Origin of the sequence: Nodosilinea sp. E11, assembly GCF_032813545.1 — a bacterium.
In the GTDB taxonomy this organism is placed as follows: Bacteria; Cyanobacteriota; Cyanobacteriia; order Phormidesmidales; family Phormidesmidaceae; genus Nodosilinea.
The window spans coordinates 2,477,114-2,592,456 of sequence record NZ_CP136520.1 but is presented as its reverse complement, the minus strand read 5'-3'; the positions used below and the strand labels follow the sequence as shown (position 1 = coordinate 2,592,456).

Annotated in this window: 98 protein-coding genes and 2 riboswitches (1 of these 100 cut by a window edge); of the genes, 44 read left to right on the top strand and 54 right to left on the bottom strand. The window is 57.1% G+C overall.

Features of this window, described 5'->3' with window-relative positions; all coding sequences use genetic code 11:
* On the top strand, positions 1–1,672 hold the 3' portion of the coding sequence (locus RRF56_RS13810; protein WP_317038222.1) for a glycoside hydrolase family 10 protein. It extends 518 nt beyond the left edge of the window; the window shows 1,672 of its 2,190 coding nt (coding positions 519–2,190); its start codon lies beyond the left edge, outside the window; the stop codon is at positions 1,670–1,672.
* A gap of 174 nt (positions 1,673–1,846) precedes the next feature.
* On the opposite strand, the gene RRF56_RS13805 is transcribed toward RRF56_RS13810, so the two are convergent.
* Entirely contained in the window at positions 1,847–2,821 is a 975-nt protein-coding gene (locus RRF56_RS13805) for an IS110 family transposase (RefSeq protein ID WP_317033747.1), read from the bottom strand.
* 681 nt (positions 2,822–3,502) lie between these two features.
* Positions 3,503–3,934 (bottom strand): pentapeptide repeat-containing protein, encoded by a 432-nt coding sequence (locus tag RRF56_RS13800; protein ID WP_317038221.1) that lies wholly within the window; start codon positions 3,932–3,934, stop codon positions 3,503–3,505.
* Positions 3,935–4,202: 268 nt separating this feature from the next.
* On the opposite strand from RRF56_RS13800, the gene RRF56_RS13795 reads away from it, so the two are divergent.
* Complete coding sequence (locus RRF56_RS13795) at positions 4,203–4,610, top strand: GNAT family N-acetyltransferase (RefSeq protein WP_317038220.1); 408 nt, start codon at positions 4,203–4,205, stop codon at positions 4,608–4,610.
* Between the two features lie 164 nt (positions 4,611–4,774).
* On the opposite strand, the gene RRF56_RS13790 is transcribed toward RRF56_RS13795, so the two are convergent.
* From RRF56_RS13790 to RRF56_RS13780, 3 genes are all read right to left on the bottom strand, one after another.
* On the bottom strand, positions 4,775–5,734 hold the full coding sequence (locus RRF56_RS13790; RefSeq protein ID WP_317038219.1) for an RluA family pseudouridine synthase: 960 nt from the start codon (positions 5,732–5,734) through the stop codon (positions 4,775–4,777).
* Between the two features lie 360 nt (positions 5,735–6,094).
* Complete coding sequence (locus tag RRF56_RS13785; RefSeq protein WP_317038218.1) at positions 6,095–6,817, bottom strand: J domain-containing protein; 723 nt, start codon at positions 6,815–6,817, stop codon at positions 6,095–6,097.
* A 65-nt stretch (positions 6,818–6,882) separates the two neighbouring features.
* Positions 6,883–7,332: a protein tyrosine phosphatase family protein gene (locus RRF56_RS13780; RefSeq protein ID WP_317038217.1), complete on the bottom strand. Its 450-nt coding sequence runs from the start codon at positions 7,330–7,332 to the stop codon at positions 6,883–6,885.
* A gap of 50 nt (positions 7,333–7,382) precedes the next feature.
* Between RRF56_RS13780 and RRF56_RS13775 the strand changes: the two genes are divergently transcribed.
* Positions 7,383–7,964 carry a thioredoxin family protein gene (locus RRF56_RS13775; protein WP_317038216.1) on the top strand — a complete coding sequence of 194 codons (582 nt, stop codon included), beginning with the start codon at positions 7,383–7,385 and terminating at the stop codon, positions 7,962–7,964.
* Between the two features lie 107 nt (positions 7,965–8,071).
* Here the strand turns inward: RRF56_RS13775 and RRF56_RS13770 are convergent, their stop codons facing one another.
* Positions 8,072–8,596 (bottom strand): hypothetical protein, encoded by a 525-nt coding sequence (locus RRF56_RS13770; protein ID WP_317038215.1) that lies wholly within the window; start codon positions 8,594–8,596, stop codon positions 8,072–8,074.
* Positions 8,597–8,764: 168 nt separating this feature from the next.
* Here RRF56_RS13770 and RRF56_RS13760 point away from each other — a divergent pair, with 168 nt between their 5' ends.
* On the top strand, positions 8,765–11,512 hold the full coding sequence (locus RRF56_RS13760) for a COR domain-containing protein (RefSeq protein ID WP_410510565.1): 2,748 nt from the start codon (positions 8,765–8,767) through the stop codon (positions 11,510–11,512).
* Here RRF56_RS13760 and RRF56_RS13755 read toward each other — a convergent pair.
* Both RRF56_RS13755 and RRF56_RS13750 read right to left on the bottom strand, forming a co-directional pair.
* Entirely contained in the window at positions 11,478–11,897 is a 420-nt protein-coding gene (locus tag RRF56_RS13755) for an ACT domain-containing protein (RefSeq protein WP_317038212.1), read from the bottom strand. The genes RRF56_RS13760 and RRF56_RS13755 overlap by 35 nt on opposite strands.
* 88 nt (positions 11,898–11,985) lie before the next feature.
* On the bottom strand, positions 11,986–12,183 hold the full coding sequence (locus RRF56_RS13750; protein ID WP_317038211.1) for a hypothetical protein: 198 nt from the start codon (positions 12,181–12,183) through the stop codon (positions 11,986–11,988).
* 106 nt (positions 12,184–12,289) lie between these two features.
* On the opposite strand from RRF56_RS13750, the gene RRF56_RS13745 reads away from it, so the two are divergent.
* The 3 genes from RRF56_RS13745 to RRF56_RS13735 all read left to right on the top strand — a co-directional run bounded on the left by RRF56_RS13745 (position 12,290) and on the right by RRF56_RS13735 (position 14,579).
* Positions 12,290–12,526 (top strand): hypothetical protein, encoded by a 237-nt coding sequence (locus tag RRF56_RS13745; RefSeq protein ID WP_317038210.1) that lies wholly within the window; start codon positions 12,290–12,292, stop codon positions 12,524–12,526.
* On the top strand, positions 12,523–12,786 hold the full coding sequence (locus RRF56_RS13740) for a type II toxin-antitoxin system RelE/ParE family toxin (RefSeq protein ID WP_317038209.1): 264 nt from the start codon (positions 12,523–12,525) through the stop codon (positions 12,784–12,786). The genes RRF56_RS13745 and RRF56_RS13740 overlap by 4 nt, the downstream gene beginning before the upstream one ends.
* A gap of 36 nt (positions 12,787–12,822) precedes the next feature.
* Positions 12,823–12,918: riboswitch (TPP riboswitch) on the top strand.
* A gap of 128 nt (positions 12,919–13,046) precedes the next feature.
* Positions 13,047–14,579, top strand: a complete 1,533-nt coding sequence (locus RRF56_RS13735) for a sodium:solute symporter family transporter (RefSeq protein WP_317038208.1) — start codon at positions 13,047–13,049, stop codon at positions 14,577–14,579.
* A gap of 99 nt (positions 14,580–14,678) precedes the next feature.
* Here RRF56_RS13735 and RRF56_RS13730 read toward each other — a convergent pair whose 3' ends face one another.
* Positions 14,679–15,185: a DUF4383 domain-containing protein gene (locus RRF56_RS13730; RefSeq protein ID WP_317038207.1), complete on the bottom strand. Its 507-nt coding sequence runs from the start codon at positions 15,183–15,185 to the stop codon at positions 14,679–14,681.
* A 478-nt stretch (positions 15,186–15,663) separates the two neighbouring features.
* A riboswitch (TPP riboswitch) is annotated at positions 15,664–15,760 on the top strand.
* Between the two features lie 177 nt (positions 15,761–15,937).
* Between RRF56_RS13730 and thiC the strand changes: the two genes are divergently transcribed.
* The 3 genes from thiC to RRF56_RS13715 all read left to right on the top strand — a co-directional run bounded on the left by thiC (position 15,938) and on the right by RRF56_RS13715 (position 19,113).
* Positions 15,938–17,308, top strand: a complete 1,371-nt coding sequence (thiC, locus tag RRF56_RS13725) for a phosphomethylpyrimidine synthase (RefSeq protein ID WP_317038206.1) — start codon at positions 15,938–15,940, stop codon at positions 17,306–17,308.
* 183 nt (positions 17,309–17,491) lie between these two features.
* Complete coding sequence (locus RRF56_RS13720; protein ID WP_317038205.1) at positions 17,492–18,970, top strand: CoA-acylating methylmalonate-semialdehyde dehydrogenase; 1,479 nt, start codon at positions 17,492–17,494, stop codon at positions 18,968–18,970.
* A complete protein-coding gene (locus RRF56_RS13715) occupies positions 18,952–19,113 on the top strand; it encodes a hypothetical protein (RefSeq protein ID WP_317038204.1) in 162 nt (53 codons plus the stop codon). The genes RRF56_RS13720 and RRF56_RS13715 overlap by 19 nt, the downstream gene beginning before the upstream one ends.
* Here RRF56_RS13715 and RRF56_RS13710 read toward each other — a convergent pair.
* Entirely contained in the window at positions 19,099–19,632 is a 534-nt protein-coding gene (locus tag RRF56_RS13710) for a Fur family transcriptional regulator (RefSeq protein WP_317038203.1), read from the bottom strand. The two genes, RRF56_RS13715 and RRF56_RS13710, sit on opposite strands and share 15 nt — an antisense overlap.
* 302 nt (positions 19,633–19,934) lie before the next feature.
* On the opposite strand from RRF56_RS13710, the gene RRF56_RS13705 reads away from it, so the two are divergent.
* Positions 19,935–20,471: a Dps family protein gene (locus RRF56_RS13705; RefSeq protein WP_317038202.1), complete on the top strand. Its 537-nt coding sequence runs from the start codon at positions 19,935–19,937 to the stop codon at positions 20,469–20,471.
* Positions 20,472–20,686: 215 nt separating this feature from the next.
* On the opposite strand, the gene RRF56_RS13700 is transcribed toward RRF56_RS13705, so the two are convergent.
* Both RRF56_RS13700 and RRF56_RS13695 read right to left on the bottom strand, forming a co-directional pair.
* Positions 20,687–21,274: a (2Fe-2S) ferredoxin domain-containing protein gene (locus RRF56_RS13700; protein WP_317038201.1), complete on the bottom strand. Its 588-nt coding sequence runs from the start codon at positions 21,272–21,274 to the stop codon at positions 20,687–20,689.
* Entirely contained in the window at positions 21,271–21,558 is a 288-nt protein-coding gene (locus RRF56_RS13695) for an Asr1405/Asl0597 family protein (RefSeq protein WP_317038200.1), read from the bottom strand. The genes RRF56_RS13700 and RRF56_RS13695 overlap by 4 nt, the downstream gene beginning before the upstream one ends.
* A 362-nt stretch (positions 21,559–21,920) precedes the next feature.
* Here RRF56_RS13695 and RRF56_RS13690 point away from each other — a divergent pair, with 362 nt between their 5' ends.
* The 5 genes from RRF56_RS13690 to RRF56_RS13670 all read left to right on the top strand — a co-directional run bounded on the left by RRF56_RS13690 (position 21,921) and on the right by RRF56_RS13670 (position 35,020).
* Positions 21,921–26,147: a DEAD/DEAH box helicase gene (locus RRF56_RS13690; RefSeq protein ID WP_317038199.1), complete on the top strand. Its 4,227-nt coding sequence runs from the start codon at positions 21,921–21,923 to the stop codon at positions 26,145–26,147.
* A gap of 596 nt (positions 26,148–26,743) precedes the next feature.
* Positions 26,744–31,339, top strand: a complete 4,596-nt coding sequence (gene gltB, locus RRF56_RS13685; RefSeq protein WP_317038198.1) for a glutamate synthase large subunit — start codon at positions 26,744–26,746, stop codon at positions 31,337–31,339.
* A 179-nt stretch (positions 31,340–31,518) separates the two neighbouring features.
* Positions 31,519–33,003 (top strand): glutamate synthase subunit beta, encoded by a 1,485-nt coding sequence (locus tag RRF56_RS13680; protein WP_317038197.1) that lies wholly within the window; start codon positions 31,519–31,521, stop codon positions 33,001–33,003.
* A 390-nt stretch (positions 33,004–33,393) separates the two neighbouring features.
* Entirely contained in the window at positions 33,394–33,945 is a 552-nt protein-coding gene (locus tag RRF56_RS13675) for a J domain-containing protein (RefSeq protein ID WP_317038196.1), read from the top strand.
* Positions 33,946–33,997: 52 nt separating this feature from the next.
* Positions 33,998–35,020 carry a hypothetical protein gene (locus RRF56_RS13670; protein ID WP_317038195.1) on the top strand — a complete coding sequence of 341 codons (1,023 nt, stop codon included), beginning with the start codon at positions 33,998–34,000 and terminating at the stop codon, positions 35,018–35,020.
* Positions 35,021–35,362: 342 nt separating this feature from the next.
* On the opposite strand, the gene RRF56_RS13665 is transcribed toward RRF56_RS13670, so the two are convergent.
* On the bottom strand, positions 35,363–36,502 hold the full coding sequence (locus RRF56_RS13665; protein WP_317038194.1) for a HetZ-related protein 2: 1,140 nt from the start codon (positions 36,500–36,502) through the stop codon (positions 35,363–35,365).
* Positions 36,503–36,948: 446 nt separating this feature from the next.
* Between RRF56_RS13665 and RRF56_RS13660 the strand changes: the two genes are divergently transcribed.
* A complete protein-coding gene (locus RRF56_RS13660; RefSeq protein ID WP_317038193.1) occupies positions 36,949–37,617 on the top strand; it encodes a sugar transferase in 669 nt (222 codons plus the stop codon).
* An 8-nt stretch (positions 37,618–37,625) separates the two neighbouring features.
* Here the strand turns inward: RRF56_RS13660 and proB are convergent, their stop codons facing one another.
* The 6 genes from proB to RRF56_RS13630 all read right to left on the bottom strand — a co-directional run bounded on the left by proB (position 37,626) and on the right by RRF56_RS13630 (position 43,338).
* Positions 37,626–38,774, bottom strand: a complete 1,149-nt coding sequence (gene proB / locus RRF56_RS13655; RefSeq protein WP_317038192.1) for a glutamate 5-kinase — start codon at positions 38,772–38,774, stop codon at positions 37,626–37,628.
* A gap of 459 nt (positions 38,775–39,233) precedes the next feature.
* A complete protein-coding gene (locus RRF56_RS13650; RefSeq protein ID WP_317038191.1) occupies positions 39,234–39,743 on the bottom strand; it encodes a YqeG family HAD IIIA-type phosphatase in 510 nt (169 codons plus the stop codon).
* 140 nt (positions 39,744–39,883) lie between these two features.
* Positions 39,884–40,960, bottom strand: a complete 1,077-nt coding sequence (gene mltG / locus RRF56_RS13645) for an endolytic transglycosylase MltG (protein WP_317038190.1) — start codon at positions 40,958–40,960, stop codon at positions 39,884–39,886.
* Positions 40,961–40,994: 34 nt separating this feature from the next.
* Positions 40,995–41,558: a DUF3727 domain-containing protein gene (locus RRF56_RS13640; protein WP_317038189.1), complete on the bottom strand. Its 564-nt coding sequence runs from the start codon at positions 41,556–41,558 to the stop codon at positions 40,995–40,997.
* A 124-nt stretch (positions 41,559–41,682) separates the two neighbouring features.
* Positions 41,683–42,108 (bottom strand): Holliday junction resolvase RuvX, encoded by a 426-nt coding sequence (gene ruvX / locus RRF56_RS13635; RefSeq protein WP_317038188.1) that lies wholly within the window; start codon positions 42,106–42,108, stop codon positions 41,683–41,685.
* A 27-nt stretch (positions 42,109–42,135) separates the two neighbouring features.
* The gene (locus tag RRF56_RS13630) at positions 42,136–43,338 is read right to left on the bottom strand and encodes a GNAT family N-acetyltransferase (protein WP_317038187.1); all 1,203 of its coding nucleotides are present in this window, start codon (positions 43,336–43,338) and stop codon (positions 42,136–42,138) included.
* Positions 43,339–43,630: 292 nt separating this feature from the next.
* On the opposite strand from RRF56_RS13630, the gene cruF reads away from it, so the two are divergent.
* Both cruF and cruG read left to right on the top strand, forming a co-directional pair.
* Positions 43,631–44,548, top strand: coding sequence for a gamma-carotene 1'-hydroxylase CruF (gene cruF, locus RRF56_RS13625; protein WP_317038186.1), 918 nt, complete (start codon positions 43,631–43,633; stop codon positions 44,546–44,548).
* Between the two features lie 208 nt (positions 44,549–44,756).
* On the top strand, positions 44,757–45,983 hold the full coding sequence (gene cruG / locus RRF56_RS13620; RefSeq protein WP_317038185.1) for a 2'-O-glycosyltransferase CruG: 1,227 nt from the start codon (positions 44,757–44,759) through the stop codon (positions 45,981–45,983).
* A 33-nt stretch (positions 45,984–46,016) separates the two neighbouring features.
* Here the strand turns inward: cruG and RRF56_RS13615 are convergent, their stop codons facing one another.
* The gene (locus tag RRF56_RS13615; RefSeq protein ID WP_317038184.1) at positions 46,017–46,487 is read right to left on the bottom strand and encodes a CYTH domain-containing protein; all 471 of its coding nucleotides are present in this window, start codon (positions 46,485–46,487) and stop codon (positions 46,017–46,019) included.
* 57 nt (positions 46,488–46,544) lie between these two features.
* On the bottom strand, positions 46,545–47,516 hold the full coding sequence (sds, locus tag RRF56_RS13610; protein ID WP_317038183.1) for a solanesyl diphosphate synthase: 972 nt from the start codon (positions 47,514–47,516) through the stop codon (positions 46,545–46,547).
* 579 nt (positions 47,517–48,095) lie between these two features.
* Between sds and RRF56_RS13605 the strand changes: the two genes are divergently transcribed.
* On the top strand, positions 48,096–48,218 hold the full coding sequence (locus tag RRF56_RS13605) for a hypothetical protein (protein ID WP_317038182.1): 123 nt from the start codon (positions 48,096–48,098) through the stop codon (positions 48,216–48,218).
* A 52-nt stretch (positions 48,219–48,270) separates the two neighbouring features.
* On the opposite strand, the gene murI is transcribed toward RRF56_RS13605, so the two are convergent.
* A complete protein-coding gene (gene murI, locus RRF56_RS13600; protein ID WP_317038181.1) occupies positions 48,271–49,116 on the bottom strand; it encodes a glutamate racemase in 846 nt (281 codons plus the stop codon).
* Between the two features lie 1,082 nt (positions 49,117–50,198).
* Here murI and RRF56_RS13595 point away from each other — a divergent pair.
* Entirely contained in the window at positions 50,199–51,182 is a 984-nt protein-coding gene (locus RRF56_RS13595) for an RNA polymerase sigma factor, RpoD/SigA family (RefSeq protein WP_317038180.1), read from the top strand.
* 137 nt (positions 51,183–51,319) lie between these two features.
* Here the strand turns inward: RRF56_RS13595 and RRF56_RS13590 are convergent, their stop codons facing one another.
* Both RRF56_RS13590 and RRF56_RS13585 read right to left on the bottom strand, forming a co-directional pair.
* Positions 51,320–51,973, bottom strand: coding sequence for a GGDEF domain-containing protein (locus tag RRF56_RS13590; protein WP_317038179.1), 654 nt, complete (start codon positions 51,971–51,973; stop codon positions 51,320–51,322).
* 47 nt (positions 51,974–52,020) lie between these two features.
* Positions 52,021–52,296: a hypothetical protein gene (locus RRF56_RS13585; protein WP_317038178.1), complete on the bottom strand. Its 276-nt coding sequence runs from the start codon at positions 52,294–52,296 to the stop codon at positions 52,021–52,023.
* A 501-nt stretch (positions 52,297–52,797) separates the two neighbouring features.
* On the opposite strand from RRF56_RS13585, the gene RRF56_RS13580 reads away from it, so the two are divergent.
* From RRF56_RS13580 to RRF56_RS13570, 3 genes are all read left to right on the top strand, one after another.
* Positions 52,798–53,790 carry a cytochrome c oxidase subunit II gene (locus tag RRF56_RS13580; RefSeq protein ID WP_317038177.1) on the top strand — a complete coding sequence of 331 codons (993 nt, stop codon included), beginning with the start codon at positions 52,798–52,800 and terminating at the stop codon, positions 53,788–53,790.
* Positions 53,791–53,893: 103 nt separating this feature from the next.
* Complete coding sequence (gene ctaD, locus RRF56_RS13575; protein ID WP_317038176.1) at positions 53,894–55,570, top strand: cytochrome c oxidase subunit I; 1,677 nt, start codon at positions 53,894–53,896, stop codon at positions 55,568–55,570.
* Between the two features lie 189 nt (positions 55,571–55,759).
* The gene (locus tag RRF56_RS13570; RefSeq protein WP_317038175.1) at positions 55,760–56,374 is read left to right on the top strand and encodes a heme-copper oxidase subunit III; all 615 of its coding nucleotides are present in this window, start codon (positions 55,760–55,762) and stop codon (positions 56,372–56,374) included.
* Positions 56,375–56,436: 62 nt separating this feature from the next.
* Here the strand turns inward: RRF56_RS13570 and RRF56_RS13565 are convergent, their stop codons facing one another.
* Positions 56,437–58,548 (bottom strand): FAD-dependent oxidoreductase, encoded by a 2,112-nt coding sequence (locus RRF56_RS13565; RefSeq protein ID WP_317038174.1) that lies wholly within the window; start codon positions 58,546–58,548, stop codon positions 56,437–56,439.
* Positions 58,549–58,820: 272 nt separating this feature from the next.
* Here RRF56_RS13565 and RRF56_RS13560 point away from each other — a divergent pair, with 272 nt between their 5' ends.
* Positions 58,821–59,225 (top strand): hypothetical protein, encoded by a 405-nt coding sequence (locus tag RRF56_RS13560; RefSeq protein WP_317038173.1) that lies wholly within the window; start codon positions 58,821–58,823, stop codon positions 59,223–59,225.
* Between the two features lie 177 nt (positions 59,226–59,402).
* On the top strand, positions 59,403–60,074 hold the full coding sequence (locus RRF56_RS13555) for a phosphatase PAP2 family protein (RefSeq protein ID WP_317038172.1): 672 nt from the start codon (positions 59,403–59,405) through the stop codon (positions 60,072–60,074).
* A gap of 111 nt (positions 60,075–60,185) precedes the next feature.
* On the opposite strand, the gene RRF56_RS13550 is transcribed toward RRF56_RS13555, so the two are convergent.
* The 5 genes from RRF56_RS13550 to RRF56_RS13530 all read right to left on the bottom strand — a co-directional run bounded on the left by RRF56_RS13550 (position 60,186) and on the right by RRF56_RS13530 (position 66,012).
* On the bottom strand, positions 60,186–61,247 hold the full coding sequence (locus RRF56_RS13550) for a diacylglycerol/lipid kinase family protein (RefSeq protein ID WP_317038171.1): 1,062 nt from the start codon (positions 61,245–61,247) through the stop codon (positions 60,186–60,188).
* Positions 61,248–61,371: 124 nt separating this feature from the next.
* On the bottom strand, positions 61,372–62,709 hold the full coding sequence (locus tag RRF56_RS13545) for a ferric reductase-like transmembrane domain-containing protein (protein ID WP_317038170.1): 1,338 nt from the start codon (positions 62,707–62,709) through the stop codon (positions 61,372–61,374).
* Positions 62,710–62,902: 193 nt separating this feature from the next.
* Positions 62,903–63,877: an IS110 family transposase gene (locus RRF56_RS13540; RefSeq protein WP_317033747.1), complete on the bottom strand. Its 975-nt coding sequence runs from the start codon at positions 63,875–63,877 to the stop codon at positions 62,903–62,905.
* 279 nt (positions 63,878–64,156) lie between these two features.
* Positions 64,157–65,053 carry an SMP-30/gluconolactonase/LRE family protein gene (locus tag RRF56_RS13535; protein WP_317038169.1) on the bottom strand — a complete coding sequence of 299 codons (897 nt, stop codon included), beginning with the start codon at positions 65,051–65,053 and terminating at the stop codon, positions 64,157–64,159.
* 152 nt (positions 65,054–65,205) lie between these two features.
* A complete protein-coding gene (locus tag RRF56_RS13530; protein ID WP_317038168.1) occupies positions 65,206–66,012 on the bottom strand; it encodes a tetratricopeptide repeat protein in 807 nt (268 codons plus the stop codon).
* A 282-nt stretch (positions 66,013–66,294) separates the two neighbouring features.
* On the opposite strand from RRF56_RS13530, the gene RRF56_RS13525 reads away from it, so the two are divergent.
* The 4 genes from RRF56_RS13525 to RRF56_RS13510 all read left to right on the top strand — a co-directional run bounded on the left by RRF56_RS13525 (position 66,295) and on the right by RRF56_RS13510 (position 74,527).
* Entirely contained in the window at positions 66,295–67,884 is a 1,590-nt protein-coding gene (locus RRF56_RS13525; RefSeq protein ID WP_317038167.1) for a glycoside hydrolase family 57 protein, read from the top strand.
* 1,048 nt (positions 67,885–68,932) lie between these two features.
* Positions 68,933–69,784 (top strand): hypothetical protein, encoded by an 852-nt coding sequence (locus RRF56_RS13520; protein WP_317038166.1) that lies wholly within the window; start codon positions 68,933–68,935, stop codon positions 69,782–69,784.
* Positions 69,785–70,111: 327 nt separating this feature from the next.
* Positions 70,112–74,020, top strand: a complete 3,909-nt coding sequence (locus RRF56_RS13515) for a PAS domain-containing protein (RefSeq protein WP_317038165.1) — start codon at positions 70,112–70,114, stop codon at positions 74,018–74,020.
* A 33-nt stretch (positions 74,021–74,053) separates the two neighbouring features.
* Complete coding sequence (locus RRF56_RS13510; RefSeq protein WP_317038164.1) at positions 74,054–74,527, top strand: nucleoside deaminase; 474 nt, start codon at positions 74,054–74,056, stop codon at positions 74,525–74,527.
* Between the two features lie 129 nt (positions 74,528–74,656).
* Here RRF56_RS13510 and RRF56_RS13505 read toward each other — a convergent pair whose 3' ends face one another.
* Positions 74,657–76,888 carry a PhoX family phosphatase gene (locus RRF56_RS13505; protein ID WP_317038163.1) on the bottom strand — a complete coding sequence of 744 codons (2,232 nt, stop codon included), beginning with the start codon at positions 76,886–76,888 and terminating at the stop codon, positions 74,657–74,659.
* A 358-nt stretch (positions 76,889–77,246) separates the two neighbouring features.
* Between RRF56_RS13505 and RRF56_RS13500 the strand changes: the two genes are divergently transcribed.
* From RRF56_RS13500 to RRF56_RS13485, 4 genes are all read left to right on the top strand, one after another.
* Positions 77,247–80,912: a response regulator gene (locus tag RRF56_RS13500; protein WP_317038162.1), complete on the top strand. Its 3,666-nt coding sequence runs from the start codon at positions 77,247–77,249 to the stop codon at positions 80,910–80,912.
* 153 nt (positions 80,913–81,065) lie between these two features.
* Complete coding sequence (locus RRF56_RS13495) at positions 81,066–81,881, top strand: CheR family methyltransferase (protein ID WP_410510607.1); 816 nt, start codon at positions 81,066–81,068, stop codon at positions 81,879–81,881.
* Positions 81,881–82,453, top strand: a complete 573-nt coding sequence (locus RRF56_RS13490) for a chemotaxis protein CheB (protein ID WP_317038160.1) — start codon at positions 81,881–81,883, stop codon at positions 82,451–82,453. Before RRF56_RS13495 ends, RRF56_RS13490 begins: the two co-directional genes overlap by 1 nt.
* A 2-nt stretch (positions 82,454–82,455) precedes the next feature.
* Positions 82,456–84,531, top strand: a complete 2,076-nt coding sequence (locus RRF56_RS13485) for a response regulator (protein ID WP_317038159.1) — start codon at positions 82,456–82,458, stop codon at positions 84,529–84,531.
* 231 nt (positions 84,532–84,762) lie between these two features.
* Here the strand turns inward: RRF56_RS13485 and RRF56_RS13480 are convergent, their stop codons facing one another.
* The 8 genes from RRF56_RS13480 to RRF56_RS13445 all read right to left on the bottom strand — a co-directional run bounded on the left by RRF56_RS13480 (position 84,763) and on the right by RRF56_RS13445 (position 90,595).
* A complete protein-coding gene (locus RRF56_RS13480) occupies positions 84,763–86,085 on the bottom strand; it encodes a DUF58 domain-containing protein (RefSeq protein WP_317038158.1) in 1,323 nt (440 codons plus the stop codon).
* Positions 86,085–87,035: a MoxR family ATPase gene (locus RRF56_RS13475; RefSeq protein ID WP_317038157.1), complete on the bottom strand. Its 951-nt coding sequence runs from the start codon at positions 87,033–87,035 to the stop codon at positions 86,085–86,087. Before RRF56_RS13475 ends, RRF56_RS13480 begins: the two co-directional genes overlap by 1 nt.
* Complete coding sequence (locus tag RRF56_RS13470; RefSeq protein ID WP_317038156.1) at positions 87,028–88,254, bottom strand: DUF4350 domain-containing protein; 1,227 nt, start codon at positions 88,252–88,254, stop codon at positions 87,028–87,030. The genes RRF56_RS13475 and RRF56_RS13470 overlap by 8 nt, the downstream gene beginning before the upstream one ends.
* A complete protein-coding gene (locus RRF56_RS13465; RefSeq protein WP_317038155.1) occupies positions 88,218–88,805 on the bottom strand; it encodes a DUF4129 domain-containing protein in 588 nt (195 codons plus the stop codon). The genes RRF56_RS13470 and RRF56_RS13465 overlap by 37 nt, the downstream gene beginning before the upstream one ends.
* 96 nt (positions 88,806–88,901) lie before the next feature.
* Positions 88,902–89,189, bottom strand: coding sequence for a hypothetical protein (locus RRF56_RS13460; RefSeq protein ID WP_317038154.1), 288 nt, complete (start codon positions 89,187–89,189; stop codon positions 88,902–88,904).
* 10 nt (positions 89,190–89,199) lie between these two features.
* Positions 89,200–89,499: a hypothetical protein gene (locus RRF56_RS13455; protein WP_317038153.1), complete on the bottom strand. Its 300-nt coding sequence runs from the start codon at positions 89,497–89,499 to the stop codon at positions 89,200–89,202.
* Between the two features lie 172 nt (positions 89,500–89,671).
* Positions 89,672–90,298 (bottom strand): trimeric intracellular cation channel family protein, encoded by a 627-nt coding sequence (locus RRF56_RS13450; protein ID WP_317038152.1) that lies wholly within the window; start codon positions 90,296–90,298, stop codon positions 89,672–89,674.
* Positions 90,299–90,373: 75 nt separating this feature from the next.
* On the bottom strand, positions 90,374–90,595 hold the full coding sequence (locus tag RRF56_RS13445) for a hypothetical protein (protein WP_317038151.1): 222 nt from the start codon (positions 90,593–90,595) through the stop codon (positions 90,374–90,376).
* Positions 90,596–90,914: 319 nt separating this feature from the next.
* Here RRF56_RS13445 and recA point away from each other — a divergent pair, with 319 nt between their 5' ends.
* From recA to RRF56_RS13420, 5 genes are all read left to right on the top strand, one after another.
* Positions 90,915–91,979 carry a recombinase RecA gene (gene recA, locus RRF56_RS13440; RefSeq protein ID WP_317038358.1) on the top strand — a complete coding sequence of 355 codons (1,065 nt, stop codon included), beginning with the start codon at positions 90,915–90,917 and terminating at the stop codon, positions 91,977–91,979.
* Between the two features lie 100 nt (positions 91,980–92,079).
* Complete coding sequence (locus RRF56_RS13435; protein WP_317038150.1) at positions 92,080–92,895, top strand: tryptophan-rich sensory protein; 816 nt, start codon at positions 92,080–92,082, stop codon at positions 92,893–92,895.
* 158 nt (positions 92,896–93,053) lie between these two features.
* Positions 93,054–94,607, top strand: a complete 1,554-nt coding sequence (locus tag RRF56_RS13430; protein ID WP_317038149.1) for a type II CAAX endopeptidase family protein — start codon at positions 93,054–93,056, stop codon at positions 94,605–94,607.
* Between the two features lie 35 nt (positions 94,608–94,642).
* Positions 94,643–95,953, top strand: a complete 1,311-nt coding sequence (gene sbcD / locus RRF56_RS13425) for an exonuclease subunit SbcD (protein WP_317038148.1) — start codon at positions 94,643–94,645, stop codon at positions 95,951–95,953.
* A gap of 52 nt (positions 95,954–96,005) precedes the next feature.
* Positions 96,006–96,980: a cation diffusion facilitator family transporter gene (locus RRF56_RS13420; protein ID WP_317038147.1), complete on the top strand. Its 975-nt coding sequence runs from the start codon at positions 96,006–96,008 to the stop codon at positions 96,978–96,980.
* Between the two features lie 29 nt (positions 96,981–97,009).
* On the opposite strand, the gene RRF56_RS13415 is transcribed toward RRF56_RS13420, so the two are convergent.
* Positions 97,010–97,630 carry a chorismate lyase gene (locus RRF56_RS13415; protein WP_317038146.1) on the bottom strand — a complete coding sequence of 207 codons (621 nt, stop codon included), beginning with the start codon at positions 97,628–97,630 and terminating at the stop codon, positions 97,010–97,012.
* 136 nt (positions 97,631–97,766) lie between these two features.
* On the opposite strand from RRF56_RS13415, the gene RRF56_RS13410 reads away from it, so the two are divergent.
* Positions 97,767–98,168 (top strand): glutamyl-tRNA amidotransferase, encoded by a 402-nt coding sequence (locus tag RRF56_RS13410; protein ID WP_317038145.1) that lies wholly within the window; start codon positions 97,767–97,769, stop codon positions 98,166–98,168.
* 65 nt (positions 98,169–98,233) lie between these two features.
* On the opposite strand, the gene RRF56_RS13405 is transcribed toward RRF56_RS13410, so the two are convergent.
* On the bottom strand, positions 98,234–99,685 hold the full coding sequence (locus RRF56_RS13405; RefSeq protein WP_317038144.1) for a trypsin-like peptidase domain-containing protein: 1,452 nt from the start codon (positions 99,683–99,685) through the stop codon (positions 98,234–98,236).
* 419 nt (positions 99,686–100,104) lie between these two features.
* Between RRF56_RS13405 and RRF56_RS13400 the strand changes: the two genes are divergently transcribed.
* Positions 100,105–101,307, top strand: a complete 1,203-nt coding sequence (locus tag RRF56_RS13400; RefSeq protein ID WP_317038143.1) for a hypothetical protein — start codon at positions 100,105–100,107, stop codon at positions 101,305–101,307.
* Positions 101,308–101,537: 230 nt separating this feature from the next.
* Here the strand turns inward: RRF56_RS13400 and RRF56_RS13395 are convergent, their stop codons facing one another.
* The 10 genes from RRF56_RS13395 to RRF56_RS13350 all read right to left on the bottom strand — a co-directional run bounded on the left by RRF56_RS13395 (position 101,538) and on the right by RRF56_RS13350 (position 108,176).
* Positions 101,538–102,089: a PAM68 family protein gene (locus RRF56_RS13395; protein WP_317038142.1), complete on the bottom strand. Its 552-nt coding sequence runs from the start codon at positions 102,087–102,089 to the stop codon at positions 101,538–101,540.
* A gap of 54 nt (positions 102,090–102,143) precedes the next feature.
* Positions 102,144–102,413 (bottom strand): 30S ribosomal protein S15, encoded by a 270-nt coding sequence (gene rpsO, locus RRF56_RS13390; RefSeq protein ID WP_317038141.1) that lies wholly within the window; start codon positions 102,411–102,413, stop codon positions 102,144–102,146.
* Positions 102,414–102,565: 152 nt separating this feature from the next.
* Positions 102,566–103,192: a Holliday junction branch migration protein RuvA gene (gene ruvA / locus RRF56_RS13385; RefSeq protein WP_317038140.1), complete on the bottom strand. Its 627-nt coding sequence runs from the start codon at positions 103,190–103,192 to the stop codon at positions 102,566–102,568.
* A complete protein-coding gene (locus RRF56_RS13380) occupies positions 103,189–103,998 on the bottom strand; it encodes a hypothetical protein (RefSeq protein ID WP_317038139.1) in 810 nt (269 codons plus the stop codon). The genes ruvA and RRF56_RS13380 overlap by 4 nt, the downstream gene beginning before the upstream one ends.
* Positions 103,914–104,459 carry a pantetheine-phosphate adenylyltransferase gene (gene coaD / locus RRF56_RS13375; protein WP_317038138.1) on the bottom strand — a complete coding sequence of 182 codons (546 nt, stop codon included), beginning with the start codon at positions 104,457–104,459 and terminating at the stop codon, positions 103,914–103,916. Before coaD ends, RRF56_RS13380 begins: the two co-directional genes overlap by 85 nt.
* A gap of 57 nt (positions 104,460–104,516) precedes the next feature.
* Positions 104,517–105,050 (bottom strand): GNAT family N-acetyltransferase, encoded by a 534-nt coding sequence (locus RRF56_RS13370; RefSeq protein WP_317038137.1) that lies wholly within the window; start codon positions 105,048–105,050, stop codon positions 104,517–104,519.
* 36 nt (positions 105,051–105,086) lie between these two features.
* Positions 105,087–105,683 carry a tRNA-(ms[2]io[6]A)-hydroxylase gene (locus RRF56_RS13365; protein ID WP_317038136.1) on the bottom strand — a complete coding sequence of 199 codons (597 nt, stop codon included), beginning with the start codon at positions 105,681–105,683 and terminating at the stop codon, positions 105,087–105,089.
* Positions 105,684–105,759: 76 nt separating this feature from the next.
* The gene (gene aroQ / locus RRF56_RS13360; protein ID WP_317038135.1) at positions 105,760–106,221 is read right to left on the bottom strand and encodes a type II 3-dehydroquinate dehydratase; all 462 of its coding nucleotides are present in this window, start codon (positions 106,219–106,221) and stop codon (positions 105,760–105,762) included.
* Positions 106,222–106,611: 390 nt separating this feature from the next.
* Positions 106,612–106,743 carry a hypothetical protein gene (locus RRF56_RS13355; protein WP_317038134.1) on the bottom strand — a complete coding sequence of 44 codons (132 nt, stop codon included), beginning with the start codon at positions 106,741–106,743 and terminating at the stop codon, positions 106,612–106,614.
* A 131-nt stretch (positions 106,744–106,874) separates the two neighbouring features.
* Complete coding sequence (locus RRF56_RS13350) at positions 106,875–108,176, bottom strand: competence/damage-inducible protein A (protein WP_317038133.1); 1,302 nt, start codon at positions 108,174–108,176, stop codon at positions 106,875–106,877.
* A gap of 109 nt (positions 108,177–108,285) precedes the next feature.
* On the opposite strand from RRF56_RS13350, the gene RRF56_RS13345 reads away from it, so the two are divergent.
* Positions 108,286–110,004, top strand: coding sequence for a glycosyltransferase family 39 protein (locus tag RRF56_RS13345; protein WP_317038132.1), 1,719 nt, complete (start codon positions 108,286–108,288; stop codon positions 110,002–110,004).
* Here the strand turns inward: RRF56_RS13345 and RRF56_RS13340 are convergent.
* The gene (locus RRF56_RS13340) at positions 109,960–111,018 is read right to left on the bottom strand and encodes an MraY family glycosyltransferase (protein ID WP_317038131.1); all 1,059 of its coding nucleotides are present in this window, start codon (positions 111,016–111,018) and stop codon (positions 109,960–109,962) included. The genes RRF56_RS13345 and RRF56_RS13340 overlap by 45 nt on opposite strands.
* 346 nt (positions 111,019–111,364) lie before the next feature.
* Positions 111,365–112,648 carry a serine hydroxymethyltransferase gene (gene glyA, locus RRF56_RS13335; protein ID WP_317038130.1) on the bottom strand — a complete coding sequence of 428 codons (1,284 nt, stop codon included), beginning with the start codon at positions 112,646–112,648 and terminating at the stop codon, positions 111,365–111,367.
* A gap of 449 nt (positions 112,649–113,097) precedes the next feature.
* Between glyA and crtB the strand changes: the two genes are divergently transcribed.
* Positions 113,098–114,024, top strand: a complete 927-nt coding sequence (gene crtB / locus RRF56_RS13330; RefSeq protein WP_317038129.1) for a 15-cis-phytoene synthase CrtB — start codon at positions 113,098–113,100, stop codon at positions 114,022–114,024.
* A 200-nt stretch (positions 114,025–114,224) separates the two neighbouring features.
* Positions 114,225–114,713 (top strand): DUF393 domain-containing protein, encoded by a 489-nt coding sequence (locus RRF56_RS13325; protein WP_317038128.1) that lies wholly within the window; start codon positions 114,225–114,227, stop codon positions 114,711–114,713.
* A 206-nt stretch (positions 114,714–114,919) separates the two neighbouring features.
* On the opposite strand, the gene RRF56_RS13320 is transcribed toward RRF56_RS13325, so the two are convergent.
* A complete protein-coding gene (locus tag RRF56_RS13320) occupies positions 114,920–115,270 on the bottom strand; it encodes a DUF2973 domain-containing protein (protein ID WP_317038127.1) in 351 nt (116 codons plus the stop codon).
* Positions 115,271–115,343 lie beyond the last annotated feature (73 nt).

Below are 115,343 nucleotides of genomic sequence, written 5' to 3'. Positions count from 1 at the left end.
GCTAACGCTGCCCAATCGCCAACCCGTGCTCACCGCTGCCGCTGACTCAGTCAACGTATCGGGGAGGCGCGGCACCTATTTACATCCGGTTTTAGGCGATGCCCAGCAACTGCTGAACGAATGGGATCGGCTGCTGACCGCCGGGCAGCACAGTCAATTGCGCGATCGCTGGCTGGCTACCCGCTCAGCCCTGTGGGACAACTTCCCCGTGGAGCGATCGGTTGACCAAGGCGAAATTCGCGCCGTGTGGCTCGATCGCGGCACCATTGTGCAGGCCAAGTCACCCCAGGGATTGAGCGAAGTCTTCGACAAATTGGCCGCCGCTGGTATCAACACGGTCTTCTTTGAAACCGTGAATGCAGGCTATACCATCTACCCCAGCCAGGTAGCCCCTGAGCAAAACCCTTTAACTCAGGGTTGGGATCCGCTGGCCGCCGCTGTTGAACTGGCCCACCAGCGGGGCATGACCCTGCACGCCTGGGTGTGGGTCTTTGCCGCTGGCAACCAGCGCCACAACCGCCTGCTCAACCAGCCTGCCAACTACCTTGGGCCGCTCATCTCACGCCACCCCAGCTGGGCCGCCGCCGACAATAGCGGCAACCCCATCCCCCGTGGTCAAGACAAGCCCTTCTTAGACCCTGCCAACCCCGAGGTGCGCAGCTACCTCACCCGGCTGATGACCGAAATTGCCACCCAGTACGAGGTCGATGGCCTGCACCTCGACTACATTCGCTATCCCTTTCAAGACCCTGGGGCCAACCGTACCTACGGCTATGGCGAAGTCGCCCGCTGGCGGTTCCAAACCCTTACTGGCGTAGACCCGATCACCCTCAACCCTCGCGCCCCTGGCCTCGATCGCAACCAGCAGATTCAGCAGCAGGTGCTGTCGGAGCGCTGGACTGAGTTTCGTATGCAGCAGGTGACCTCGTTTGTGGAGACTATCTCTAGCACCCTGCGGCGACAGCGCCCCGGTCTAGTAATGTCGGCGGCGGTATTTGCCAACCCCGAGCACGATCGCCATCAGCGCATTCAGCAAGATTGGGGCACCTGGGCGCGAGCCAACTACCTCGACTGGATTGTATTAATGAGCTACGCGGGCGACACTAGCCGTTTCGAACGCCTCGTGCAGCCCTGGCTGGTGAATGAATCCTTCGGCTCTACCCTGGTGATACCGGGCATTCGCCTACTCAACTTGTCGAATGCAGCCACCATGGACCAGATGCAGGCCAGCCGCGACCTACCCACCCCCGGCTATGCGCTATTTGCCGTCGCCGATTTCAATACTGAACTCAACCGCGTACTGGCCCAGACCCAGGGCCGCCGTTCGCCTGGCCCCACCACCCCCTACGCCATGGCGGCGAGCCGCTATGCCGCCCTTCAGCGCGAATGGAACTGGCTATTGACTCAAAATCGCCTGTGGATGGATCGCGGCAGCCTGGAAACCTGGGTTAGCGCAGTGAACGACCTGGGCAACGGGTTTGAAACCCTATCTCAAGAGCCCTCGCGACGCAATCTAGAGACTGTTAAAGCTGGCCTGACCCGCGTGCGCGGCCCCCTCAGCAATGGCGTGCTAGTTGACACGACAAATAGCGGCTACCGACTGCGATCGTGGCAGCACCGGTTAACTGCGATCGAGCAGTTGCTCACCCACGGTGAGAGAACCCAGCGCTAGCCTTTGTATAAGGAGATTTCTAGAAAAGAATCTCCCACTGTATCCGGCGACTATAGCCACCGTAGCGATTATCTTCTTTGTCAAGCTCATCCTGCTATGCGATTAGCCTCGGCGGGATGGCAGCGGAAATCAAGCCAGGAGCCCTGCCTGCATCAGACAGAGTCTTGCTGTTCCTTATGTGGCGGCGGGCAGGGAGCAAGCCGGAGCCTGCCAGAGGGTGTCATGTTCTACCATGGCATTGAGAATAATCACCAGTTTGTGCATGCAGGCCACCAGGGCAACCTTTTTGAGTTTTCCCCGCTGCAGCAGGCGCTGGTAGTAATCGCGAATGACCGGATTATGGCGAGTGGCGACTAACGCGGCCATGTAGAGGCCTGTGCGCACGGTGGCTCGACCGCCGCTAATCATCCGCTTACCCCGCATCTGGCCGCTATCGCGGTTGAACGGGGCGAGGCCACACAAGCTGGCTAGGCGCTTCGCTGAGATCTGTCCTAACTCGGGGAGTGAGGCCAAGAGGAGCCCCGTCGTCACAGCCCCAATACCCGGCACACTGGTGAGGATCTCGCGGGTGCGCTGCCACTGATCGCTCTGGGCGATGAGCTGCTCAATCTGGGTATCGAGGTCTTGGATCTGTTGCTTGAGCCAGTCAATATGCTGCTCAATGCTCTGACCCGTCCTGGCTCGTGCTGAGCGTTGCCGGGCTTTTTCGGCACTCATCATCTCGACGAGTTGCTGCCGTCGCGTGACGAGGTCTTGAAGGTGTTGACTGGCCTCACTCGCCATCGCCCGTACCTCTGGACGGATGGCATCGGCAAAGTGAGCCAACACCTCGGCATCAATTTTGTCTGTTTTAGCCATGCGCCCCGTGGCCCGGGCAAAATCACGCACTTGACGTGGATTCACCACAACGGCGGGCCAGCCCTCCGCCATCAACGTTCGCGCCGCCAGGGCTTGATAGCCCCCGGTCGCTTCCAGCACAATCAGACTCGTCTCGCGACGAAACGCCGTTAACGCCTGTAGCAACTCTCTTAAACCAGAGTCACTGTTGGCCACCTGAACGCTTAATCCAAGTGGACGGACGTACACATCTAAGGTGCGCTTGGATACGTCAATGCCAACCCATTGATGCGCTTGTGATAGTTCAGTCATGGTTGTATCCACCCGTGTAGGAGGTTAATCTGACATCACTCGTCCTTGCTCGATACGGAGTCTAAGCTCCTGGCGATTTTGCGAGTTAACTTCAGAGGTGTGCAGCGACCCATGCTACGTTCGGTTTTGGACAACCTAGGGTGGGACGGTCTGCCACACACCTCTAAAGATACAAGGGTGGGCACTGCCCACCATTAGGGAGAAAGTTTTTAGGAGTCGCTTAAGTAGCCTTCTGCAAGTATCGCCATAGCCAATATCATTAGGACATTTTGCTTGTGACGATCCCTGTCTAATCCCAAATCCGAGTCAGACAACCCCGATTCATAATCCAGGAACCCCATAGGGGCGTAGCATGCTACGCCCCTACAAATCGGGGGTATTCGTTCAGGATTCAGTATGATTCCCGCGTAGGCGGGAATCCATTCGAGAGCAATTACAGGCTAGTGGATTCCCGTTGCCACGGGAATGACGGCTCTGTCCTAACCTAGATGACCACAGCTATAGCCCCCTTCATAACAGAGAGCAAAAAATGGGGCGAAGAATGTTACATTCTTCGCCCAGCGCTCTATGCCCGAAAACTACGAGTCTGGGCTGACCACTAATGGTCTATTGAGCTTGAACTGGTGGGTTGGGTGCAGCGATCGCGCCACCCGACCCACCAATGCTTTATCTAATAAATTCCTAGTCACCACCGACGCTGATGGGGGTGCCCACCACATCTGCCCCGGTCAAATTGGCATCGAGCAGCGAAGCGCCCGTGACATCGACAAAGTAGATGTGCGCTTCAGTCAAGTTTGCTTCGTCTAGGGTGGCGTCTTCGAGGAGGGCGTTGGTCAAAAAGGAACTGGTCATGTTCGCCCCGGTCAGATCGGCGCGGCTGAGGTCAGCCCCTTCCAGGTTGGCTTCGACCAGGGTGGCCCCTTGCAAATTGGCATCGCGCAGGTCGGCCCCAATCAGGTGGGCCTGGGTTAGATCAGCGCCCGATAGATCACAACCTTGGCAAAGGTTGGTTTCTAACAGCCGCTGCACGTGGGCCGGGTTTTCGGCGAGAGCGGGCATGGTAATGGCTAAAGGAATAGCCACTGCGGCCCCGGTCAGGAGAGAGAGTTTCATGGAGGTGTCCTCCGTTGTGGATAAGTCGGTGCCAAATGGCTCGCGCTAGGAGCCTTGGCTAGTAGTAGTCTGCGATCGCATCCCATCTCGCGTGTGCTCTGCTAAGAAGAGGAATGCCAACGCATTTATACCTATTACTGTATCGGTAGCGTCGGCTCTCGCCATCGGCAGTAAGATAGGTCTTGCATCGTTGCTACCCCTTGATCGTAGCCTTTTCCCTACGTCGCTGGGTCAGGGTAACCGAACCGTAAACAATCGCAATCTCCCTATGCTCAACCTCATTCACCAACTCACTTCGGCCCAGGTTGAGCAACTGCACCAGATGTATTTACAAGAGTGGTGGAGCAAAGACCGCGCCTTAGTCGATGTGCCTACTCTGCTCAGCAATAGCGACCTACTGTTTGGCCTGTGGGATGACGAGGCGCAGCGGCTGGCGGGCTTCTGCCGGGTGCTGACCGACTGGGTGTATCGAGCGATCGTGTTCGATGTAATTGTGGCGGCAGACTACCGGGGGCAGGGTCTGGGGGCAAAGCTGATCGAGCAGGTAACTACTCACCCACAGCTCGCTCAGGTAGAGTGCATTCAGCTATTCTGCACCCCCGAGATGCAGCCCTTTTACAAGAAATATGGCTTTACCCAGGCAGAGCAGTTGTTGATGGTGCGGCCCTGTGGGTGAGTGGGTAAGTAGGCGGGTGGGCGGGTATGTGGGTAGCCCATACTAGCCGAGCACAGTCAGCTCATGTAGGGGCAAACGGCGTTTGCCCAACCAAATTGTGGGTAGCCAAAACTTCTGTAGCAGGCAACTACAGTGTCCAAAGCTTGAGCAAAGTTATCCATAACCTAAAACGTTGGCTCAGGAGTCTGTAATGCAGGGGGCGCAGGACAGAGAATTTGCAAAAGCTTCTGGGTGCGGGGGTGGGGCAGCTCTAGCCGGTAGGCGTGCAGATGATAGCCAATGTCGCCGGGAACAGGGACTCTGCCATTTTCAGCAGGTTCAATCGGCAGCGGTAGGCCGCCGACCCCGTAGAGTGGATCCCCGACGAGCGGAAACCCTGCCGCCGCTAGGTGAATGCGAATTTGGTGCGGCCGCCCCGTGCGAATGGTAACTTCCACCAGGGTGGAGTCTGGGTTGCGCTGGATGACGTTGCCGTCGCTGTAGGCCGGTAAGCCAGTGGGTGAGGCCCCGTACACATAGCCGAGGGCAGGGTGATCGATCTTGCCGATGGGGGTGGTGAGGGTGAACGTATCGGGTAGATCGCTGGCTCCGATCAGCGCTCGGTAGGTTTTGCGAATAGGGTGTGTGGCCTGGGGGGTGTGGGCCGTTGCCGTCGAGTCGCGCAGTTGGCGGCTCAGCACCGATCGCGCCAGGGGCGATCGCCCCAGCACCATTACCCCCGACGTGCCCCGCCCCAGCCGATGCACCGGAATAGGCGGATTCTCTGGATAGCGCAGCCTAAGCTGGTGCAGCAGCGTATGGGTGAGAAAGCCCCCGCCGGGGAGCACCGGCAGACCCGACGGCTTAGCGATCGCCATCAAATCCTCATCCTCATACAGGATCTCAAACTCCAGGGGCGCTTCCGGTTCCTTCCACGGTGGCCGGTGATAGGCTAGCGTTTGCCCAGCCTGAAGGCGATCGTCGGGGGTTAGAGGAATACCGTTGCGGCGAATTTGGTCCGATAGAATGCGATCGCGCCATTTTGCCCGGCTAGAGTGCCTGTAACGATTGCTGTAGAAGTCGAGGACGGAAAGACCGGCTTCGGTGGGGGTGATGCGATCGTGGTAAACCCATCCTTGGTTCATGTCTGTTCCGTTGTGGGAAATCCCTTAGAATGGTGCATCGCTGCATGGAATGGTGCATTGCTTCGCGTTGGCGCAGCCTCGCCTTAGCGTTATGCACTCTACGAGATGGCTAAGACCGATTGCAGTTGCCCACAAGCCGATTCGCAGAACAGAGGTTTAAACTGGCCCATCGATCCCTCCTTTCCGTTGGGTCCAGGGCGGCGGCACGGCCCTGGTCGAGGGGGTCTGGGGACAATCGAAATGTCCCCAGCGGTAAGCTTGGCTTTTTACCAACCACCCCTATCCACAATCATCCATAGGGTAATGAATAGCAAAAACCTAGCGAGGGCAAACGACCGTTTGCCCCTACGGGGGATTACCCTACACCAACCGCTTCACCCGTTCCTTCGCCTCGGCCCGCAGCAACTTCACCCGCCGAAACAGCTCCGTCCCAGTATGGATATAGCTCTCCTCATAGCTCATGGTGAAGCGATCGAACTCATCCAGCCCGTCTTCTAGCAGCCCCAGGCAGTGGTACACATCCGCCGCCACCCCCGCCGTACTCGCTGGGTTCGCCATCGAATTAAACTTGCCCTGGGCCTGCCCCAGCCAGGTGCGCCCCTGCTCTAAGTAAGCCATAAACCCCTCCATCAGCTCATCGTCGAAGGGATCCGCCGACAGCTTGCGAATTTCGGTGCGCAGCGGCGACATAATTTTGCCCAACAGCCGATCTACCGGGCCATAGACCAGCTTCAGCCAGGCATCTTCCCGCGCCTCAGACGACTGGGTGGCCTCCCGCGCATAGCGATATACCTCCTGCATATCGGCGGTGCGCTTGGCTCGGTTGGCGGCGCTCTCGACCGGGTCGGCGGCGGCAAACCCCTGGCGCTGCTGGTCGTAAACCGTGCGCCGCGACGGGTCCCCAATCACCTCGTAGGCGGTGTTGATCCGGGCGATGCGATCGTGCGACGCCTGATCGCTCTTGCTGTCGGGGTGATATTGCTTAGCAAGACGGCGATAGGCCTGTTTAATCTCTGCCTGAGTCGCCGCCTCGTCAATATCGAGGGTTTGGTAGTGGGTTTCTTGTGCCGTCTCTTTTGCCATAGAGATAGTTTAGGGGAGGCTGGGGGCTGAGGGGTAGGGTAAGGCAGGGTGAAAGATGCGGGCGATCAGGCCATAGATTGGTCAATAAAAGCCTGCCAGGTAGAGTCGGGCTGCCAGATGCGGTGCAGATCAGCGCGGGCAGCCGATTCGTCAACGCCCTGACGAAGTACGCGGTAGAGGTAAACAAAGGCCGAGACGCGCATGTTGAGGGCGCAGTGGACGAGGGTTTTGAAGTCGCGGTTGCGCTCCATGACCTTAAAAAAAATCTCTAGGTCCCCAGGGGTGGGGGCCTCCCACACCACCGGAATGTGAAAGTGGGTCATGCCGAGGCTTTTGACCAATTCTGCCTCGCTGGGGAGAGCGTGATCTGAAGTAGACAGCGCCAGGTTGATCACGACGGTGTAGCCCGCGTCAGCTACCGCCTTAAACTGCTCTGCGGTGGGCTGTCCGGCGGTGCCTAGAGTGGGCGAAATTTCTAGGTAGTTGCGAATGCCGGTTAGGGTGGTGTCGGTCATAGCCAAATCCCTCGGTACGATAAAGAAAACTCACCCTGGAGACTCAACCCATGGCTATGGTGGAATCTACCATGCTGCCCCTCGGCACCGCTGCCCCCCATTTTGAACTCAAAGATGTGGTTAGCGGCGAAACCATCACCTTGGGCACCTTTGCCGATGCCCCGGCGCTGCTGGTGATGTTTATCTGCCGCCATTGCCCCTTTGTTAAGCATGTCGAGCAAGAGCTAGCCCGCATTGGCCAAGACTACGGCCCCCAGGGCGTCGGTATTGTCGCCATTAGCGCCAACAGTCTACAAACCCATCCCCAAGATGGGCCAGAACACCTCAAAGCCCAGGCCCAAGACCTGGGGTTTACGTTTCCCTACTGCTTTGATGAAACCCAGGCGATCGCCAAGGCTTACACCGCCGCCTGCACACCCGACTTTTTTGTGTTTGACCAGGCTAAAACCCTGGCCTACCGAGGGCAGCTCGACGACAGCCGCCCCGGCAACGATGTACCGGTGACGGGCCACGACCTGCGGGCGGCGCTAGATGCGGTGCTGGCCGCCAAGGCTATGCCCGGCCATCAAAAGCCCAGTATTGGCTGCAACATTAAGTGGACTCCTGGCAACGAGCCAGACTATTTTGGCTAGGGCGATCGCAAAACGTCACAGAATATAGCTGTAGCCAGTTTGGTCAGGATAGCCGTCCCGGCTGTCCCCTCGTCAGCAACCAAAGCTTACAGCAGCACTCAGCTCTCTTATTGGAGCTGAGCCAGTTTTTGGTTGGCAGACTTGAGCATTTCGGTCGCCCGAGCATAGCTGGTGGTGTTGGGCTGCACAGCTTCGAGATCGTTGATAATGTCTTGCAGCAAACTAGCGATTTGATTGCGCTCTAAGCGCTCTAGGTTTTGGGCCAGCATGCGAGTGCTCTTATTGTTAGCGCTTGTCAGGGCTCGGGCAGAGGCCTCTTCTTTGGCGGCATTTTCGCGCACCGTGCCAAGGTTGCTTTGATACTGGGCCAGCAGGGTTTGGGCTTCGCCGTAGCCTGGGTCGTCGATCGGGATATTGTTCAATCGGGCGATCGCGCTTTCCCACAGCCCCGCAATAGTCTTCCAACGATCTGCGCTGTGGGGCGAATTTTGCCCAGCCACAGCGGCTTCATAGCCAAAGGCCTTGGCTGCATCGACTAACGTGCTCGATCGGTTGCCTCCAGAGCTGTAGGGTGCATCTGCGCTAGTGACCAGTGGCTTGCCCGGTGCCGATCGCCTCGATGCACCGCTCACGATAGGGAGAATGCCATGGGTCAGCGGTGCGTTGCGGCCTAGCGGAGGGCTTTGGCTGGATGGCTTGATTGATCGGGGCCGCGAACACACCCTACCCAAAATCTAGATGTCGCGGTTTCTGGAATGGCCGGATACCCTTGAACAAAGCTCTCTTTGTCGCCAACGCCTATGTCGTCTCAATCGCGCGGTTTTCTCGCTAGCCCGGAGGGGTTGGAGTTGCTACAGGCGGCGAAGGCGGAGCGGGGATGGACGTTTGCGGCGATCGCCGAGCAGGCGGGGGTGAGTGCCGACACGGTGAGCCGGTTGTTTCACCCGGAGCGGGGGAAGCAGGTAAGTGGGGAGAGTGTGAGGGCGATCGCTGGGGTGTTGGGGGTGGATGTGGATGCGATCGTGCCAGAGGGGGAATGGCCCAATGTAGAACGCCTGATTCAAGAAGCATTAGAAGGAGGCATAACTGAGCTTGACTTGTCTGGTTCAAAATTAACATTTGTACCAGAAAGCATAGGCCAACTTGTCAATCTAACGGCGCTTTACCTCTCTCGGAATCAACTGGTGAAGATTCCAGAGAGCCTAGGGCAACTCACTAATTTAACGATCCTTTTTCTAGATCAAAATCGACTAAATACGATACCAAAGGAGTTAGGAAACCTTGTCAGTTTGACAGTACTTTCTGTCGACCAAAATCGGCTAAATACTATACCTAAAGAGTTGGGAAATCTTGTCAATTTGACAGTACTTTCTCTCGACCGAAATCGGCTCACTACGATACCTAAAGAGTTGGGTCAGCTCGCTAATTTAAGGAAGCTTTATCTTGCACACAATAAATTGACGAGAATGCCGAAGGAATTAATCTACCTTACTAATCTAACAGAGCTTTATCTTCATAGTAATAAGTACCTAAGGTTATCGATTGAAGTGCTTGGCCCGACTTGGAGCGAAGTTGTTCGTGGAGAAAAGGCTGCAAATGCCCAAGATATTCTGAACTACTATTTTCGAGTTTTGGCGGAGCTTACCCCGCTAAATGAAGCTAAATTGATTCTGGTCGGGTTTGGTACAGTCGGCAAAACTTCTCTAGTCAATCGCTTAATTCATAAAAGCTTTGATCCAAAATCGGCTAAAACAGAGGGTATTCAAATTACCAAGTGGCCCATGTGCCTTAATGGCTCTGAGGACATCAAGCTCCACGTTTGGGATTTTGGTGGTCAAGAGATTATGCACTCCACCCACCAGTTCTTTCTCACCGAGCGCAGCCTCTATCTGCTTGTTCTCAATGGTCGACAAGGCCATGAAGATGCCGATGCTGAGTACTGGCTAGAACTGATCCAAAGCTTTGGCGGCAGCTCTCCTATTATCGTCGTACTCAACAAAATTCAAGAGCACCCCTTCGATGTCAACCGGGGGGCCTTGCAACAAAAATTTCCCAACATCCGCGAGTTCATTGCCACCGATTGCGAAACCGGACAGGGTATCGATCACCTTCGCGTCGCCATTGAGCGAGAAACCGACGCCCTAGAACACCTGCGAGATCCATTCCCCGCTAGTTGGGTCACCATCAAAGATCGCTTGGCCGACATGAAAGCAAACTATATCTCCTTTGAGCAGTACCGCGATATCTGCCAAGCCGATGGCGAAACCGACTATGGAGCGCAAGACTCCCTCGCCGTGCATCTCCACAGCCTCGGCATTGCCCTCAACTACAAAGACGACCCTCGCCTACGCGATACCCACGTACTCAACCCCCATTGGGTCACCAACGGCATTTACACCCTGCTCAACGCCGACGAGCTGGCCCACACCAAAGGCGAACTCGAAGCCGCCAGCCTCAGTCGCAATTTAGACCCCCAAAACTACCCCGCCGAGCGCCACGGCTTTTTGCTAGAGCTAATGCGCAAATTTGAGCTGTGCTTTCGGTTTGAAGAAGACGAACACCGCTACCTGATTCCTGACCTGCTCGACAAGCAGCAGCCCGCCGCCGCTGCCGAGTTTGACCCCGCCGAGTGCCTTAACTTTCGCTACGAATACCCGATTTTGCCCGAGGGGTTGCTGCCCCGCTTCATTGTGCGTACCCACGTGCTGAGCGAGCACCAGTTGCGCTGGCGTACTGGCGTCATTCTCACCTTTGAGGGCAACCGCGCCCTGGTTAAAGCCGACCCCCAAGATCGCTGCGTTTCCATCAGCGTGGCGGGGCCAGGGGCCAGTCGACGCAGGCTGCTGGCGGTAATTCGCTCCGACTTTGAGCGCATCCACCGCAGCTTTAAGTTCACCCCCAAAGAGCTGGTGCCGGTGCCGGGTCACCCGGCGGTGGCAGTCGATTACAAAGAGCTGCTGGTGCGCGAGGAGCATCGGCAGACCAGCTTTGATGTATTCACCGGGGATGGCTTGCTCACCCTCACCGTGCGCGACTTGCTCAATGGGGTAGATTTGGAGGGCACCCGCCCACTCACCACCGCAATGGAACGCCACAGCCAGGCCCTGCGCCTCTTCTTCAGCTATTCTCACAAAGACGATCTGCTACGCGAACAGCTCGAAACCCACCTGAAGTTGCTTCAGCGGCAGGGGCTCATTCAGCCCTGGCACGATCGCCGCATTTTACCCGGCGACGACTGGGCGGGCGAAATCGACGACAACCTCAACCGAGCCGACATCATTTTGCTGTTGGTAAGCGCTGACTTCATCGCCTCCGACTACTGCTACGACATCGAAATGACGCGGGCCATGGAGCGTCACGAGGCAGGCGAGGCCAGAGTCATCCCGATCATTCTGCGCCCGGTAGACTGGCGGGGGACGCCCTTTAACAAGCTCAGCTGGCTACCGCAAAACGGGGAACCAGTGGTGCAGTGGGAAAACCGCGATGCCGCCTGGCTGAATGTAGAGACGGGCATCAAGCGGGTGATTGAGAGCAAGCTGAGTCGGTAAGGGATTGCAACAGCGCGATCGCCCGATCAGCATCTTTGACGGGCACAAACAGGTGGTCGTGGTAAAACGCCGACACCGGGTTGACGCTGATGCCGTGGCTGGCCAAGTGGGTTGCGATCGCCGCCATAAACCCCACTGCCTCCAGGCTAGAGTGCACCGCTAGGGTGATCAGAGCGAAAACGGCTGTGTAGGATAGCCCTGCTGCATCAGCCTGGGGCTTGAGCACCATCAGCGTCAGCCCTTCGTCTTCTTTGAAATAGCCTACGGGGTCGAGGTGAGGCGGGTAGAGGATGGTGTTGGGCAGAGTGCAAAACACGTACTCTCCCTCTCGCAGCCTGGGCTGCATGGTTTTGAGTAGTTGGGTCAGGTCAGTTTCTCCAGCCATGATCGTCAGCACCAAGGATTGATTGCGCTACCAGGCGGTGGGTTGAAAAGTGGTGTCGTTGGCGATCGCCACTGTGTCGCCCATCTGCTTAATTACAAACAGCCCCTGCTTTTTCAACAAACTGATCCCAGCGAGTAGTTAGCCCTGCCACCTCATAGCTGGTGTTAACCGCAACGCGTTCTAACCGCTGCATGCGTTGTTCAGCTTCGGCAGCACGCCGATCAGCTTCGGCTCGGGAAGCTTCAAACAGGGCGTAAATGTCTGCAATGGTGACGGGGTCTGCCATGGGTTGAGTAACGCGATGGTAGCTCTTTTCCATTATGCGCTAATCGGTATCGACGGCTGATTCGCTACGATAGGAGGGTCTTAACGAACGACTTTCTAGGCAAGCCATGACTACTTTGCCGCTCACTGAATCTGTCAGCTTAGACATTCCACCGCTGCCGCGCCCGGCACTGGATGAGCTGTATCACTTTTTGCAGTATCTGCAATTTAAGTACGGTGCCGACTTAGAGCCTACCCTAGAGGCGATTGAAGACGAAATCGACGGCTTTGATGCCGATGTAGCTCTAGAGGAATCGGGCGAAATTTCCTTAGCCAGTCTCAAGCAAGAGCTTGGTTTACAGTGAGCTACGAAATTCTGCTCAAGCCCGCTGCTAAAAGGCAACTGAAGAAACTGCCAGGGGCTGTGCAACGAGAATTAATTGCACTCATTGAGCGGTTATCGCAAGACCCCAGACCACCGGGCTGCAAGAAACTCAAGGGACGGCAAAGCCAATATCGAGTGCGTTTAGGCGACTACCGGGTGATCTACAGCATTGAGGAAATGGCTTTGGTGGTCAGAATCATTAAGGTAGGGCATCGGCGCGATATCTACGAAGAGCCATAACGAACTGCGATCGCAGCGAACACCAGTGGTAGGATGCTATCAAGCTAGGGGTGTCCGAGCAATCGGGCTGAGATCATACCCTCGGAACCTGACCTGGTTAATGCCAGCGGAGGAAAGCGTGAATTGAGGCTACGCGCGGCTTTGGGCTGCACCGTCTCCTCACCTGTACGTGTTCTGCGAGTCTGTTGTTCTCTGAGGCTCCTGTTCTCTAAAGCAGCCGCCTCTAGCAACCACCCAACCCTATCGAGGTGAGTTGTTCTATGACCCTGAGTGCAACGGCGATCGCCGTCACCTTAATTACCGTGGCCAGCTTTACGCTGATTGGGCTGCTCCAGGCCAGCCGCCGCACCATTAGCCTGGAAGATTACATGGTCAGCCGCAACAGCGTGGGCACCCCGATGGCCCTGGCGACCATTGTGGCCTCAGCCATGGGCGCTTGGATTCTCTTTAGCCCGCCGGAGGTGGGGGCCACCAGCGGCATTGCGGGCATTGTCGGCTACTGCATTGGCCAGGCTACCCCAGCGGCGCTGTTTGCGTTTATGGGCACACGCATGCGGTTTCTCATGCCCAAGGGCCACTCGCTAAACGAATATGTGCTGCACCGTTTTGGCCAGGCCATGTACCGGCTGACCCTGGCGATTGTGGTGTTTTATATGTTTGTGTATTTGGCGGCAGAGCTGACGGCGATCGCAAAAGCGGTCGAACTCATGGCGGGCGTCCCGCTCTGGCTCACCGCTCTGCTGGTGATGGTGGCGGTGTTTGCCTACACGCTGGTGGGCGGCCTGGCGGCGACGATCTTTACTGACGCGATTCAGTTTGTGGTGATTGTGCCGCTGCTGCTGCTGAGCTTTGGCATTGCGGTGTTTGCGTTGGGAGGCTGGGGCAGTGCGATCGCCCCCGTCACCCAGACCGCCCCAGAGCTGCTGACGCTATCGAATGGGCCAGGGATTAAGTTTGGGGCCACGCTGGTGATTGCGGTGATTGCTGCCGAAATGTTTAACCAGACCAACTGGCAGCGGATCTACGCCTGCAAGACCGATCAGGTGGTGCGGCGATCGTTCCTCGGCTCGTTTCTGGTGATCTTGCCGATGCTGTTCATCTCTGGGCTACTGGGCATTGTGGCCATGCACTTTGGCTTCAACGACGATCGCGCCTTTTTCTCGCTAATTCAGGCGCTGAACCTCCCCGGCTGGGTGAGCATTGCCGTCCTGGTGCTGGTGTTGGCTCTGGTGATGAGTAGTTTAGATTCTTTGCTGAACGGCATCGCCAGCGTGTTTACCACCGACCTGCTGCGGATGTTCCCCAACCGGCCCGCCAGCGGCATTCTGCAAATCACCCGGCTGTTGATGGTGGTGGTGGGGTTACCCGCGATCGCGATCGCCTCCCGAGGCTACAACGTGCTGTACCTGTTTTTGCTGGCAGATTTGGTCTGTGCCGGGGCGCTGTTTCCGGTGCTGTTTGGCCTCTACTCGCGGCGGCTGACGGGGACGATGGCGTTTTGGAGTGCAGTGGCGGCGATCGCAACCGGTGCCCTGTTCTTCCCCCGGCCCGACTTTAGCCCCTGGAATGGCCTGCCCTTCGCGGGCGATCTGCTGGTCAGCTTTGCCGCCCCGATTGTGGTGTCAACGCTGATTTGTCTGATTTGGATTCAACTCAAGGCCCAGGGCGGCAAGACCAAGGTGTTTGACTTCGGTATTCTCCGCCGCGACATCCGCGCCTACGGGGAGAGCGATGGGCTGCTGGCTGATAGTTTGACCGATACCCAGCACCGGGCGAATGATCCATTGCTATAGGTTCTCAGACCAAATCCCGAATGAATATCTCAAATGGGGCGGTGTAGGGGCATAGCATGCTATGCCCCTACACCGCCCCTACGGGTTTTTATTAGATGACTACTGGGTAGAAGGAGCCGTCGATTCGGGGTGGCTGGGGTGCCAGACGAAGGCGAAGTACGCTGCGATCGCCCCGGTTACAGCATTGAACCAAACGTTGTTACCAAAGATCGGCATGATACCAAAGAGGGTATTCGAGAGCGGTATCAACCCCATGATGGCAAGCAGCAAATAGCTAATAGCAAAGAATCGATTGTACCTAAAGGCCCCTTCTTTACCTGTAGCCGAAAATAAACCAAAGCCGCCAATAGCCAAGTGAACCATATTATGCAGGAGGTTAGTCGGAAAGAGCCCAAACAAATAGCCAAAACCTCTTAGATAAGCAGTGATATAAGTAGGCCCACCGCTAACTGGAATTGAACTGGTGTCTAGCGGGACACTCGCTCCCATTCCTTCAGTAGGCAGGTTGATCAGTGCGGGAATGAAACCAGCAACACCTAAAAAGGTAAAGATAATTCCCAGTGCTAATGCACATTTTTGTTCACCGTTCATTCTAAGTTCGTTCATTTTAAGATACTCCTTGCGACAAAACTTTCTGCAAGAACAGTGCTTTTTCTAACTGCCAAATCAAATCGGTAGCTATATTCCTAGACCATGACTGCTCTTAACGGTCTAGGTGGAAGCCAATTGGTTGCTGCTTGTGTAGCTGGCTTTCCAGTGTTTGATCCATGCTTAGAGAGGCTTCATCCCCTCATCTAGTAGCGCCGCCCTCGTTTAGAAAAACTGCGACAACACTAAGTGCATCCTAGAAACTCCGCGATGCCCCTTCCTCTTGCTGAAGAACTAAGTTGGCTAATGCCTTACCTGTCTGTAGGAGTATTTAAGGCTGAAGAACAGATCTGATCGCTACAGTCAGCCGCTCACTCACCCAAGGTTTGTTCTAGTGAATAATTTAGGCTAGGCAACCTCCAACAGCAGAGTGTCAGCGCACTCTGTGAGGAACCGTAACTAATTCGCGCTAGCCCTGAATATCAGTGGTACTATGCCAGCAAGCTAGGGGTGTCCGATCGCATCGGACTGAGATCATACCCTCAGAACCTGACCTGGTTGATACCAGCGGAGGAAAGCGTTGCTTGAGGCCACCAGCCGAATCAACGGATAGATTGACGAGTCTGGCGCTAGGCCAGGGTATTGGATGAAGGCTCAGCCAGTTGCTGATGTTCATCGGCGATCGCTCTATCCATCTCGGCGTTATCCATCCTCAATGCCATTACGTCCCGATGCAGGTCAAACCTCTAGCGCCACACCAGAGGTAAACCATGAGAACTGAATGGATCGCTAAACGCCAGGGCCACGCCAACGTGTCGCAAATGCACTACGCTCGCCAGGGCCTGATCACCGAAGAGATGGCCTACGTCGCCCAGCGGGAAAACCTGCCCGCCGACCTGATCCGCGATGAGGTGGCGCGGGGCCGCATGATTATCCCCGCCAACATCAACCACCCCAACCTAGAGCCGATGGCGATCGGCATCGCCTCAAAGTGCAAGGTGAATGCCAACATCGGCGCGTCGCCCAACTCGTCAGACATCAATGAGGAAGTGGCCAAACTGCACCTGGCCGTGAAGTACGGGGCCGACACCCTGATGGATTTATCCACCGGAGGCGGCGATCTCGATGCCATTCGCACCGCCATTATCAACGCCTCGACTATCCCCATCGGCACGGTGCCCGTGTATCAGGCGCTAGAGAGCGTCCACGGCAACATCGAAAATCTCACCGCCGATGACTTTCTGCACATCATTGAGAAGCACGCCCAGCAGGGGGTCGACTACCAGACTATCCACGCGGGGATTTTGATTGAGCACTTGCCGCTGGTGCGCGATCGCATTACCGGCATTGTCTCGCGCGGCGGCGGCATTCTGGCCCGCTGGATGCTGCACCACCACAAGCAAAACCCCCTCTACACCCACTTCAACGACATCATCGAAATCTTTAAGCGCTACGACGTCAGCTTTAGCCTGGGCGACTCTCTGCGCCCCGGCTGCCTCCACGACGCCACCGACGCCGCCCAGCTGGCCGAACTCAAAACCCTGGGCCAGCTCACCCGCCAGGCCTGGGAGCACGACGTACAGGTCATGGTCGAAGGCCCCGGCCACGTGCCTATGGATCAGATCGACTACAACGTCAAAAAGCAAATGGAGGAATGCGCTGAAGCACCCTTCTACGTGCTCGGTCCCCTGGTCACCGACATTGCCGCTGGCTACGACCACATCAGCTCGGCCATTGGTGCGGCGCTGGCAGGCTGGAGCGGAGCGGCCATGCTCTGCTACGTGACGCCGAAGGAACACCTGGGCCTGCCGAACGCTGAGGATGTGCGCGCAGGGCTCATCGCTTACAAAATTGCTGCCCACGCGGCGGATATTGCTCGGCATCGGCCTGGGGCACGCGATCGCGACGATGCCATGTCCCACGCCCGCTACAACTTCGACTGGAACAAGCAGTTCGAGCTGTCGCTGGACCCCGAGCGGGCCAAGGAATACCACGACGAAACCCTGCCCGCCGACATCTACAAAACCGCCGAGTTTTGCTCCATGTGCGGCCCCAAGTTCTGCCCCATGCAGACTAAGGTCGATGCCGACGCCCTGACCGAGCTAGAGAAGTTCTTGGCTAAAGAGAAGGCCGCCGTTTAGATCTGCACTTTGGAAAAGCCAGATTGATAATCAGGCACCCCGTAGGGGCGTAGCATGCTACGCCCCTACCCCAGGAACAAGAGATACCTTTAAGGAAAAGCGCAGGGCCTGCGCTTGATGCGGGAAAATCATGGGCCAAAACAGCGCTTATGATGCTTAGTGAGTAGTCATCACGGCATCGCTATGACGCAATCGGGGATTCTAAAGAACTACATCAACGGCCTGTGGGTGCCGTCTGCGGCGGAGGATGTGCTCTCAGTAAACAACCCGGCGACGGGTGAAGTGCTGGGTCAGGTGCCCGTTTCCCCTAAAGATGAGGTCGATCAGGCCGCCCGTGCTGCGGCGATCGCCTTTGAAGACTGGCGTCGTGTGCCCCCACCCCAGCGAGTGCAGCCCCTGTTTAAGCTCAAAGACCTGCTGGAAACCCATCTGGACGAGCTGGCCCAGATCATCACCCAGGAGTGCGGCAAAACCCTGGCGGAGTCGAAAGGTGAACTGCGGCGGGCGATCGAGAACGTGGAGGTAGCCTGCGGCATCCCGATGATGATGCAGGGCACGGTGCTGGAGGATATTGCCAGCGGCATCGACGAGTTTATGATTCGGCAGCCGCTGGGGGTGGCGGCGGCGATCGCCCCCTTTAACTTCCCCGCCATGATTCCCTTCTGGTTTATGCCCTACGCCCTGGCCTGCGGCAACACCTACATCGTCAAACCCTCCGAAAAAGTACCCCTGACCATGCAGCGTATCTTCGAGCTGCTGGATGCGGCGGGCTTTCCCCCCGGCGTGGTGAACCTGGTGCATGGGGCCAAAGCAACGGTGGATGCGATTTTGGAGCACCCTACCATTCGGGCGATCAGCTTTGTCGGCTCCTCCCCGGTCGCCAAATATATCTATGCCCAGGCGGCAGCCCACGGCAAACGGGTGCAGTGCCAGGGCGGGGCCAAGAACCCGGTGATTGTGCTGCCCGATGCCGATCGCGATATGACCACGCGCATTGTGGCCGATAGCGCCTTTGGCTGTGCCGGTCAGCGCTGCCTGGCCGCCTCCCTGGCAGTGACGGTGGGGGATGCGACCGATTGGTTTACCGATGCGATCGCCCACACCGCCGCCACCCGCACGGTCGGCAACGGCCTCGACCCCGAAGTGCAGATGGGGCCGGTAATTACCGCCCAGAGCCAGCAGCGGATTGAGAGCCTGATTCAAACCGGGGTAAACGAGGGGGCAACGGTTTTAGTGGACGGTCGCCATGCCCAAGTTCGCGACCTGGAGGCGGGTCACTTCGTCAAACCCACGGTGCTGCAAAACGTGCCCCCCACCGGAGAAATCGCCCACACAGAAATCTTTGGCCCCGTGCTGGGGCTGATGCCGGTGGACACCATTGAGGATGCGATCGCCCTGGTGAACCGCAGCCCCTGGGGCAACATGGCTTGCCTGTTCACCAACAGCGGTGCCGCCGCCCGCCAGTTTCGCTACGAGGCCATCGCTGGCAACATCGGTATCAATATCGGCGTGGCGGCCCCGATGGCCTTCTTCCCCTTTAGCGGCTGGAAAGACAGTTTCTTTGGCGACCTCCACGGGCAGGGGGCGCACGCGGTAGAGTTTTTTACCCAGACCAAGGTGGTAGTCGAGCGCTGGCCCAAAGAATGGAGTCGGCAGTTTTAGAACGGTTTTATGGCGCGACTGGGGGGGGCGCAATTCCGGTGGTGCTGCTGACGCTGGGGGTGCAGCTGGCGCGAACGGAGCTAGTCTTTGGCCGCTATGAATCAATCGGTGCAGCGGCGACTCATCGTTTAGCCCAACAGTGACTGACAATTGGGGCAAATGCCATAGACCGTAAACTGGCAGTTGAGCAGCGAAAACCCACGGGAAGCGCTTTCGGTGCTGCCCACCTGGGTCATAGTGGCATCTTCAAACTCCTGCACCGCCCCGCACTGAACACATACCAGGTGGTGGTGCTGCTCCATAAAGGGAGTGTTGAGTTCGTAATATTTGCGGCCCTCTGCTAGCTCTAGTTCTTGCAGCAGACCTAGCTGCACCATCACGTGTAGCGCCCGGTAAATGGTAGAAAAGCTGATTTTTTCACCCCGATTTAACAACTGCTGATGAATTTCTTCGGCATTGAGATGGTGTCCTAGAGCCGCCGACTGAAACAAATCCAAAATTTTTTGCCGCTGACTCGTAAACCGAAATCCTTCTTTATTGAGAACGGTTTTGAGTAATTCAGGTTCCTGACTTAAGCTAGACAGAGGTGGATCGTTTTCCATCATGCGTTGGTTGGGCTCAAAGAAGCGGGGGCGTTGCCAATATAAATCAGAAGTTGACATCTGGCTAAGGGCATAGGTAGAGAACAGTTTTTGAAGGGTTTAGCCTGAGCCTGGTGTCCTAGCTACAATTGTTGAAAGTAACTTTCGCTAAGGTATTTGAAACTATCGAAAACCGTTTTCGATACACGATTCAATGTTTATTGAAAATCATTTTCGCTATTTATATTGACGATCAAGTTCTGCATTTTTCTATACTTTTTAAACAGAAAAGGTTATTAGCTGGATTCAAAAAAATAAGGTAGGCTCAGAAAGTAGGCCCTCAACATTGGGGTCACTTTAACTGCTGATAAAGGGGGATGATTATGCCTATCACTGAAACACTGCTGCAAACCTACGGCGAGGTGGCAGACAACCCAATTTTGCTGGAGAAGTCGATTACAGAGCCCGTGGTGGATGGCCTGGCAACGCTCTATGCCAGCTTTACTGCCCTGTCGTTGCAGTACCAAAAGCATCACTTTGTGGTGGAGGGTTCTGAGTACTACATGCTCCACAACTATTTTGAAGAGAGCTACGAGGCGGCCCAGGGCCACGCCCACGATGTGGGAGAGCGGTTGCATGGTTTGGGTGGCATCCCACCCCTGAGCTTTAGCAAACTGGGTGAGTTGTGCTGCTTTGACATGGAAAACGACGACACCTACCGTTGCCGCATCATGATCGACCACGACCTCAAAGCCGAGCAGGCGCTGATCGAGTTGATTCGTCGGCTGGCATCTCAGGCCGAGAGTTTGGGCGATCGCGCCACCCGCTACCTGTACGAGCAAATTTTGCTGAAAACCGAGGAGCGGGCCTACCATCTGGAGCACTTCCTCACCCCCGACAGCCTCAAGCTCGGCTGGTAGCTGTCCTTTATCCCCCTTCCTCTGGAGAGTAGGCAAACACTCGCCCCCCTTAGCAAGGGGGGCAGGGGGAATCGCTTCACTGATCTCATGCTGGCTCACGCCCACTCCCTACCCATCGAGATACACCTTCCAAATAATCCAGCTAGAGAGCGCCACAAAGGCGATGATTACCAGCCAGTGGTCTACCCGTTGGGGGTCAAACGCCTGGCCATTCATCACTTGGCCCCTAGGTTTGCCAGGGCATCGGCAGGGCAGGCCCGGTGCAGCATTTGGCCGCTGGGCAAGCGCAGGTTGGGGCCATGCTTGCAGGCTTTCATGCAGCCCGTCGCCTTGACCGAAACGTGGCTCAACTCAGGGTCGCTGTCTACGGCGGCTTGCAGATCGTGATACAGCTGTCTGCCGCCCTGCTTAAAGCATTTACCCTTGCTGCACACTTCAATGCACAGTCGCTTTTTCTGGGGCTGCGGCACCTCAGGCGCGGAAACCAAATGGCCCCACTGCTGGCGCAGGGTTTCTGCTTCGCACTCCGGTAGAGGCAGCACATTGATCGCCCGCCAGCGATCGCCCTCGGGGTAGGCCCACACCTGGACAAAGTCATCGGGAGCCAGTTCGCGCACCAGCATGGGCCGCAGATACTTGGGCAGCTTAACGGTGAACTCAGCTTCGCCGACTTGCAGCATCAGCCCTTTGATCTTGCCTTTGTCTGAGCGGTAGGCTCCGGCATATAAGCCCTTGAGCACCTGCCCAGTCGGTGCTGATGTCGTTTTAGCATCTGCTACGGCGGGTTCGTAAAAGGTGTTCATCGCAGGCTCCTTTGCTGCCAGCAGCGCTCAAGGTGGTCGGTGAGAGAAGGCTTAGGGAGAGTCACGGCCTGCACTACGCTCCAAACCAGTAGGGCATCGGCGGGGGTGGTGATGGCAACGGTGAGGGGGCGATCGCAGCCACACTCACACACCATAGTCAACTCTTGGAGGCGGCGGTAGACATTCCAGCGGTTGACCCGGTCTAGCTCAACCACGGTCATAGAGAGGGGACGGGCCTGAGCGGTCTGCCCTGATTTTGAGCGGCCTGACTTTACAACGTGCATATTAAATCGACTGACTCTCCATAGTGGCAGCCCCAAGGGGCTTGGGCTTAATGAAATTAACTCTGAAGTGGGTGCTGCCATGGGCCGATAAACCAAGGGCTGAAATCGCTTTAAGCCCTTGCCTACAAGCACTACGGCATTTTTAGAAATTTTTTGGAGCTAGTTTGGCGGAACTATTGATTGCCATCGCTATTGACTATCACTTTTACTAAGATACCCAAGTCCTGGGATTGTTGCAACATATTGTCAATAAGAAGTGATTTATTCTCAGTAGGCTGGGCCAATCCCAGTGTGAGATGAACATTGTCGCTAGCTCAGACCGATACAATTCCAACACCAGCAGTTTTCTGCGATCGCCTCCTATGTCTGCCTCCAAAAAAGCTTCAGCCCTGCGCGCCGACCTGGTGCAGTCTTACCAAAGCCTCCCCGAGCTAGACCGAGAGGTAGTGCAGCTCTACGCCATCATTTACATTCCCACCGGCAAGATCAAGCTGATCGACTGCTTCAACCTGTACCAAGAGAAGGTCGGCAAACCGTCAGTCCTCGATCTAAAACAGCTCAATCCTCTAGTTGTCCATCTGACCGGCAAGCGGCTTTTGGTGGCCCACAGCAACTACGGCCCCCAGTGCCACCCCCTACTGGTCGAAATCGTCACCCGCGACGCCGTCAGCCGAGGCAGCTTTGAGCCTATGGCCAAAGCCGTGCAGACCCAGTTCCCCGTGCGCACCCACGGGTGGAACAAATCCCTACGCCTGTTTCAAAACGAAGACGAGTTCATTCGCGAGGTGCGCATCGGCCTCTACCGCCACGACTGGAACTACATCGAGCAGCAGTTTGAGTCGTACTACAGCAATCCCTACGCCACCAGCCGCATTTCCATGGCCCAGGTGTTTGAGCTGGTATGCAACAACCCCTTCGATCGCGACTGGTTTCTTAGCCTTAAACAAGCCCCCGCCCTCTACGAAGCCGCCCTGGGTAGCCTCTGCGTCAATTCACTGCTGACTATGGCCCCGGCCCCCGATGCGTTTGCCCTGCTCCACGCAGAATGTACTGAGGCAAGCGCAACCGTGTCTGACCGCCTCAAAGGCATTTGGGTCGAACAGCTGATCGCCCGAGGCCGACTAGCAGAGGCCGATCGCGCTCTACAAGACTTCGCTGAAGAAGACCCCATTGAGCTACTGCTGCACCAGAGCTGGGTCAGCTGTCTGCGGGGCGACTACGCCCAAACCCTGCAAGAGGGTGCAGTGGCGCTCAAACTGCTCAAAAAAACCACCGGTAAGCGCAAAATCTACTTTGACACTGTGCCCGGCATTTTTCTGATCCTGGCGCTGATCAAAGAAGGCTCGCTGACTAGCCTCAAAGAGGCTGAAGGCTATGCCCATATCATCGCCGAGCAGAACTACCGCCACTGGATGAGTGTGACCTATAGCTGCCTAGAAAAAGTTGCCCAGGCGATGCAGGGTAATGTGGTCGCCAAGCGCTACCTGACCAGCACCCCCGTCAGCACCCTCGACAACGCCAGCAGCTTTGAGGCGCTGATCGACATGCTCTGCCTCTACTGGGTGAATGTCGAAAATGCCCAAGAGCGTCTGCCCGACATGGTGAAAGATCTCTATAAAGACGCCACTGCGGCAGGCTACGACTGGTTTGCCCTTGAGGCCGCCGAGTTGCTGACCCGGCTCAACCCCGACAGTGCCTACGGCCAAAAGGCTCCCTCCCTGCGTGCCAAAACCGGCATTACCCCTCTGGTGACGCTGATTACTCCAAAACAGGCCTGGGAGCTATCGCTAACGGCGCTGATTGGCCTCAACCCCACCGTTGCAGCCCCAGCCAGCCAGCCCGTCACCGCCGAATACCGGCTGGCCTGGTTTCTCACCTTTTATTCTGAAAATACTTGGTTGCTCCAGCCTAAAGAGCAAAAAATTAGCGTCAAAGGCGGCTGGAGCCGGGGCCGAGCGATCGCCCTGCGCCGCCTTAAGCACGAGGTCAAATCCTTTAACTACCTCACCCCCCAAGACCTGAATATCTGTGCCCACCTGACTGCCGACCCCTACGCCTACGGCTACGACAACTACACCTTTTCTGACCAGGCGCTGGTGGCCTTAGTCGGACACCCCCTGGTGTTTTGGGAAGACTCACCTACCACCCGCGTCGATGTGGTCAAGGGTGAACCGGCGCTGCTAGTGCGTCAGGCGGGCGCGGGCAAGCTCGAAATTTCACTGACCCCTCCCGTGGAGCAGAAAAAAGCCATCACGTTGTTCAAAGAAACCCCCACCCGGCTCAAGGTGGTAGAGTTTGCCGCCAGCCACCACCGCATCGCCGAGGTGCTCGGGCCAAAGAATGCCCTAGAGGTGCCCGAAACCGCCAAAGAGCAGGTGCTTGCCGCCATCAACGCTGTGGCTGGCCTGGTTACGGTGCACTCTGACATTGGCGGCGGCGTGGCCGATGCCGAAGAAGTGGCAGCGGTGCCCCAGCCCCACCTGCACTTGCTGCCCGCTGGCGAAGGCCTCAAAGTCTCGCTGCTAACTCGTCCCTTTGGCGACGATGGCCCCTACTACCGCCCCGGCACCGGCGGCGAAATGGTGATCGCCGAGATCGACGGTCGCCGCCTGCAAACCCACCGCAATTTAAAAGAAGAGAAAAAGCTGGCTCGCACCGTTGAAACCACCTGCCCCACTCTGCAACGCCTCGACGACGAAGACGGCGAATGGCTGATTGAAGATCCCGAAACCTGCCTAGAGCTGCTGATCGAAATTCAAGATTTGGGCGACCAGGCTGTGGTGGAGTGGCCCGAGGGCGAAAAAATGCGGATTACCAACCGGGTTGGCCTCAGCAACTTCAAAATTCAAATTCAGCGCCAGCGCGACTGGTTTGCCGCCAGCGGTGAGCTGCAAATCAGCGATGACCAGATTATGGATATGCAGCGACTGATGGAGCTGCTAGAGAAGTCTCCGGGGCGGTTTATCAAGCTAGCGGACGGCCAGTTTCTTGCCCTCACTCAAGAGTTTCGCAAACGCCTTGACGACCTGCGCACCTACTCCGAGAAAAGCGGCGACGGCGTGCGCTTCCACCCCCTGGCCTCGTTGGCCATGGAAGACTGGATGGACGAGGTGGGCCAGCTCAAAACCGACAAACATTGGAAAGACCACCTCAAGCGTCTGAAGGAGGCGCAGAGTCTGAAGCCCGAACTGCCGTCAACCTTGCAGGCTGAATTGCGGGACTACCAAGTGGATGGCTTCAACTGGCTGGCGCGGTTGGCCCACTGGGGCGTAGGGGCCTGCCTGGCCGACGATATGGGTCTGGGCAAAACCCTGCAAGCCCTAGCGGTGATTCTGGCCCGCGCCCCCGAGGGGCCAACGCTAATCATTGCGCCCACCTCAGTGTGTATGAACTGGCTCAGCGAGGCCGAGAAGTTTGCCCCAACGCTGAGGCCGATGCAGTTTGGCACGGGCCATCGACAAAAAGTGCTGGATGACCTCAAACCCTTTGATCTGCTGGTGTGCAGCTACGGCCTGCTCCAGCAGGATGATGTGTCAGATATGCTGGCCAAGGTCGAGTGGCAAACCATTGTGCTCGATGAGGCCCAGGCGATTAAAAATTCTGCCACCAAGCGCTCTAAGGCCGCGATGAAGCTCCAGGGTGGGTTTAAGATTCTCACCACCGGCACCCCGATTGAAAATCACCTGGGGGAACTGTGGAACCTGTTTCGGTTTATCAACCCCGGTCTGCTGGGTTCCCAAGACCAGTTTAGCCAGCGGTATGCCAATGCGATCGAGCGCAACCAGGACAAGCAGGCCCGCAACCGGCTCAAGAAATTAATTCAGCCCTTCATTCTGCGGCGGACCAAGACCCAGGTGCTCGACGAATTGCCCGCCCGCACCGAGGTGACGCTCCAAGTGGAACTGAGCACTCAAGAAATGGCGTTTTACGAGGCGCTCCGGCGAGAGGCGGTAGAAAAACTGGCCGACCCCACCATCGAGTCGGGCACCAAACACCTGCAAGTGCTGGCCGAAATTATGAAGCTGCGCCGCGCCTGCTGCAACACCCGCCTAGTCAAAGCCGAAACGCCGCTGCCCAGCGCCAAACTCGAAGCCTTTGGCGAAGTGCTCGAAGAACTGCTGGAGAACAACCACAAAGCTCTGGTCTTTAGTCAGTTCGTCGACCACCTGAGCATTCTGCGAGAATTTCTCGACGGGCAAAACATCGCCTACCAGTACCTCGATGGCAGCACCCCCGCTAAAGATCGCAAAAAGCGGGTCGATGCCTTTCAGGCGGGGGAGGGCGACGTGTTTTTAATCAGCCTGAAAGCTGGGGGCACGGGCCTCAACCTGACAGCGGCAGATTATGTGATCCACATGGACCCCTGGTGGAACCCGGCGGTGGAGGATCAGGCGAGCGATCGCGCCCACCGCATCGGCCAGCTACGCCCGGTCACCATCTATCGCCTGGTGGCCAAGAACACGATCGAAGAAAAAATTGTGGACTTGCACAAGCAAAAACGCGATCTAGCCGACAGCCTGCTCGAAGGCACCGATATGAGCGGCAAGATCTCCACCGAACAACTGCTCCAGCTGATCAGCGAGGGGTAAGACATTGCAAAAGTGGGATGTATCCCTTGGGCTTTAACGGCTGCAAAAACCGATTTACTGCTGCCAGAGATTGACTTCCATGGTCAAACCCGTTGGTTCAGGTCAATACATTTTTTTACTGGGTAATCAATAGGCGAAAACTCGATTTGATCTCAGCCTGTTCTGAATCATCAACCTAAGGGGTCAGCCTTCGCGGGGGCTGTTTTGCTTGACAAAAGTGACGTCTAGCTTTGTCTCCAGTGTGACAGTGCCAGCTCAAATAGTGGCAGTACCGACTATTTAGGCAGAAGAACGCAAGAAATCACCTTAAATCTCAGATTTTGCCCTATTCCACTTCTGGCCAAGCTGGCCTCAGAGTGATGCCATGACTGAAAAACCTTGGCCTTGGTGTATCTTTTCCTATAGATGTGCTTGATTTAGCAGAAATTCTCGTCCATTAAAAACTCCTGAATTTTGTGATATTTCGCAATCTTTAAGGGTCGCTGATCTGATTATTTTCTTAAGAGACGGGTCAGCAGCCTGCGCCTGATCAGAAAATAGCTAGGCTGGTCTATAGCTGTCCCTGTTTGAGTTCCATCGTTTTGCCCGATAAATCAATGACCCTATCCCAACCGCCTCAAGCCCAAGGTCTTTACCATCCGCAGTACGAGCACGATGCCTGCGGTGTTGGCTTTATTGTTCATATGAAAGGCGCGCAGTCACACACCATCGTGCAGCAGGGGCTGACGATTTTGGTGAACCTGGCCCACCGGGGTGCGGTGGGGGCCGAGGCCAATACCGGCGACGGGGCGGGTATTTTGCTGCAAATGCCCCACAAATTTATGGCTAAGGTGGCGGCAGCAGAGAGCATTACCCTACCGGCACCGGGGCACTACGGGGTGGGGTTCTTTTTCTCGTCACCAAAGGCAGCGGAGCGGGCAGAAGGTCGCCAAGTCTTCGAGCAGATTGTCGCCGAGGAAGGGCAGAAGGTACTGGGCTGGCGTGATGTGCCTACCGATAATGCCTCTCTAGGGGAAACCGCCAAGGCCAGCGAACCCTTCATGCAGCAGGTGTTTATTCAGCGCTCGGTTGATCTGGCCGATGACCAGGCCTTTGAGCGCAAACTCTACATCATTCGCAAGCGGGCGCACTCCGCCATTAACTCCACTGGCATTGACCCCTACCTGTACGCCACCAGCCTGTCGTGCCGCACGGTGGTTTACAAGGGTATGCTGACGCCGGAGCAGGTAGGGCTGTATTTCCCCGACCTGGCCGACAGCGATATGGAAAGCGCCCTGGCCCTAGTGCACTCGCGCTTTAGCACCAACACCTTCCCCAGCTGGGAGCGGGCGCACCCCTACCGCTATGTGGCCCACAACGGCGAAATTAACACCCTGCGCGGCAACATCAACTGGATGTATGCCCGCCAGTCGATGTTTGAAGCTGAGCTATTTGGCGGCGATCTGGAGCGGGCCAAGCCGCTGATCAACAAAGATGGCAGCGACTCGGGCATCTTCGACAACACGCTGGAACTCATGACCCTGGCGGGCCGATCGCTGCCCCACGCCATGATGATGATGGTGCCCGAACCCTGGACGGCCCACGAGTCGATGAGCCCTGAGAAGAAGGCCTTCTACGAATATCATGCCTGCCTGATGGAGCCCTGGGACGGGCCGGCGGCGATCGCATTCACCGACGGCACCATGATGGGGGCAGTGCTCGATCGCAACGGTCTGCGCCCCTCCCGCTATACGGTGACCAAAGATGACCTGGTGATCATGGCCTCGGAGGCGGGGGTGCTGCCGATCGCCCCTGAGAATGTGGCCTACAAAGGTCGCCTGGAGCCGGGCCGCATGTTTTTGGTGAACATGGACGAGGGCCGGATTGTCTCCGACGAAGAGATCAAACACCAGATCGCCGCCGAGCAACCTTACCGCGAATGGCTCGATCAGCACCTGGTGAAACTAGCAGATCTGCCCGACTCATCCACCCATCTACCCATCCACCCATCTACCCACCCACTCCCCATCCTCCAAACCGCCTTTGGCTATACCTTCGAAGAATTGCGGCTGCTGCTCAAGCCCATGGCTGAGAACGGTGTCGAGGCCATCGGGGCGATGGGTACCGACACGCCGCTGCCCGTGCTCTCCAACAAGCCCCGGCTGCTGTACGACTACTTCCACCAGCTGTTTGCCCAGGTGACCAACCCGCCCATCGACTCCATCCGCGAGGCGATCATCACCTCTGCCGATACCACCATCGGCAGTGAGCGCAATCTGCTCAAGCCCGAGCCCGAGAGCTGTCGGCTAATCAACCTCAAAACGCCAATCATCACCAATGTCGAGCTGGCGAAGCTGAAGCAGGCGGGCGAACAGGGCTTCTCCTCGGTGACACTACCGATGGTGTTTCCAGCGGCTGAGGGTGAGGCCGGGCTGGAGTCGGCGCTGGAGAGTATTTTTAAGGTGGCGGATGAGGCGATCGCCAGCGGCACCAGCCTGATCATTTTGAGCGATCGCACCATCGACGCCGACCACGCCCCGATTCCTGCGCTCCTCGCCGTCGCCGGTCTGCACCACCACCTGATTCGCAACGGCACCCGCACCCGCGTTGGCCTGGTGCTTGAGTCGGGCGAACCCCGCGAAGTGCACCACTTCGCCACCCTGATCGGCTACGGCTGCGGCGCAATCAACCCTTACCTCGTGTTTGACACCATCGAGGGCATGATCAGCGATCAGCTGCTGCCCCCGATGGACTTCGACAAAGCCTGCCAGAACTTCATCAAGGCCGTCACCAAGGGTGTGATCAAAATCGCCTCCAAGATCGGCATTTCCACCATCCAGAGCTATCGCGGCGCGCAAATCTTCGAAGCCCTGGGCCTCAACCACACCGTCGTTGACCAGTACTTCACCTGGACGGCCTCCCGCATTCAGGGCGTGGGGCTTGACGTGCTCGCTGAAGAAGCCCTCAAGCGTCACCGCCACGCCTTCCCCGATCGCCCCACCGACCACATTACCCTCGACGCGGGCGGCGACTACCAGTGGCGTAAAGAAGGTGAGGCCCACCTGTTTAGCCCCGAAATCATTCATTCCCTGCAAAAGGCGGTGAGAACGGGTGATTACGAGGCCTACAAGCGCTACGCCGCCCTGGTGAACGAGCAAGAAAAGCAGCTATTTCGCCTGCGCGATCTGCTTCAGTTCAAGCCACGAGAGCCGATTTCTATCGACGAGGTAGAGCCGGTAGAGGCGATCACCCGGCGGTTTAAGACCGGGGCGATGAGCTACGGGTCGATATCTAAAGAGGCCCACGAAGCACTGGCGATCGCCATGAATCGCCTGGGCGGCAAATCGAACACGGGCGAGGGCGGCGAAGACCCCGATCGCTACACCTGGACAAATGAGAAAGGCGACTCCAAAAACAGCGCCATCAAGCAGGTGGCCTCCGGTCGCTTCGGCGTCACCAGCCTCTACCTCTCCCAGGCCCAGGAGCTGCAAATCAAAATGGCCCAGGGAGCGAAACCCGGCGAAGGCGGCCAGCTACCGGGCCGCAAAGTCTATCCCTGGATCGCCAAGGTGCGCCACTCCACCCCCGGCGTGGGCCTGATCTCGCCGCCGCCCCACCACGACATCTACTCGATCGAAGACCTGGCCGAGCTGATCCACGACCTCAAGAACGCCAACCGCGAGGCTCGGGTTAACGTCAAGCTGGTGTCGGAGGTGGGCGTCGGCACCATCGCCGCTGGGGTGGCCAAGGCCCACGCCGATGTGATTCTGATTGCCGGGTTCGACGGCGGCACTGGGGCCTCACCCCAAACCTCGATCAAGCACGCGGGTCTGCCCTGGGAACTGGGCCTGGCTGAAACCCACCAAACCCTAGTGCTGAACAACCTGCGCAGTCGGGTGGTGGTCGAAACCGATGGCCAAATGAAAACGGGCCGCGATGTGGTGATCGCCGCCCTGCTGGGGGCCGAAGAGTTTGGCTTCTCCACGGCACCCCTGGTCTCCATGGGCTGCATCATGATGCGGGTTTGCCACCTCAACACCTGCCCCGTGGGTGTCGCCACCCAAGATCCCGAGCTGCGTAAGCACTTCATGGGCGATCCCGACCACGTGGTCAACTTCATGACTTTCATCGCTCAGGACATGCGCGAGCTGATGGCTCAGCTGGGCTTCCGCACCCTGGATGAGATGGTGGGCCGCACCGATGTGCTAGAGCCGAAAACGGCCATTGAGCACTGGAAAGCCAAGGGCCTCGATCTCTCCCCTATTCTCCACCAGCCGGAGGTTGGCCCCGATGTCGGGCGCTACTGCCAGATGGCTCAGGACCACGGCCTGGAGACCTCGCTGGATATGACCACGCTGCTGGATCTGTGCGAACCTGCGATCGCCCGGGGCGAAAAGGTCAGCGCCACCCTGCCGATCCAAAACGTCAACCGCGTTGTCGGTACCATCCTCGGCAACGAAATCACCAAGCGCCACTGGGAGGGCTTGCCGGAAGACACCGTGCACCTCCACTTCCAGGGCAGTGCCGGGCAGAGCTTTGGAGCCTTTGTGCCCAAGGGCGTCACCCTGGAGCTGGAAGGCGAGGCCAACGACTACCTGGGCAAAGGCCTCAGCGGCGGCAAGCTGATCGTCTACCCGCCCAAGCAGTCCACCTTTGTGCCTGCGGAGAACATCATCACCGGCAATGTGGCCTTCTATGGGGCCACCAGTGGCGAAGCCTACATTCGTGGGCTAGCGGGTGAGCGGTTCTGCGTGCGTAACTCTGGCGTTACTGCGATCGTGGAAGGGGTGGGCGACCATGCCTGCGAATACATGACCGGCGGCAAAGCGATCGTGCTGGGGCTAACTGGGCGCAACTTTGCGGCGGGCATGAGCGGCGGCGTTGCCTACGTGCTCGACGAGGCTGGCGACTTTGCCACCCGCTGCAACACCGAAATGGTGGATCTGGAGAAGCTGGAAGACCCCGAAGAAATTCGCGATCTGCAAGAGCTGATTCAGCGCCACGTCGACTACACCCAGAGCAAGCGGGGGATCACGCTGCTGGCGGATTGGGAGAACACCGTGCCCAAGTTTGTGAAGGTGATGCCCCGCGACTACAAGCGGGTGCTGCAACACATTCAAAAAGCCCTGGCCGATGGCCTCACCGGCGACGATGCCCTCACCGCCGCCTTTGAAGAAAACGCCCGCGACACCGCCCGCATCGGCGGCAGTTAACCGTAGGGTGCATTCGCGGCTCATCAACCCTGGCCAATCACCCCTGATTTCGCCTTTGAGCCGCAATGCACCGCACGAAAAACCTTGCATTATGGTGCATTGCTTCGCGAATGCACCCTACGCCCCTGCCTTAAGCAAAGTAAATCGCCCTAATCCACGCATTCTTCAGGATAACCACTATGGGAAAACCGACTGGCTTTATGGAATACCTGCGGGAAGTGGCGCAAGAAGTCACCCCTGCCGATCGCATTCGCAACTGGGACGAATTTCACCTGCCCATGCCGGAGGACAACCTCCGCACCCAGGGCGCGCGCTGCATGGACTGCGGCACCCCCTTCTGCCACACCGGCATGACCATCAGCGGCATGGCCAGCGGTTGCCCCGTCAACAACCTGATTCCCGAATGGAACGACCTGGTCTACCGGGGCCTGTGGGAAGAAGCCCTCGATCGCCTGCACAAGACCAACAACTTCCCTGAGTTTACCGGGCGCGTCTGCCCCGCCCCCTGCGAAGGCTCCTGCGTGCTGGGCATCACCAGCCCCCCGGTGACAATTAAAAACATCGAGTATTCCATCGCTGAAAAGGGCTGGGAGTCGGGCTGGATTACCCCAAACCCGCCCCAGCAACGCACCGGCAAAAAAGTCGCGGTGATCGGTTCCGGCCCCGCTGGCCTCGCCGCCGCCGCCCAGCTCAACTCGGCGGGCCATTGGGTGACCGTGTACGAACGGGCCGATCGCCCCGGTGGTCTGCTGATGTACGGCATCCCCAACATGAAGCTCGATAAGCAGCAGGTAGTGCAGCGCCGACTCGACGTGCTAGAGGCCGAGGGCGTCACCTTTGTGTGCAATACCGAGGTGGGCAAAGACATCTCAGCAGAAAACCTGCTGAAGGAGTTTGACTCGGTGGTGCTCTGCACCGGCTCCACCAAGCCCCGTGACCTACCGATCGAGGGGCGAGAGCTAAAAGGCATTCACTTTGCTATGGAGTTTCTCACCGCTAACACCCAGGCGGTGCTAGATGGCCAGCTCGGCGACAACTACATCTCGGCGGCGGGCAAAGATGTGGTGATCATCGGCGGCGGCGACACGGGTACCGACTGCGTGGGCACCTCCATTCGCCACGGCTGCACCAGCGTCACTCAGGTGGAGATCATGCCCCAGCCGCCGGAGACTCGCTCTGCCGCCAACCCTTGGCCCGAGTGGCCCAAGGTCTACAAAATGGACTACGGCCAGGAGGAAGCCGCCGCTATGTTTGGCGACGACCCCCGCGCCTACCTGACCACCGCCACCAAGTTTGAGGGCGATGAGAATGGCCAGGTGAAGGCTGTCCACACGGTGCAGATTCAGTGGGGTAAGGACGAAAACGGGCGGTTTGTGCCGCAGAACGTGCCCGGTACCGAGCAGGTGATTCCGGCGCAGCTGGTGCTGCTGGCGATGGGCTTTCTTGGCCCAGAGCAGCCGTTGATTGATGCCCTGGGTCTAGAGAAAGACGGGCGCAGCAATGTGAAGGCTGAGCACGAGCAGTACACCACCTCGATTCCGGGGGTGTTTGCGGCGGGGGATTGTCGGCGAGGGCAGAGCCTGGTGGTGTGGGCAATTAACGAAGGGCGCGGCGCGGCGCGAGAGTGCGATCGCTACCTGATGGGCACCACTGAGTTGCCCTAACCTATCTCTAGCCCAAAACAAAAGGCCCGTAAGCATGCTTACGGGCCTTTTGTTTGTTTTTTAGTCTGCCCACAGTACAGATCTCTGACCATAGAGCGACAGCAACAAGTGAACAAACCGCACGGGTGAATAAAACATTTTGCCTGACGAGGCTAACAGAAGTGACGATGGTTGTAACGGGGGGCTGATATAGGGACAATCGCAACTTCAGATAGACGGTTTGCTAAGGCGAAAGGCCAAAACCCTCACAAGCTACTTGTCAACATGAAGATTATCAAAATTCAGCTATACAAGTATGATGCTCCGGTTGATTGTTGGGAACATTGTATTTGGGAATAGTGTGTCCCCACACGTACCCGGTCTCGCACCCAATCTCTACCTTGAAATTGTATGAGCCAAAAAAATTCGTCAAACCGTCGTAAGCCGGCAAATATCAATCAAATTCGAGCACAAATCCGCAAATTAGCAAAGCATCACAACTATGATGAGCAGATTTTGTTGGACTTTGCTGAATTTGTGCATGGCGGGAAGTTTAAGGAAATTGAACCAAGCATGAGCGAATTAAAGGAGGCAGTTTGCCAAGCATTTAATTGTCCTGATTATAAATCTCTCAAGAAAAATAAGGCATTTAAGCTAGCTACTGCTGGGCGCAACTTTAACTTTAGTTATAAAGATTCCTGGTTGACGCTTTATCGAGAATGGGTACGAGTACCAGAAAACGAGCGAAATGAAATTGGCCCAAACACCATTAATGGAATTGACGTACTCAAAAATTTTCGCCCCTGGCAGGTATTTCAACTGGACTCAAAAACCGCTACTACTGATGATATCAATGCAGCCTTTCGTCAACTAGCCAAAAAACATCATCCAGATGCTGGTGGAGATCGCAAGATCTTTGAAGAACTTCAAAAGATGCGAGACTCCTTACTTCTATTACGTTAAGTATTTTAGGTGATTATTAAAAATGCCAGCATCACAACGACAACATATTCTTTTGTCTGATCGAGAAACAGCAAGTATATTAAGGATTAGAATTGAAAAACTCTATAGAATCTGCAAGTTCTTTGACGATAACGTTGATGATGAATGGGATCTGATTGAGGGAGAACATTTTGAATGGGTGAGAAAAGATGTAAAAAAGCGACAATTTTATGAGGCAGGGGCTGTAGCACTTGCAAAATATCTACAGGAAGTCGAAACACAAGGTTTTTTGGCTAGCTTAGTGGACGACGTCCTCGAGGCTTTCACCCATCGGCGCAAAAGAATACGTCGTCACTTAGTAAGAAGACAAGTTTCTATTGAATTTTCAAGTCTAAATGATGCAAGCTTGACGCCTGACTTGGTCTTTCTAGAAAGACCAAAGATTATTCGTATTTTACGCACAAATGGAAAAGGGTTAAATGCGTCAATTAAACGAATACAGAATAATGACAGCTTGGAAGGGCAGGAGCAGCTAAAGCCTGGGAAACATTTTGATGTTATAGAAAACAATCAATACTGGAGCCAGGTTGGGATCGTTGGTTTAGCGCAAGATATGTCTCAAAATCATGGGAAGCGATCGCGGGCATCTCGAAAGGCATGGACAGATACAGTATTTGAAGAAATCGAAGATGCGATCCAAGAGCAAAGAAAGTACTTGGAGTCATCTGAAAGTCGAATAAAAAAAGCAATGGAAAAGGCAAAGAGGATTGCTGATAATACTTGTCAAGTTTCTTTGCAGAAGCGTACTGCTTCTCGCCCCTTTGATCTTCATGTCCATCATCTATTTGATCGGAGCTCAAGACCTGATCTGGCAGATGTCTTAGACAACTTACTTGTTATGCATTGTGAGATACATCGCGGTTTTCACAGATGGCATGGCAGTGAAAGTTGTGAGCCAAAAGATCTTATTGAGTATTTATTTCATGCAGAAGGAGATAAGTTTGAGACAAAGCAAAACATTAGGAATCTCGATGCTCTTGTCATTAAACTAGAAAGAATTCAGTCATTTTTCGAAAGTCACTATCACATGCCTTAGTTGTCACCCTTGTGCTCCATGAGGACTAGACTGCACGATGGCAACTGCGTTACCTGATAGGTACGACTAAAGCTACCTCAGTTTCCTAAGGATCAGATTCCACCGTCTATTAGCTCTATAAGTTGTAACTGGGCAACAAAAAGCCAGTGAGTCCAAATTCCAAGCCTGTCCTCGATTCATCAGTGCTACGGACGATCGCGCCTTTACCAGGTAGCGATCGCACCCAAACACCTATGTTTCGTCAGGGTTAGCAAAAACTTGGGGCGGTGCCAGCGTTGGTCAAAGACCAGCCATTGGGCGGCGGGAGTGCGATCGCTACCTAATGGGCACCACCGAACTGCCCTAGCTACTCTCTGACTGAGTCCGCAGCTCTTGAGCGCGCAGATAAAGCTGTACCCACTGGGCCTGAATTTGCCTATTTTTCAGGCCCAGACGCTGGGTCAACTCCTCTAGGGGTTGCTCGTCTTTGTAAGCAGTCAAAATGGCCTGCTCTTCGGCAGAAAGGCTTTGCCAAAATTGATCCCATTGGGTGGGGGTAAGGCCAAAGTTGTGTTCTTGCAGCGAAGTCTTGAGCCAGCCCAACACCATATCGGGCTGCTCTCGCAGGGCAAAGATTCTCACAGCGTGGTAGCTAATTTTTTCGCGCAGTCGGTACACCTGCTGCACAGGCATCTCCAGGGTCTGGGCAATCTGCTCTTGGCTGAGACCTGTGAGGTGTAGCTCTAGCCAGCGGGCCGCAGTGTCGTCTAAGTTGCGGCTGAGATAGTTGGTAAACGAGGTCTTGACCTGGTGACGCATACTCTGCTGCTCCAGTTCGGTTTGTTGTTCCTGGTATTGGCTCCAGGCCTCTACATCGAGCAGACTGAGCGAGTCTTCGCTGTCGCTGGGGGCAATTTCATCAGAGACCAGGCGAATCAGTTCCCCGGTAGGTACCTGGGTCATGCCGCCTTTTTGGCTCCGTCGCAGGTAGTTGACGAAGCGGTAGATAATCAGCGGCTGATGGCGGATCGGTCGCAGGCAGTATTCTTCAATACTGGCCAGCATGAGCAAGTTGCGTAGCCGTGAGTTCTGCGTACAGGCCGAGATCCACTTGAGCTGCTGGGCCAAGTGACGATCGCTGCGCATCATCTCCTGAATCACTTCTTGAATCACATCGACGACGGTGCGGCGGCGATCGCGGCTCAGGGCAATCCAGGTTTTAACTTTGCTGCGAATCAAAAACAGGCTGCTCAAGCGTTTGATCAGTCGCTGATAGCCCTGCTCCGGGCTGACATTCCAGTAGCGCTGCTGAAAAATACGATAGCGATATTCTATGGCCTGACGGGCGATCGCCAGATCTGTATCGGTCAGGGTTTCAAACCGCTCGGGCGATTCTCCCAACAACCAATAGACAATGCTCTGGCAGACAGACTGGGGTTGATCTGGCAGCTCAGCCCGCAGGCGGGATAACCAATCCTCGGTCATAGTGTCTACCGCGACCATGCAATCAGTCCTTTATACGCGTGCTCGAGTTGGCTGTAGGCTTATCTTAATATCTGTTCTCTTTAGACTCGCGAGCTGATGCGACTTTTTGGCAGGTTTTTCTAAAAAGACCAGCAGATGGCCAAAAACTTCACACAAAATTTATACTGGCTCACTCTACGGCAAGATTTGGCAAAGCCTTTCCTTCTACGTCCTAGATGCGTCTAGAGGGTCTGGCAGGGGCTAAATCAGCACATCTGTACTTTTACGGTGGCTACTCTGTCACAAAGGTCACACACAACCCTGCCTATCTTCAGTACGATTTAGAAGATCTAGAGCTGATGCCAATTGCCGCCTTAGGGCGATGAAAGGCATAAGAGATTGGCTAAATCAGTGTGATTACAGTCAATTTGGTATAAAAGTTCAAAGATATACTCAGTACAGTCATTGCTCATCCAGGGTCTATCATGCTATCTCTTCCTCCAGAAATCTCTAGACAAGTGTCTCTAGAGACTTCTGCATCAGTTATTCATCCTTCGGCCAAGTGCCTAATTAAACGCTCTATAGATGTTGTGGGGGCCTTAGTCGGGCTACTCATACTTGTGGTCTTAGCTATTCCAGTGGCCGTGGCGATTTGGTTAGACAGCCCCGGCCCAATTCTTTACGCCCAAACCCGCTACGGTCTTAAGGGGAAGCCGTTCACCATTTGGAAGTTTCGCTCCATGGTGAAAAACGCTGATGCGCTGAAGCAGACCGTGTCGAATCAAGCCCAGGGGCTGATTTTTAAGAATGAGCAGGATCCCCGCGTGACCCGAGTAGGAGGCCTGCTGCGGAAAACGAGTCTCGATGAGTTTCCCCAGTTTTGGAACGTGCTCACAGGTGACATGAGCTTAGTGGGCACCCGCCCACCCACAGGCGACGAAGTCTCCCGCTATAGCCCTCACCACTGGCAGCGGCTCAACGTCAAACCTGGAATGACCGGGCAGTGGCAGATCAGCGGGCGATCGGCGATTAAAGACTTTGAAGAAATTGTGCACCTCGACTTGCACTATCAGGCCATCTGGTCACCTTGGTACGATATTCAGGTGATCATCAAAACCATTACTGTGCTGTTCGATCGCCGAGGGGCCTACTAATTTGGCTGCTAGAGATCGTCGGCATCTTTAAAGTCAGTATCGGTGGCGACCACCAAATTGTCGCGGTGCACCACTGTATCTGCGCCCTCATATCCTAAAATTCCTGGGATATCTTCGGAACGACGGCCCAGGATTCGCTGTAGTTCTGCGGCACTATAGTTGACAATCCCGCGTGCAATATCGTCCCCACTGGCGGCACAGATGGCAACGGCATCTTGGGCCGCGAAGTCACCGTCAACGCTGGTAATACCAGCCGCCAGCAGCGACTTTCCTCCGTTGACAATGGCTTGGGTTGCCCCTGGATCTAGGTAAATACGGCCAGCGGGGGCTAGGCCCGCTGCGATCCACCGTTTGCGGGCGCTACTCGGTTTAGGGGCAGGGGCAAACTGGGTGCCCACCGCCTCACCCGCCAAGGCCCGCACTACATTATTGGGTTGGCGACCATCGGTGATCACGGTACGCACTCCGGCAGTGGTGGCAATTTGAGCGGCTTCAAGCTTGGTGAGCATACCACCTGTACCCCAGGCTGAGCCCTGTCCGCCCGCTACCGCTTTTAAGGCCTGAATATCGGCTAGGCGATCGATGGCAATAATGGGCTGAGCACCGGGGTTAGAACGTGGATCGGCGGAGTAGAGGCGATCGACATCGGTGAGTAAAAACAGCCACTGTGCGCCAATTAAGCTGGCAACCAGGGCCGAGAGGGTATCGTTGTCGCCAAACTTAAGCTCTTCTACAGCCACAGTGTCATTTTCGTTGACGATGGGGATGACACCCAACTGCAACAGCTGGCGAAAGGTGCGGTAGCTGTTGACGTAGCGCGATCGCTGGGCCAGATCGCTGCGAGTCAGCAGAACCTGGGCAATGGGTTGGTTCAGCGCTGAGAATAGGTCGTCGTAAATGCGCATCAGGCGGCCCTGGCCCACCGCTGCCACCGCCTGCTTCATGGCCAGGGTTTTGGGCCGCTCGGTCAAATGTAGCCGTCGGCAGCCAATGCCTACCGCTCCCGAAGACACCAACACCACCTGATGCCCCTGCTGCCTGAGAATACACAGGGTTTCGACCAAAGCCGCCAGGGTAGAGAGCGCAAACTGGCCGTTGGTGGTGCCGGTCAGGCTAGAGGTACCAATTTTAACCACTAGGGTTTGAACGAGGCTCACGGGCAAATGCCAAAAACAGAGAATATAGCCCTGGCAGTATAGCAACCGCCACCTCTGTTCAGACATTTACCTCAGCCATTTCTAGCAGTTGCTAGGGCCTAAAAAGACTTTGGGTGCCAACCCTAAGGTCGACACCCAAAATGACTTATTAAAGTAAGGGCCTTTATAGGCTTGGCCCCTGTTTATCTGTAACCACTATGTCAGCAATTCATGGCTTTCAAAGTATCTCTAATATTTTCTTTATATTTACTGCTGCAACGTTTTACCTTGATCAAGTTACAGTTTGTAACTAATCTGGAACCCTAGGCCTCAGCAATTTTTCATCCTTGAAGTCTAGTACTTGACCAAGCTAATTGTAACAAGGTCTAAACGTTGAGAGTGTTAGGTTCCCGATCTGCTATGAACCTGACCCCTGACCCCTTAAACTCACTAAGCCATCACCTTTGGCTTGGCAGACTACTAGAATGTGACCCCTAAATATTGAGAGATCATCACTTCAAAGGCTCGTACGGGGGATGTGCGAGCAATCTGGTTGAGGCCAGGCATTGGCTCTACCAGAATGGTGAAGAGACCCATACGGTTGCCTGCTAAAACGTCGGTAAAGAGGCGATCGCCCACCATGGCAACCTGGTCTACCGGCAGGTTCATTGCGGCCATGGCTAACCTGAGCTTTCGGCCCGAGGGCTTGCCCGCGCTAGTTAAGTAGGGCACTTCTAGCAGGGAGGCAATGCGGTTAATCCGGTGGGCGTTGATGTTGTTGCTCACTAGCCATACGCTAGATACCGCCTTCATTTGCTGCATCCACCGGGCTAGATCAGGGTTGGTTTCAGCCTGGCGCAGCGGCACTAGCGTATCGTCTACGTCTAAAATGAGCCCCTTAATATTGTGCTTGGCCAGCAAGTCAGGGGAAATTGCTAGGACGTTGCCATCCAACACTAAATTGGGCTGTAGCAGGTGAGAAAAAGTCATAACCAAACCATTGATCCCCAAAGCTAGCATAATCTAGATTGGGGGTCTGCGGTTAGTGGAGCCTCAGCTCTTACGGTTGTTGAGCACTATTTCAACAACAGCGGGAAAATGAATTTGAACAACTAGGTTTAAAACTAGGCTTAATTGTCGACCGTAGTGCTATTGATAGCCGCGCGAATGGCATCGCGGGCGGCTTCATGCTCCGCCAGAGTGCGACTAAACACGTGGGTGCCGTCGTAGCGGGCCACAAAAAAGAGGTAGTCGGTGGGCGCTGGGTCTAGGGTGGCCTCTAGGCTGGCTAAGCCCGCACTGGCAATGGGGGTCGGCGTTAAGCCGGGGTTGATATAGGTGTTGTAGGGCGATGGGGTGCCTACCTGTGTCCAGGTGAGGGGTTGCTCTTTAGTCTGGGTAATGCCCAGTCCATACTCCACCGTTGGATCGGCCCCGAGAGGAATATTTTGCTCGAGGCGGTTGGTAAATACTCCCGCAATTAGGCCCCGCTCGCTGGGCACAACCGATTCTTTTTCGACAATGCTGGCCAGGGTTGCCCACTCCAGCAGTGAAAAATCAGTAGTAGCCTGTTGATAAACCGGTAGCGCGACAGTTTCAAACCGGCGCAGCATGGCATCTACGGCGGCTTCGGCGGTAACGCCCTCAGCGGGCAATTGGTATGTATCAGGAAACAAGAACCCCTCTAGGTGAGGAATGGTATCGGGCAGCCAGGGGTAGCGATCGCGGGGAATCTGCTCTGTAGCGGCCAAAAAGGCCTCAGCCGAGAAAAAGCCTGCCTGCTCAAAGTAGGCCGCCATTTGCCGCCGGTTCCAGCCCTCCGGGATGGTAAACGAGGTCTGCACTACCTGGCCACTGCGGATCATCGCTGCGATCGCAGTCATAGAATCGGTGGGATTAATCGCATAGGTACCCGCCTGAAACCCGCCATCGGGGTTTTGCTGGGCTTGCCAACGCGACCACAGCTTCCAGGCTAGAGACGAGCGAATCAGCCCCGCTGCCTCTAGATCTTGGCCAATCTGCTGCCCTGGAGTACCTGGCGGAATTTGAATTTGCACCGTTTGAGCCGCTGTGTCGGCAGTGCCTTCACTGACCGGCTGGTTGGCCCAGCTCCACCAAGCCCAGCCCTGCCAGGCCGCTACCCCCGTGGCAAGAGGTACCAGCAGCCCGAGAAAACTCCACCGAATCCAGCGTGAACCCTTAGCCATGATTGCAACGTTGATAATGACGTTGTGAACGTCCCTACTCTAGTAGATCAAACAGCTTTTCTTCCAAACCGCCGCGAATCGTCTGAAATTCTTCTGGGGTAACGACCTCTAAGGCCCCGCTACTGTTGCGGTAGGCAAAGATGAGCAGTGGGTCGAGGGGGGTGCAGAGGGTATATTCTTCGTCTTCGTAGAAGCAGGTGGCCAAAATCTGAAACTCTTCCGTCATCGGGTTGCCAGCGTCGTCGAGGTCGTCTAGCTCCAGGGTGAGGCAGTTGTCCTCTTCTGGCTCGGGCAGCTCACCCGAGGCCGTGAGGGTGATGGCCGTGCGCTGTAAGGTTAAGTTTTGCTCCGCCAGCACCGCCTTGGCGGTGAGAAAGATCTGATCGATGTCCTCATCTTCTACATCCATGAGGATGTCTTCGTCATTGTCATCTTGCTGCCAAACAAAGATTTCAATGGGAGCATCAAGGGGCAGCAGCAGCAGATACTCGCGATTGTTTAGCTCAAAGCTCTGCTCAACCTGGCAGGGCAAAAACCGACCGCTATCGTCGGTAAGAACAACAGCTGACTCATCGAGGGGTTGGGAATTGTCCGCCATGGAGGCCACTCTTCTTTAGATAACCGGGCGCGGACGTAGAGCCACAGCCCAGCCTGAACACTGAACGGTTTTAACAGAATATCCCATCCTGTTACGTCTACCTATTTACGTCTATTTACGGTTGTTATAGGTGGCGACGTTCGTCTAGCCAGCGCTGCAAGATTATAGCGGCGGCTTTGCGGTCAATCAGGGCTTTGTCTTGGCTGACAGAATAGCCCTCGGCGCGCATGAATTGCTCCGCTTCCACCGAGCTAAGGCGTTCATCCATGTAAACCACGGGGAGATCTAAGGCACGGCTGAGCCCCTCGGCCACCTTACGCACCTGACGGGCCTGAAAGCCTTCTTCGCCTGCCATGGTGAAGGGCAGGCCCACCACCAGCACCTGGGCCTGCCGCGTCTGAACAATCTGTTTCAAGTCGGCAATTAGGTCATCAAAGGATCCTCGGCGCAGGGTTGTCAGCCCAGTCGCAATCAGGCCAGTGCCATCACACCCTGCTACCCCTATGCGCTTGCGACCGATATCTAACCCCAGAGCTGAAACAGGTGCCATGGCAAAATCTTTGAAGCAGCGGCCAACCTAGCGATCGCTCTCCGACCCCGAATCATTGGAACTGCTCTCTGGAGTGGGTGACCCCGTCAGGGCTTGCCAGCGCTCTGCCGACCAGGTCATGCGTCCAGGCACAGGCTTGCCAGCGGGCTGTAGTCCGGTCAATACATCCGAGAGTTGTAGCCCCTCTAGAGACAGATGCCGCGCCTCCCGCACCTTGTGCCATACCGATCGCGACATCAGAAGCGCATGAGACTCTGGGATGGCTTGACTTTGGGTAAAGCAAGCTTCGCGTTCAGGCTGGTAGTCGAGGGAGGTCAACCGCAGCGACTGGGCCGGAAACGGCTGCAAAATCTTAGCCATCTGAGCCATTAGCTCTGGGTAGAGCCAAGTGTAGGCCGGATGCACCGTCAGCCCTGCGCTGTGAGGCTGCTTGCCATCACGAGAAATGGCCAGCTTAAACTGACCGATAGCAGCCTTGCGCTGCTGCTCAAACACATAGGCCCCGACGGTTTCGACTTTGTTAACCAGCCGATCGGTCGTGGCGATCGCAGTACTCAGCAGATTGGTTTTAAAGTCTTGAAGCTGGTGGTCAAACACCTGGCGCACCAGGGGTGGCATGGAGGCTGTATCAAGCTGGTAAAGCAGCTGAGAGTCAGCGTTGCTGATGGGCAAAAGGTTGGGCAAATCGGGCTCCCGCTGGGCCAGAACCTCAATTTGGTCGGGCTGTAAGGCCCAGTAGGTCATCTGTGCCAGGGGCTGAAAGCCATTAAAGCGGTAAAGGCCCAGGGCTGACTTGTGGTTGACATCGATCTCGAGCATCCAGGTTCTAGCTTCCCACACCGCCTCAAAGCAGTGGCGCAGCAGCCGCGAACCCACGTCCATGTAGCCAGCAGAGGCTGTGTTGGCCAGGGCGCTGCGGTTAACTACCACCCGCTCAACCCGCCATGTGCTGCGGGTTTGGTTAAAGGGCGAAACCTGAATAAACCCCACCAGGGTCTTTTGGCGTTCGGCAACAAAGGTCGTCTGGTTTTGCGGCATGGGGCGGGGCATCCAGCTCAGCACTTTGAGCGGACCGTACCAGCGCCGCTGGTAGTCTAACCAGGAGACAACATCCTCGGCGACATCGCGATCGCTGCCAGCCTCCAAATCTTCAGGCTGCCACTGCTTGAGGTCATCTAGATCGCGATATTGCAGTGGCCTAACTGTTAGAGTTGGGCCAGGGGTCGTCATAGGTGCCATAGGATCTCAAAGATCTGACCGATTATGTCGTCATCCTAGCCGATTTTCCAGGTTTTCACATCACCACACCTGGGGCTCATGCCCTTAAAATGCCTTTAATTGGTAGGGTTAGAGTCGCTGCCCTCCATCGGTGAGTCCGTTAGCATAGGTCCCAAACTCACCGTTTACAAAACTTATGATTTAAGCGACGATGATTGGAACTGTAGCTGTTAATCAAACTTTCCAGAGGAATGGTTAGGGCCAATTGGTTCCCTAATCTGGTCAGCGGTATCTAGGACTTACCATGAGAAATCTTTTAGCCATCGAGCGATTTTGCTTGTACGGTCACATCGTTGCCATGGCCTTTGGCCTGGCGGGGCTGTTGTGGGTGGTGCCCCACCCCGGCATTCTAGAGTACTTGCCAGCCGGGCAAACCCTGTTTCAGTGGAGCATGGCCGGGGGCGGCGTGGGCTACATTTTGTTGGGCACTGTAGCCGTGGCGCTGTACGCCTACCGCACCCTGGGGCTGGGGAGCTTGATCACCTTTGCGATCGCGGCTGTGGGCATATCGGTATCCAGTGAGCTGCTGGGCACCAGTACCGGCTTTCCCTTTGGTCACTACACCTACCTCAACGGTCTGGGCTACAAGGTAGCTGGGTTAGTACCATTTACCATTCCGTTGTCGTGGTTCTATCTGGGCTTAGCCTCCTTTCTGCTGGCCCGCAGTGGTTTGGCCGCTGGGGGCGGCGCGGGACGCTATGGTTGGGCGCGATCGCTGGCTGCCGTCTTGTTAGGGTCTGTCCTGCTGACCTCCTGGGATTTTGTGCTTGACCCGGCCATGAGCCAAACTGCTCTGCCCTTCTGGTATTGGCACGAACCCGGAGCCTTCTTCGGCATGCCCTACCAAAACTTCGCCGGTTGGCTAGGCACGGGCATCGTCTTTATGGGGGTTGCCCTGGGCCTTTGGAAAACCTTTAAATTCTCCCCTGAGCTAGACCAGGGACAACTCACCCTACCCCTGGTGGTCTACCTGGCTAACTTTGGCTTTGCGCTAGTGATGAGCCTGGCTGCTGGTTTTTATGTACCCATTGCCCTCGGTATTTTGACCGGTGCCCTGCCCGCTGTGCTGTGCTGGCGAGCCACTGCCCAGGAGGGACTCTCTAGTTCCTTAGACGAGCCTACCCAGGTGATTGAACCCGTGGCGGCGACGAAAGGGTCCTAGCCTTAGCGTTTGTCCGGTCGAGGGGTGACCTAAGCCAATTGACTCCCTGCCGGTTGTCTACGCAAAACCTGCAAAACTGCACCGTAACCGACTGCAACTGAGTCGTGCACCGCTTCACCACCCCCTAACCGCTTTGCGGTGTAGGCGGAGCACTGCGGCGTTTCCCGGTAGTCTAAAGTCAAGAATGTGTCTGTTTTGAGGTATTCCCTTGCCCGCTGATGTGGCCCCCCTATTTCCCTGGTTAAGTGCTTTAGCCGTCATTCTCTTGGCTTTGCAGCTACCCATGTTGGCTGTGCTGCTATCGCGGTTAATGCAGGGGCCGTTTCGCCGCCCGCCACTGCTACCCCAACCCTCTACTCTAGAGCAGCTTGGCAGCGTATCGGTGGTAGTGCCCACCCTCAACGAGGCGGCTCGGTTAAGCCCTTGCCTGGAGGGGCTGAGCTGTCAGGGCTATGAAGTGCGCGAGGTGCTGGTGGTCGATAGCCGCTCCACCGATGGCACCCAGGCCGTGGTCAAAGCCTATCAAGCCTACGATCCGCGTCTGCGTCTGCTAGAGGATGACCCGCTGCCCCAGGGCTGGGTAGGTCGCCCTTGGGCTTTAGACTACGGCTTTCGCCACACATCGGTGGCTAGCACCTGGGTTCTGGGTATTGATGCCGATACCCAGCCGCAGCCTGGTCTGGTGGCGGCTCTGGTTCGCGCCATGGAGCGGGAGGACTATGACCTGGTATCTCTGGCTCCCCGGTTTATTCTCAAGCAGCCCGGCGAGTTCTGGCTACAACCCGCCCTGCTGATGACCTTGGTCTACCGGTTTGGCCCAGCAGGTAGCTCTAGCAACTCGGCCCAGCGCGTCATGGCCAACGGGCAGTGCTTTATGGTGCGGCGATCGCTGTTAGAACAGCTAGACGGCTACCGGTCAGCGGCTACATCCTTCTGTGACGATGTCACCCTGGCTCGCTATGCCGCCGCCCAGGGGGCAAAGGTGGGCTTTTGGGATGGCAGCCGCCTGCTCAAAGTGCGCATGTACGAAGGCATCGCCGAAACCTGGCGAGAGTGGGGCCGCTCCCTAGATCTAAAAGATGCCGCTTCAACGGCTCAGGTGTGGTGGGATTGGGCCTTTCTGGCCCTAATGCAGGGGTTGCCCTGGCTGTTGGTGCCGGGTTTGATCGCAATTCAGCAGGCTATGCCTGCTGCTTGGTCGCTGGCATTGCAAGTGCTGCTGGCCGTGAACGCCAGTTTGTTGCTGATGCGGCTGGGTATGCAGGCGGCGGTGGCTTCGGCCTACGATCTGCAAGGGGCACCCGGAGCCTGGGCCTTTTGGCTCTCACCGCTAGCCGATTTGGCGGCTGTGGCCCGCATTGGGCTGTCGTCGCTGCGGCGACCGACCCAGTGGCGAGGACGAGAATATCCGGCAGACGGGAGCGTGGAAGGGTAGACAGGAGAAGCCTGAAGCTTCTACGTACTCTGCCTACACTTCCCACTGGCTATAGGGATGGCGGGCCAAGTTAGCATTTTGGTAGCGGTGGTCGTCAGTCACCTCTAGCCCAATCCAATCAGGTAAGTCTACGGGCTGATCGGCGCTGGTCAGCTCCACTTCAGCCACAATCAGCCCCTGATTGTCGCCGTGAAAGTCATCTATTTCCCACACCACATTGCCTAGGGGCAAACGGTAGCGGGTTTTTTCGATCAGCGGTGGTTCACAGAGGGTGGCGAGAATCGTTTCGGCGTCGTCAACCGGGATGGAGTACTCAAACTCAGGGCGTACCAGGCCCACAGCTGGACCTTTGAGGGTGAGGTAGGCGCGATCGCCCACTTGTCGCACTCTAACCGTACGGGCATCCTGAGTAGGGATATAGCCCTGGCGCATGAGCTCACCCTGGGCATGGTTTCGCCAGGCGTCGCCCACTACCAAAAATTTGCGCTCGATTTCTTGGCCCATGGGTTGCTTTGGCTGTGTCTGCTCGGGATTTACTCAACTTCAACAGTATCTCTAACCCTAGGTGATGCGTCGCAGCACGTAGCTGGTCAGGTCTTGAAGTGCCTGGCGGGCAGCGGAGGGCGGTAGGTGCTCTAGGCAATCTGCCGCCTGGCGAGCATGCTCAGCTGCTAGATCGCGCGACTTGGCAATGCCGCTGCTGCGGTGCACCAGTTCAATGGCCTGATCGAAGTCGTCGGTTTCAGAAAATTCGCGCTCAATTAGAGTCGTCAAGAACGGATGCTCGGCCATCGCGTAGAGCACTGGCGCTGTCAGGTTGCCGCTTTTTAGGTCAGAACAGGCGGGTTTACCCAGCACCTCATCAGAGCTGGTGAAGTCGAGAATATCGTCAACGATCTGAAAAGCCAGCCCCAGATGGCGACCATAGTTGTAGAGCTGTTCTACTACGTTCTCAGACACTTCGCTAAGGACTCCTGCGGCCTTGGCGCTGTTAGCCATCAGCGAAGCCGTTTTGAAGTAGCTCTTGTCGAGGTAGGCATCGATGGAAAGACTGGTATCGAAGCGGTTTAGCCCCTGCTGAATCTCACCCTCAGCCAGATTCATAATCACCTGAGATAGCAGTTTGACCACCAGCAGGTTGTCGAGGTTGGCCAGGTACCACGACGCCTGGGCGAATAGGAAATCGCCAGCCAAAACCGCGATTCGGTTGCCGAAGCTGCTGTGCACCGTAGGCACCCCCCGACGCACAGCGGCCTCATCGACCACATCGTCGTGAACCAGACTGGCGGTGTGAATCATTTCGGTGATTTCGGCCAGGCGACGGTGCTTGGGTGTGATCTCTTGTCCCGGCAGGGTGGCTTTAGATACCAGCAGCACGATCGCTGGACGTAATCGCTTGCCTCCGGCTCCAAATAAATGTTCTGCTGCTGCTGACAGAATGGGATGCCGTGACCCGATTAACCCTTTCAGGTTTTGGGACATCAGGTCAAGGTCGGACTCAACCGGCGCGAAAAGGGAAGTTACTGAAGTCATGGACCCCGGCAAGAGCGATAAAGTTACGAATTTTTACATATTCTATCGTCATTCTAAGACAACCTCAAAACGAGTATTGCCAAAATGGGCTGCCTTTTAGACCATGCCGACCGAACGTCGTTGTCCCAGGGGATCGCACAGCTAGCGCTGTAATCCTTGAGAGCTATAGGGTTGGCGACTTTTATCGCGATCGCCATTGAGCTGGGAAGCGGGGCTCAGGGGGGTGAAAAAAACGTTGAAGCTAGCGTCATTTTCCTCGCTCAGCTTAAGAATCTCGTGATAGACTGAAATTAAGAATTTCTCAAGAAATCAGTGAAGTCCTCACGTCATTTTTGGCGAGACTGAGTTGATTTAGTACTTTGAGTGGGCTGCGGCGCTAGGTGGTTTTTCCACTGGTTTCGAAGGTGCCGAGTCATTTCTACTACATTCTGAGGGTGCGCCTTCATCCTCATTGCTTAGCGCATGTATTTTCTCTGCGGAGAAGATGGTAGGTTTTTGCGGCCTTTGGGTTTTTGCAAAACCAGATAATGCGCTGGTTTGCTTCAGGCATTTTTGCGTTTTTACTACCCATCCCTGGTCATGACCTATTTTCCTACCTTGGTTGTTATTCCCCTGCTGGCGATCGCCTATCTGATGCTGGTCTATGGTCTGCTGCTATTGTTGTCCAAGCGCGCCAGCGGATCGCGTCGTTCCGAGGGCTAACCCCCTGGGCTCGACTCCCTGGGCTAAGCTGCCACTGCCCGACCGTGGTTGCCTAGGCCCTAGGGTTGGCCACCAACTCGGGGAGTCGAATCTGACTGACCTTAGGTTGATGCCCCAGCCATTGCACCGCCAACCGCTTAAACTCTGTGGCTGATCCACTGACATAGAACTCCGTCGACCAGGCGGGTGCACTGCTGCGCAGGGCCATGGCATCTAGCTCTTGGGTCGCAGCCGCCACCATGGAAATGGCGGGGTCTACATACTGCACAGCGCTGGGCAAAAATGAATTTAGCACTGGGGCTAGGTGGGGATAGTGGGTGCAGCCGTAGACCAAGGTATCGATGTTAGCCGCCAATAGCGACTGTAGGTATGTGGCGGCGGTATGCCGGGCCTGGGGCGTGTTGATTTGGTTTTGCTCAACGATGGGCACAAACTTAGGACAGGCCACTTCCCACACCTGGCGGCTTGGATCAATTTCTTGAATGGCTCGGCTATAGGCTCGGCTCGTTACGGTAGCCTGGGTGGCGATGACGCCAATGCGTTTGCCTCGCAGAGCCGCTGCCTGAGCTCCCGGACGAATCAGCCCCAGCACCGGGAACGGAAACTCTCCCTGCACCTGGTCGAGGGCCAAGGCTGAGCTGGTGTTGCAGGCCATCATCACCATCTTGACGCCCTGTTCAGCCATCCAGGTCAAGATTTGGCGCACAAAGTAGAGAATTTCTTCAGGCGATCGCGACCCGTAGGGCAGTCGTGCTGTATCGCCAAAGTAGAGCACCGACTCATTGGGTAGCTGGCGATAGATTTCTCGCAAAACCGTCAGCCCACCGACCCCGCTGTCGAAAATACCGATAGGGGCCGGTCGTGTCGCCAGCAGCCGGTGGTTGAGCCCGTTGTTCATGGGTGCTTGTGCCTATAGGTAAAAAAATAATCTCACTGAGTCTACCGGGTTTTGGGGCGATCGCCAGCAGGTGACTAAAAAGTGCTATGGGCCGTTGCCTGCCGAGAACCTAAGATGTAGTACACCAGGTAGGGCTGACCTTGGCCTCTAGGCATACCTGACCCAGCGTTCTCAGGCAATTTTCAGGGTGGTCGCTTAGAGTCAGAGGGGCAAAAGCCCATGCAAATCACTCCCGTTAAGTTGTCCTGAGCATGTCTCTGCGGGTTGCCATAGAGTTGCCATACAGCCGACACATGGATGCGACATACCCTAGCTAACGTAATGAATGCGAAGGTTTAGCCTGCTGCTCTTTCAGCGGCGATCGATGGCCCCGCAGGTTCGGTTTTCCCAGGGGGCAAACCCCATTGGGGAAGACGGAGCAATACCGCAAAATGAAAGTGTTATTTCAGGTGCTAACACCTAGTTAGTCAATCTAGAACTGACACATCTGATGCAGACCGCCCCCCATGGGTTAGCTACTCTAATCTAGTGGAAACAAAACTGTGCCCCTATCTGTCAAATTAGCAACTACGCCTGTAGTACTTTACGCAACTAGAAAGTTGTTATATTCTGGAGGAGTCAACTCATAATGGCTACGAGTTTTATCCCCAGAACTCTAGATGTGGGAATTCTGAGTCGGGGTTGAAGCTTGAGACTCTTGGCGAAGTGGCGGCTTCTCTAGCCAGATCTCGATTCTATGGGCTCTAGACTCGCTTCTCCATCGGTAGCTCAGCATTGCGAGTAGTGAACTTAATCCTGATTTTTAGGGTTCTGCTGAGAAGATTGTAGGATGCAATCTCTCTGAGTTGTAGAGACATTGTCGAGATCGAGATCTGATGCAGTGCGCCCCACTGTCAGGCATTGTCATCTACCTCAAGTTGAGTTGGGCAGTCGGCTATAGCCGACCAATGTGAGTATTTACGGTCTAAGGTCGTCCCTGCTTTCTGGGTTTTCGTATAGCAAGTCTTCGGTTTGAGCTCTTTGATTTCTTAAGTTTTATCTTTCAGCGTTTGCAGCATTGTCAGTGGAGGAAAGGTTGATTCATGACTAAAACAAAAACTCGCACATTAAAAAGTAAGCCCCTCTACAGTGCCGACGCTGTGAGAACCTACCTCCATGAGATCGGGCGGGTGCCTCTGCTAACCCACGAAGAAGAAATTATTTTTGGCAAGCAGGTGCAGGCCTACATGGCTCTGCTAGAGACAAAAGATGCCCTCACTGCGACGTTGGGGCATGATCCCAGCAATGCCGAATGGGCCGAAGCGGCGAGTTTGCCCGAAGATAAGCTCAACCATACGGTGCGCCAAGGGGAGCGGGCCAAGCGCAAAATGATCGAGGCGAATCTGCGGCTGGTGGTGGCGATCGCCAAAAAATACCAGAAGCGCAACCTCGAGTTTCTCGACCTAATTCAGGAAGGTACCCTGGGGTTAGAGCGCGGTGTAGAGAAGTTTGACCCGACCAAGGGCTACAAATTCTCGACCTACGCCTACTGGTGGATTCGTCAGGCCATTACTCGGGCCATTGCTCAGCAGGCCCGCACGATCCGTTTGCCCATTCACATTACTGAAAAGCTCAACAAAATTAAGCGAGTGCAGCGGGAACTATCGCAGCAGCTCGGTCGCAGCCCCAATGCTACCGAAATTGGGGAAGCCCTGGAGCTAGAGCCAAAGCAAATTCGTGAGTTCTTAGTGCTAGCCCGGCAGCCGATTTCGCTCGATGTGCGCATTGGCGACAATCAAGATACAGAACTGCAAGAGCTACTCGAAGACGATGGCATCTCCCCGGAGACCTTTACGGCACAAGAGTCGCTGAAGCAGGATATTCGCAATCTGTTGTCGGAACTGACTCCTCAGCAGAAAGAGGTGATCACCCTGCGCTACGGCCTAGACGATGGCAATGAGCTGTCATTGGCCAAAGTGGGCAACCGCATGAATATCAGCCGAGAACGGGTGCGCCAGCTAGAGCAGCAAGCGCTCAAGCATCTGCGTCGCCGCAAATCTACCATGCACGGTTATATTGCCAGCTAGCGGGTGGCCTGCTCTAACAGACCACCTGTCCTCGCAAAGACAGGCCTGTGCTGGGGTTTAAGGACAATGGTTTGAGGGTTAGCACTGGGCTAAATCCCTTATGCCTGGATACCTTAAGCCCCTCTTTTTTCAAATATCTATTCGCTGATTGTTCCGTGGACTAGGGGAAACCATGCTTCGGCTTGGGTTTGGTTGCGTCCTGATTGCTTAGATCGGTAGAGTGCTTGGTCAGCTCTGCTGATGAGCTCTTGAAGGTGAGGCCGCGATCGCAGGGTAGTAGAAGCTGGGCTAGCTGGCCAACAGGAGAGCCCGATGCTGGCGGTGACTAAGAGCTGAGTGCTGCCATTACAGAAAGGATTGGCAATCACCTGACGTAGGCGCTCGGCCCCGATCCAGGCTTGAGACTGGTTGGTTTGGGGCATCAGCACAATAAATGTTGTCCCGCCATAGCGAGCTAAAATGTCGCTCTGGCGGAGATTTTGCTTGATTTGGAGGGCAATGTCACGCAGCACAGTGTCACCCGCTAGGTGGCCGTAGGTGGTGTTGACGGCTTTGAAGTGGTCAATATCGATCAGCAGCAGCGTAACTGGATAGCTGAAGCAGGCTGAGCGGGTAATTTCCTGGTTGGCTAACTCAATAAAATGGCGGCGGTTGTAGAGGGTGGTAAGAGGGTCGCGCATGGCCAATGCTTGGAGGGCAGTTTGGGAAATTGTGATGTCGGTAATGGCTTCGGCCCACTCTGCGGTTGGCCCTAATTGATGGCAATACCTGTAATCCCAAATCTGGGTCACGCAACCCCGATTTGAAACCGATACCTCGTAGGGATCATTGCACAGGCTTAAAACTGACCGGTGACGCGCTTCTCAAACTCCTGTCGCACCGACTCGGCGATTTCGAGGGCATCGGGGTAGATATCGGCGTGAGCCTCTTTGAGCCAGGCCACTAAACGACTGAACTGGGCATTGCGCAGCTCTAGATCCGCCTGGAAAATGGAGGCGGTAGCCATGTGCTGAGCGTAGGTGGGTGGATGGCCCTGTTTGACGAACTGAGCCGTCAGCGCCACGAGGGCTTCTTTCCGAACGTCGGGCTGGCTGGAAGCCATTGGAAATTCCATGGTGCATCTCCCTAAGTACAACTCCTCGGCAGCGATCGCTCTACCGCCTGAGCATTGTGCTTAGAATGCCCACCCCTCCCCCCTCATCCTGATGTGTAAGAAAACATAACCTGCCGGTCTGCCACTGAGCGGTGAGGGCAAACCGTACTGCCCACCCACACCTCAGAAACGTCAACGTTAGAATGGCAGACTAACCGGCAAGCTTCTGTAATTTTGGTAAGATTCACCGCTGACCACAAGCACCCCAGAGTGGTTTTGTCCTTCCGAAAATGGCTGCCCAGCAGAGTCATCGGTTACAAAACTTTGTAAAAGGAGCCTGGGTGGTTAACAGAGTTGAAGCAAAACAAAAGTTTCTCAAGCCAGACGAGTTCTGCCCTTTAGCATGCGAAGAGGCATGGCTGATGATTTTTTAGCCCTGGCAGTTAATTCGCAAGTTCCAGGTGCATGGTCTCATTCGGTTGAGTTCTGCATCCTTCGCACCATCTCCTTAGGAGAGTAGCCATGAAACAAATTCCCGCCCCCTTTTGGACGCTGGTTCTCGGTATCGCCGTCACCCTGATAAGCCTGTGGGTGGGGCAAAATCATAACCTGCTGCCTGTGCAGGCGTCGGAGCAGGCTCCCCTGGTCGACGATCTGTTTAGTGTCATGGTCACCATTGGCACCGCTCTGTTCATCGTGGTGCAGGGGGCGATCGTCTATTCGCTGATTCGCTTTCGCCAGCGCAAGGGTGACGACACCGATGGTCCCCCGATTGAGGGCAACTTGCCCCTAGAGGCGTTTTGGACCGCTATTCCCAGCATCATTGTGGTGGGCCTGGGGCTTTATAGCGTGGTGGTGTTTCAAGAGATGGGCGGCTTTTCGCCGGGTGGGCACCACGGCCACGGGGCTATGGTAGCGATGGCCCCCCAGCAATCGGTGATCGATGTGGCTCCGCTGCTGGCCCAGGCGGGCGATGGAGAAGATGTCTACACTAAAACCCAGGTCTACGGCTTTGGAGCCAGCCCTCTCTTGCAGCCCAACCAGCCCGACGTGACGGTGAATGTCACCGGCATGCAGTACGCCTGGATTTTTCGGTATCCCGGCACGAACATTACCGATGGAGAACTGCACATTCCGGTTGGCAAAGATGTGCAGCTCAAGATTGAGGCCCAGGATGTAATTCACTCCTTCTGGGTACCGCAGTTTCGCCTCAAGCAGGACGCCCTGCCCGGTGAGCCGGCTGAGCTGCGCTTTGTTGCTACCCGTGAGGGCACCTACCCGGTGGTCTGTGCTGAGCTGTGTGGCGCGTACCACGGCGGCATGCGCACCCAGGTGATTGTGCACTCTGTAGAAGACTATGCCGACTGGGTGGCTAGCCGAGTGGCGGCAGCGACGCCGACCGCCACCGTGGCTGAAACCGTGGCCGACACCGATGCGGCGTACCTGGCTGCGATCGCCCCGGATCTAGCGCGATCGCCGGTGCAGATCGCGCAGATGACCCACGGCACCCCCTAACGCTGTCCTGGTGGCCTGGCGGTTGGTCTCTGATTCTCGCTAACCGCCAGATGCCCCCAACTCGCCGCACTTTGATTTATCGCCGTTTATTAATACCTGATTTATGGCCCAAGCAGATCTGTCTATGCCCCCCACGGAGGTTCAGGGTGGCCACAAGCATCCAGACAAGTGGAAGTGGTACGACTATTTCACCTTCAATGTCGATCACAAGGTAATTGGCATTCAGTACCTGGTGACGTCGTTTTTGTTCTACCTGGTGGGCGGGTTTATGGCGGTGCTGATGCGCACCGAGCTGGCTACCCCCGACTCCGACTTTCTCAGCCCCGAGCTGTACAACGCCTTTTTGACCAACCACGGCACGATCATGATCTTTCTGTGGATCGTGCCAGCGGCGATCGGGGGGTTTGGTAACTACCTGATTCCGCTGATGATTGGGGCGCGAGATATGGCGTTTCCCAAACTCAACGCCTTGGCCTTTTGGCTCAACCCTCCGGCGGGTTTGCTGCTGGCGGCTAGCTTTTTCTGGGGCGGCGGTGCCCAGTCGGGGTGGACCTCCTACCCGCCTCTGAGCGAGATTACCGCCAACCTGCCCCAGACCCTCTGGTGTCTAGCCCTGGTGATGGTGGGTACCTCCTCGATTCTGGGATCGGTGAACTTTTTGGTCACGATCTGGAAGATGCGGGTGCCCAGCATGAAGTGGGACGAGATGCCGCTATTTTGCTGGGCCATGGTGGCAACGTCAATTTTGGCGTTGTTTGCCACCCCGGTGCTGGCGGCGGCGCTGATCTTGCTCATGTTTGACATCAACCTGGGCACCTCCTTCTTTAAGCCCGATGCGGGCGGCAATGTGGTGGTCTACCAGCACCTGTTCTGGTTTTACTCGCACCCGGCAGTTTACCTGATGATTTTGCCGATTTTTGGCATTATGTCGGAGGTGATTCCGGTGCACGCCCGCAAGCCGATTTTTGGCTATAAGGCGATCGCCTACTCCTCTCTGACCATCTGCCTGGTGGGTCTGTTTGTGTGGGTGCACCACATGTTCACCAGTGGCACCGCCCCCTGGATGCGAATTTTCTTCACCATCTCGACGCTGATTGTGGCGGTGCCGACGGGGGTAAAGATCTTTAGCTGGGTGGCGACGCTGTGGGGCGGCAAAATTCGCTATACCACCGCCATGCTGTTTGCGGTGGGGCTGCTATCGATGTTTGTGTTTGGTGGCCTCAGCGGCGTCACCCTAGGTGCTGCCCCCTTCGATATCCACGTGCACGATACCTACTACGTGGTGGGCCACTTCCACTACGTGCTGTTTGGCGGTTCGGTGTTTGGCATCTACGCTGGGGTGTACCACTGGTTTCCCAAAATGACTGGGCGTATGCTAAATGAGCCCCTGGGTAAGGTGCACTTTGTGCTCACCTTTATTGGCACCATTCTCACCTTTACCCCCATGCACCAGCTGGGGATGTCGGGGATGCCCCGGCGGGTGGCCATGTATGACCCGCAGTTTACCAGTCTGAATCAGCTGGTGACCGTGGGAGCCTACGTTTTGGCGGTCTCGGTGATCCCCTTCTACATCAACGTGATCTGGAGCTGGATGGCGGGTGCTAAGGCTGGCCCCAACCCCTGGAATGCGCTGACGATGGAATGGACTACGGCGTCGCCACCGATTATCGAAAACTGGGAAGTGCTGCCGGTGCTCACCCACGGCCCCTACGATTACGGTATGGATAGAGCCAGTGAGGTTGGCCCTGCCGGTGAACCGATCGAGGCCACCAAGGTGTAGTCGTAACGGTAGGGTGGGCATTGCCCACCACCCCACACTCGTAAGTGAATATCTCTACCTTCCAGCTGACTTTGCCTTCATCTCGCTTCTCTGGGTTGTGCAAAGAAATTGAAATAAAAACCGCAGAGTCTCTGGTGGGCAGTGCCCACCCTACTTTTTCCTCATCCACCCCTTACCCCCACATATCCTATGCAAGGCACTGTAGATTCCACACCTGTCGTTACTGGCCATGAGGTGGCGGCCCACGAAGAGCACCAAGATTTGCGGGTGCTGGGCCTGATCACCTTTTTGTGCTCCGAATTTTTGATGTTTGCGGGCTTTTTTGCGGTGTTCTTGGTGTTTCGCGGCAGTGCTGCCGAGTGGCCCCCTAAAGAAACCGAGGTAGAGCTGCTGTTACCAGCGGTGAATACCCTGATTCTGGTGTCGAGCAGCTGGGTGATTAATCTGGGCACCAAGGCGATTAAAAACAACGACTTGGCCGGCATGCGGAAGTGGTTTGGCATTACTGTTGCCATGGGCGCGGTGTTTTTGGCGGGCCAGGTGTATGAGTATATGAACCTGGGCTATGGCCTGAAGACCAACCTATTTAGCAACTGCTTTTACCTGACTACAGGCTTCCACGGGCTGCACGTATTTATTGGGCTGCTGCTGATTATGGGGGTGCTGTGGCGATCGCGCCGCGCCGACCACTACAGCAGCCTGGCTCATACTGGCCCCGAGATGGCCGAGATCTACTGGCACTTCGTTGACGTGGTGTGGATTGTGCTGTTTAGCCTGATCTACTTGCTGACGCTGATCAAGTAGATCCTGAGACCCCTGACCCTGAGACCCCCGAGGTTTGCAAAACCTCGGGGGTCTTGGCGTAGCTAAATCTCCAGCCTGCCTTTGAGCACCTCGTAGAGCACGCGGGAGAGTTCGCGACGCTGGAGGTTTTGGCGATCAATCGGGGTACGGGCAAAGGCCTTGTCGTAGACCTCGGGCATGGCTCGTTTGACCAGAAAAGAGAGCTGCTCACGGGTGATGGGAGCATCGGGGGCGAAGCGGTCTTTGCCCACTCCGGCGATCATGCCGTGGGCATAGAGGGTTTCGATCGGCATATAGGCCCAGTGCTGGCCAGGGACGACATCGATAAAGGTGGGTTTGTCGGGTAGGGTCGTAGGCAGCTTGAGAGCGTTGACCAGGGCCGTGGCCACCACAGCCCGGTTGACCGGAGCATAGGGCCTGAAGGTGAGATTTTTGGGATTTTCGCTGCGGACAATGCCCGCTGCTGCCAGCACTTGGATGGCCTCAAAGTCGGGATCGTTGTGGCTGATGTCGTTAAACCAAAAGATGGGGATGCCGTTGCGGGCCATGAAGCCCTGAATCTTGCGAGTGTGTTTTTCTTCGGTGGCCAACTGCCGGGGGGCTAGGCCTGTCCACACGGCGAAGACCGCCAGAAAGCCGCTGGCTTCGCCGATCGCCCACTCCATCGGGTGCATGCGGTAGGCGGCGTTGGTGATGTGGGTGGTGCCCAGGCTTTTTGCCGATAGCACCAGACCGTCAGTGTCTTTGGGCACTAAAGAACCTAGGGGCAAGCTAAAGGGTAGGGCGACCACATCTTTACCTCTGGGGCTGACGTGGCCTTTGGCGTCGTTGCCGTGCAGATCGAGGTAGTGGTATTGGCCAATGCCGACAGAGTCGTCGAAGCAGCGGGCGCGGGCCTGGTCAGGAAAGAAGGTTTCGGCGACATCTTCATGGCGAATGGTGGTCAGAGCCATGCCGCGACGGGCCTCGCGGATGTAGGGTTCGAGGGCAATGCCGTCTTTGGTCCAGGTTAGATCGCCCCGGGGCTTGAGGTCGGTGGCTCCGTGGGTCTGAAGGTAGTGGAGGTAGGCCTGGGCTCGCTGCCGCGCCCGCTGAATGTGGAAGGCCCGTTCTTCTCGACTGACGCCGACGAGACGACCGGGGCGGTAGTCGTTACCACAGCAAAAGGCGCGATCGGGCTCGCTAGAGGTGCCCCAGTTGAGCACTGCAACATCGCCAGGGGAGACTTTCTTCTCGTGGGGTTGGGCGCGCAGCAGCCGTCGATAGCGAAAGATGCCAAAGTCGCTAAAAAAATCCCACCGCTGCCATTGGTTGGGTTTGGCCTTGGTCCAGAAGGTGCTGGTAAATTCTTTGAGGCCAATCCAAGGTTCAGTTTCAAAGCCGTCGGGTTTACCGATGGGCACCCCCTTGCCCCGAACGGTGTGCTCTACCACCACGTCGAAGGTAATCGACTGCTGGCACTGAGGCCGGGCATCTTCGGGCAAAATTGCTTCGCCGGTTTCGTGACGAGCTTCCTGGCCAACGTAGGAGGGAATGTCGCCAACTTCTAGCAGATCGCCTAGATCGGTGGCCTCGACGGTGATCTTGGCTTTGATGGTGAAGGGGTGGCCGGTTTGGGTGTCACGACAGACCACACCTTGCACCTTGGTGCGCCCGTTCACGGTTTCTTTGAGCACCTCAGCCGGTTCGGCAAAGGGAATCAGGGTGAGGCGACCGTCGCGCAGGTAGGGCAGCAGTGCCTCGTTCATGGCTGTAGCTGCGACCACGGTTGTGGTGGCCAGGGGGCTTACCCAGCCCCCACCGGGGTTGGGTACTTTTTTGCCGCCCACGGGTTGCAGCTCGCGCTGGCGATCGCGAAAGGCCCGCTGAGTTCTAGAAATCGCAAACTCTTCGCCATCGACGGTGTAGAAGGTGGCCTTGGCTTGCAATAGGTCGCCGTCGTCGGAAGCGGGCAGGGCCTGGGCGGTAAATTGGCCGCCCACTACCTTTTGGGGCTGTACCAAACACACGTCTAGATTGAGCCGCAGGGCGGTGAGGGTGGCTGTGTATGCCGCCGTTGACCCACCCACGACCAGAATAGAACAGCTGAGCTCAGCCCCCCGCGCCAGCCGAGTAAAGGCCCCCTCGGCCAAAACTCCATTGCGCTGAGTGATGACGTTAGGTGCAGTAGACATAGTGGCGGTCAACCTTTAGATTGCAACGATTTTAGGCTAGGGCAGCGGGTCGTGCGCTAGGGGTAGTCCTAGAACTGACACGAATATTTATTCGGTTTAGACGCTAAGCCAGGGCCAACGGCCAGCGACTGGGAGGGACAAAGATGTGTCTAAATAGGCGGGTCATGTCTGTCTGTGGGGCGATTGGAACCGGGGTGCGTCTGGCCTATAACTACACAAAGACCAGCACTGATTCCTTACTTGTAAGTGCGACTTTTCCCAGGAGATTTTCTATGACTATTCATGCGATCGCAGCTCAGTTTCAACGCTTGCTCTGCGTTGGTTTGGCGAGCTTGGTGATTGGCTCGGGTCTGCTGTTTGGCTTTAGTGCACCAGCGACTGCTCTGGGCAATGAAGCTGGCGACATCGTGCAGGAACGGGCTGAGCGCGAATTTGACCGCAAGGCTGGAGCCGGTAGCGCCAACCAACTGGAGGGCCGTGCCCAGGAAGGTTTGGGGCAAGTGCAGCGCCAAGTCAATAAGGCGACCGGCGGTGCCGATGGCATTGGTAACCAGGTGCAAGGCCGCACCCAAAAAGACATTGGCCGTGCCCAAGGAGCAGTAGAAAACGCCACAGATGCCGTTCAAGATTCTGCTGATGGCTTTGTAGATTCTGTCAAAAACTTTTTTAACCAATAGATCCATCTATCGGTCAGGTTAAGCCATACGATTACTATCGTTTTTCGCCCGGCCAATAGTATTGGTCGGGCGATTGTTCTTGAGGCGTTGGCGTCTTGGCCTGATCTACCCGATCTAACTGTGTCCAGCCTAGGCAAGCTGGCTGCGTTCCCCGTTCACCCGTTTAGGAGATAGCCCATGGCAGAGCTTGGCACCCGCCTTTACTGGTTGTTGCGATCGCTGGCTGCGTTTATGCCCTACCTACTGCTAGGGCTACTGGCGGGTGCGCTGGTTTTGACCCTGGGCGTATGGGTGGGCCGCGTTTGGTTGCTAGACTGGCTGCGACCCCTGGAAGAGTCTTGTCTGCTGTCGCTCAAGGCCCAGGCTACTCCTACCCGCGATCGAATCATGACGGCAGTAACCTGGCTGGCCCAAGGCGAAATCACCATTCCTATGCTGCTAGTCATAGGCGGCATTTTAATCTACCGCGATCAGACAGTTGCCGCCTTGATCTTGGCCATTGGGTTGAGTGGCTCGTGGCTGCTGAATGGCATTTTTAAATCGTTTTTTCGGCGCAAACGCCCCGACCTGTGGGCATCGTCTAAGCGCCCGATGGACTACAGCTATCCGAGCGGTCATTCCATGAGCGCCATTTCATTTTATGGTTTGTTGGCTGCTAGCCTAACCGCCTTTTTTAGTATCCCGCTAAGCGTTACGGCTACTCTGGCGGCGGTTTTAACTCTGGGGGTAGGCTTTAGCCGAGTCTATCTGGGCATGCACTGGCCCACCGACGTGTTGAGTGGCTGGGTAGCTGGGGCGATCTGGCTAGGGGCCTGCCTTGAAGGCCTCATTCAAATTGGCGGTATTTAAGGCGTTTAGGCGATTTCTGGAAGAATTTCTCCCTAATGGTGGGCATTGCCCACCCTCCGGTGACTGAATCCTGTTTGATGACCCCCGGTTCAGCAGGGCGCTCGTGCGCCCCTACGGTTTGGCCGTTTGAGAATCAGGGTTGTGCAATTCGGATTTGGTATTAGGCGTTTGAACCCAGCTAAACAGACTCTTTTCTTTAGCAGCCTGCTCTGCGGCGACATCGGCATCAGCAAACTGGGTGAGCAATTCTGGTGTGGGCACGCAAATCCAGAGGGCTTGGGGCAAGGCCTCAATGATGACCGGGGTTGTGCCGATATAGTCGCCATCGGCATGCACGTCTAGGGCCGGGTAGCTGTGCACGGCAACGGCAGAGGTTTGATAGAGTTTGAGGCGCTCGTGGGGCAGTTGCTTGCTCCGCATAGCAGCAAAAAACTGGCGGAGATGATCCCACTTGGAGGGCTTGTCGATATAGATCAAATCGAGTTTGCCATCGTTCATTTTGGCCTCGGGGGCCAAGGCAAATTCAACCCCGTAGCGAGGGCTATTGCAGATATTGACTTGCAGCGTGCGCAACCGCACCTTATGACCGTCGAAGCGCAAAACTAATCGATGCTGCTTAAACTGCAAAAACATGACCATGCCTAGAAAAAAGTTTTTCAAGGCTGTCCAATAATTGTTTTTGATCCCGTCTTTTACTTTGTCGCCGCGAGGAAACAGAGAGGCTTCTAGGCCAACGCCAACGACTTCCATAAAGTAGTGGTTGTTGGCTCTGCCCAGGTCAAACTGGCGATGACATCCCTCCGTCAGCACCCGAATAGCCTGGGTTGTGTCTACCGGAATGTTGAGGCTAGCGGCGATGTTATTGCGGGTGCCTTGGGGAATGATGCCTAGAACGGTCTGAGTGTGCGCTAGACCTCGGGCGACGGCTTCAATGGTGCCATCGCCCCCAGCCACCATCACTAGGGGAGTCCTGGCCTGGGCGGCGGCGGCGGCTAGGCCTTGGCCATTTTCGTCAGGGGTTGTGGTACGGATCTCGGCAAACAAGCCTTGATCATGCAAAGCCTGTTCGAGATTGGCCACCAGCTGATCGTCTTCGTCGGGGCCAGAGACTGGGTTGACAATCAGCAGCGGAGGTACGGAGGAGACAGAGGATCCGTTTTGGTTGGTTTGCATAGGGCCCTTTAGCGGTGTTGAGGGGCAATTTGAGTAGACAGTCTACCCCTAACGTTAAGGGGCGGCAGAGAACTCTGCCCCCTTCAAAAAGGGAGAGGTTTTGAGCAAACCCATTTCTTCATTCCTAGGCCAGATTGAAGTGCTCCATATGAACATGGGTGACGGGTACCTCAAGCTCAAACAGGCCACGTTCTGTGGCTTCCATCATCACATCGGCGGCGCAGATGAAGTATTGGCGACTGCCCCTATGGATGGGAATGTGACGCTCTAGCAAGTCTTTGTCGACATAGCCAGTTTCACCCTCCCAGTCGTCGTCGGCCTTGCGCGGCACGTAGACAATGGTGAGATCGAGGTTGTCTTTGAGGGCTTCTAGATCTTCTCGATAGGTGAAGTCGTCCCAACTGGGGGCGGAGTAGATCAGCAGGAAGGGGCGATCGTCCTGACGTTCGCTGGCGGTGAGCAGCATGCTGTACATCGGGGTAATGCCTACCCCGCCTGCAATTAGCACAAACCCAGCGGTATCCCAGTAGCGCTCGGTGGTAAACACCCCGTAGGGGCCATCGAGGTAGGCTTTGGTGCCGGGCTTGACGTCTTTGATGCGCTTGGTAAAGTCGCCTAGGGCTTTGATGCCAAACTCGATGCGATCGCTCCGGTCGGCATTGGACGACATGGAAAAAGGATGTTCGCGCATGTTCAGCGGCGTCACCCCAAGGGTGAGCCAGGCAAACTGCCCCGGTTCAAAGGTAAAGCCCTCATGGCCGTGGGGGCGTAGCGCCAGAGTCCACACGTCGCCTCGCTGCTGAATCACCTCTTCAACCAGGTAGGGGCGCTTGGTCATAATCCAGGGCTTGACTACGCGCACGTAGAGAATGAGCCACAGGGCCACGGCCATAAACCCTGACCACAGCACAATCTGCCAAAACAGGCCGAGGTAAAAGCCAACGCCAATGGCGTGGCCAAACCCTAGGCCTACTGCCAGCACTGCCAAAATGGAATGAGCCGCCCGCCAGGGCTCGTAGGGAATCTTGAGCGGTTTGCGCCAAATAGTTGTCACCACCATGACGAGAAAGGCCAGCACGCTCATCACCGCTAAGCGCGCCCGCCACGGGGCTTCAGGGAAGTTGAGTAATTGCAGGGTGTCGGGTCGGGCAATGAACAGAATGATCGGGTGAATCACCACCAGACCAAAAGCCACGATAGAGGTGTAGCGGTGAAACTGAATCAGAATGTCGATGCCGTAGGAGGCTTCAATGCGGTTGACCCGCGCCGACAGCACAAACTGTAAGGCCATCAGCGCTAGGCCAATAAAGCCCAGCGCTACCGAAAACTCTGTCCAAAAGCCACGGGCGGCGGGGGCCGGGTGCAGTAGCACCCCTGCCATGGGCAGCAGAATGATGGCCAGGTAGGCCACAATCCACAGAGCAGCCAGGGCAATGGGGCTTTGCATAAATAGACGGCGCATAGTCAAGCTCCAAAGATGGTCTTAAGTGTAAGGAGATTTCTATAAAAGAAGATCCCCGCTTTACGGCGACTGTAGCCACCGTAGCGATTATCTTCTTTGTCAAGCTCATCCTGCTATGCGATTAGCCTCGGCGGGATGGCAGCGGAAATCAAGCCAGGAGCCCTGCCTGCATCAGACAGAGTCTTGCTGTTCCTTATGTGGCGGCGGGCAGGGAGCAAGCCGGAGCCTGCCAGAGGGTGTCATGTTCTACCATGGCATTGAGAATAATCACCAGTTTGTGCATGCAGGCCACCAGGGCAACCTTTTTGAGTTTTCCCCGCTGCAGCAGGCGCTGGTAGTAATCGCGAATGACCGGATTATGGCGAGTGGCGACTAACGCGGCCATGTAGAGGCCTGTGCGCACGGTGGCTCGACCGCCGCTAATCATCCGCTTACCCCGCATCTGGCCGCTATCGCGGTTGAACGGGGCGAGGCCACACAAGCTGGCTAGGCGCTTCGCTGAGATCTGTCCTAACTCGGGGAGTGAGGCCAAGAGGAGCCCCGTCGTCACAGCCCCAATACCCGGCACACTGGTGAGGATCTCGCGGGTGCGCTGCCACTGATCGCTCTGGGCGATGAGCTGCTCAATCTGGGTATCGAGGTCTTGGATCTGTTGCTTGAGCCAGTCAATATGCTGCTCAATGCTCTGACCCGTCCTGGCTCGTGCTGAGCGTTGCCGGGCTTTTTCGGCACTCATCATCTCGACGAGTTGCTGCCGTCGCGTGACGAGGTCTTGAAGGTGTTGACTGGCCTCACTCGCCATCGCCCGTACCTCTGGACGGATGGCATCGGCAAAGTGAGCCAACACCTCGGCATCAATTTTGTCTGTTTTAGCCATGCGCCCCGTGGCCCGGGCAAAATCACGCACTTGACGTGGATTCACCACAACGGCGGGCCAGCCCTCCGCCATCAACGTTCGCGCCGCCAGGGCTTGATAGCCCCCGGTCGCTTCCAGCACAATCAGACTCGTCTCGCGACGAAACGCCGTTAACGCCTGTAGCAACTCTCTTAAACCAGAGTCACTGTTGGCCACCTGAACGCTTAATCCAAGTGGACGGACGTACACATCTAAGGTGCGCTTGGATACGTCAATGCCAACCCATTGATGCGCTTGTGATAGTTCAGTCATGGTTGTATCCACCCGTGTAGGAGGTTAATCTGACATCACTCGTCCTTGCTCGATACGGAGTCTAAGCTCCTGGCGATTTTGCGAGTTAACTTCAGAGGTGTGCAGCGACCCATGCTACGTTCGGTTTTGGACAACCTAGGGTGGGACGGTCTGCCACACACCTCTAAAGATACAAGGGTGGGCACTGCCCACCATTGAGGAGAAAGTTTGCCAAAAGTCGCCAGGTCGAGGTCGAGGTAGGCAAGAGATCGGGTAGACATCACTCACTGGCAGCTAGGGTTAAGCCCCAAAGCGATGGGTGGGCAGGCCAGGGACTGGGGCCGCGATCGCAAACAGGTCGCCCGAGTAAAATCCCTGCTGAATCTCCTGCTGGCTCAGCCCTACAGAGGCCGTGGTGACGTAGAGGGTCTGGTGGTTGGGGCCGCCAAAGCTGGGGCAGGTAGGGCGTGGTACCGGCAATGTTACCCGACCTAACGATTCTCCGGTGGGGCTAAAGCAGGCTACACACCCACCATCCCATAGGGCAGTCCAAATATTGCCATCGGTGTCGATCGCTAGACCGTCGGGTTCGATCGCCTCGTCGGCGTCGCTCAGGTCAATGGCGACGGTGCGATCGCTGATCTCCCCCGTGGCCCCATCAAACCGGTAGGCGTAGATTTGGCGCTGGGGCGAATCGGTTAAATAGAATGTGCTGCCGTCGGGGCTCCAGCCCAGCCCGTTAGAAATGGTCAACCCCGTTTCCATGGTGTGCACTGAACCGTCGGGATCATAGCGGTAGAGGGCTGCTTGGCCAGGATGCTCTGGGCTCATGGACCCAATCCAAAACCGACCCTGGGGATCGCACTTGCCGTCGTTAAAGCGGGTGCCGGGGGGCTCAAAGTCGAAGGTGTGCAGGGTCTCGACCGTCCCCGAGCTGAGATCTAGCTGACCCAGGCGGTTGCCCAAAGCCACCAGCAGGCGATCGCCTGCCATCAACGCCAGGGCGCTGCCCACATCGCCTACATCCCAGTGGCAATCGTCGCCGCTACTGGGCTCAAAAATATGGACGCGGTGGTTGAGAATATCTACCCAGTAGAGCGCCTGCTTGGTGTCGTCCCACAGGGGGCCTTCCCCCAACCGGGCGCGGGCGTGAAGCACGTTTTGGGCCGATAGCTCGGCTAAAGTCGCAGTAGGCATGGCAAATTTCACCGATAGCGGTTAACAGCAGGGTCCCATAGCCGGGCGCGAGACATCCCTATCTAAAGATAGAGGCCAGAGGGGGTGCCAGCCGCACCGTGACGGCCCTGAGCATGGGGCCTAGGGGAAAGACCAATGGTTAACCTGCGTTGCTAAAGCCCCGCTGCCTGACGAAGGGCCTCGGTCTGGTCAATCTGCTCCTGGCTAAACCCAGCTTGCTCTAGATGATCTAAATAGTCGCGGCGGGTGTAGCGGCGATCGAGGCTCAAGGCCTGGCGGTAGTTGGCGATCGCCTCAGCCCGAAAGTCAATGCTTGTCTCTAGGCTTGTTTCTGGGCCTACCTCTGGGGAGCGATCGCGGCCCGACCAGTAGGCCAGCGCCAGCGCCACCCAGGGGTGGGGGTTGCCCGGCTCTAGCTCGGTAGCGGTTTGGGCCTCGGCAATAGCTTGCTCGATCTGCCCCAGCCGTTGGTAGGCCAGACTGAGGTTGTAGTGGGCAATTTCGTTGCCGGGCTGAAGGGTAGCGGCACGACGGTGGGTGTCTACCGCTGCCTCTAGCTGGCCATCGACTAAATAGACAATTCCCAGTGCATTGAGGGCAGGCACGTGGTCGGGGTTGTGGGTGAGCGCTGTTTGCAACGCCGCCGTCGCCGGGGCCGCGTACCCAGCCAAATGCTGAGTCCAGCCCAGCAAGACCTGGCCCTCGGTGTGGCGCGGGTCTAGGGCCGTGGCGATCTTCAGGGTGGCGATCGCCCGCTCCAGATCTCCCTGCTGCCGAAAGGCCAACCCCTGCTGCCGGTAGCGCGATGCCGCCTGAGCATCTACTAAAAACGGTGGATAGGCGAGCTGCTCCAGCGCCGCTGTTGAAAGGGGAGCCCGCTGCCATGGCACTGCCATCTCCCGCTGGCAACTGACCAGCGCCAACGCTGCACAAACGATCCAACTAGAGGCTTGCCCCATTGAGCATGTTTCCTGAGTTTGGGAGAGAGCGGCCTAGCCTAATACTGTATCTGCTCTGGTCGCAACGGTTTGGGGTAACTATTTTTCAGAGAGTTCTCTGTGAACTTTTTGGAATTACTGCTTCATGGCATATCAATGCCGATCCTATAAATTTTCACAAAAAAAGCTCTCTCAGTCACCCCAGCAGGTAGATGCAGCGCCGCCATCCGTTACCGTTTACCTTTTGCTCTAGAATCTTGTCAGACGAACCGGCCCTAAGTTCACATTCCTCAACGGCACCCTATGGCTACTGGATATCTCGCGCTTGTACTCCATGCCCATTTGCCCTACGTGCGTCACCCCGAGAGTGACTACGTTCTAGAGGAAGAGTGGCTCTACGAGGCGATCATCGAAACTTACGTGCCGCTGCTGTCGATGTTTGAGGGGCTCAAGCGCGACGGGGTCGACTTTAAGCTCACCATGAGCATGACCCCCCCCCTGGTCTCGATGCTACAAGACCCGCTGCTGCAAGAGCGCTTCGACGCCCACCTGGCCATGCTCGAAGAGCTCACTGAGCTAGAGGTCGAGCGCCATGTCCACAACGGCCATTTGCAATACCTCGCAGAAACCTACGCCCAAGAGTTTAACCACGTGCGCCAGGTGTGGGAGAGCTACAGCGGCAACCTGGTCACCGCTTTTAAGCAATACCAAGACAGCAACAACCTCGACATCATCACTTGCGGGGCCACCCACGGCTACCTGCCGCTGATGAAAATGTATCCTGAGGCTGTGTGGGCGCAAATCCAAGTCGCCGCCGAGCACTACGAAGACACCTTTGGCCGCCCTCCCAAGGGTATTTGGCTACCCGAGTGCGCCTACTACGAAGGGCTAGAGCGCATGGTGGCCGACGCTGGCCTGCGCTACTTCCTCACCGATGGCCACGGCATTCTCTACGCCCGCCCCCGGCCCCGGTTTGGTAGCTACGCCCCGATCTTTACCGAGAGCGGTGTGGCCGCCTTTGGCCGCGACCACGAGTCGTCGCAGCAGGTGTGGTCGTCGCAGGTGGGCTACCCCGGTGCCCCCGAGTACCGCGAGTTTTACCGCGACCTGGGCTGGGATGCCGAGTACGAATACATTAAGCCCTACATCATGCCCAACGGCCAGCGCAAAAATGTGGGCATCAAGTATCACAAAATTACCGGCAAGGGCCTGGGCCTCTCTGACAAGCAGCTCTACGACCCCTACTGGGCCAAAGAAAAAGCTGCCGAGCACGCCGCCAACTTTATGTACAACCGCGAGCAGCAGATCGGCCATCTGCACGGCCTGATGCAGCGCCCGCCGATTATTGTGTCTCCCTACGATGCCGAGCTGTTTGGCCACTGGTGGTACGAAGGCCCCTGGTTCCTCGATTATCTCTTCCGCAAGAGCTGGTTTGACCAAAACACCTACGAGATGACCCACCTGAGCGACTACCTCCAGGGCCATCCCACCCAGCAGGTTTGCCGCCCCTCCCAGTCGAGCTGGGGCTACAAGGGCTTCCACGAATACTGGCTGAACGAAACTAACTCGTGGATCTACCCCCACTTGCACAAAGCTGCCGAGCGCATGATCGACCTGGCCAAGCGCGAACCTGCTGATGAGCTAGAGTGGCGCGCCCTCAACCAGGCGGCGCGAGAACTGCTGCTGGCGCAGTCGTCTGACTGGGCGTTCATTATGCGGACGGGGACGATGGTGCCCTACGCGGTGCGCCGCACCCGCACCCACCTGATGCGCTTTCAAAAGCTGTGGGATGACATTCTGCGCGAAAAGATCGACTCGGGCTGGCTAGAGAAGATTGAGGTGGTAGACAACATCTTCCCCAAGATCAACTACCGCGTTTATCGCCCCCTGTAGAAGATCCAAAGAAAAGAGAAGAGACCTCCGAGTTTTTTTAAAACTCGGAGGTCTCTTCTCTTTAAGTGTCTGACCTCACTTGATGAAATACCTCCAAAGGCAGCTCTTGAGGACAAAGCCATGGCTCTCAACAATAGGTCAGACTTGAAAAGTCAACGACCAACCTCAAAACTACAGTTGGCATGGCAGGTTATTCTGCGAAGCACTGTAATAGGGTTGATGTCAGGGTCCATACTGGGCGTTCTTTTGGGCTTGCCCCTGCTTCTCTCTATCGGGACAGGAATAGTCGGTGCTGGCTTAGGCTTAGGGCTGGGGCTTATTAACGGGTTACTTTTGAGCGCTATAACCTGCCTGTTTTTTTACCCACTCAGGTCAGTTTGGCTCTATCGTCTCATCGCCAAGGTTATGGGTGCTTTGCTAGCCGGGGGCGGAGCCGCAGTTTTTGGACCTTGGTATTTTGCGTCGCGATCAATGACCCCGAGTACAGCCGTTTTCATCGGCTTTAGCTCTGTGATGGCGTCTATTGTTGCTGGCTGGGCCGGAGGACTAGCGGGGCAAAACCTTGCCCAGTGGTATGAACAAAAGAGCGTAACCGCTCAGCGGCAACCAACAACTAGACCAAATTTGTCTAGAGGCAACCTTTTTCAGACGCTAGATCGATATCTGGGCACTGTTTTATTGTCACAAAAGGCAGGTTGGGTCAGTGTTGCTATCTGCTCATTCTTCAGCTTTTTCCTCGGAAACTGGGTTCTGCGGTTTCTAGTCTGCGGAGGGCTAGCTACAGCTGTGTCTTCTTGTCTCCCATCGCCTCGCCTGTATACCTCAGTCATAGAAGGCTTTAAGGTTGCTCTTCCTATTACCTTTGTAGTCGTATTGATAGTGGTACTTCTGCAACGTCGATATACAAGGCGTTTATAGTCGCTGTCAAAGCGAGGGTCAAGACTGTGGATGGGTATATCGCTGCCCAAAACTCAGTCACACGGAACGGCTATCCTACAAGACTCGCTGCATCTGGGCATTCTAGATGCTATAGAACTCTGTCGCATGCATGGTCATCAACTCTGGGCAAACGCTGCGTTTTGGCATTGGGGCAATGCGTTTTGGCATTGGGGCAATTGTGTTGGGCCTGGTTGAGGTCTGCGGGGCGATCGCAAGCCCAGTACAGGCTCAAGATGGAGCGATCGCACCACCTCCCGCCTATTGGGATGCCGTCGAAGATGCCAGAACCCCAGAGCCCGACGAAGTATTTAGAAATCTCACTGCTATTACCCGCCACAACCGTGCCCTCCGCTGGGATCAGCAGGGCCAGGTGTTAGTCGCCACCTGGGCCGACTGGGTGGGCTACAGCCAAAACGTGGGAAGTCGGCTGATTGCAACCCGCGATATTTGGGTGACAGCGGTCCCCGATTTGCAGAGTTTTTGCCGGGCCTATACCCCCAACGCCGAGGTTCCCCTAGCGGCCCGATTGCTCCAGTTGCTCGGGCTGCCGCCCGAACCGGTGGCCCAGACAGCCCAGCGCCAGGTGGTTGAGATCTGGGTTGACCCGCAGTTTCTCTTTCGCCCTAGCCCCGACCCCGAAATTACCGACCATGAGGCGGAGTTGAGCTTTCGCGCTGCCAGTGAATTTGTGGCGGTGCCGACCAGCTATCAGCACTGGTTCTATGCCCAGTACGACCAGCGCTACCAGTACCAGGGCCAGCCGATCGCCCGCCAAACCCCCAATGCTCGGCCCTACCCCTGGACCCAGCTGGGCTATACCTACGACTGGGGCGATCGCGCTGACTGGGCTACCCTCGATCGCGATCGCCCAGCCCATGTGGGCCTGAGTGAGTTTGTGGTGCGCCAGTGGTCGCCGATCGCCGTTGAGGCGGTGCAGCCCGTTGACGATTACTGTCGCTGAGAGGCTAACTCCTCAGCATGACTTCCCCACCCTGCATCGTGTTCGCAACTGCAATTTTCTAGAAGCCTGCTGAAGTGCAGTTATGGTTTGGGCTGATTGCTGTGTTTGCCGCGTAGAATTACGCTGATATTTTGGTGAATCTGCCAGGTTTTGCGGTTAAATGGGTCAAAACTAGGGATCAGCTAACTCTGATCTTAGCGGTGCTGGGTTCCGTTACTGCTCTGCCCACCTGTGGCTGATGAAACTACACAGTCCGTTATACTATGTGATGATTCTTGCACCCTTGAGTTTTACAGCTTTTTGTCCCTTCTAGATTAGGGTGCGCCTATGTCAACTCCTTGGACGGTTCTAGTCATTGCTGACACGCAGGAGCAGGCCAACCCCTACAGCCATCAGTTACAGCAAGATGGGACTGTGGCCTACAACATTTTGCTGGAGCCGTACAACAGTGCAGCGTCATTTTTGCCCCAAACCCTCTCGGTCGATGGCATTTTGCTGGGGCTGAGTTGGTCTCAGTCTGACAGCCTGGCGTTGCTGCGGCAGTTAAAAGCGCAAATGGGCGATCGCTGCCCGCCCATCGTCATTGTTGACAGCGGCAATACCAAGACTGCTGTGCAGGCCATTAAACATGGTGCTGCCGACTATCTGGTGAGAGACCAGACTACCCCCGACGACTTGCGCTTGGCGATGCGAAGCGCCATCGAAAATGCTGAATTACGGCAGGCCTTGCACCGCAGCCAAGCGCAGTTTCAAACCTCCGTCGAGAACATGCTGGACTGTTTCGGCATTTTTTCAGCGCTGCGCGATGGAGCGGGCCAGATTGTTGACTTTCGGATCGATTATTTAAACGGGGCGGCTTGCGACAGCAACCAAATGCCCAGGTCTATGCAGATTGGGCGGGGGCTGTGTGAAGTGCTGCCCGGCCACCGAGAGTCTGGGCTGTTTGAAGAATATTGTCGGGTTGTGGAGACGGGCGAGCCGCTGGTCAAAGACTCGCTGATTTATGACGATGCCTATGGCGATCGCCGCTTAATTCGGGCTTTCGATCTGCGGGCCACTCGGCTAAACGATGGCTTTGTGGCCTCTTGGCGCGATGTCACCGAGCGCTGCCAGATTGAGCACGACTTGCAGCGTGCCCTCTCTGCCCTGCAAGCCAGTCAGCAGCAGAGTCGTGATCTGGCAGAGGCGATGCCGCAGATTGTCTGGACAGCGGATGCAGCGGGGGCGGTCAACTACTGGAACCAGCGCTGGTACGACTACACCGGGCTGGGGGAAGCCGAGTCCTTTGGTTTGGCGGGGGTGCAGGCCGTGCAGGCCGATCAGCGGCAGCGCACCCTCGATGCCTGGAGTCAGGCGATCGCCAGCGGTGAAACGTTTGAAATTGAGCACCAAATTCGGGGGCGGGAGGGCGAGTATCGCTGGTTTATCAACCGCGCCGTACCCACCCAAAATAGCCAAGGCCAGATCACGGGTTGGATTGGCACCATTACCGATATTGACGGCCAAAAGCAGACTGAAATTGCGCTGCAACAGCAGCAAAACCGATTGAACCTGGCGATGAAAGCCGCCAAAATGGGGAGCTGGGACTGGAATATTCAGGCGGGACAGGTTCACTGGTCCACCAACCTGGAGCACCTGTTTGGCATGGCAGCCGGTAGCTTCGATGGTCGGCTTGAAACCGTCAAGGCTATGATTCATCCTGAAGATTTGCCTAAGGTTGAGCAGGCGATCGATCGCGCTGTTTACGGGCGAGATGACTACAACATTGAGTTTCGCTTTATCAAGCCCGACGGCACCGTGTGTTGGGTGCTCAGCATGGGGAGAGTGTTTTATGACGCCAGCGACACCCCGCTGATGATGGCAGGGATCGATCGCGATATTTCAGCGCGCAAAGCTGTAGAAGCTGCCCTTCGCCTGTCTGAGGAGCGCTATCGCACGCTGTTTGAGTCGATGCATGAAGGCTTTTGCGTAGTCGAAATGCTGTTTGACCAGCACGATGTTCCCATTGACTACCGCTTTTTAGAAGTCAATGCTGTCTTTGAGCAGCAGACCGGGCTAGTTAACGCGGTCGGTCAAACCGCTCGCCAGCTGCTGCCCGACCTAGAGCCCCACTGGTTTGAGATTTATGGCAGAGTTGCCCTGACTGGCGAACCGGCCCGGTTTGAGAACGGGTCTGTCGTGATGCGACGGTGGTTTGAGGTTTCTGCTTTTCGGATTGGCCCCCCAGAAGGGCGAACCGTCGCCATTTTGTTCAAAGAAGTCAGCGAACGTAAGCAGGCTGAGCTCAGTCTGCAAGAGAGTGAAGCCCGATTTCGCACCCTGGCCGACAACATTGCCCCCCTGGCCTGGATGGCCAATGAACTGGGCTGGATTTTTTGGTACAACCAGCGCTGGTTTGACTACACGGGCACCACCCTAGAGGCGATGCAGGGCGATGGCTGGCGGGCGGTGCATCACCCCGACCATGTCGATCGCGTGGTTGAGAAAATCAATCGGTGCTTTCAAACCGGCGAAATTTGGGAGGATAGTTTTCCGCTCCGGGGACGGGATGGGGACTATCGCTGGTTCCTCTCCCGCGCCATTCCGGTGCGCGATGAGCAGGGCAACGTGTTTCGCTGGTTGGGCACCAACACCGACATTACCGATCGCCAGCTGGCCGAGAACGCCCTGCGCCAGAGTGAAGAACGCTATCGATACCTGGTAGAAACTATTCCGCAGCTGGTGTGGACGGCCAGTAGCGACGGCACGTTGCTGGATGTGAATGAACGCTGGGTGGCCTTTACGGGGTTGACGCTCGAACAGGCTCGCGCCGCTGGTTGGGAGCAGATTGTGCACCCCGATGATTTGACTGAAATGGGGCAACGATGGAGTGCTGCGGTCAGTCTTGGTACTCCCTATCAAGCCGAAGGGCGAATACGACGGGCCGATGGCACCTATCATTGGCACCTGCACCAGGCTATTCCCCAGCAGAATGAGCAAGGGCAAATTACTAAATGGTTTGGCACCGCCACCGATATCGAAGTTCAGAAGCAGCTAGAGCACGATCGCGATCGCTTGCTTCAGCAAGAGCAAGGGGCACGGCACGCTGCTGAGCGCGCCAACCGCATCAAAGACGAATTTCTAGCTATCCTTTCCCACGAACTGCGATCGCCCCTCAACCCAATTTTGGGGTGGGCCAAGCTATTGCAGATGCACAAGCTGGATGAGGCCAAAACGGCAGCCGGTCTGGCCACCATCGAACGCAACGCCAAACTCCAGGCGCAGTTGATTGACGATCTGCTCGATGTCGCCAAGATTTTGCGCGGCAAACTCAGCCTGACGATGGCGGCGGTTGATCTAGCGGCTGTGGTGGAAGCGGCGATCGACACCGTTAGACCGATGGTTGCCGCTAAAGCGATCGGGCTGAATGCGGTACTTCCCAATATAGGTCAGGTTTCTGGAGATGCCGCCCGCCTCCAGCAAGTGGTGTGGAATCTGTTGTCCAACGCGATTAAGTTTTCGCCCACCAACGGGCAGGTCGAGATTCGGCTGACCGAGGTAGATGGCTCTGCCGAAATCACGGTGCGCGATTGGGGCAAGGGCATTAACCCCGACTTTCTGCCCTACATGTTTGAATCCTTCCGCCAGGAGGATGGATCGACCACGCGCACCTATGGGGGCCTGGGCTTGGGTCTGGCCATTGTGCGTGAGTTGGTCGAAGCCCACCGGGGCCTTGTCACCGCAGAAAGCCCTGGAGAACAATTGGGGGCCACCTTTACGGTGCGGTTGCCGTTAATTCAGGGGGTACCCACAGCGCTATCAGTCGATGAGTTGCCCGCCCCGGCTCTAGATCTCACCGGAACTCGCGTGCTGGCCGTAGACGATGACCCCGACAGCCGGGAGCTGTTGACCACGATTTTGACCCAGTATGGGGCTGAGGTGCTGACGGTGACCTCGGCGGCGGCTGTGCTAGAAAACCTGTCCTCTTTTCAGCCGGATGTATTGGTCAGCGACATCGGCATGCCCAACGTCGATGGCTACAGCCTGCTGCGCCAGATTCGAGCCTTGCCGCCTGCCCAGGGCGGGCAGACCCCTGCGGTGGCGCTAACCGCCTACGCCCGCGAGGATGATCGGCGGCGGGCGATCGCCAGTGGTTTTCAGCACCATGTCACCAAGCCGCTAGAACCCAAGCGATTGGTGCAGGCGGTGATTACGCTGACCCGCCAGCGCCCCACCCTGGCCCCAGGGCCTGAGTGAGAGAATAGTAACCAATCAACCGGAGGGCGATCGATGAGCAAGGTCAGTGAGCAAGATTTGGGCCACCTGCGGCGGGCGATCGCCCTCTCCCAGAGCGCCCGTGAGGCGGGCAACTGCCCCTTTGGCGCGGTGCTGGCCGATGGCTCCGGGCAGGTCTTAGCCGAAGCCGAAAATAACCAGATCACCGAGCGCGATTGCACGGGTCATGCCGAAACCGTGCTGCTGCGCCAAATGGAAAAAGGTCTGAGCCTCAACACCCTCAAAGATTGCACCCTCTACGCCAGCACCGAACCCTGCCCCATGTGCGCCGGGGCGATCTTTTGGAGCGGCATCGGGCGTGTGGTCTATGCTCTGGGCAGCGATCGCTTCTACAGCCTTGAGGGCGAATCATCTTTTCAGCTGCCCCTAAGCTGTCGCGACGTGCTCAAGCACGGCAAACACCCGGTCGACGTCATTGGCCCTGTGCTCGAAGACGAAGCGCTGGCGGCCTTTGAAGAATTTTTCTGAGAAGTTTGGCTAAATGAATACCCCCGAACCAGGCTGGCCACAGCTATAAAGCCTTACGCAGCACGGGCAAAAAAAGAGCCCAAGCTCAGCTCAGGCTCTCTTCCGGCTAATCAACGGTGTCTACGCAATCTAAACGGCGATTTTGCCGCCGTCGTTGCGGGTGATCACCACCGTGGCTGAGCGGGGGCGAGCATTGCCGCCGTCGGGCCAGTGGCTGGTGAACTGGGCCGGGTCGGTAGCCGACTCACTGTTTTCCCCAGGGTGTTGAATGTTGACGAAAATCACCGTGCCGTCGGGCGATTCGGTAATGCCGGTAATCTCGCAGTCGCGGGGACCGACCAAGAATCGGCTGAGCACCGTGGGGCTAGCGACCTGGCCCACGTAGGTCTTCACCTGCTGGTCGCCATCGCTGTTGATGGGCACCGCCTTATTGCTCACCATTTTGGTGCCGCCATCGCCCACGGCTCCAGGCAGAGCAGCTAGCATCATGCAGTTGGTCACATCGGTGTAGTAGCCATCGTCGGTTTGTAGCCACAGCAGGCCGGGCACGGCCTCGCTAAACCACAGGCCATCGGGGCTAGAGAAGTCGTTTTCGTGGCTCAGGCCCGATAGGTTCACGTCGGGGGCGGCGTCGGCCTGGGCACCAAACAGGTAGACATCCCAGGTGAAGCTGGTGGCGGCATGGTTGCCCCCGGCCTCGCGCCAGCGAATCACGTGGCCGTTGACATTGCCCCGGTTGATGGTTTCGCCTTTGGCCTCGGCATAGTAGCGGGGGTTGGCGGCGTTGAGCGGGGTTTTAACGCCGCGCCCGCTGCTGCTCGACACATTGTTGGTCAGGGTGAGGTAGACATCGCCATTCACCGGGTTGACGCCGCCCCACTCAGGCCGATCCATCTTAGTGGCCCCGGCGGCATCGGCGGCAATGCGGGCGTTAATCAACACGTCGGCTTCGTCGGCAAAGTTATAGTCGGCGTAGTTGGCGATCGCGGGGTTGGCCAGGGTCAGCGGCAGCCATTCGCCCGTACCGTCGTCGTTAAACTTAGCGGCATAGAGGGTGCCCGCATCCAGGTACTTGTTGCCAGCGGCCATGCCCCGGTTGGCATCGCGGGGGTCCCACTTGGCGGCAGAGACAAACTTGTAGGTGTACTCGTTGCGGGCGTCATCGCCAGAGTAAAACACCAGCGGTTGACCGGCCACGGCGGCAGCGGGCCAGCACCCCTCGTGGGCAAAGCGGCCGATCGCGGTGCGCTTTTGGGGCATGGCATTGGGGTTGAAGGGGTCGATTTCGACCACCCAGCCAAAGGTGTTGGCCACGTTGCGATAGTCCTGGTTGGCGCGGCTGGCGGTTTTGCTGGCATCCCAACGCTGGTAGAGGTCGGGGTTACGGGCGGCCTCAGCCCGCGACCAGTTGTAGCGACCCGAGGTGGTGTTGCCAATGCCGTAGCGCTTAAAGGACGAGACTTCCTTGGCGGTGCGGGCGCTATCGGCTTCGCGTCGGTTGAAGTAGCCGGCCCAGTTTTCTTCACAGGTCAGATAGGTACCCCAGGGGGTATAGCCATTGGCGCAGTTGTTGAGGGTGCCCCGCGTTTGCTCGCCGCTGGGAGAAAACGCCGTAGCCAGTAGGGGGCTGCGCCGGGCCGGGCCGCTGATCTGGCAGCGGGTGGCGGCGGTGACGCGGTGGTTAAAGCGCGAGTCGCGGTTGACCTGGTAGGTGCCCCCCTGCTTGACCACTTCCACCACGGTGACGCCGTGGGCTGCCACTTCTTTGTCAATCTCGATCGCCGGGCGGGCTGCGGTGCTGTCAGCGCCGTAGTTGGTGGGGCCATTGGGGTGTACAAAGCCCAGGTCTTCGCAGACTTCGTGGTTGATGCACAGCAGGGCGCGATCGCTGCCATTGGGGTCCCAGCCGTTGCCCGCCCGGTTCAGGCCAAAGTAGTGCATGGCGTCGTGGTGGTCACCGGCCCGCCCGTCAAAGTCGTGGTCGGTACCGTCGTTTTTGTAGGGAGAAACATTGGCCTTAATTGGGTCGCCTGTGGCCAGCAGTACCCGGGCGGTGTAGCCCTCCGGCACCGTCAGGGTATCGGCAATGCTCTTGGCCACAGGGCGAAAGCTGAGGCGCAGGTTGGTGGCAGCGGCAGCGGTTTGCCCCGACTGTTTGGCGGCATTAACCCCAAACGCCAGCCCGGTGCCCAGCATCGTGGCGGCGGCCAGAGACGAACTGCCTTTCAAAAAGCCTCGCCGACCTAGGCGAGCGCGGGCTACAACTTGTTCAAAAGAGTCGTTGCTGGAGGGGTTGTGACTCTCATCCTCAGAATGAAACAAAGTTTTGAGGACAGCGCGAAAATCTTGATGTTTTGCCATAGCAAGGCCAGCGTATAGGGCTCGATTGATGGGTCGACACGATGATAGGAGGCTTAGGTAATGAAAGACTTAATGACGGTTTAGCAATTATTTAAGGGGCGATGAAGGGACGGGGTAGCTGATTGCTGCTGAGACTCAGCCTGGCCACACCCCGGTTTAGCCAGACGCATGCCATCCGTTCCTACGGTTGGCCGTTTGGGAGCTAGGGTTGTGGGGCTCGGAGTTGGCATAAGACGGTGTGAACTGGGCTGGGCTTCGGCGCAGCACCCCCAGCCAGAGACTGCGGCGGCGATCGCGTTGTAGAGCCCAATGATCCGTTTACTATTGAATGGTGCTATTGGGTCGTTAAGAAAATTTCATGGTCAATCGCTTCAAGATTGGGACGCGGATCGGGGCGGGATTTGCGCTAGGGCTGACAATTTTAACGCTGCTGGGTGCGGTTGCCTACCAAACCACCACTAGTCTGATTCGCAGTGCCCAGCGAGAGCGAGCGTCTTACCAAGTCTTGGCCTATTTAGCCGACCTGGAGGCAGAGCTGGCCAATGCCGAAACCGGGCAGCGTGGCTATCTGATCACCGGGCAAAACCAGTACCTAGAACCCTATAACCAGGCTCTCACCCAGATCGACGAGCTAGAGCAGACGCTACGCCAGCTCAACCCCGATGATTCGGCAGTCTACGACCGTTTGGATGAGCTTAACCCGCTGATTGAAGCGCGCTTAGCTCGGCTGAGAGAGGGCATTGAGCAGCGCAACACGGGCGGGTTTGCGGCGGCCCAGGCCTTTATCTTGACCGATCGAGGGCGGCAGCTAATGGAGCAGCTGCGTGACCTCATTGCCGACATGCGACTGGCAGAAGAAGCCCTGCTTCAGGAGCGGGCCGCGCAGGCCCAGCTGTCTGCTGAGCAGACCCTGTATACGATCGCCCTGGGCATTCCGGCTTCGTTTGTGTTGCTGTCGCTGGTGGGCTGGGCCTTGGCACGCAACATTTCTCAGCCCCTGCGCAACCTGTCTAATACAGCCGAAGAGCTGGCGCGCGGCAATTTAGCGATCGACCTGCCCCACAGCACCGCCCAAGACGAAACCGGCATCTTAACCCGCACCTTTAACCAAATGGTCACTAACCTGCGGGAGACCATTAACGCCAACGAAGAGCAGCGCTGGCTGAAGTCTAACCTGGCCGACCTGTCGCAGCAATTGCAGGGACAGCGCAGCCTAGAAGCCCTATCTAGTCTGGTGTTGACCTACGTGGCTCCCCTGGTCGAAGCCCAGCAGGGCCTGTTTTATCGGCTTGACAGCAGCGGCCCAGCGCCCCGGCTTGCGCTCTTGAGCAGCTATGCCTACCAAGAGCGCAAGCACCTCGCCAACGAATTTGCTCTGGGCGAAGGGCTGGTGGGCCAGTGTGCCCTAGAAAAGCAGCGGATTTTGCTGACTGAGGTGCCGGGCGACTACATTCGCATTCGCTCTGGACTGGGGGCGGCACCGCCCCTCAATATTGTGGTGTTGCCGGTTTTGTTTGAGAACGAGGTGCAAGGGGTCATAGAACTGGCCTCGTTTCAGCGGTTTGACGAACTCCAGCTCACCTTTTTGACCGAAGCTGCCTCGGTGGCGGGGGTGATGATCAATGCGATCGCCGCTTACCTCGAAACCCAGCGCCTGCTGGAGCAATCTCAGGTGCTCGCCGAAGAACTGCGCCAGCAGCAGGAAGAGTTGCTGCACAGCAATCAGCTCTTAGAAGAGCGCACCGAATCGCTGCAAGAGTCAGAGCTGTTTTTGCAGCAGCAGCAGGAAGAACTGCAGCAGTCTAACGAAGAGCTACAACAGCTTAACGAAGAGCTAGAAGAGAAAGCCGAGCTGCTTGAAACCCAGAAACAGCAGGTCGAGCGCAAAAATCAGGAAATTGAACTGGCTCGTCAGGCCCTAGAAGATCAGGCCAGTCAGCTAGAGCAGTCGTCGCGCTACAAGTCAGAATTTTTGGCCAATATGTCTCACGAGTTGCGGACGCCACTCAATAGCCTGCTGATTTTGGCCCAGATGCTCAGTACCAACAGCGACGGCAACCTGACCGAAAAGCAGGTGGAGTACAGCCGCACGATCCATTCTGCCGGGGCCGATCTGCTCGATCTGATCAACGACATTCTCGATATGGCCAAGATCGAGTCGGGCACCATGCACGTCTCGATCGAATCCCTTGCATTTACGGCCATTCAGCTAGAGCTAACCCGCACGTTTCAGCCCATGGCCACCAGCAAGGGGCTTGGGTTTGAGGTCGTGCTCGATCAGGCGTTGCCCACGGCGCTCTCGACTGACCCCCGCCGCTTGCAGCAAATTCTCAAGAACCTGCTGGCCAACGCCATTAAGTTCACCGATCGGGGCAGCGTAACGGTGCGGATGTTTCCAGTAGGCGATCGCCAGATTGGTTTGGCCGTGAGCGATACCGGTATTGGCATTGCCCCCGAAAAACAACAGACCATCTTTGGGGCCTTTCAGCAGGCCGATGGCACCACCAGCCGCAAGTACGGGGGCACCGGCCTGGGGCTGTCGATCAGCTTGCAGCTGGCTGAGCTGCTGGGGGGCTCCATGGAGCTAGAGAGTCAGCCCGATCGCGGTAGTACCTTCACCCTATATTTGCCCCTGCACTATGCCGACGCTGTGACCGATGGCCCAGAGGCACGGGACAGCGCCCCCGAGCGCCTGCTCGAAACCGTGACGCTCGAGCAGCGCCCGGTTTTGCCGGCGCCGCCTGCGGAAACCCCAATCGCCCCGGTGGCCTCAGCTCCCCTTCCCCCCCTGCCCGACAATCTAGAGGACGATCGCGATCGCGTGCAGCCCGAGGGCGAAGAACAAGCCGCCGACCGTGTGCTACTGGTGATCGAAGACGACCCCAACTTTGCCCGTATTTTGCTGGAGATGGCGCGGGGGCAAGGGTTTAAGGTGCTAATTGCCCTTCAGGGCCAGGCGGGTCTGGCCCTGGCCCAGCGGTTTAAACCCAACGCCATTACCCTCGATCTGCACCTGCCCGATATGGCCGGTCTGGCGGTGCTAGAGCAGCTCAAACACAACCCAACCACCCGCCACATTCCGGTCCACATTTTGACGGTAGACGATCAGCAGCAGCAGGAGTTTCAGCTAGGGGCGATCGCCCACATTCAAAAACCTGTCTCGCCCGAAATCTTGACCCAAACCCTGATCGATATCAAGCAGTTTGTCGAGCGGCAGGTGCGCTACCTGCTGGTGGTCGAAGATGACTTGGTACAGGCTCAGAGCATCATTGAGCTGATCGGTGGCCCCGAAGTGACCAGCACCGCCGTCTATACCGGCGCAGCCGCCCTTGAAGCGCTGCGATCGCAGCCCTGCGACTGCATTGTGCTCGACCTCGGCCTGCCCGACATGAGCGGCTTCGATCTGATTGAGCAGATCAAGCAAGACCCCGCCCTAGTCAAGCTGCCGATCATTGTCTATACCGGCAAAGACCTGACCGAGGCCGAAGCGACCCAGCTGCGCCGGTTGGCCGAAACGATCATCATCAAAGATGTGCGATCGCCCGAGCGCCTGCTCGATGAAACCGCCTTATTTTTGCATCGGGTGCAAACCAAGCTGCCGCCCAGCCAGCAGCAGGCCTTGGAGCGATTACAGCACAGTGATTCGGTGTTGGCGGGCAAAAAAGTGCTGATCATCGATGACGACGTGCGCAACGTGTTTGCCCTCACCAGCCTGCTAGAGCAGTACGAGATTGAGGTGGTGTTTGCCGAAAATGGCCGCGACGGCATTGCCACCCTCCAGGCCCACCCCGATGTCAACCTGGTGCTGATGGATGTAATGATGCCCGAGCTAGACGGCTACGAAACTACCCGCCTGATCCGCCAGCAAGACCAGTTTCGATCGCTGCCAATTATTGCCCTGACCGCCAAGGCTATGCAGGGCGATCGCGAGAAGTGTATCGAAGCCGGGGCATCTGACTACATCACTAAACCCATCGATACAGACCAACTGCTGACGCTGCTGCGTCTGTGGCTTTACACCTAACCTATCGCTCTATCTAAAGATCTTCTTTTGGGGAGACAGCCCAACTAGAAAATTGGGCGACAATAGTACCCAGACGGGCTGAGCTACCCAGTTAAGGTCTAGGAGTAGGGCTAACGCGCCAGCTAAGTCAATTGCACAACGCCAGTGGATATTGTGAAACCAGAGGATATTGACGTTCACTTGCTCATTGAAGGGCTCTATCGTCGGTATGGCTACGATTTTCGCAACTATGCCCAGGCCTCGCTCAAGCGTCGCATTCACAACTTTCTCAAGACCGAGCGGGTGGCCAGTATCGCCGAGTTGCAGGCGGCGGTGTTGCGCGATCGCGCCTGTGCCGAGCGCCTGCTGATGGGCTTGACGGTCAACACCACCGCCATGTTTCGCGACCCCAGCTTTTACGTTGCCTTTCGTCAGCAGGTGGTGCCCCTGCTGCGTACCTACCCCTTCTTTCGCATCTGGCATGCCGGGTGTTCTACCGGGCAAGAAGTGTACTCAATGGCTATTTTGCTGCACGAAGAAGGGCTGTATCCCCGCTGCCGCATCTATGCCACCGATGCCAACGACAAGGTCTTGCAAACGGCCCGCCAGGGCATTTATCCCTACAAACAAATGCAAGACTACACCCAGCTCTACCTCAAGGCTGGTGGGCGGCGCGCCTTTTCAGAATATTACACGGCTAGCTATGATCACGCTATTTTTCGTCCCGCCCTGCGAGAGCGGATTGTTTTTGGCGAACACAATCTAGTGACCGATGGCTCTTTTAATGAATTCAACGTGATCATCTGTCGCAATGTGTTGATTTATTTTAATCAAACGTTGCAAAATCAAGTTCATGACTTGTTTTATAACAGCCTGTGCAAATTTGGCATTTTAGGCTTGGGCAGGCAAGAAACCATCCGGTTTACAAAATATGAAACGGCCTACGATGATTTAGTTAAATCTGAAAAGCTTTATAGGAGGCATAGTTAGTGGCCTATGAATTAGTCGCTATAGGTACCTCTTTGGGAGGATTGTCGGCCCTAAAAACTCTGTTAAGATCTCTCCCTAGAGACTTTTCTGCTGCGCTGGCTATTGTTCAACACCGGCACCGGGAGTCTGACCAGGCACTCAGTGCTTTCCTGCAACAGTTTACGGTTTTGCCTGTGCATGAAGTTGAAGACAAGCAGCGTATTCAGCCAGGTCATGTCTATTTTGCGCCGCCCGACTATCATTTGTTGGTAGAATGCGGATATTTTTCACTCTCTGTTGATGAGCCAGTTTCCTACGCTCGGCCCTCTATTGATGTACTGTTAGAATCGGCTGCCGATGCCTATGGTGAGCGAGTTATTGGGGTGGTTTTGACAGGAGCTAATCAGGATGGGGTGCAGGGACTATCGACGCTTAAGGCTCGGGGTGGTATGACGATTGTGCAAGACCCACACACTGCTGAGAGTGCGGTCTTGCCCGGTGCTGCGATCGCAGCAGTAGAGGTAGATATTGTCTTACCCATCTCCCAGATTGCACCCCACCTGATTTACCTTTGCCAAGCGACGGAATCATAGGCATGCAGACCGAATCTCCAGTAAATATTTTGATGGTTGACGACCAGCCCGAAAATTTGGTGGCGCTGGAGGCCATTTTGGGCGAACTGGGAGCCAATCTAGTTAAATCAACCTCTGGTGAAGAAGCCCTGCGCTGTCTGCTGCAAGATGATTTTGCGGTAATTTTGCTCGATGTGCAAATGCCCCAGATGGATGGCTTTGAGGTAGCCACCCTGGTGCGCCATCGACCGCGATCGCAGGATACGCCCATTATTTTTCTCACCGCCTTTAGTAGCAGTGAGCAATTTATGTTTAAAGGCTATGCTCTTGGGGCAGTTGACTATTTAATTAAACCGATTGCGCCAAATGTTTTACTCTCCAAAGTAGCCATTTTTATTGAGTTATTTAAAAAGACCGAAGCCCTGCGACAAAAGACCGAAATTTTGCAGCAGCAGGCCAATCAATTAGAGGTCATTAATACTGAGCTTCAGCTGAGTGAAGAACGCTTTCGACTGCTCAGCACCTGCTCACCCGTCGGGGTATTTGTCACCGATACCGAGGGGCGTTATCTCTATACCAATCCGCGCTTTCAGGCCATTTGTCGTTGTTCAACCGCATCCGTTAACGATCGCAGCTGGCTAGATGCCATTCACCCCGACGATGTTGCCGAGGCTCGCGCTACCTGGGCCGCATTTGTTCAAGATGGGCAAGACTACGCCCAAGAGTTTCGGTGTCAACCGGAGGAGGATAACCTGCGCTGGGTCGCCATTCGATCGGCACCCATGATATCGGAGCAAAAACAATTTGTTGGCTATGTGGGCACTGTAGAAGATATCACTGAGCGTAAACAGGCCGAGGCAACCAACGCCCAAATTATTCGCGAACAGGCGGCCCGCCAAGAAGCCGAAACCGCCAACCGCATGAAAGATGATTTTATTGCGGTGCTCTCCCACGAGCTACGCACGCCCCTAAACGCAATTTTGGGCTGGGCCAATTTGCTGCAATCCCGCAAATTAGATCCCCAAAAAGTTGACTACGCCATCAGCACCATCGAGCGCAATGCGATCGCTCAGAAACAGCTAATCGAAGATATTCTCGACGTTTCACAAATTGTGCGCGGCAAGCTCCAGCTACACCGCCAGCCATTAAACCTTGTCAACATTATTCAAACGGCGTTAGAAACGGTGAGACCGGCGGCAGATACCAAGGCGATCGCCCTCACCCACAACTGCCATGACTACCCTCACCTAGAGGTCACCGGCGATGCCCTGCGGTTGCAACAGGTCATTTGGAATTTGCTGACCAATGCGGTTAAATTTACGCCCAACCAAGGGCAAGTCGACATTCGGCTCTCGCTGGTGGCCGACCTGCCGAGTAATCGCTCTGGCCCCGAGTACCCAGCGGCTTTTGCCTACGCCCAACTGCGCATCACCGACACCGGGCTAGGCATTGATCCCAGCTTCTTGCCCCACATCTTTGACCGCTTTCGCCAGGCCGACAGCAGCATCACCCGCTCCCAGGGGGGCCTCGGTCTGGGATTGGCAATCGTCCATCACTTGGTCGAGCAGCACCAGGGGGCTGTCTGGGCAGAAAGCGCCGGGGCAAACCAGGGCGCTACCTTTACTGTGGCGCTGCCGCTGTCGTCTTCTCCTCCCCAGGCCCTGCTGCTGGCTGACCCCGAAGACAGCTCGATGCAGCCAGGCACCCAGACCTTAGCGGGGCTCTCGATTTTGATTGTGGATGACGATGCCGATACCCGCCATTTTCTCACCTACTTGCTAGAAGCCCAGGGCGCGGCGATCGCCACGGCGGCCTCCGGTGAAGCGGGGTTGCGCCTGTTGGGCTCTATGCAGCCCGATGTCTTGCTGTGCGACATCAGCATGCCCGATATGGATGGCTATACTTTGATGCAGACGGTTAGAGCCCAACTCCCCAAGCCCCAGTCGCAGGTGCCCGCAATTGCCATTACCGCCCATGCGCGCGTGTCTGATCAGGAGCAGGCTTTGGCAAACGGGTTTCAGGGGCACGTGCCCAAGCCGATCGACTCTGAAAAATTAATTCGCGCCATTCTGCAAGTGACCGGATCTACCAACGCCTAATACCGAATCCTATCTGTCTACCCCCCGATTTGTAGGGGCATTGCACTACAATGCCCCTACGAGGTATCGGTTACGAATCGGGGTTTTGTGGGTCGGATTTGGTATTCCCCCCGATTCGGCAGGGCAAATGGCATAGCCTGGCCGGAGGTCTTACCGCTGTTCGCCCGGTGGAATCGGGGGTAGCCAAGTAGGATGTGGTATGTAGCTGTGGCCAGTTGTAAATAATGTGAGCTAAAGTTTGCTCTGACTCTTAATGTGCAAATAACGTTCGACTAAGGGCTCTGCAATCTGGTCGGCGGGGGCATCGAGCACCAGCACGCCCCGCTGTTTGAGCCGAGCAAAGGCCGCTGCCCGCTGACTGAGCAAATCTAGCGCCACCGCCCGCTGGTAGGCTGCATCAACGGCGGCAGTGGGCTGGTGGGCCTGGCGATCGATCGCTGGATCGCGCAGCGTAATGCAGAAGGGCAGATGGCGAGGGCGCAGGCGGGCCAGGGCCGAGAGCAGTTCGGCGCTGGCGGTTTCATCCACAATATCGGTAAGAATTACCACCAGTGAGCGGCGGTGCTGCTGCTGGGCTGCGTGGAGGGCGGCGGCTAGGTAGTCGGATTCTTCCAGCACTGGCTCCAGGGGGGTTAGCCGTTCGATCATCTGCTGGAAGTTGGCCCGCCCGCCCTGAGGGGGGAGCCAGGTGTGCAGGGTGCGATCGAACACGCCTAGGCCGACGCGATCGCCCCGCGATACCCCGGCCAAGGCCAGCGAGAGAGCTGCATTCATGCCCCAGTCAAAGCGGGTTAATCCCTGCACCTGGGCCGTCATCAGCCGACCACGGTCTAAAAGAATCAATAGGGTTTGCTCACGCTCGGGTTCTAGCACTCGCACCAGGGGCTGACTGAGGCGGGCCGTGGCCTTCCAGTCCACAAAGCGCAGATCGTCGCCCGTGCCATACTCGCGCAGTTCGGCAAACTCGGTGCCCACCCCCATACGCCGCTTTTGCTTCAGAGTGCCGGTGGCCTGCAGGGCCAGCTTAACTGAGAGCTGGTTGAGGCCGATCAGGTCGGGGTAGACGGCGACGGTCGCTGCCGCCGGCACGGTCCAGTCGGCCCAGGCTAGCCCCCACGGCCCCCGCTGCTGAAGCTGGAGGTCGCCCCAGCTATACTCGCCTCGCTGCTTGGGGTTGACGGTAAAGGTGAGCGTTTCGGGTTCCTTGCCGTTGAGATCAACCTCTAGGGGCATCGGCGTGCCGTCAAACGCGGCGGGGTAGTTGTCAAACAGGCGCAGCCGGGTGCGGCTAGCGGCCTCGGCCTCTAGCAAAATCGGGTTGTCGCGACCGATAGACAGCCGGTGTAAGGGCTCCCGCCTGATGGTGGCGCGCCGTGCGTTGACCTGCCAACCGTCTGCCACCATCAGGGCGATCACAACGCCATTGAATAGCGCCAGGGCTACCAGAGCCACGGTGAGACGGTTGGGGGCATCGAAAAAATTGGTGAGCAGGGTGGCCACGACCCCGCCCCCTAGCAGTAGCCCGTAGGTGCGCCCCGTGGGAATGATCGCCATTAGCGGGGCACCGCCACGCTGTCGAGCACAGTTTGGATGATGCGATCGCAGGTCAGTCCATCTAGCTGGGCCTCAGCGCTTAGCATCAGCCGGTGGCGCAGCAGGGGCAGGGCCACGGCCTTCACATTGTCGGGGGTAACAAACGCTTGCCCGTTGAGCCAGGCGTGGGCTTTGCAGGCTGCCAGCCACTGCACCGTAGAGCGGGGAGAGGTGCCCAGATCTAAGTCGGGGTGCTGGCGGGTTTTGTGGGCCAAGGCCAGCAGATAGTCAAGAATGGGCTCTTGTACGGGCAGGGCTTTGACGGCTTGACGGGCCGCCAAAATGTGGTGGGCGGCAGCGATCGGTTTGAGTTGGCCAATATCTAGCCGCTTGGCCTCAAACCCGGCCTGGGCGTTGATCAGCATTTGCTTTTCGGCGGCGGGGGCAGGGTAGCCCACCACCAGCTTAAATAGAAAGCGATCGAGCTGGGCCTCGGGCAGAGGGTAGGTGCCCTCAAACTCCAGCGGGTTTTGGGTGGCCACGACCCAAAACAGATCGGGCAGCGGGTGGCTGGTGCCATCTAGGGTCACCTGCTGTTCTTCCATCGCTTCTAGCAGGGCCGACTGGGTCTTGGGTGGCGTGCGGTTGATTTCGTCGGCCAACAGCACCTGCGTAAACACCGGCCCTTTTTTGAGGGTAAAGGTGCGGCTAGTGAGGTCAAACACGTTGGTGCCCGAAATATCCGACGGCAAAATGTCGGGGGTCAGCTGAATGCGGCCAAAGTCGGCGCGAATTAGCTGAGACAGGGCGCGGACTAGCAGGGTCTTGCCGGTGCCCGGGACCCCTTCTAAAATCACGTGGCCACCGGCCAGCAGCGCCACCAACAGCTCTTGCACCAGGGGTTCTTGGCCCACTACCACACTGCTGAGGGTGGTGCCAATGCGCGTCATTGCCGCCTGTAGGTCACTCATGGTCGGCCAGGGTCTCCTGGGTAAGGGGCTGAAGGGATTGTAACCGTTTGAGCCAGTCGCGCAGTTGGCGTTCTCCTTGGGGTGGGGTGGGGTACAAAATTGCGGCTAGATCGGTGGCAGGGCGTCCTAGCTGAGCATTCCAGGCGGCTTGCAACTGCTCGATCGGGAGAGGCGTGGGGCCTAACCCTAAGGACTTTTGCAGTCGCAGGCGCTCGGCTTGGCCCAGGGTTTGCACCACAAAGTCGTGGCTGCCCGCTTTGTGCAGCACCCCAGCTAGGGCCTGAATGTAGGCCTGGCTGTTGTCTAGCGTGGCCTGAGGCAGGGCACGGCGCTGGCCCAGCCTGCGGTTGTAGGCCAGCAGGGCCAGCAGCGAGACGGCCAGCACCTGAGCGACGAGAATCACCAAAGGTGTACGGGCCAGGTAATCGACCCAACTGCCGCCGATCTCAGCCGCGATCGCCTCCTCATCCCGGTAGCCGTGTACATACTCATCGACCCACACTCGCCCACCGGCCTCAGTGACCAGTGCTGTCAGCAGAGCAAAGTTGCCGGGCTGGTTGCGGTAGGCATTGGCCCCCAGGTGAGGCGTTGCCGCCACCGTAAACTGCCCACCCGCCAGCGATTCTTGCCACACCACCGCGCCATAGTCATCTCTGAGCACAATGGCCGGGGCAAACCCAATACTCGATCGGCGGCGGGTATCGATCTGCACCGGCCCCGCCTCGCTGGCCAAGGTTTGCGAAAAGGGTGCCGCCGTGGCGGGCGTTTTAACCCCCAACACCACCAGCCGATGGCCCGCTTCTACCCACTCGGGCACCCAGGGCAGCAGGGCGGGTAAATCGGGCTCTTCGATAAACCCCGGCAGCACCACCAACAGCGTGTCTGCTGGGGCTGGGCCTTCGTCCTGGATTAGAGTGACGGCTGGGGCCTCATCGTCGTTTTGAAAGTTGTCTTCAAGGCGTGTCAGCAACTCTGAGACTGGGCGCTGCCAGCGCTGCACCGCTACCCCCTGCTGCTCTAGGGCCTCGTACCAGGCGCTATAGCCCGCTGGCCCCCGGTGCCAGGTCGAGCCACTGGTAAGCCGACTGGCTGCGGGTGTGCCCAAGATTAGCAACCCCAGCAATAGGGTCAGGGCCAGCAGTGCCAGCCCCAGGGTACGGCGATTCCAGGGCAGCGATCGCATCACGACTGGGCGATCTCCTGGTAGGCGCGGCGGCACCGCTGGTACGTCTCCTCGGTGGCCAGAGCTTCACCGTAGGTAAGGCGCTCATGGGTGCGAATTAGTAGTTCGTAGGGACGGCTGGGGTTGGCAGCCATGCAGTCCAAATATTCGCCATCAGTGCGGCTGGCGCGGTAGAGCACGGTTTCGGTGTCGTTGAGTCGGGCTAGCCCCGCCATGTAGAGCGCTTGACAGGCCGCAGCGTAGTCGCCCTGCTGGGCAAAACGCTGGGCCTCACGCCACCAGTGGGTTGCCTGCTGAAGGGCTGCTGTGGTAGGAGCGGAACGCTGGGTCGCATTGGTGCTCTGCCGCTGCCGGTTGAGATAGGTGACGATGCCCCGGTACAGTAGCCAGCCCGTCCACAGGGTAAGAGCGGCGATGGTAAGCCAAAACAAGCCCTCAGCCACCGGCCCTAGCCACGGCCACCGGGGCACCTCCGGGCCATTCACATTGACCCGAGAAAACTGGTACTCAAACCATTCCCCCAGGTTTTGCATGCTTTGGCGAATCTGCCAAAGCAAAGAATTAGTGCGGTGGGGAAGGTCAGCCATTCAGACAATTTGCTAAATCTGGCCCCATTATGGCTCACGGATCGCTCGGTCTAACTTTACGCCTAAGGGGATTCAGGCTAGGGCGCACCGCTAACGCTAGGGTTTACGCGCGATCGCTCGTTCGTAGGCCGGGTCATGCTCAGCAAAGCTCAGCACTAGTACCCGCCTTGGGGCCGGAGCGTCATAGATTCTATAGACCAAGCGATAGGTTATGCCATTCCAATCGATTTCGATTGCTCGATAATTGCTCAACTGACCTTTGAGAGTATGGTTGGGCAGGCCAAGACATCGATAGGGATCAAGAATTAAGACCGACTCCCGTAAATCGCTGAAAATTTCCCTCAGTTCACTCGGCAACTCGGGCAAGTCTTCTGCTTCAACCAATCGATGGGTCTTAATCAGGTATCTCGATTTGAAAGCCACGATCTCTTAACCGTTGGTGTAAACGCTCAACATCCACCTCTTCGCCCTCCTCAATTACTGTCACCCACTGGGTGGGGTTATCGAGGTCGGCGATGCGATCGATCGCGCGTGCTTCGGCGGATCGCCGGGCCAGGGGTTGCCCAGGGTCGTCCTGGTGCTTCCAGATCAAATAATCGACAAAGTCTTGAATGGTTCGCAGCTCTGCTTCTGAGAGGGTGCCAAGCTGCTGGGTAATGTGTTCGACCAGGGGTGCCAGAGCGGTGTTTTGCATGGCCTAGGGCAGTAGGGAAGTTGCTTCTCAGTGTAGCCAGGATATAGAACAGCAGAATTGGTGCTCTGGGATTATGGCGGTATATTCTAGAGTTTTTGGCTACCGGCAACGCCCAGCGGGGCGAACAGGGCATAAAAGTAGTTTGAGAAACGACGCGATCGCCCAACAAAACTCAACTCTGCTCTCGATCCAGGTCAATTTTTAGGGTCAGCCGCAGGGGCAAAAACAGCCGCCAGCGAATCGCGATCGCCCGCAGGCCAAATATTAGCCCCATCGCAATCAAACGACAGAAGGGCGAGGGCATCAGGTGCAGCAGCACCACATAGACGATGCCCCCCAGCACAATCGGCGTCGCGTACAGTTCTCGCGACAGCAGCAGCGTGGGCCGATGGGTGACCACATCGCGAATAATGCCCCCAGCGATGCTGGTGATCAGGCCCATTACCACCGCCACGGCGGCGGGGTAGCCAAACAGCAGCGTTTTATCGATCGCTTGCACCGCAAACAGGGCTACCCCCATGGCATCGAGGTAAGACAGCAGCCGCAGGGGCAGCTTGAGAATAAAGCGAATGCCCACAAAGGTGGCAAAGGAGGCCCCCAGGGCCACCCAAAAGGCGGTTAGATCGAGCAGCCAAAACACCGGCACATTGAGAATCACATCCCGTAGGGTGCCGCCGCTAATTGCCGTCAGCAACCCCACCACCACAATGCTAAAGATGTCGAGGCGCTGGCGGGTGGCAGACAAGACCCCCGAGACAGCAAACACCGCCACTCCAACTTGCGCCAAAACGTATTCCATGGGGGGTTGCTCAGGGATAGGCCGACTAGTGGGGCGGCGTGACAGCTCACCAAATGAAGACCGCCAACCCGCCCATTATCCCCTACTGCCCCGGTCGGGTTCAGCCCCAGTAGAATGATGGATAAACAGACGACCGGCAGCGATCGCATCCTCGCTGCTGGCATACATTTCGCCATCGTTGAGTACCGCCAGATCTGGGTTGATCACCCAGCAGCGGTACCCCAACCCCTGGTGATAGGTCACCCCCGCCACCCAACCTGGAAACACCGACACCTGAATTAGACGACCTGTATCCATTGGCATCGACTCCCTTAGTGCTGCGACTCGACCGTTGTCCTACGCGGTTCACCTCCCCCCTATTCCCCAAGCACCCCTCCAGGGTGAGGTTCGCACCCCATCGCTGGAGGCCTTGAATTTGGTTCAAGCGTACTATGCAATTGGGGCTAGGGCAATGGGCGATGGACGCTGAGATTAGCCCCAGGTGGTGTCAAGGATTTCCCCGCATTAACTACATTTCTGGGCTGGAGTGGGGTTTACTAAGGGCATCTCCCAGGCGATCGCCCAGGCCCGCAGTATCCACCCCTTCGTTCCCCATTCGATCTATCTTCAGGCAGCTATGGCATCTAAACAAAACGCCGGTACCGAGAAACAAAAGGCCCTTTCCATGGTGCTCAGCCAGATTGAGCGCAACTTTGGCAAGGGGGCAATCATGCGTTTAGGCGAAGCCAGCCGCATGACGATCGAAACCATTCCTACCGGTGCGCTCACCCTCGATTTGGCTCTGGGTGGTGGCCTGCCCAAAGGCCGCGTGATCGAAATCTACGGCCCCGAAAGCTCGGGTAAAACCACCGTGGCCCTGCACGCCCTGGCGGAGGTGCAGAAGTCGGGCGGGGTGGCTGCCTTTGTCGATGCCGAGCACGCCCTCGACCCGATCTACGCCAAGGCTCTGGGGGTGAATATCGACGAGCTGCTGGTGTCTCAGCCCGACACGGGCGAAATGGGGTTAGAAATCGTCGATCAGCTGGTGCGCTCGGCGGCGGTAGATGTCGTCGTCGTTGACTCGGTAGCGGCCTTAGTGCCCCGCGCTGAAATCGAAGGTGAGATGGGCGATGCCCACGTGGGCTTACAGGCGCGACTAATGAGCCAGGCCCTGCGCAAAATTACTGGCAGCATCGGCAAATCGCAGTGCACCGTGATCTTTTTGAATCAGCTGCGCCAAAAAATCGGCATCTCCTACGGCAACCCCGAGGTCACTACTGGTGGCAATGCCCTCAAGTTCTATGCCTCGGTGCGGCTTGATATTCGCCGCATTCAAACCCTCAAGAAAGGCACCGAAGAGTATGGTATTCGCGCCAAGGTAAAAGTGGCGAAGAATAAGGTAGCCCCCCCGTTTCGCATTGCCGAGTTTGATATTTTGTTTGGTCAGGGCATTTCGACCATGGGCTGCTTGGTTGACCTGGCCGAGCAAACCGGCGTCATCACTCGCAAAGGGGCCTGGTACAGCTACGACGGCGACAACATTGGCCAAGGCCGTGACAACACCGTGCAGCGCCTGATTGAAGATGCCGCCTTTGCTGCTCAGGTCGAAGCCCAGGTGCGCGATAAGCTGGCGATCAACGGGGCACCCGTCACTGTCGAACCTCCCGACGACGACACCGACGACCTGCTCGAAGTCGAGTAGACCGCTGTAGCCAGAGCATGCCAGCGCCAACTCTGACTGAGGGTAGTGGTGTTTTGCTGTCGATCGGGGGAGGATAGGGCTTACGCTTTCAAGTAGGCCCATGGATAATTCCCAAAATCGGTCTAGCAATGGCCTCGGTCTTGCCATTGCTACCGCGATCGCGATCGTCGGTGCGGTGGTATTTAACACCCTGTTTAACCGCTTTCCGCCAGGGGGCCAGAATGTTGGCGAACTGTCTAACACCTTGTTGGCTGGGGTGCTGATCACTCCGGCTAGCTACGCCTTTGCCATTTGGGGCATCATCTATCTGGGTTTATTTGCCTACGGCATTTACCAGTTTCATCCAGAGCGGCGGCAAGATCCCCAAATTCAGCGGGTCAACCTGCTACTAATTTTTGCCTGCATCGTCCAGACCATTTGGATTGTGCTGTTTTCGCTCCAGCAGTTCGGCTGGTCAGTGTTGGCGATGGTGAGCCTGCTGCTGGCGCTGATTGCTAGTTATGTGACGCTGCATATCGGCCTGGCTAGCCACAACCCGTCTCTGGGCTATCGGGTGTCTCGCCAGCGCCGCTGGATGGCCCATATTCCCTTTAGCTTGTATTTGAGTTGGGTGTCGGTGGCTACCATTGTCAACATCGCCTCTGCCCTCTACGTTTGGCCCTGGGGTGGCTGGGGAATTTCGGCTGTGGCTTGGACGGTGGCCATGACGGTTGTAGCCGCGCTGATCGGCGCAATCGTGATTTATCAGCGCGGAGATATTGCGTTTACCCTGGTGTACGTATGGGCCTTTGTGGCGATCGCCGTGCGCCAAAGCGATATCCCCGCCATTCGGTGGGTGGCCCTAATTGCGGCTGGGCTGCTGCTGCTGTGGCTAGCGTTGGTCAAACAAGGTCGGCCCAAGCGATCGCAGCGCTAGCGTTTATGCAATCGCTACACTTTTGCTGAACAGCGACTAACCTAAAACCCGGTTATTTCAGTCCGTAGCTATAGCCAGCACCGAGGGCCGACAGGCGATCGCAGTGAGATAATAAGGAGCGCAGCATTTTTCGCTGCTGACCTTTTAACTCCCTCCCCATGACCTCCGAACCCGACTTGACCCAGCCCTGGCTTTCGATCAAGCGCCTCTTTCTGATTCTTGTCACCGCCCTGGTGGGCCTTGTGCTGGTGCAGTCGCTGCTGAGCAGTTGGAATGAACCTCAGGTAGCCAGTCAGCTCCAGCTTTACCAAACCGACCTGCTGCTTGAGGGCAGCGCCTGGCAAGGGGCAGGTCTACCTGACGACCAATGGCCGACTCTGCGCGCAGGCCTGTTGGGGCAAGACCCGGTGGCCACGGCCCAAAAGCAGTACGAACAGGTGCGCGAGGGGGCGATCGAAAACATGGCCCGCTACGCCCCTGCCACGCAGACTGGCGAATCGCTGGCCGATGAGGCCAATGCGGGCAAGCCCTTAGCCCGCCGGGTGCAAACCGCCCTGAGCCAGCAAGAGACCCTGCTGCACCGCCTCGATCTGCGCCTGGGTCTGATGGATGCCTACCAGGAGCGGCCCGAAGCGGCCCTCGATCGCTGGGGGCAGGTGCGCGACAGCGACACCGCCTCAGCCCCAACGCTGCGCACAGCAGATACCCTCATTCGTCTGTGGCAGGCCAATCAAGCCAACGACGACGACGAAGCCTGGCTACAAGCGTCGCTCGACGGTTGGTTTGAGTATCGTGCCCTCGATCGCCTCTACACGGTAGAAGGGCGCGAGGCTGATCGAGCTGCCCTACAAGCCCTAGAGCAAGAAACCGCCCAGGGTAAATTGGTCAAGCTGGCTCTGGTAGGTGCCTTGCCAGCCCTAGGGGCCGTCACTGGTATCGGCCTGATCCTTTGGCTGGTGGCCCAGCGCGTGCTGCGGGGCAGTCAGTCGGTGCTGCGGCAAAATGCCGGTCAGGGCTGGGAAATTCCTTGGACGGGGGAAATTATCTGGCAGGTGCTGATTGTCGGCTTTTTCTTTGTGGGACAGATTCTGCTACCCCTGGTGTTGGGGGGGCTGGGCTTTAGCAGTGCAGCGCTGAGCAGCCGTGGTCGTGCGATTTTTTCTTTGGTTTACTACCTGCTGATGGCGGCGGGGGCGGTAGGGGTGCTGTGGTGGTCAATTCGCCCCTGGCCGGTGCCCAAAGACCTGTTTAAACTCAAGCCCTCGCGGTCGGCGCTGCTGTGGGGGCTAGGGGGCTACTTTGTGGCCGTGCCGCTGATGTTTGGGGTAGCGCTGATTAACCAGCAGATCTGGCAGGGGCAGGGGGGCAGCAACCCGCTGCTGCAAACGGTGCTTGAAGAGCAAGATGGTGTGGCGCTGCTGGTGTTCTTTCTGACGGCGGCGATCGCGGCTCCCCTGTTTGAAGAAGTCTTGTTTCGCGGCTTTTTGCTGCCCTCGCTGACCCGCTATATGTCGGCTGGGTGGGCGATCGCCTTGAGTGCTTTCATCTTTGCCGCTGCCCACCTCAGCCTGTCTGAGGTGCTGCCTTTAACGGTGCTGGGGGCGGTGCTGGGGTTTGTGTACACGCGATCGCGCAACCTGCTCTCCCCCATGATTCTCCACAGTGCCTGGAACAGTGCCACCATGCTGGGCCTGTTTATCCTAGGCGGATAGATCTCTTGAACTAACGAGAGCGCTATCATGACCCCATGATCACCCTCCTTCACCTCTCCGACATCCATCTGGGCAGCGGGTTTGCCCATGGTCGCCTCAACCCCGAAACCGGCCTCAACACCCGGTTCGAAGACTTCATGGCCGCCCTCACCCGCTGCATCGATCGCGCCTTGGCCGAGCCGGTCGATCTAGTGCTGTTTGGCGGTGATGCCTTCCCCGATGCCACGCCGCCGCCCCTGGTGCAGCAGGCGCTGGCCAGCCAGTTTTGCCGGCTGTCGGCGGCGGGCATCCCTACCGTGCTGTTGGTGGGCAACCACGATCAACATGCCCAGGGGTTGGGCGGGGCCAGCCTGTCGATTTACCGAACCTTGGGCGTTCAGGATGTGGTGGTGGGCGATCGCCTCGAAACCCACTATATTGCCACCACCAACGGCCCGGTGCAGGTAGTCACCCTGCCCTGGCTGACTAAATCAACCCTGCTCACCCGGCCCGAAACCGAGGGGCTATCGATGGCCCAAGTCAACGAACTGCTGCTCGATCGCCTGCGGGTGGCTCTAGAGGGCGAAATTCGCCGCCTCGACCCAGACAGCCCCGCCATTCTCTTGGCCCATGCCATGGTCGACACCGCCACCTACGGAGCCGAGCGGTTTCTCGCCGCCGGGCGAGGGTTTACCGTGCCCATGGCCCTGCTAGCCCGCCCCTGCTTTGACTATGTCGCCCTGGGCCATGTCCACCGCCATCAGGTGCTCTGCGAACAGCCGCTGATGATCTACCCCGGCAGCATTGAACGGGTCGATTTCAGCGAAGAAACCGAAGCCAAAGGCTACCTGCTGGTGCAAGTAGACAAAGGCACCGCCGAGGCCGAGTTTTGTCCTCTGCCGGTGCGCCCCTTCAAAACGATTCACGTCGATCTCACTACCGCAGAGCATCCTCAGCGTCGGCTTGAGCAAGCCATTGCCCAGGCCGATATTGTCGATGCTGTGGTGCGTTGCCTCTACAGCCTGCGCACCGACCAGGTCGACCAGATCGACCAGTCTGCCCTCGAAACAGCCTTAGCGGCGGCCCACACCTACACCCTCCAGCCCGAGTTAAAAGCCCAAACCAGCCGCAGTCGCCTACCCGAACTGGGCACCGACAGCGCCCTCGACCCGCTGGCGGCGTTGGGGGCCTACCTGGCCAACCGCGACGATTTAGGCGACCTCGCTGAGGGCATGATGGCTGCTGCCACTGCTCTGCTGGCCGATGAAATCGACGTCGATCTGTCTTTGGAAACCGCCGATTTCGACCTAGATGACCTCGACAGTTTGGCCCTAGAAGAGACCGCTCAACAACTGCGCTTGCTCTAATCGCTTTCAGTACCATCCCTTGGAGTACCATTGAGCCCAGACCTTGAGCCCAGTGAAACTTCTGTCCATGAACGAGGGCGAGTACCAACGCCGGATTAGCTATCGCCTGTTGTTGACGACCCTATGGGCTACGCTGCTGCTGCTGGCTGTAGAGGCCATTGGTGGGTGGGCTAACCAGTCGCTGACCCTGCTGGCCGAGTCGCTGCACACCCTCGTCGATGGCTTTAGCACGGTGCTCAGCCTGGTAGCCGTTACCTCTCCCCAGCGGCAGATGGGGCGCGAAGTTTGGGGTCATGGGCGCGCAGAGGTGGCGGGCACCCTAATGCTGTGCGCTTTTTTAGGATTCACTGGGGTGAGCCTGCTGTTCATTGCCCTGCGCCAAATCGTCAGCGCCTTCACTGGCGCAGACAATCCGTTTCAGGTTGTGCTTGACCCCCAGGTGCTGCGGTTTACAGCGGCGATGGTGATTCTCAATGTGGCCCTGGGTATCTACGCCAGCTACCAGGCTCGCAGCCTCAGTAGTCAGGCCCTCAAGCTCAACACCCGCCACTTTTTGGCCGATGCCTGGCTGAGCATTGTGATGGTGGGGGTGCTGCTGGCGATCTGGCAAAATCAGCGCTGGCTAGACCCGGTCTTTGCCCTGGTGCTGTTGCCTCTGGTGGGTCGCAGCCTGTGGCGCGTCTTGAACGAACAACTGCCCATGTTGCTGCGGCCCACTGCGATCGCCCCCGAAGCCATTTCCCACCTGGCCACCCAGGTAGAAGGGGTTACCCGCTGCACCCGCATTCGCTCCCGAGGTATGGTGGGTCGCCAGGTGTGGGTCGAGATTCACCTGGTGCTGCATCCCGAATTTGTCGAATCTGCCGAAACCATTGGCGAACAGATCGATGCCCTGCTGCGTCAGCGCTATGGGCCTCTCCGCACTCAGGTCTGGCTCGACCCCGCCCGCCCCTACCAGGGGGCATTTCTAGAGCCGGGGTCACCCAATTATTTGCCCCCGCCGGCTAACGATGGCGATTGGCCTTAGCGTTCGGCTGGGCCGCTAGGGAGCATGGCTTAGGGCCTCGGCCCACTCTGCATCGGCCCCAGGTAGCGAGTCAAATAGGGTGAGAACACTTCGTAGATCAGGGTTAGGGGTTTACCCCGGTGCCAAAACAGGTAGTGCCGACCCCAAAACGGTCCCGTTTGCCCGAACGCATCTTCTAGCGCTTGGGAGTCGCCATAGTAGAGGCCTTGAATATCGCGGTATAGCTCGGTGCGAAGGCGGGCTAGGCTAGCCCAGATCGGCAGCGACTTGTTTTGGAGATAGTCATCGACATGGCTGGCTTCCCACCAGGAGGCGGCGTAGGCGAGGCGCTGACCTGAGGCGGTGCGCAGCCACACCTGGCGGCGGAGGCGGGGGCCAGGCACAACGCGAATAATGTCCGGGGCACCGTCGAGATCCATGCCCACCAGCGACATGTCAATGACATCGACCTCGGTGCGATCGCGCGTTAGCAGCTGTAAGTGGCGCGTGGGTGAGCCATCCCCCAACAGCAAAATTTGCCAGGCAGGGGCCAACTGGTCGTGGGGCAGCCCCTTTTGCACCGTGGGCTGCCCAGCCTGCCAGCGAGGACTCAGGGCGTACCAGTCGCTAGGCCGCGCTGGGTCGATGGTGGGCTGAAGGGCAGAGGTCAAGGGTGTTACAAAAATTCACGTCTTCACCTCTATGCTATCGCGACAGCCTGACCCTTTCCAGCCGAATCTGAAGAATCAGCGCGGGCTACAGTGAAGCAGTCGATCACAACGTCTATAGCGAGGGGAGTGCGCCACCATGGCGGAAGGAATCAAACTAGCAGTCAACGGCACTCTAATGCGAGGGCTAGAACTCAATGCTAACCTGCTCAAGGCTGGGGCCGAGTTTCTCTACGAGGCTGACACAACCCCCGTTTACCGTCTGTGGTCCATTGGTGACGTACACCCAGCGATGGTGCGGGTCAGCAGCGGTGGCACCGCCGTGGCGCTAGAGGTATGGCTGGTGCCCCCCGCTGGCCTGGTACAGGTGCTTTTGCAAGAGCCGCCGGGGCTGAGCATTGGCAAAGTGACCCTAGCTACCGGCGAAACCGTGCTGGGGGTATTGGGCGAACCCATCCTTTGCGAGGGGCAGCGCGAGATCTCGGCCTATGGTGGCTGGCGAGCGTACCTGGCCCAGTGCGAGTCATCTGCCACTGCTTGAGAGAGCCCTGGGGTTCAGGTACGAAAAAACCTCTGCGCCTGAACCCTAGGGGGCTTGCCCCACGGCTACTCTACTGTCAGCACAAAGCGCCCGCGCTCGCCGGGGCCATAGCTGTTGACCAATACGGTGTAAACACCATCGCGGGGCAACCTCAGGGTGATTTCGGAGTTGGTCGTGTCTGGAGTGGCGTCATCGTTGTCGGCGATGCGGTTGCGGTTGGCGTCAAGCACGATCAAGTAGGTGTCAAAGTCAGCACTTTCGAGCCGAATCCGAACCGTTTGCCCAGCCTGACCTCGAAACGGAAACTCTTGGAAGAACGATCCGTCTTGCAAGGTGCGATCGCTCGGCCCCAAATTGCCCTGCTGCCGCAGAATGGTACCGCTGGGAGTTGGCCCCGCCCCATTGCCGCCGCTGCCCTGGCTGATCCGCAGTTGATAGCGACCCGACTCTCCTTCCGCCAGCGCATTGGCCAGCACAATATAGGAGCCCGTGTAGGGTAGCTGCACCGAAATGCGGGCGTTGAGGCCGCCGCCGCTGTCATCATCTTGAATCGAAAAGTCTTCCTGCCCCTCGGCCAGCAAAATTAAGTACGGGTCGATATCGGGGCTGGTCATGTCGATGGTGACGGTCTGTCCGGCCTGCCCTTCAAAGCTGTAGGGGTTGTAGAAACTGCCGTCGGGCAGGACGTTGCTGCTGGTGTTGAGCTGTCCCTGTACCGCTGCACCTAGGGCAATGGGAGTCGGTTCGCGGCGGTTGCGGTTGGCGGGGGCCGTGGCTGTAGCGGTGGCTGTGCCCGATCGCACCGAGGCAAGAAATGTTTGCACAGCATCGGTCGGAATGGCAAAGCCAATGCCCACGTTGCCGCCACTGCTGCCGGTGGTAAAGATTGAGGTGTTGACCCCAATCAACTGCCCGCCGCTGTTGAGCAACGGCCCGCCTGAATTGCCAGGGTTGATGGCGGCATCAGTCTGAATCACGTTGCGATCGCGGTCAATGCGGCTGACAATGCCCACGGTGAGAGTGCCCTGCAGCCCAAAGGGGCTGCCAATGGCAAAGGCACTTTGGCCCACCCGCACCGAGTTAGAGGGGGCAATGGCCACCGTCGGCAGCCCCGTGGGGTTGCCCCGCAGCCGCACCGCCGCCAGGTCAAGTCGGTCTTGGCCATAGCCAACCACATCGCCTTCAAAGCTGCGACCATCGGCCAAGCGCACCGTGACTACCCGGTTTGAACCCACCACGTGGGCGTTAGTCAAAATCAGGCCGTTGGCATCAATAATGCTGCCGCTGCCGCCGCCGCCACGAGTATTAATGGCTACCACTGCTGGGCTCACCTGCTCATAGACCCGAATGGTGGTGGCTTCATCGACGGTTGATTGGGCCAGAGCCTGGGGGGGAGCAAACGAGCTGGTGAGGTGGGCCGGAAAGCCCCCCGGCATTAGGGCCAGCAGTGCTCCCAAGAATAACGAATTAAACCGCCATGAACCTGCTGTCAACCGGTGGAAGGACGCCTGTGCCATATTTACCTGAAACTGCCTGTAGAAACGCGATACGGGGTCGGTTTGAGGTAGTACCCGATACCTAATATCTACCTCAGCTTCCCCTACTGTCAGGATAGATCGCCAGCCCTAGGCGGATCGGAGCCTGGGGCCACTTTTATTGCAGGCACTGAAACCCTACCCGATTTTGGCCTCGGTTTGGGCATACTCAAAGCTAAGAGGTCTGCTTTGCCTAGCACTTAGGCCAATGAGCCCTCGGTTGGATGGCCTAAGCGCAGGCCGGGGGATGCCGTTCATCAATGACAGTAGAACAGTGGGGTTTCATGCCCTATTTAACTAAATCTTCCATAAAGATTGATAGAGCGATCTTTAAGAATCTAGCTCTAGTGTTTGGGTCACGCCTAGGATTAAAGAACTTCAACCGTTAGTCTGCCAGGTTCATGACAGAGTCGAATGCCTTACCTAACGACCTCACTGCCCTGGACACGTACAGCGGCAGTGAAGCGATCGATAGACGTCTTGATACGGCCCAAATGCTATCGCTGATCGACAGCATTTTGCCTTTTGAGGCTTGCCTCTACCACGAGATTATCCCCCTCTCGGTCGAGGCTAGCTGTTTGCACCTAGGCGTGGTTAACCCTCAAGACTCCGTTGCTTTAGACTACGCTCGCCGACAAATTTCGTTTATTCGCTGTACATTAGTGCCTTGGCCAGTGTCCTCAGACTGGCAGCGCAAAATGCTCTCTCAGTATTTGAGCCACGCTGCTCGCGCTAAACAGCGCTCCCAGAGCGTGCCCGCTGCCCAAGCTCAGACGCTGCCCTCCAGCGATGAACTGCTGACGTTTATTGTCGATAGCCCTGAGGATCTGAGAACTGAAGATCTAGGCGCGACTGATCGGGGCGCTGAGGTCTTACCCACCTCCCCCAAGGTCTTAACTCCGTCGCCAACCCCCCCTGCTGACGCTCCGGCGATCGCTCCAGAGGCAGCCCCTTTGGTGCTTGCCCTCGATCAAGCTGTAGGTCGGGTGCCCCTTACCCAACTGCACCATCTATCGCCCCCCCAGCTGACCCAGGCGTTGCTGACCCAGGTGCTGAGCGAGGGGATTGGGCGACTCTACCTGGAACGGGGGGCTACTCAAGGTCGTGTGCTGTGGAGCAAAGATGGCGTCCTACAGGCTGCCCTCAACCCCCTCAGCTTTGACCAACTCCAGAGCGTGATCAATGAACTCAAGCGCCTGACCCATCTGCCCCTGCTGCCCACAACCCAATCTAAGCAGGCCGACATTGAGCGGCTGTATAGGGGCGATCGCGTCTTGCTGCGCCTGCGCCTAATTCCGGGCTCCCACGGTGAAGAAGCCACCCTTCAGGTGCTGCGGGGAGCGGCTTTAAAGTTTTACCAACAGCAGCAGCTCAAGCAGCTGGGAGAAGATGCCCTGGGGGTTGCTCAAACGCTGCAAAAGCGGATTAGCGAAATTCGTCACCGTGCCCGCCTATCTCTCAACATTGAGCCCCCTTCAGCCCACACCCTAGATGCCCTTAGTCAGCTCCTCAAAACGATGGAGGAGCAACTCGATCAAATTAGGCATGCCTCCCATGCCAAATCCGAACTCCATAACCCTGATGCCCAAAAGGCCAACTCCTAGGGGCGCATAGCCTGCGCCCGTGCTAAACCGGGGGTTAGCTCTCAAATGGATTTTTGTAGAAACGGGAATGACCGGCAGAGATCGTTGCCAGCAAAACGCCCTGATGATGTCGCCTAGAGCAATATGAGCAGAGTGCGGCGGTGAGACAAACCGTCGCAATCCAGTGGCCCGGCAAAGACATGATCTCTGCCGGGCCACTGGATGATTTGTTTGTTAGGCGTTAACGGCCTTTAGCGCTCAGATTTTGTGCCCCAAGCGCTGGTCATGCGGCCAAAGTTGACCTTAAACTCGTCTAAACCCAACCGGCTTCCAGGGCGGTCTTCATCCCAAGACGACGACAGAACTCCGTAGGTGAGACCTACGACTCCCAACCCAAAGCAGCCCAGCGTAATCAACAGGACGAAGTAGGATGGTAGCTCGACTACGCGGTTGACGACTAAGTAGTAGCTGACAAAAAACGTCAGGATGCCGGTAAGCGTAGGGACGCCTGAAAAAGCCAACATGCGGCGCAGCATCCGGTTGCTCACCACTTCGGGGATAGCCGTTGATGCTCTGGCAGACTGCTTTGCCGCTCTAGCGTTTTGCTTTGCGCCAGACTGCCTTGCCACCGTTTTTTGGGGTTCACCCTGTTTGGTAACAGATTTTTTTGCCGTGCTTTTAGCCGAACTAGGGGCTGGCTTACTCGCTTTTTGGGGATCTGCTTTTTGAGCTGCGATCGCTTTGCCAGCACCCTTACCAACGGGTTCAAAGGGCAGACGCTTGCGGGAAGACTCGGAGGCCATAGGAGCTACATGAGAAGTACAAGCAACGCCGTAATTGGGCTAAAGCCAGTTCGCCTAGCCGCGAATGCCGAGCTTCTGAATTAGCGCCCGGTAGCGCTCAGAGTCTTGCTTTTGCAGGTAGCCCATCAAGCGCTTGCGTTGGCCGATCATTTTCAGCAGGCCGCGCCGTGACGAGTAATCTTTTTTGTTTTTTTGCAGGTGAGAGCTCAGCTGATTGATGCGATCGGTGAGCATGGCAATCTGTACATCGGCAGAGCCGGTGTCAGTTTCGTGCACCTGATAATCGGAGATGAGTTCCTGCTTGCGCGCTTGCAACAGAGTCATGGGACAGACAGCTTCTCTAGAAGGATAGGTTTGAGTCAGGATTTTCCACTATAGCATAGAGGTCACTGCTCTCCTCGCTTTGCCCAGATTGGATATTGTCGGCAGGCAAAACCAGTTGCCCTAGGGGGTGGCGGGGGGCTGGCGACTAAGACTCACTGGCTCAACCAGGCGATCGCCTCGCGCACCCAGCTTTCTGGATCGGCTGTCTTTTGCAGCGTGGAGCTGCGCCCGACCGCCTGCAACGCCTTCAGAATTTCGCTTTGGCTGTAGCCCAAGGCACTTAAGGTGGTTTCTACGTCTTCGTAGAGAGTGGGCACTGGGCCTGCTGTAGGTACCAGCCCCACTCCCGACTGAGTTTGCCAATCTTGCAGCTTGGTTTTGAGCTCTAGCACCAGCCGCTCGGCGGTTTTGGTGCCCACCCCTGGGGTGCGCGAGAGCAGGCGGGTGTTGCCACTGACTACGGCCTGGGTGAGTTCGGCTTCGCCTAGGGTGTCGAGTAGGGCCAGCGCCATTTGGGGGCCAATGCCACTGACGCTAATCAGCAACCGAAACAGGTCTCGTTCCTGGCGCTGACCAAAGCCAAACAGCACCGCTTGGTCCTCGCGAAAGTAGAGATGGCTAAACAGCTGCACGACCTCCCCTAGCGGGGGCAAAAGCGACAGCTGGCGGGCCGGTACCTGCATGTCGTAACCCACCTGGTTGACATCCAGGGTGACAATGATTTTGTGGTTGCCGGGCTTTTGGATATCGGCCAGCACCCCCTTGAGGTAGCTGATCATACTGAGGCGTCGGGCTTTTGGGTGGGGCGGGGGCGATGGGTAGCGCGATCTGCGTCGGTGCGAGGGTCGGTGCTACTAGGCGACGGCCCGGCCTTGCCACCTCGAGGACGCTGGGGGACAGTAGCCGGAGCCTCTTTGACGGGCTGCAGATGGCTGCGACCGTTTTGGATGATGCGCAGCATTTGCGACAGCTGCTGCTCTACGCTGGAGAGCACCTGGTCGGCGTAGCCATCGGCCTCTTGTTGAATCATCGTTTGCTCGGCTAGGGCCTTTTGGCGCTGCGCTTCCCATTCTCGCTGAGCCTGAGTTTGCATTTGCTCAATGTCGCTGATCACTTGGGTACGCAGGCCATCGCAGTCTTTCTGAGCCTGGGTTTTGATCTGCTGGGCCATCTGCTCTGCCTGGCGCACAATGCCTAGCTCGTCTAGTATTTGGGCGGCCTGCTGTTCGGCGGCGGCAATTAAGTCTTGGGCGTAGCGCTCGGCTTCGGCAATCACGCTGTTGCGCTGCTGCAAAATTTGTACCGCTTGGCGAAAGGCTGGCGGTAAGTTGAGGCGAATGGCATCGAGTTGGTCAAGCAGCTGGTCTTCGTCTACTAGGGTGCGACCGCTGAAAGGCACCCTAGGGCTGGCGAGAATCAGCTCTTCGAGATTGTTCAGCTCTTGCTGAATGTCAAGATCACCAGGGCTAGGCAGGCCAGTTGTAGTCCCACCCTCTGCATCTACAGGCAATCCATTGGCTTGGGCACCGGTGCTGCGGGCCTTGCGGGGTTGGGCATTGAGTTGGGCTGGGTCTGGGCGTAGCATTGGTAAATATCTCGCGCTACATGGTGGGGGACAAGATGATCGATGGGGCCGCCAAAGCGGGCGATTTCTTTGACCAGGCTGCTGCTGAGAAAGCCGTACTCTGTGGAGGTTGAGAGGAAAAGGGTTTCAATATCGTCGGCCAGGGTTTTATTAGTATGCGCCATTTGCAGCTCTTTTTCGAAATCGGAGAGCACTCGCAGCCCCCGTAGCAACACCTGAGCATGACGCTGTCTGGCATAGTTGATGGTGAGGCCATCATAGTGATCGATCTCGATGTTGCCGAGATGGTTGACCGATCGCTCAATTTGATGGATGCGCTCGGCGGTAGAAAACATCGGCACTTTGTTGGGGTTACTCGACACCAAAACGATCACCCGATCAAACAGGCGACTGCCACGGGTAATAATGTCTAAGTGGCCCAGGGTAATGGGGTCAAAACTGCCGGGATAAATGGCAATCAAAACGGCCTCTCCCAGTGTGAATGTGGCGATTATAGCTAAATTTTGGCGGTATAGCGCTTAACCCATGGCCTGGGTCGGAGCTGCTGCCGAGTGGGTCGGCAATAGGCGTTTGTGGTAGACGCGATCGCACCTAGCGGTCTCAACTCCGCTGGCCGGTTCATAGCCCATAGCTTCGTACAGCCCCACGGCTTCTTTGAGCACCGAGGCGGTTTCAAGCCAGATCTCGTCAAACCCATGCTGCTGAATCGCGATTTCTAGACTGCTCAGCAGGTAGCGGCCCAGCCCCTGCCCCCGCACCTGGGGCAGCAGGTACATTTTGCGCAGCTCTACGGCGTGCTCGCCCCGTTGGGTGGGGCGATAGCCTGCCGTTCCCACCAGCACCCCATCCTTTTCTACTACCCAAAACTGGCCGCCGGTTTCCCAGTAGCAGGCTTCGACCTCTAACACATCGCGATCGCTATCGGTTGGTTCGCAGGTCAGACAATATTCTTGCAGCACCTGAGCAACAATGGCCGCAGCGGCCTCGCGATCGCTCGGTTGCCAGCTGCGAATTAAGTAGGGGCCGAAGGTGCTGCAATGGTCAGGAGTCATGGGCTTGTCTACCTAGAATGGCTCAATTAAACCTGATCAACTGTGAATTCGCGGCTGAGGGTGCAGATGGGCGAGAAGGTCACTCTCGGCGGTGGCCAGGGTTTGCAGACGAGCCTCTACCTCAGGCCGGGGAAACCGGCCCGTGGCCAGTACCCAGTAGGCCCCGTAGTGGCGGGCCTCAGAGGCCATCAAGCTGCGATAAAACTGGGCTAGCTCAGCCTCAGGACAGTGCTCTGCCAAGAGCCCCAGCCGCTCATGGCTACGGGCCTCGATCAGGGCCGATACCAACAGGATGTCTAGCTGGCGGTGGGGCTCGACCGATCGCACCTGCTGGCGCAATCCGGCCCCGTAGGGCGGTGGTGGCAGAGGCCCAAAAGCAACGCCGCGCCGTTCTAGCCACTGGTTGACCTGGGCAAAGTGAGCCAGTTCTTCCTGGGCGATCGCGGTTAGCACCCTGACCAATTCAGCATCTGACGGATAGCGGTTAATCAGGCTCAGGGCCACCCCGGCGGCCTTGCGCTCACATTGGGCGTGGTCTAGCAAAATTACGTCTAGATGGGCCAGCGCTTGCTCAACCCACGCTGGGGAGGTGGGCGACTGAAGAAACTTGATCGTAGCGGTGGCGGTAACCATGGTAGAGCGACAGGTGCCTAAAAAATCTAGAGTAGCTGAGGTTTGGAGGCAAGACTCAGCGGTGAGGGCCTGAGGCCTAAGACTCTGGCGGCACCGCTTGAACAGTCTTGAGGTGCTGCACCAGGGCGTGCAACCCCAGGCGATAGCTGTCGGCTCCAAAGCCGCAGATTTGCCCCACGGCTACCGCTGCAATATAGGAATGGTGGCGAAAGGCTTCGCGCTTGTGGATATTGCTGAGGTGTACCTCTACGGTGGGCAGGCCGACAGCAGCGATCGCATCCCTAATTGCCACGCTGGTGTGGGTGTAAGCGCCTGGGTTGATCAAAATGCCATCTTTCTCGCCAAAGGTGGCCTGAATGCAATCGACTAAAGCCCCTTCACTGTTGGACTGAAAGCTAGCCAAGGTCACCCCCAAGGTGGCCGCTTCAGCCTCTAGGGTTTGATTGATACTGTCTAGGGTCTGCCTGCCGTAGATCGTTGGCTCTCGCAAACCCAGCAGGTTGAGATTGGGGCCGTGGATAACTTGAACCTTAAGCAATGACCTGTTCCATGAGTGGTTATCGTCTTATTGTTGCCTAAAGGAATAGCTAAGAACAGGGCTTGATTCAGCAAAAGGGTGACGTCGCTTAGGCCGTTGGGTAAACAGTTGGCCGGATAAAACGCAGCGTAAACTAACTGTGCGATCTTAAAGAACTAGTATCGGTCAGCAAATAGAGCAACCCTGACTGAGGGTTTAGCGGTAAGTTTTAGGTTTAGGAAGAATGGGCCGCACGGGACTAGCTTCGGCTAGAATTTGCCAAACCTACAAACTAACCTGCCGTGGCAACCTCGCAACTGCCTAAGCACTGCCAAACCAGCTCTGTACGTAGAGTGAACTGCGCTTGAAACAGCAGCACAAAGCAGCATCGAGACTGCGTTGGAGAGCGCTCTAGCGGCGGGGTTCGTCTACCGGAATTGGGATTAGGTCAGGCTCTCCCTGAGTTTCAGGGCCAAATAGAGCCTCAATGACTCTATCGACCCACTCGCGCAGTTTTTCGAGAGCCTTATCGATGTAATCCATTAGGGCAAAACTCCTTACTGGCACACGCTACCCCGGCTTGCTCTTGCCTGAGACGGGCCTTAAGGCCCAGTGGGGTGCACTTAATCCATAATTACATAATAGCCAATTGAAGCAAATGATCAACCTAACCGTTACAGCAGGTTGCGCCGCAGAGCATCCAGGGCGGAGAGGGCGCTGAGTTGACGCACCCAGTCGCGACCGCGATAGCCTGAAAACTCGTGCTTGTAGCTGACTGCCTCCCCGTCGGGGGTGGCTAGGCCAATGTAAACCAGCCCCACGGGTTTAGTGGCCGTACCGCCGTCAGGCCCAGCGATGCCGGTAATACTCAAGGCCCAGTCGGTGCCCAAGAGTGCCTTGGCTCCCAAGGCCATTTGTTCAGCCACGATTGCACTGACTGCGCCCTGGTCGTCTAGCACAGCGGCATCGACCTTGAGCAGATTGACTTTCACCTGGTTGTCGTAGGCAATCACGCCACCCCGAAAGTAGGACGAGCTGCCCGCCACTGTGGTGAACAGCTGCCCCAACCCGCCGCCCGTGCAAGATTCGGCCACCGCTACGGTCTGCTGCCGCTGAAGCAGCAATTGCCCCACCACGGTGGCCAGCGTATCGTCATCGGCCCCGTAGCAGTCGGCACCCACTAGGGCGCGAATGCCCGCTTCCACCGGCTCAATTTGGGCCAGGGCCGATTCCCGAGAGTCGGCCCGCACGCTAATGCGCAACTTGGCTTCGCCCTGGCTGGCGTAGGGGGCTACCGTTGGATTGCCCTGGCTCAAATAGGGGGCGACCTGCTCTGCTAGCGCCGATTCGCTAATGCCCCAAAACCGCAGCATGCGGCTGACGATGGTGGTGGTTACCCAGCCCTGTTCATGCAGGTAGGGCCTGGCGGTTTCTCGCCACATGGCCTGCATTTCGCGGGGCACGCCGGGAAAGGTGATCAGCGTTAGCTGGGGGCGGGGTGACCAGATAATGCCGGGGGCAGTGCCCTGGGGATTGGGCAAGACCGCTGCCCCTTCAGGCAGCAGCGCCTGTTTGCGGTTACTAGGGGGCATGGTGCGACCCCGGGCGGTGAATTTGGTTTCAATGTCGGCCAGCAGGTCGGCATGCTCTACCAGAGGCGTTTCAAACAGGTGGGCCAGGGTCTCAATGGTGAGATCGTCGGGGGTGGGGCCAAGACCGCCCGTAAAGATCAGGAGCTGCGATCGCGCGGCGGCAATGGTCACCGCCTGCTGGATCCGGGCTGGGTTGTCACCTACCACAGTTTGGTAGTAGTGGGCAATGCCGAGGGCCGCCAGCTCTTTCGCTAAAAACTGGGCATTGCCGTTGAGAATATCCCCTAGCAGCAGCTCGGTACCCACGCAGATGATCTCGGCACTCTGGGGGGCGGGTGGGGTGGGGGCGGTTTCGGATAGTGGTGAGACTGGGCTGGGGGGCATAGGGCAGGCTCAAGACAGGATAGCTGGGGCGCAATAGTGTCATTATGACCATTGCAGGGAGCCAGGAAAAGCTGGTTTTGCAGATTGGTTTTGCAAGGGAGATTGCCCGATGACAGGTTGGAGCGATGGTCAAAAACCCGCCTCTGGGGGCGATCGCAAACCCGGCTGGGCCAAAGGGCTGGTTGCTCTGCTGCTAGGCGGCCTGATCTACCGCACTATTGTCGCGCTGTGGATGCTGCCGGGCTTTGACGAGGCCTACTACTACCTCTACAGTCGCTACCTTAACTGGAGCTACTTCGACCATCCGCCCATGGTCGCCTTAACCACGGGGGTGGGCTGGTGGCTCACTGGTGTCATTTCTCCGTTTACCCTGCGAATTGGGGCTTTGGTGCTCTACTGCATCAGCCTGGGGCTGTTGTATCTGGCGGCAACTTGGTTGTTTTCGGCGGCGGTAGGCCAGATGACTCTGGCCCTAATCACCCTGATACCGCTGATCACCATTGGCTTTGGCATTCTCACATCCCCCGACAATGCGCTGATCTTGTTTTGGAGCGCAACGCTGTTGGTGGCCGCCTGGGAGTTTTTCCCTAACACTCGCCTCAGCACCCCTGGGGAGGCATGGATCTACAGACCGACCTGGCGCATTGTCGGCCTGGGGCTGACGGTCGCCCTGGCGGGCTTGAGTAAGTATCACGGGTTTGTGTTGGGTCTCAGTTTGGTGGGGTTTTGTGCCATCTATCGGCCCTACCGCGCCGCGCTGCGATCGCCCTGGACCTTGCTTTCCCTCGGAGTGTTTGCCCTCACCCTGTTCCCCCTCTGGTACTGGAATAGCCAGCACGACTGGATTTCCTTTCGCTTTCAGTTGGGCATGCGGTTTGACGGCAACACTGGCAGCAGCGGATTTAGCCTAGGACAAATGGTGGGCTACTGGCTGCTGTCCATTGTCTATCTGTTTCCGCTGTTTGGGTTTCCGTTGTGGTGGGTAGCGGCCAAACAGAGCGGGCGGCAGGCGCGGTTTTTGTTTTCCCCCAGCCCGAGTAGTGACGAAACTGAGACCCACCATAGGCAGGCCCTGATTCTCTGGCTGTCGTTGCCGATCATGCTGCTGTTTACCCTGCTAGGCGGTAAACAGCAAATTTTGCCCGCCTGGCCCGCACCAGGCTACTGGGGCATGGTGATTTTGCTGGCGGCCCAGGTGCTGGTCTGGCAGCGCCAGCGACCCCGGTTAATTCGGCGCGGGTTGTGGGGGTCAGGGCTATTTTTGGCGACCCTGTCTGCGATCGCGCTACTGCACCTGCGGCTCGGTGTCTTGCAGCAGCCCAGCACCTACGCCCCCTTTGGTGGCCTATTGCCGGTCGAGCAAGATGGCTCGACGGAGTTAATCGATACTAGCCAGCTACAGCGGCAGTTTGCCAGTACCCCCGCCCTCCGGGCCGCCTTAGACGAGGTCGGGTTTGTATTCACCAACGAATACTACTTGGGTGGCTACTTCGCCATGGCTATTCACCCCATCCTAGACCTACCCGTCACCGCCTTTAGCCAAGACCCGCGAGGGTTTGCCTTCTGGTTCAACCCCCAAGACTGGGTGGGCCAAGATGCGCTTTACCTCACCCTCGATCGCTTTGCTCAAGATGACGAAATTTTGGCTCGCTACCAGCCGCTATTTGACACCATCGAACCTCTGGGCACTGTGCCCCTGAGGCGTGGCGGCGAGGTAACCGAAACGATTCATGTTTATCGGGCCACCAATCTGCGCCAAGCCTATGTCTACCCCTACGGTCCCTCAGCGAGTGCGCTGCCGCAGCCGCCAGCCGGTGTAACTGAGTAGCGCCGTGGTGGCTAGGGCATAGACCAACCCACTGGGCACCCCCGCAAAGGCCAACGCCAGCGTGCCCGCCCACAGGGTCAGCACGTAGATAAACAGCACCGTCACCCGGTGCGATAGCCCCGCCTTCAGCAGCCGGTGGTGCAGGTGGCGCTTATCGGCCACAAAGGGAGATTTGCCTTCGCGCAGGCGATCGACAATCACCGCTGACATGTCTAAAATAGGCACCGCCAGAATTAGGTAGGGTAATAGCACCGCCGCTGTGGTGACGGTCTTCACCAAGCCAATCACCCCTACCCCGGCCAGGGTAAAGCCCATAAAGTAGGCACCGCCGTCACCCATAAAAATTTTGGCGGGGTTGAAGTTGTAGCGCAAAAAGCCCAGGGCACCCCCCGCCACCGCCGCTGCAATCAGCGCTGCGGCAGGCTGGTTCATGTAAAGGCTCACCACCAGCATGACTAGGGCGGCAATGCCGGATACTCCGGCGGCTAAACCATCGAGCCCATCAATCCAGTTGATGGCGTTGGCCATGCCTACCAACCAAAGAATGGTGACCGGCAGGCTGATAAAGTCGGGGAGTTGAATCAGGCCGTAGAAGGGAATGGTCAGAAAGTCGATGCTAACTCCCACATACCAAGCCATGGTGGCGACCACCGCCTGCATGAACAGACGGCTCAAGGGCGACAGGCCAAACAGATCGTCTGTCAGACCAATTAGAAAGAAGGCAAGCCCACCCAGAGTAACGCCCCAGATTTGAAACTCTTGGGGAGGGGCCAGGTGAGCGCCAGTGGCATCAATGAACCCGCCCAACGCCCAGACCACCAGCAGGGCCAGCAGGGTGCCTAAAAAGATTGAAACTCCGCCCAGGCGCACCATGGGCTTGTCATGTACTTTGCGCCCTCCGGGCTGATCTACTCGCCCGCTTTTCAAGCCAATGCGACGCACGATGGGCGTCGTACCGAGTACCACCGCGGCGGAGATACCAAAGGCCAACACGTGATACAAAACAAACGGCATCTTCACCCCTCCTAGTTGGAGAACCCTCCATCCGTCAAGTCAGGCTCTACCCCAGCAGCCTACAGTGCTTTGACGGCATCTGCTCTATTTAGGTCAGCCCCATCCAGTAGCCTGGTGCCAACGTGACCTAGTCAGAGCGTATTCTGCCCGAAACAGTCCATAGGATAGGTCGAGTCCTGCCATATAGGCAAAAACTCCATGCAATTATGACAGATCATTAAGGTGCAACCCTAACTTTCTGCGATATTGCCTGGAGTTTTGGCCAAACTCGGTAGCCTGCTTGTAGATTTTGGCGGTTTTGGGTTTTAGCTTCAGAGGCAGTTAAAACCCAAAACCTAACCCGTGCTTAAACTAAGGCTGGTACCAACCCGCCTAGGTGAGCATAGAGGGGGAAGCGATCGCACAGGGCGGCCACCCGTCGCTTACAGTGCTCAGCCATCGTCGCATCCTCGGGGTTAAGTAGGCGATCGGCGATGATGTCAGCGATTTCGGTAAACTCCGCTTCGCCCATGCCGCGAGTGGTCATGGCCGGAGAGCCGAGGCGCAGCCCGCTGGTGACAAAGGGCGACTCGGGGTCGTAGGGCACCGTGTTTTTGTTAGCGGTGATATTGACGTCGCTGACCAACTGGTCGGCGCGCTTGCCGGTCATGCCAATGGAGCGCAGATCGCACAGTACCAGGTGGTTGTCGGTGCCGTCGGACACTACTTTGATGCCCCGCTGCTGGAGCTGAGCGGCCAGCTGCTTGGCGTTGGCGATCACCTGGCCGGCGTAGGCGCGAAACTCGGGCTTGAGGGCTTCACCAAAGGCCACAGCCTTCGCAGCAATCACGTGCTCTAGCGGGCCACCCTGGCTGCCGGGGAAGACGGCCTTGTCAAACTTTTTGCCCAACTCGGCATCGCGGGTGAGAATCAGGCCGCCGCGCGGGCCGCGCAGGGTTTTGTGGGTGGTGGTGGTGACCACATCGCAGTAGGGCAGGGGGTTGGGGTGCTGACCAGCGGCCACTAGGCCAGCGATGTGGGCGATGTCGGCCATGAGGTAGGCCCCGACTTCGTCGGCGATCGCGCGGAATTTCTCAAAGTCGATGGTGCGGGGGTAGGCCGAGTAGCCGCAGATGATCAGCTTGGGCCGGTGCTCTAGGGCGAGCTGGCGAATTTGATCAAAGTCGAGCTGCTCAGTCTCGCGGCTAACGCCGTACTGGCACACTTTAAACCACTTGCCCGACACGTTGACCGGCGACCCGTGGGTGAGGTGACCCCCGTGGGAGAGATCCATACCCAGAATGGTGTCGCCGGGCTCTAGCAGGGCCAAAAAGACAGCAAAGTTGGCCTGGGCACCGGAGTGGGGTTGAACGTTGGCATGGGCTGCGCCGAACAGTTCTTTAGCGCGATCGATCGCCAGTTGCTCAGCCTCATCCACAAAGGCGCAGCCGCCGTAGTAGCGCTTGCCGGGCAGCCCCTCGGCGTATTTGTTGGTCAGCACCGACCCCTGGGCGGCCAGTACCGCTGCCGATGTGAAATTCTCGCTGGCAATCAGCTCCAGGTGGTCGCGCTGACGCTGAAGCTCGCGCTGCACAATGCTCGCCAGCAGCGGATCAGATTCTTGCAAAAAATCAAAGTTAGTTTGAGGCACGGGCAAGGCTCCCAACAATCAATAGAACTGCACTACGTAGACCAGGGGGGCCAACGGAATAGCCGATAGGGCACCTTTCCCCGGGAGGTGATTTGCGGCTGCTTACGGGCATAATCGGCCACAAACGAAGTCTGTTTGCAAAGCGCCACGGCGGCCAGTGACGTTGAGCAGTTTGAATACGCAGTCTATTATCTTATCTGGCTTAGTTCTGAAATGGGTAGGTTGGCAATGGCTGTGGCTTGGGCCAGCGCCGCAGATATTCTGAATTAGCGGGCAAATGTTACGGATTGCAACATATAATCTTTAAGAACGGCAGAGGCAGGGTTGCTTCAGGAGAATGGGCCGATTTCAACTGTTTTGCCAAAGTTGGGTGCAGTTGTGAGAGGCTAGGTTAAGCAGAATTGCCTGTAGTCGGTTTGAGATTTATATTCTCCAGGTTTGGGTCATTAATGCTGCAACTGACGGATTCTCCCCCCATCCAATCCCTATCCTCCGTTGAGGATGCCTACGAAGTGTGTCGGCGCGTCACGGCGAAGTATTCCAAGACGTTTTACACCGGCACCATGCTGATGGCCCCCGCCAAACGGCGCGCCATTTGGGCTATTTATGTCTGGTGCCGCCGCACCGACGAACTCGTAGATGGGCCGCAGGCGCAGTTCACCAGCGAAAAAACGCTGGACCGCTGGGAGGCGCAGCTAGAGTCCATCTTTGCGGGTTGCCCGGTGGATGACGAAGATGTGGCCTTGGTCGATACCCTCGAGCAGTTCCCCCTCGACATTCAGCCCTTCCGCGACATGATTGCGGGCCAGCGGATGGACTTGCATCGTTCTCGCTACGACACCTTTGAAGATTTAGAGCTCTACTGCTATCGGGTGGCGGGCACCGTGGGCCTGATGTCCACTACGGTGATGGGTATCGACACCCAGCTGCAAACCGCTCCCTGGAGCCAGCAGCAGCACCTCGATCCGACCCCCCAGGCGATCGCTTTAGGCATCGCCAACCAGCTCACCAACATTCTGCGCGACGTGGGCGAAGATGCCCGCCGAGGCCGCATTTATCTGCCCCTGGGCGATCTAGCCGCCTTTGACTATACCGAAGCCGACCTGATGGCCGGAGTTGTAGACGATCGCTGGCGCGCCCTGATGGCCTTTCAGATCGATCGCGCCCGTCGGTTCTACACCGAGGCAGAGAGCGGCATTGGGCTGCTGAGTGAAGACGCTCGTTGGCCTGTGTGGTCGGCGTTGGCCCTTTATCGCCAAATTTTGGATGTGATCGAAAAGAATGGCTACGACGTGTTTAGCCAGCGTGCCTACGTGCCCTCATTGCGCAAATTGATGACGCTGCCCGGCACGCTGCTGAAGGCGCGTGTGCTGTAGCGGGGGGTAAGCCGGTAGCGTTAAACGTAGGATGGGCAAAGGGCCATGCCCGTGCTCATCGTCTTGATGATGGGCACGCGATGCTTTGCCCATCCTACGTGGGGTTTATATTTAATTGAGCCTTCCTACTTAGCCAGGGTTGGCCAGATTCATTAAGATATGTGTAGGAGTCTTTCCTGACATAACTGACTTGGGTTGCTATGGCTACTACTGCTGATTCTGCCTCTGACCAATTAAACCCGAGGGCTGCTGGGCGATCGGGCGCTTGGAAAATCAAGCTGCTGTACGATGGTGACTGCCCTCTATGCTTGCGAGAAGTCAATTTTCTGCGGCAGAAAGACAATGGTCGGGGCTTAGTCGCCTTTACTGATATCGCTGACGACAGCTATTCTCCTGAGGCTAATGGCGGGGTAGATTTTGCCACAGCCATGGGGCGAATTCATGCAGTGCTGCCCGATGGCACTGTGATTAAAAATGTGGAAGTCTTTCGTCAGGTTTACGCCGCCCTGGGCATCGGGTGGATGTATGCGCCCACCGGCTGGCCTGTCATTGGTGGTTTAGTGGACTGGGTCTACGGAATTTGGGCCGACTGGCGATTGGCTGTCACCGGGCGACCCAGCCTGAAAACTATTCTGGCCGAGCGAGATGCCCGACAGCAGGCCGACTGCGGCGATCGCTGCCAGGTCTGATACCTAAGGTATCTATCCGCCTAAACCAAAGAGCTGAGGCCTCTGAAAGGAGCCTCAGCTCTTTGAAGTTGTATTTGTGGTATTTAGGGTTAGCGGTTAAGGAGATTTCTAGGAAAAAAGATACCAGCTTTAACCGATCAACTGTAGCCGCTGTAGGGTGGGCACTGCCCAACATTGGGGAAACTATTTTTCAGAAGTCGCCTAAGTTACCGCTCCGCGTCAGAGCCGTTGTCTTCGGTATCGTCAAGGGAGTTGCCGGTGCCGTTGTAGAGAGCATCGAGCTGTTCTCGCGCATCTTTGACGGAAATCGATCGCATGACCAGCAGCGGTTCTCGAATCACCTGGCCATCTTGGTCTAGCAGCTCAGGATGGGGAACTGAGTGGTTGCTGTCCGATGAAAATCGGCTGTTGCCCTGGCTAGAGGGCTGGCCACCGTAGGCTCTAGACGACTGAGGATTGCGGGCGTTGCCGCCGAGCAAGATCAAGTTTCTGACCAGGTTCGCGATGGCTATGATAGCCAGAACCGCAAATGCAATGATGTAAACGACGTGCCACATAGCTGCTGTCCTCTGGCGAACCTTTGCCTGTATTGACTTTAACGCGTTTAAGGCCTACGTGCTTTGACAACGC

Coding starts and splice junctions, on each gene's coding strand:
- murI (WP_317038181.1), bottom strand. CDS start 49,116: ATGAACAACGGGCTCAACCACCGGCTGCTGGCGACACGACCGGCCCCT.
- RRF56_RS13800 (WP_317038221.1), bottom strand. CDS start 3,934: ATGAAACTCTCTCTCCTGACCGGGGCCGCAGTGGCTATTCCTTTAGCC.
- RRF56_RS13510 (WP_317038164.1), top strand. CDS start 74,054: ATGAGCAAGGTCAGTGAGCAAGATTTGGGCCACCTGCGGCGGGCGATC.
- RRF56_RS13785 (WP_317038218.1), bottom strand. CDS start 6,817: ATGGCAAAAGAGACGGCACAAGAAACCCACTACCAAACCCTCGATATT.
- RRF56_RS13565 (WP_317038174.1), bottom strand. CDS start 58,548: ATGTCTACTGCACCTAACGTCATCACTCAGCGCAATGGAGTTTTGGCC.
- RRF56_RS13485 (WP_317038159.1), top strand. CDS start 82,456: ATGCAGACCGAATCTCCAGTAAATATTTTGATGGTTGACGACCAGCCC.
- RRF56_RS13745 (WP_317038210.1), top strand. CDS start 12,290: ATGACTACTTTGCCGCTCACTGAATCTGTCAGCTTAGACATTCCACCG.
- RRF56_RS13715 (WP_317038204.1), top strand. CDS start 18,952: ATGGAGTCGGCAGTTTTAGAACGGTTTTATGGCGCGACTGGGGGGGGC.
- RRF56_RS13570 (WP_317038175.1), top strand. CDS start 55,760: ATGCAAGGCACTGTAGATTCCACACCTGTCGTTACTGGCCATGAGGTG.
- RRF56_RS13380 (WP_317038139.1), bottom strand. CDS start 103,998: ATGCTACGCCCAGACCCAGCCCAACTCAATGCCCAACCCCGCAAGGCC.
- RRF56_RS13665 (WP_317038194.1), bottom strand. CDS start 36,502: ATGGTCGCGGTAGACACTATGACCGAGGATTGGTTATCCCGCCTGCGG.
- RRF56_RS13595 (WP_317038180.1), top strand. CDS start 50,199: ATGACTAAAACAAAAACTCGCACATTAAAAAGTAAGCCCCTCTACAGT.
- RRF56_RS13755 (WP_317038212.1), bottom strand. CDS start 11,897: ATGGCTGGAGAAACTGACCTGACCCAACTACTCAAAACCATGCAGCCC.
- RRF56_RS13710 (WP_317038203.1), bottom strand. CDS start 19,632: ATGTCAACTTCTGATTTATATTGGCAACGCCCCCGCTTCTTTGAGCCC.
- RRF56_RS13370 (WP_317038137.1), bottom strand. CDS start 105,050: ATGACTCCTGACCATTGCAGCACCTTCGGCCCCTACTTAATTCGCAGC.
- RRF56_RS13615 (WP_317038184.1), bottom strand. CDS start 46,487: ATGGGCCAAGAAATCGAGCGCAAATTTTTGGTAGTGGGCGACGCCTGG.
- RRF56_RS13790 (WP_317038219.1), bottom strand. CDS start 5,734: ATGAACCAAGGATGGGTTTACCACGATCGCATCACCCCCACCGAAGCC.
- crtB (WP_317038129.1), top strand. CDS start 113,098: ATGCTGCAACTGACGGATTCTCCCCCCATCCAATCCCTATCCTCCGTT.
- RRF56_RS13545 (WP_317038170.1), bottom strand. CDS start 62,709: ATGCGCCGTCTATTTATGCAAAGCCCCATTGCCCTGGCTGCTCTGTGG.
- recA (WP_317038358.1), top strand. CDS start 90,915: ATGGCATCTAAACAAAACGCCGGTACCGAGAAACAAAAGGCCCTTTCC.
- RRF56_RS13555 (WP_317038172.1), top strand. CDS start 59,403: ATGGCAGAGCTTGGCACCCGCCTTTACTGGTTGTTGCGATCGCTGGCT.
- RRF56_RS13550 (WP_317038171.1), bottom strand. CDS start 61,247: ATGCAAACCAACCAAAACGGATCCTCTGTCTCCTCCGTACCTCCGCTG.
- RRF56_RS13535 (WP_317038169.1), bottom strand. CDS start 65,053: ATGCCTACTGCGACTTTAGCCGAGCTATCGGCCCAAAACGTGCTTCAC.
- ctaD (WP_317038176.1), top strand. CDS start 53,894: ATGGCCCAAGCAGATCTGTCTATGCCCCCCACGGAGGTTCAGGGTGGC.
- RRF56_RS13515 (WP_317038165.1), top strand. CDS start 70,112: ATGTCAACTCCTTGGACGGTTCTAGTCATTGCTGACACGCAGGAGCAG.
- sds (WP_317038183.1), bottom strand. CDS start 47,516: ATGACTTCAGTAACTTCCCTTTTCGCGCCGGTTGAGTCCGACCTTGAC.
- RRF56_RS13775 (WP_317038216.1), top strand. CDS start 7,383: ATGGCTATGGTGGAATCTACCATGCTGCCCCTCGGCACCGCTGCCCCC.
- sbcD (WP_317038148.1), top strand. CDS start 94,643: ATGATCACCCTCCTTCACCTCTCCGACATCCATCTGGGCAGCGGGTTT.
- RRF56_RS13525 (WP_317038167.1), top strand. CDS start 66,295: ATGGCTACTGGATATCTCGCGCTTGTACTCCATGCCCATTTGCCCTAC.
- RRF56_RS13465 (WP_317038155.1), bottom strand. CDS start 88,805: ATGGCTGACCTTCCCCACCGCACTAATTCTTTGCTTTGGCAGATTCGC.
- RRF56_RS13650 (WP_317038191.1), bottom strand. CDS start 39,743: ATGACTTTTTCTCACCTGCTACAGCCCAATTTAGTGTTGGATGGCAAC.
- RRF56_RS13695 (WP_317038200.1), bottom strand. CDS start 21,558: ATGCACGTTGTAAAGTCAGGCCGCTCAAAATCAGGGCAGACCGCTCAG.
- RRF56_RS13340 (WP_317038131.1), bottom strand. CDS start 111,018: ATGCCGTTTGTTTTGTATCACGTGTTGGCCTTTGGTATCTCCGCCGCG.
- RRF56_RS13680 (WP_317038197.1), top strand. CDS start 31,519: ATGGGAAAACCGACTGGCTTTATGGAATACCTGCGGGAAGTGGCGCAA.
- rpsO (WP_317038141.1), bottom strand. CDS start 102,413: ATGACTCTGTTGCAAGCGCGCAAGCAGGAACTCATCTCCGATTATCAG.
- RRF56_RS13760 (WP_410510565.1), top strand. CDS start 8,765: ATGTCGTCTCAATCGCGCGGTTTTCTCGCTAGCCCGGAGGGGTTGGAG.
- RRF56_RS13325 (WP_317038128.1), top strand. CDS start 114,225: ATGGCTACTACTGCTGATTCTGCCTCTGACCAATTAAACCCGAGGGCT.
- RRF56_RS13700 (WP_317038201.1), bottom strand. CDS start 21,274: ATGAACACCTTTTACGAACCCGCCGTAGCAGATGCTAAAACGACATCA.
- RRF56_RS13750 (WP_317038211.1), bottom strand. CDS start 12,183: ATGGCAGACCCCGTCACCATTGCAGACATTTACGCCCTGTTTGAAGCT.
- RRF56_RS13500 (WP_317038162.1), top strand. CDS start 77,247: ATGGTCAATCGCTTCAAGATTGGGACGCGGATCGGGGCGGGATTTGCG.
- ruvA (WP_317038140.1), bottom strand. CDS start 103,192: ATGATCAGCTACCTCAAGGGGGTGCTGGCCGATATCCAAAAGCCCGGC.
- RRF56_RS13320 (WP_317038127.1), bottom strand. CDS start 115,270: ATGTGGCACGTCGTTTACATCATTGCATTTGCGGTTCTGGCTATCATA.
- RRF56_RS13355 (WP_317038134.1), bottom strand. CDS start 106,743: ATGGATTACATCGATAAGGCTCTCGAAAAACTGCGCGAGTGGGTCGAT.
- RRF56_RS13480 (WP_317038158.1), bottom strand. CDS start 86,085: ATGGCGATCATTCCCACGGGGCGCACCTACGGGCTACTGCTAGGGGGC.
- RRF56_RS13520 (WP_317038166.1), top strand. CDS start 68,933: ATGGTCATCAACTCTGGGCAAACGCTGCGTTTTGGCATTGGGGCAATG.
- RRF56_RS13530 (WP_317038168.1), bottom strand. CDS start 66,012: ATGGGGCAAGCCTCTAGTTGGATCGTTTGTGCAGCGTTGGCGCTGGTC.
- RRF56_RS13630 (WP_317038187.1), bottom strand. CDS start 43,338: ATGACGACCCCTGGCCCAACTCTAACAGTTAGGCCACTGCAATATCGC.
- thiC (WP_317038206.1), top strand. CDS start 15,938: ATGAGAACTGAATGGATCGCTAAACGCCAGGGCCACGCCAACGTGTCG.
- RRF56_RS13445 (WP_317038151.1), bottom strand. CDS start 90,595: ATGGATACAGGTCGTCTAATTCAGGTGTCGGTGTTTCCAGGTTGGGTG.
- RRF56_RS13345 (WP_317038132.1), top strand. CDS start 108,286: ATGACAGGTTGGAGCGATGGTCAAAAACCCGCCTCTGGGGGCGATCGC.
- RRF56_RS13540 (WP_317033747.1), bottom strand. CDS start 63,877: ATGACTGAACTATCACAAGCGCATCAATGGGTTGGCATTGACGTATCC.
- RRF56_RS13735 (WP_317038208.1), top strand. CDS start 13,047: ATGACCCTGAGTGCAACGGCGATCGCCGTCACCTTAATTACCGTGGCC.
- RRF56_RS13560 (WP_317038173.1), top strand. CDS start 58,821: ATGACTATTCATGCGATCGCAGCTCAGTTTCAACGCTTGCTCTGCGTT.
- RRF56_RS13660 (WP_317038193.1), top strand. CDS start 36,949: ATGCTATCTCTTCCTCCAGAAATCTCTAGACAAGTGTCTCTAGAGACT.
- RRF56_RS13455 (WP_317038153.1), bottom strand. CDS start 89,499: ATGCAAAACACCGCTCTGGCACCCCTGGTCGAACACATTACCCAGCAG.
- RRF56_RS13450 (WP_317038152.1), bottom strand. CDS start 90,298: ATGGAATACGTTTTGGCGCAAGTTGGAGTGGCGGTGTTTGCTGTCTCG.
- RRF56_RS13365 (WP_317038136.1), bottom strand. CDS start 105,683: ATGGTTACCGCCACCGCTACGATCAAGTTTCTTCAGTCGCCCACCTCC.
- RRF56_RS13475 (WP_317038157.1), bottom strand. CDS start 87,035: ATGAGTGACCTACAGGCGGCAATGACGCGCATTGGCACCACCCTCAGC.
- RRF56_RS13410 (WP_317038145.1), top strand. CDS start 97,767: ATGGCGGAAGGAATCAAACTAGCAGTCAACGGCACTCTAATGCGAGGG.
- mltG (WP_317038190.1), bottom strand. CDS start 40,960: ATGGCTAAGGGTTCACGCTGGATTCGGTGGAGTTTTCTCGGGCTGCTG.
- RRF56_RS13805 (WP_317033747.1), bottom strand. CDS start 2,821: ATGACTGAACTATCACAAGCGCATCAATGGGTTGGCATTGACGTATCC.
- ruvX (WP_317038188.1), bottom strand. CDS start 42,108: ATGGCACCTGTTTCAGCTCTGGGGTTAGATATCGGTCGCAAGCGCATA.
- RRF56_RS13405 (WP_317038144.1), bottom strand. CDS start 99,685: ATGGCACAGGCGTCCTTCCACCGGTTGACAGCAGGTTCATGGCGGTTT.
- RRF56_RS13780 (WP_317038217.1), bottom strand. CDS start 7,332: ATGACCGACACCACCCTAACCGGCATTCGCAACTACCTAGAAATTTCG.
- RRF56_RS13690 (WP_317038199.1), top strand. CDS start 21,921: ATGTCTGCCTCCAAAAAAGCTTCAGCCCTGCGCGCCGACCTGGTGCAG.
- RRF56_RS13350 (WP_317038133.1), bottom strand. CDS start 108,176: ATGCCCCCCAGCCCAGTCTCACCACTATCCGAAACCGCCCCCACCCCA.
- RRF56_RS13675 (WP_317038196.1), top strand. CDS start 33,394: ATGAGCCAAAAAAATTCGTCAAACCGTCGTAAGCCGGCAAATATCAAT.
- RRF56_RS13400 (WP_317038143.1), top strand. CDS start 100,105: ATGACAGAGTCGAATGCCTTACCTAACGACCTCACTGCCCTGGACACG.
- RRF56_RS13430 (WP_317038149.1), top strand. CDS start 93,054: ATGACCTCCGAACCCGACTTGACCCAGCCCTGGCTTTCGATCAAGCGC.
- RRF56_RS13705 (WP_317038202.1), top strand. CDS start 19,935: ATGCCTATCACTGAAACACTGCTGCAAACCTACGGCGAGGTGGCAGAC.
- RRF56_RS13585 (WP_317038178.1), bottom strand. CDS start 52,296: ATGGAATTTCCAATGGCTTCCAGCCAGCCCGACGTTCGGAAAGAAGCC.
- RRF56_RS13435 (WP_317038150.1), top strand. CDS start 92,080: ATGGATAATTCCCAAAATCGGTCTAGCAATGGCCTCGGTCTTGCCATT.
- RRF56_RS13580 (WP_317038177.1), top strand. CDS start 52,798: ATGAAACAAATTCCCGCCCCCTTTTGGACGCTGGTTCTCGGTATCGCC.
- RRF56_RS13730 (WP_317038207.1), bottom strand. CDS start 15,185: ATGAACGAACTTAGAATGAACGGTGAACAAAAATGTGCATTAGCACTG.
- RRF56_RS13605 (WP_317038182.1), top strand. CDS start 48,096: ATGACCTATTTTCCTACCTTGGTTGTTATTCCCCTGCTGGCGATCGCC.
- gltB (WP_317038198.1), top strand. CDS start 26,744: ATGACCCTATCCCAACCGCCTCAAGCCCAAGGTCTTTACCATCCGCAG.
- RRF56_RS13640 (WP_317038189.1), bottom strand. CDS start 41,558: ATGGCGGACAATTCCCAACCCCTCGATGAGTCAGCTGTTGTTCTTACC.
- cruF (WP_317038186.1), top strand. CDS start 43,631: ATGAGAAATCTTTTAGCCATCGAGCGATTTTGCTTGTACGGTCACATC.
- RRF56_RS13395 (WP_317038142.1), bottom strand. CDS start 102,089: ATGGCCTCCGAGTCTTCCCGCAAGCGTCTGCCCTTTGAACCCGTTGGT.
- RRF56_RS13795 (WP_317038220.1), top strand. CDS start 4,203: ATGCTCAACCTCATTCACCAACTCACTTCGGCCCAGGTTGAGCAACTG.
- RRF56_RS13505 (WP_317038163.1), bottom strand. CDS start 76,888: ATGGCAAAACATCAAGATTTTCGCGCTGTCCTCAAAACTTTGTTTCAT.
- RRF56_RS13720 (WP_317038205.1), top strand. CDS start 17,492: ATGACGCAATCGGGGATTCTAAAGAACTACATCAACGGCCTGTGGGTG.